The sequence below is a fragment of the Actinomadura meyerae genome, assembly GCF_900188445.1.
GTDB lineage: Bacteria > Actinomycetota > Actinomycetes > Streptosporangiales > Streptosporangiaceae > Spirillospora > Spirillospora meyerae.
On record NZ_FZOR01000019.1, the window covers coordinates 55,284 to 148,346 of the forward strand.

Sequence of the window (93,063 nt, forward strand, 5' to 3'; positions counted from 1 at the left end):
GGAGCTGGACGGGTTCGTCGCCATCCTGGAGGGCGAGGGGGTCACGGTCCGGCGGCCCGACCCGGTCGACCAGTCCCGCTCGTTCGGCACGGCCGACTGGTCGTCCACCGGCGGGTCGTCGCACACCTTCCCCCGCGACATCGCGCTCGTCGCCGGTGACCAGATCGTCGAGGCGACGATGGGCTGGCGCTCGTACTACTTCGCCACCCATCCGTTCCGGACGATCTTCAAGGACTACTTCCGGCGCGGCGCGCGCTGGGTGGCCGCGCCGAAGCCGCAGCTCACCGACGCGTCCTACAACCCCGGCTACGCGGCGGCCAAGCCGGAGACGCCGTCGCCCGACGACCCGTTCCCGGACGAGACGTCCGTCATCACCGAGTTCGAGCCGATCGTGGACGCGGGCGACTTCATGCGGTTCGGCCGCGACATCCTCGTCCAGCGCAGCCACGTCACCAACCGGTTCGGCATCGAGTGGACGCGGCGGCTGCTCGGCGACGAGTTCCGGGTGCACGAGGTCGCGTTCATCGACGACCACCCGATGCACCTCAACGCGACGTTCGTCCCGCTGCGGCCGGGCCGGGTGCTGATCAACCCGGAGCGGGTGCGGGAGCTGCCGGAGATGTTCGCCGGCTGGGACACGGTGGTCTGCCCCGAGCCGGCCATCCCCGCCGACCAGACCATGTACTTCTGCAGCCGCTGGATCGCGATGAACACGCTGATGCTCGACCAGGAGCGCATCTTCGTCGAGGCGCAGGAGACCGAGCTGCTGCGGCTGCTGGAGAAGGAGGGCTTCACGCCCATCCCCGTCCCGTTCCGCACGGTGAACACGTTCGGCGGCGGCTTCCACTGCGCCACCCTCGACATCCGCCGCCGCGGCACCCTCGAGGACTACTTCTCCTGATCCCCGAACCCACGCCCCCGAACGAGGTCCGCATGCCGCACAAACCGACGGGCGACGACCGCCCGCTCCTACTGCTGGTCGCCAGCAGCTACTGGGTCTACCGCAAGTACATCCTGGAGTCGGTGTCGGCGCGGTACCGGCTCTGGCTGCTGAACCCGACCCCCGCCACCTGGGAGGACCCCTACATCGTCGGCCACACCGTCGTCGACTGCCTCGACCTGGAGAAGCTGACGGCGGCGGCCCGCGAGGTCGCCCGCGACCACGAGGTCGCCGGGGTCTTCTGCTACGACGAGGTGTACATCGAGACGTCCGCGCACCTCAGCGCGGCGCTCGGCTTCCCCGCCCTGGACCCGGCGGCGGTGGCGCGGTGCCGCGACAAGTCCGCGGCCCGCGCCGCGCTGCGGGACGCGGGGCTGCCGCAGCCGGCGTCGCGGGCCGTCTCGTCCCTGGAGCAGGCCCGCGCCTTCGCGGCCGAGGTCGGCTACCCGCTGATCGTCAAGCCGCGGAACCTGGGCGGCAGCCTCGGCCTCAGCAAGGCCGAGGGGCCGGACGATCTGGACGCGGCGTTCGCGCTCGCCGACGGGACCCGGATGGGCGGCATCCGGCAGTTCGACGACTACGTGATCGTCGAGGAGTTCCTGGAGGGGCCGGAGGTCTCCGTCGAGTGCGCCCTGTTCCGGGGCGAGTGCACGCCGCTGATCGTGGCGCGCAAGGTGCTCGGCGGCAGCGGCGACCTGGCGTTCGAGGAGATCGGCCACGACGTCTACGCGGGCGACCCGCTGCTGTCCGATCCGGAGTTCCGCGACACGCTGTCCCGCGCCCACGCCGCCGCCGGGTTCACCGACGGCTTCACCCACATCGAGTTCAAGCTGACCCCGGACGGCGCGCGGCACGTCATCGAGATCAACGCGCGGCTGGGCGGCGGGATGATCCCGCACCTGGGGCGGCTGACCTCCGGCGTGGACGCCCCGCTCGCGGCGGCGGACGTGGTCGCCGGACAGGCCCCGGCCGTCTCGTTCCCCGAGCCGCGGCGCGCCGCCTCCATCCGGTTCGCCTACCCGCCCTACGACATGGAGGTCACCTCGGCCACCGCGCACCGCGAGCTGATGCGCCCGCCGCTGGTGGAGCTCGCCGTCGGGGTGGAGCCGGGTACCCGGGTCCGGCGCCCGCCGCACGGGCTGGCCCGCATCGGCTACGTGATCGCGGTCGGTGAGACGCTGGAGGAGACCGCCGCCGCGATCGGCGACGCGAGCCGGTTCTTCACCTTCGAGGGGACCAGGTTGGAGCCCGTGTCGTGAGCTCCGCCGAGCACCCGACCGTCCTGGCCACGCTCCGGGAGATGAACGGGACCGTCCGGATCCTGGTCATCGGCACGCTGATCAGCAACCTGGCCACGTTCCTGAACGCGTTCCTGGTGCTGTTCCTCACCGACGAGGGGTTCACCGCCTGGGAGAGCGGCGTCGTGCTGACCGCGCTGATGGTCGGCCGGATCTCCGGCTCCGCGGTCGGCGGCGCCGTCGCCGACCGGGTCGGCTACCGCGCGGTGATCGTCGGCTCCATGGCCGGGACGGCCGTCCTGACGGCGGCGCTCGTGCACGTCCCGGAGGTGTGGACCGCGTCCGTCGTCGCGGCCGGCGCCGGGCTGACCGCGCAGGCGTACCGTCCCGCCTCGATGGCGTGGATCGTGGAGTTGACGCCGAAGAACCAGCAGGTCATGGTCTTCTCGGTGCTGCGGCTGACGTTCAACGTCGGCGCGACCGTCGGCCCGATGGGCGCCGCGCTGCTGCTGACGTACGCCTCCTACGGCACGCTGTTCTACGTGGACGCGGCGACGTCGCTGGCCTTCGGCGTCGTCGCCTACGCGGCGCTGCGGTCCAACGCCGAGCCAGAGGCCGCCGCCAAGGCGTCCGACGGCAAGCACGGCGGGTACGGGCAGGTGCTCGCCGACCGGCGGTTCATGCTGGTCGTCCTCGGCCTGTTCGTCACCGCGGTGACCTACATCCAGTCGTCGGCCGCGCTGCCGCTGTTCGTCACCGGCTCCGGCCACGACGAGCGGGTGTACGCCACCCTGCTGACGGTCAACGGGTTCATCGTCATCGCGTTCGAGGTGCTGCTGTCCAAGTGGCTCCAGCGGCTGCCGATCGGGCTGCCGATGACGATCGGGATGGCCGTCCTCGGCATCGGCCACCTGCTCTACACCGGGCCGACGCCCGTCGCGCTGCTCCTGCTCGCGACCGTCGTGTGGACGTTCGGCGAGGTCATCGCGGCGCCGTCGATGATGGCCTACCCCGGCCTCGTCGCGCCGCCCGCGCTGCGCGCCCACTACATCGCCGCGGCGACGATCCCCCAGCAGGTCGGCTACGCCGTCGGCCCCATGATCGGCGTCGCCGCGTGGCACGCCTGGGGCGCCGGGGTGTGGGTGCTGACCGGAGCGCTGGGGCTCCTCGGCGCCGGGCTCGTCGCGGCCGGCGCCGACCTCCGGCGCCGCCGCCCGCAGGACGGGCCGGACGAGGCGGAGCTGGCACCCGCCGGCACGAAGGAGGGCGGCGACTGACGGACGTCCGGCGGCCGACCGCCCAGCTCAACGGATCAACCAGAAGACAAGGTGAACATCATGGATAAACCAGTCGTGGCGATAGTGGGGCCCTTCACCTCGTCGGCGATGGTCGCGCCCGCGCTGCGCGAGGCGGGGTTCAGCCCGGTGGCCGTGATGGACTACACGGGGCCCGCCCTGGCGCCGCTGCAATCCTCGCACGACCCCGGCAACTACGACGCCATCATCAACCACCACGGCGACATGGCGGAGACGATCGCGCGGCTCGGCGCGCTGAAGCCGATCGCGGTCTTCCCCGGCATCGAGGCGGTGCTGCGCCCGGCGCAGGAGCTCTCGGACGCGCTCGCGCCCGCGACCTCCAACGTCCCGGAGCTGGTGGACGCCCGGCGCCACAAGTACCAGATGCACCAGGCGCTGGCGAAGGCCGGGCTGCCGGTCCCGCGGCAGATCTCCACGACCGACCCGGACGAGGTCGCCGCGTGGATCGAGCGGGAGGGGCTCGCGGGCCACGACCTCGTCGTCAAGCCGCCGACCAGCGCCGGCACCGTCGGGGTGAGCCGGGCGCCGGGCGGGCAGGGCTGGCGCGAGCTGTTCACCGCGATGCTCGGCACCCACGACAAGCTGGACGTGCTGGCCGAGGAGGTGCTCGTCCAGGAGATGATGACGGGCACCGAGTACGCCATCGACACCGTCAGCCACGACGGCCGGCACTCGATCACCGACATGATCAAGTACAAGCGGGTGCCGTACGGCGAGGGCATCGCGGTGTACGACAGCGTGGAGTGGCTGCCCTACGACACCGACGCCTACGGCGAGCTGATCGAGTACGCGTTCGGCGCCCTGGACGCGGTCGGCCTGCGCAACTGGGCCGCGCACACCGAGATCATGATGACTCCGGACGGGCCCCGGCTGCTGGAGGTCAACGCGCGGCTGGCCGGCGCCGGCAACCCGGCGGTGACCAAGATCGCGACGGGGGAGAGCCAGGTCACCCGGATCGTGGACGTGTGCCGCGGCCTCGGCCCGGAGCTGCCGCCCGGCTACACGCTGCGGCGCAACGTGATGGCGGTCTTCCTGATGTCGCACTCGACGGGCATCGTGCGCAACGCCGAGATCTACGACCGGGCCCGCGAGCTGTCGAGCTACCACTCGCCGGTGCACGTCGTGAGCACCGGCGACCACGTGGACGCCAGCACCGACCTGTTCGCCACCATGACGATGGGCTACATCATCCTCGCGCACGACGACCTGGAGCAGATCTACGCCGACCGCGAGGCCATCCGCAAGATCGAGGAGGAGCTCATCGTCGAGCCGGTGGAGAGCGCCTCGTGAACGTCACCCGGAAGTACCTGGAGGCCGGCGAAGGCGGCCCCCTGCGCGACGCCGTCGCGAACGCCGAGCTGCCGCCGGTGTTCGAGGCGGCGTGGCGGAAGTACCTGGCGACCCGTCCCCTGTTCGCCCCCGAGGACCGGACGCGCCAGGCCGCCGACGACCTCGCCGGGCTGTTCCGGCTGATGGCGTCGCTGCCGGACCGCCTGTTCGACGGCGACCGCCGCCGGTTCTGCGCGGCGATCGGCGCGGACGCGCGCCGCACCGCCCTGATGACCCAGTTCGACGGGGAGCCCATCCTGTACGGGCGGGCCGACCTCTACGACGACGGGTCCCGGTTCCGGCTGCTGGAGTTCAACGTCGGCAGCGAACTCGGCGGCGTCGACATGAGCGAGCTCAACCGCGCCCTGCTCGCCGACGCGCCGTTCGCGGAGTTCGCCGCCGAGCACGGCCTCGGCACCGTCGACACCCCGGCCGAGATCGCGCGCCAGTTCGTCCGGGCGACGGGCAAGGAGTCGCCCGTCGTCGCGACGCTGGAGGCGATCGGCGGCATGGCGAAGTACGAGTCCCTGCACCGCTCGTTCCAGGAGTCGATGAAGCGGTACGGCATCGACCTGCTGCTGGGCGAGCTGGGCCAGGTGGAGGCCAGGGACGGCGGGCTGTACCTGCAGGGCCGCAAGATCGACCTCGTCCTGCGGTACTTCTCCGCCCACCAGATCGCCCGGGACCCGCGCAACGACGAACCCGCCGAGACCCTCATGCGCGCCTACGCGGACGGCCACGTCGTCCTCTGGACCCCGCTGACCGCGTCCATGTTCTCCTACAAGAGCTGCATGGCCCTGGTCTCCGACCCCGAGGCGCGCGCCGAGTTCACCGCCGACGAGAACGCCCTGATCGACCGGATCCTGCCGTGGACGAGGACCCTCACGCCGGAGCTGGCCGACCAGGTCCGCGCCGAGCGCGAGCACCTGATCCTCAAGCCGTTCGCGGGCCTGTCGGGCCAGGGCATCCGCGCGGGCTGGGACGAGACCGACCGGGAGTGGGCCGAGACGGTCGCCGCGTGCCTGAAGGAGGACTACATCGTCCAGCGCCGCGTCGTCCCGGCGACGGAGCCGATGCTGAACGCGGAGACCGGCGCGGTCGAGGACTGGCTGAGCGTCTGGGGGCTGTTCGTCTTCCCGGACGGCTACGCGGGCGCGTTCTGCCGGGCCGTGCCGTCCGGTGCCGGGTCGGTCGTCAACCTGGGCACGCCCGGGGCGAGGGTGACCTCGGCTTTCCACTACTGACGGCGCTACTGACGGCGCTCTCTCCGCTCAGGCGGGGGTGATGCGCGGAAGGCCCGTCCGGGAGGGGCGTCCCGGGCGGGCCTTTCGTGTGAGCGATCTTACGACACCTAGTAGTACTACAGCCCGTAGTATGTCTGACGGGAAGTAGTACTACAGCTTGTAGTAGATCAGCTCGACGTGGATCCAGCCTGTAGGAGATCCGCCCGGAGAGGCATCACGCGCCATGGACTCGGTCGACATCGCACGGTGGCAGTTCGGGATCACCACCGTCTACCACTTCTTCTTCGTCCCCCTGACGATCGGGCTGTCCGCGCTCGTCGCGATCCTGGAGACGGCCTGGCTCCGCACGGGCAGGACGCGCTACCTGCGCGCCACCAAGTTCTGGGGCAAGCTCTTCCTGATCAACTTCGCGATGGGGATCGTCACCGGCATCGTGCAGGAGTTCCAGTTCGGAATGAACTGGAGTGACTACTCCCGCTTCGTCGGCGACATCTTCGGGGCCCCGCTCGCCATCGAGGGGCTGCTCGCCTTCTTCGTCGAGTCGACCTTCCTCGGCCTGTGGATCTTCGGCTGGGACCGGCTCGGCGGCAGGCTGCACAACGCCTGCATCTGGATCGTCCACGTCGGGACGCTGCTGTCGGCCTACTTCATCCTCTCCGCGAACTCGTGGATGCAGCACCCCGTCGGCTACCGCGTCGACGAGGAGTCCGGACGGGCCGTCCTCACCGACTTCTGGGCCGTGCTGACCAACCCGACGCAGCTCGTCGCGTTCCCGCACACGATCACGGCGGCGTTCGTCACCGGCGGCATGTTCATGGCCGGCGTCAGCGCCTGGCACCTCGCCCGCCGCAAGAACGCCGAGGTCTTCCGGCCGTCGCTCAAGCTCGCCCTCGTCGTCACCGCGATCGCCTCCATCGGCGTCGCCGTCACCGGTGACCTCCAGGGCAAGGTCATGACCGAGCAGCAGCCGATGAAGATGGCCGCCGCCGAGGCCCTCTACGAGACCGAGCAGCCCGCGTCGTTCTCCCTCGTCACCATCGGAACGCTCGACGGCGACGAGGAGATCTTCGGGATCAAGGTCCCGCGCGTCCTGTCGTTCCTCGCCACCGGCACCTTCGACGGCGAGGTCAAGGGCATCAACGACGTCCAGGCCGCCGAGGAGGCCCGCTACGGGCCCGGCGACTACCGGCCGAACATCCCGATCGCCTACTGGAACTTCCGGATCATGTCCGGGGTCGGCATCCTCACCATGCTCGTCTCGCTGGCCGGGCTCTGGCTGCTGCGGCGCGGGAGGCTGCCGTCCAACCCGTGGGTGTACCGGATCGGCGTGCTGTCGCTGACACTCCCCTTCATCGGCAACTCCGCCGGCTGGATCTTCACCGAGATGGGCCGCCAGCCCTGGTCGGTGTTCGGGGTGCTGAAGACGTCCGCGAGCGTCTCGCCCGGAGTGTCGCCGACGTCGATGCTCATCTCCGTCGTCTCGCTCACCGCGCTGTACGCCGTCCTCATGGTCATCGAGGCCGGGCTGATGCTCAAGTACGCCAAGGCGGGGCCGCCGGACGAGCACGAGGTGCTGCCCCCGCCGCCGTCCGATGACGACGACTCCGACGCCGAGCGCTCGCTCGCGTTCGCCTACTGAGGAAACCGGCCATGGAACTCACCACCGTCTGGTTCATCATCATCGCCTTCCTGTGGACGAGCTACTTCTTCCTGGAGGGGTTCGACTTCGGCGTCGGCATGCTGCTGCCCGCCCTCGGCCGGACCGACGTCGAGCGCCGCGTCGTCATCAACACCATCGGGCCCGTCTGGGACGGCAACGAGGTCTGGTTCATCGTCGCCGGCGCCGCCACGTTCGCCGCGTTCCCCGAGTGGTACGCCACCCTGTTCAGCGGCTTCTACCTGCCGCTGCTGCTCATCCTGCTGGCACTGATCATCCGCGGGGTCGCGTTCGAGTACCGCGGCAAGAAGGACGACGCGCGCTGGCGGGCCCGCTGGGACAAGGCGATCTTCTGGGGCAGCCTGGTGCCCGCCTTCCTGTGGGGCGTCGCGTTCGCGAACATCGTCCGGGGCGTCCCGCTGGACGCCGACCACGAGTACGCCGGCACGCTCGCCGACCTCCTCAACCCGTACGCGCTGCTCGGCGGGCTCACCACGACGATCCTGTTCGTCCTGCACGGGGCGGTGTTCCTGGCGCTGAAGACGTCCGGGAGCATCCGCTACCGGGCGCGGCGCATCGCGGAACTCGCCGCCGTCGCCGCCATCGCCGCCGGCGGCGCGTTCCTGCTGATCACGCAGGTGCAGCACGGCAAGCCGGTGACGTGGCTGACCGCCGCGGGCGCCGCCGCCGGGCTGGTCCTCGCCGCCGCCGCCAACCGGAACGGGCGCGAGGGCTGGGCGTTCATCGGCACCGGCGCCGCCATCGTGCTCGCCGTCGCGACCCTGTTCACCGCGCTGTTCCCGGACGTGATGCCGTCCACGCTGGAGTCCGGCGGCCTGACCACGCAGAACGCCGCGTCGACCGCCTACACGCTCAAGATCATGACGTGGGTCGCCGCGGTGTTCACCCCGATCGTGATGATCTACCAGGGCTGGACGTACTGGGTGTTCCGCAAGCGGATCGGCACGTCCCAGATCCCCGCCGCGCCGAAGAAGCCGGAGGCCGTGCGGTGAAACCGCTCGATCCCCGGCTGCTGAAGTACGCCCGGACGACACGCGTCTTCCTGCTGTCGTCCGTGGCGCTCGGCACCGCCACCGCCGGGCTGATCATCGCGCAGGCCACGCTGCTCGCCGACATGCTCGACCGGGCCTTCCTGCACGGCGCCGCCCTCGCCGACCTGCGCACGCCGCTGCTGCTCCTGCTGGCCGTCGTCCTCGGCCGCACCCTGGTCGCGTGGCTGCAGGAGGTCGCCGCGCACCGCTCGTCCGCCGCGGTCAAGTCGCAGCTGCGCGGGCGGCTGCTCGCCCGCGCGGTCGGTCTCGGCCCGCGGTGGCTCTCCGGCGAGCGCACCGGCGAGCTGGCCACCCTCGCCACCCGCGGGATCGACGCGCTCGACGACTACTTCTCCCGCTACCTGCCGCAGCTCGTCCTCGCGGTGCTCGTCCCCGCCGCCGTCGGGTTCCGGATCCTGCTCGGCGACTGGCTGTCGGCCGTGACGATCGCCGCGACGCTGCCGCTCATCCCCGTCTTCGCGATCCTCGTCGGGCTCACCACCCAGAAGAAGATGGACCGGCAGTGGCGGACGCTGTCCGTCCTCGCCGCCCACTTCCTGGACGTCGTCGCCGGGCTGCCCACGCTGAAGATCTTCGGCCGGGCGCGGGCGCAGGCGGACCGGATCCGCGAGGTCACCGACCGGCACCGGCGCGCCACCATGTCCACCCTGCGCATCGCGTTCCTGTCGGCGCTCGTCCTGGAGCTGCTGTCGACGCTGTCGGTCGCGCTCGTCGCCGTCTCGATCGGGCTGCGGCTCGTCGAGGGCGGGCTCTCGCTGGAGACCGCGCTGCTCGTCCTGATCCTCGCGCCGGAGGCGTACCTCCCGCTGCGGCAGGTCGGCGCGCAGTACCACGCGAGCGTCGAGGGCCTCACGGCCGCCGCCCGCGTCTTCGAGGTGCTGGAGACGCCGCTGCCCGCGACCGGCACCCGCACGGACGTCCCCGACCTCTCCCGCGCGACGCTCCGGCTGGAGAAGGTCACGGTCGCCTACGACCGCGGGCCCGCCCTCGCGGACTTCTCGCTGACCGTCCACCCGGGGGAGACCGTCGCGCTGGTCGGGCCGAGCGGCGCCGGGAAGTCGACCGCGCTGTCGGTTCTGCTCGGGTTCGTCCAGCCGGACTCCGGACGCGTCCTGGCCGACTGGGACGACCTCGCCGAGTTCTCGCCGGACGCCTGGCGCGCCCAGATCGCCTGGGTCCCGCAGCGCCCCCACCTGTTCGCCGGGACGGTCGCCGAGAACATCCGGCTGGGCCGCCCGGCGGCGACCATGGCGTCCGTGCGCGCCGCCGCCGAGGCCGCGAACGCGCTGGAGTTCATCGAGGCCCTCCCCGCGGGCTTCGACACGCCGCTCGGCGAGCGGGGCGCCGGACTGTCCGCCGGCCAGCGGCAGCGCCTCGCGCTGGCCCGCGCCTTCCTGCGCGACGCGCCGCTCCTGCTGCTGGACGAGCCCACCTCGAACCTGGACGTGGAGAGCGAGGCCGCGGTCATCGACGCCGTCGAGCGGCTGAAGGCGGGGCGGACCGTCGTCCTCGTCGCCCACCGCCCGGCGCTGACCACGCTCGCCGACCGCGTGGTCACCCTCGCCCCCGCGGAGGTGGCGGTATGAGCGGCGCCGCGGCCCATGATTCACGTGAAACCTCGCGGTCGAAACGAGGCGGCATGATCCTGCGGCTCATCACGTTCGCGCGGCCCGCCCGAGGACGGCTCCTCCTCGCCGTCCTGTTCGGCGCCCTCGCCCTCGGCAGCGGGGTCGCCCTGATGGCCACCTCCGCCTGGCTCATCTCCCGCGCGGCGCAGCACCCGCCCGTCCTGATGCTGATGGTCGCGATCGTGGCCGTCCGCGCGTTCGGACTGGGCCGGGGCGTGTTCCGGTACGTCGAGCGCCTCGTCGGGCACGACGCGACGTTCCGCATCCTGGCCGATCTGCGCGCGCGTGTGTACGAACGGCTGGAGCGGCTCGCGCCTGGCGGGCTGCCCGCCTTCCGCAGCGGCGACCTCCTGAACCGGCTCGTCGCGGACGTCGACGCCGTCCAGGACTTGTTCCTCCGCGTCCTTCTGCCGTGCACGGTCGCCGCCGTCGTCGGCGGGGCCTCGGTGGGGGTCGCCTGGGCGCTGCTGCCCTCCGCCGGGCTCATCCTCCTGGTCGCCCTGCTGGTCGCCGGTGTCATCGCGCCCTGGCTGTCGTCCGTCATGGCGCGCCGCGCCGAACGCCGGACGACGGACCTGCGCGGCGAGCTGACCTCCCACATCGTCGACACCCTCCAGGGCGCCCCCGAGCTCATCGCCTACGGCGCCGCGCCAGCTCAGCTCGCCGAGGCGGCGCGGCTGGACCGCGACTTCACCCGCGCCACCGCCCGCTCCGCCGCCACCGCCGGCCTCGGCGCGGCCATCTCCGCGCTCGCCGCCGGCCTCGCCGTCTGGGCCACCCTCGCCGCCGGCGTCCCGGCCGTCCGCTCGGGCGCGCTCGACGGGGTGCTACTCGCGGTGGTCGTCCTGCTGCCGCTCGCCGCGTTCGAGGTCGTCGCGGGGCTGCCGATGGCCGCCCAGTACCTGGAGCGGGTCCGCCGCTCCGCCGCGCGGATCTTCGCCGTGCTGGACGCGGAGCCGCCCGTCCAGGACCCGGCCGACCCCGCACCGCTCCCCGCGTCCCCCTACACGCTCAAGGTCGAGGACCTCCGCGCGCGCTGGACGCCGACCGCCCCCTACGCCCTCGACGGCATCTCCCTGGACCTGACACCAGGACGCCGTTGCGCGATCGTAGGACCGTCTGGCTCGGGCAAGACGACCCTGACATCCGTGCTCCTGCGGTTCCTGGAACCCACTTCAGGCAGCGCGTCCTTGAACGGCGTCGATCTGCGTGCACTGAGCGGCGATGACGTTCGGAAGGTCATCGGGCTGTGCGCTCAGGACGCGCACCTGTTCGACTCGACCATCGGAGCCAACATCCGCCTGGCCCGCCCCACAGCGACCGATGCCGAGATACGCGACGCCCTACGCCGCGCCCGGATCCTCGACTGGATCGACTCCCTACCTCAGGGGATGGACACCCACGTAGGTGAGCACGGCGCCCAAGTCTCCGGGGGTCAGCGCCAGCGCATCGCCCTGGCCCGCGCACTCCTCGCCGACTTCCCCATCCTCCTGCTCGACGAGCCCGCCGAGCATCTGGACACCGCGACCGCCGACGAACTCACCGCCGACCTCCTCACCGCCACCGAAGGCCGGACGACCCTCCTCGTCACCCACCGCCTCACCGGCCTGGACGCCGTCGACGAGATCATCGTGCTGGACGAGGGCCGCGTCGCCGACCGCGGAACCCACAGCGACCTCATCGCCCGTCCGGGCCTCTACCGCTCCCTCTGGAACCGCGAACGCACCCCGGCCAAGACCCACTGACCCGCGATCAGCCACCGCCGCCGCGACGGCGGCGCGCCTCGTTCGTCCAGGACAGCCCGGCTCCGCTGTTCCCCTGCGAGCCCCTCTCCCAGGCGCGCATGTCGCGGCGGTTCTCCCGCATGGCGCGTGTTATGGCCGTACCGCCTCGGAACCGTTGCCCCCGCCGGCGGAGACGCCGATCGAAGATCAGCGCGAACCCGAACAGCAGGGCGAAGAACCCGAGCACGAACCACCACATGCCCCCACCCTCGCTCACCTCACCCGGCAGAACAATGGAGCCTTACACACCCGGGGCAGATTCCGCGCGCACGATCGTCCGCACCATCCACGGGGACGACCCCTGTTCACCTGGCCCTATGATCGGCGGCATGGCGCTACGACTTGCTCAGGTGAACATCAAGGCCGGAAGCGATACGGCCCTCGGCCAGTTCTGGGCGGACGCCCTCGGCTGGGACGTCGACAGCGAAGGCCCCGGTGTCACCAACCTCGCGCCGCAGGGCATCGAATGGCCCGACCCCGCCGGCTTCTACATCGACCTCGTCGCCGTGCCGGACCCGGAAACGGTGAAGTACCGCATCCACCTCGACCTCGCCACCACCTCCGAGGCCCACCAGGCGGAGATGGTCGCACGCCTGCGGGAACTCGGCGCGACACCCGCCGACATCGGCCAGGGCGATGTCCCGTGGACCGTGCTGGCCGACCCGGAGGGCAACGTCTTCTGCGTGCTGGAGCCGCGGGAGATGTACCGGGACACCGGCCCGATCGCCGCGGTCGTGGTCGACTGCGCGGACCCGCGTGCCATGGCCAAGTTCTGGGACGAAGCACTGAACTGGACCCTGCACGAGGTGACCGACAAGCACGCGGTACTGCGCGCGGCCGACGGCACCGGCCCCTACCTGGAGTTCCTCCGCAAGCCCGAGGAGAGGGCCTGGTGGAACCGCATCCACTTCGACCTGATCCCGGAACCCTTCGACGCCAAGGAGGCCGAGGTGGCCCGCCTGCGCAAGCTCGGCGCCGCCGACGTCGACCTGGGCCAGGGCAAAGTCCCGTGGACGGTCCTGGCCGACACGGAAGGCAACGAGTTCTGCGTCCTGGGCCGAGCCGAGCCGACCGACTCCGCCTCCTGAACTCACCTGTCCGCCGAGCGGATGCTCCTCCGCAGGAAAGCATGATCAACTACAGAGTCCTCGAGTTCGGAGAGATCATCGCCGAGGGCCGCCGGGGACAAGCCCTTCCTTCGCGGCGCGGAGCCGGAGCCCCCCGCCGGGGCCGGTCATAATCGCCACATGGACACGTACGAGGGGCCGGCCCGGCTGGAGTGGTGGGCGAATCGTCAGACGTGCCTCAGCTCCGTCGACGTCCGTGTTCGGGTCATCAGTGATGCCTCGGGAAGGCACGCCTCCGCAGCTTTCACTTCGCCTCTGACCGGCGAAGACCGCGAGGGATGGGCATTCCTTCGAGAGCTGTCCCCCTATTTCACCTTGCGGTTCGAGGAAGACGAAGATGCGGCGATAGACGTACAGGTGGACGAGCCGCGTGGCGACGAGTTGAGACTCACAATCGCCTGAATACCCGCGACGCGCCCCGGTGGCCGAGGTCAAGGCGTCGCCGCCGTCCGGAGATCGCCGACACCCTGGCCGCGATGGCCAGGACCAATTCATGGACGGCTCGACGCATGACGACGCCGTCCTCGCTAAGACTCGTCGTCACGGATGCCGACCTTCAGTACACGCGCTCGTTCACCTGTGTTCTCCGGGCGGATGCGTTCGGCCAGGCAAGTCCGGTGGGCGATGATCGTGGTGCTTCCCGGGCCGTCGTTGCTCCGCGCATCCAGGACGAGCCCGTCGCCTCCGGGGCTAAGGGTGGCACGCTGCCCGCAGAAGTCGCATGGCCAGGTGAAGCACTCAAGGTCTTCGGGGCGAATGCTGAGTCTCACCCATGCCGGGTCAGAGAACCTGCAAGTCTCCTGAACCACGGCGTCGATCACAGCGCCAACCGGTGGATAGGCCGCTTGAAGGTCGTCTCCTCGGTAGGTGGCACCGAACTGCGCGATCATGTCGATCGACGATCCCACGCCAGGATGACCGACGATTTCTGTCAGGACACCCCAGGGGTGATGGCTGAGAATCCGAGCGCGGACCAACTGTCCTCGGATGAATCGCATGCTTGCCGTTTCGAAGCGCTCCACGCGCGCATTCTGCCGCCACAGCTCGCCAGCCGGGGAAGCCGACTCGGCGGCGCGGCCTCGGTGACCGCCGACGGACTGCGGACGACCGGCGGTGGCAGAGCGCGCGACCTGGCACAGCCGCCCGAGCGCGGCGGCGCCGACGACGAGGGTGACGGCGGCCTCGGTGGCGTGCTCGTCCCGGTGGCCTAATTGCACGCTAATTGCACGAACGCCCCCATCCATGATCCGGATGGGGGCGTTTTGGCTGGTGGAGCCTAGGGGATTCGAACCCCTGACACCCGGCTTGCAAAGCCGGTGCTCTACCAACTGAGCTAAGGCCCCGGGTTGGCGGGTCAAAGCTTACCCGTGGTCGGGGGCGGGCGTGGCATCGGCCGGGGTGCGGAGGAGGAGGGCTGGTAGGTCGGCGATCGTGGGGAGGATGTGGGTCGCGCCGGCGGCGTGGAGGTGGTCGCCGGAGTGGGGGCCGGTGAGGACGCCCGCGGCGATCGAGGCGCCCGCGCGGCGGGCGGAGGTGATCGCGGGGGCCGTGGCGGCGCACACCGCGATGTCGCGGACGTCGTCCACGGCCAAGCGGAGCGCGGCGGTCAGGATGAGGTCGGGCCACGGGCGGTCGCGGGAGACGTCCTCGGGGCCCAGGGTCAGGTCGGCGCGGTCCCACCAGCCGAGGGCGTCGATGATGCGGGCCTGCGTGGTGCGGCAGGAGCCCGTGAGCAGGCAGACGCGGACGCCGCAGGAGCGGAGGCGGCGCAGGGCGTCACCGGCTCCGGGCACGGGAACCAGGCCGCGCCGGTCGATGAGCTGGCCGTAGGACCGCTCGAACGCCAGATGCGCGGCCTGGGCGCGGGGCTCGTCGAAGAGCGAGCGGAAGACGCCGATCTCCGATTCGCCGCGCGTGTCGTGGAAGCGGGCGGCGGCGCGCTCGAACGCCGCCGTGCCGGAGACGATCCCCAGGGTGGCGATCGCCTCGGCGAAGGCGGTTTCGGCGATGTCGCCGTCCGCGACGGTGGTCCCGGCGAGATCGATGCAGGCGACGCTGATCGGCGCTGCCTCGGTCACGCCGGGGCCTGTCGTCGGCGTATCAGCTGTCGGACGACGTGGCCTCGGTCCACAGGTCCAGCTCGGCGCGGTCCTGCTGCATCCGGCGCCAGACGGCGAAGCCCCCGAGTGCGACAACGGCGAGAATGAGCAGCTTCTTCACGGTGGGACCCCTTCACCTCGACTATGAAGTCAAAACCCGGGGATCGCGGATCAGTGGCTGCTTCCCCCAGGTTCTTGGAAGCCTAGCAACCGTTGCCGGGCGGTCCGCACCCCGCTCACCGTTATCGGACGGGTCGTCTGATGTGCGGTCGCTCGCCGGGCCGCATAATCCGAGGGGACGACCTTCTGGAGTGCGGATGGCAGAGGACGACTTCCGGCGCTGGGAACGCGAGTTCGAGCGGGACGCGCCGCGGGAGCGGCCGTCCGGGGGCCGGGGGCCGGTGCTGGTCGCGGGGGTCATCGCCGTGGGGTGCGCCGCGCTGATCGCGATGGGGGACGTGCCGCTGGGCGCGGCGGGGCTGGTGCTGTCGTCGATCGTCCTGCTGCTATGGCGGATCGGGTTGTGATCCGCCATGATCTCGGCATGGATCTGCGCGGAGCGACCGTCCTGGTGACCGGGGCGACCGGCGGGATCGGGCAGGCGCTGGCGACCGCGCTGGCCGACCGGGGCGGCCGGGTCGTGCTGACGGGCCGGCGGGCGGACGTCCTGGAGCCGCTGGCGGACAAGCTCGGCGGCCGCGCCATCGCCGCCGACCTGGCCGAACGCGGTGCCGCGGAGAAGCTGCTGGACGAGGCCGGGCGGGTGGACGTGCTCGTCGCGAACGCGGCGCTGCCGGCGTCCGGGCTGCTGAGCGACTACTCGGTCACCGAGATCGACCGGGTGCTGGACGTGAACCTGCGCGCGCCGATCGTGATGGCCAAGCTCGCCGCCGCGCAGATGGCCGATCGTGGCCGCGGGCACCTGGTGTTCGTGTCGTCGCTGGCCGGGAAGACGGCGTCCGGGCACGCGTCCCTCTACAACGCGACAAAGTTCGGTATGCGGGGGTTCGCCCTGGCCCTGCGCGAAGATCTGCGGCCGCACGGCGTCGGCGTGTCGACCGTTTTCCCGGGCTTCATCCGGGACGCCGGGATGTTCGCGGACGCCGGCGTGACCCTGCCGAGGGGCGTCGGGACGCGGTCGCCGCGTGACGTGGCGCGCGCGACGATCCGGGCCGTCGAACGGAACATCGCCGAGGTCGACGTCGCGCCGCTCGGGCTGCGGGTCGGCGCACGGATCGGCGGGATCGCCCCGGCCCTGTCCGCGGCCGTCCAGCGGCGCGCGGGCGGCCAGCGCATCGCGGAGGGCCTCGCGGACGGGCAGCGCGACAAGCGGTAGCGACAAATTCGGATACTCCGGTGATAATCCGGGCGTGTCCCACTTGATCAGTGGGATGGGCCTGGCGCAGCGACCGGCCGTACCCGGCCGCCGCATGCGCCCCTCCCGAGGAGGTCTGCGCATGTGGACGGGCAGGAAGATCGCGATCGGGGCGGCGGCGGCGAGCGTCCTGCCGCTGATGGCCGCCGCCGGGCCGGCGCGGGCGGCGGAACCCGCGGACGCGACCGTGGTGCCGGTCCAGGTCACCGGCGACCCCGCCAAGCGCTTCAACCTGATCGTGCTGGGCGACGGCTACACGCCGGCGGACATGCCGAAGTTCCGCACGCACCTCGCCAAGCACCTGAACGACCTGTGGACGATCGAGCCGTTCACGTCGTATCGCAGCTACATCAACGTGTACGCGGTGGAGATCCCGTCCGGTGAGTCGGGGGTGAGCTGCGACCCGGCACTGTCGTCGCCACGCCGTAGCACCCCGCTGCGCATGGCGTTCTGGAGCGGATGCCGGGAGGACGGCATCCAGCGCCTTCTCGTCATGGACTCCGGGGCGGCCGAGACGTACGCCGATCTCGTCCAAGGGACGTCGGAGGGAAACCGCCAGATCCTTGCGCTCGCCAACAGCGACATCTACGGCGGTGCAGGAGGGACGTACGCGACGGCATCCGGCGGCAACGCGATGTCCGCTCTCATAGCTCCGCACGAACTCGGACATTCGCTGGGTGGGCTGGATGACGAGTACGACTACTACCAGCGTGGCGTGCCCGGCGGGACGTACAGCGGTCCTGAGCCCTCGTCCATTCATCACACGCTGCTGACCGAGCAGGAGATGAAGACGCAGAAGGCGAAGTGGTGGCGCTGGCTCGGTGAGCGAAGCGAAGCCGGAGGCACCATCGGACGCTACGAAGGCGGCCTCTACTTCAGTAAGGGCGTGTGGAGGCCGAGCCGACACTCGATGATGAAAACGCTCGGCTACTACTACGACCAGGTCGCGCGGGAGCGGATGACCGAGCGGATATCGGCCAAGGTCAGCCTCATCCAAGCGCACACGCCCACGGACGCACCGGTGGGCGGTGACCGCGTGCTGTGGGTGGAGACGATGCATCCAGCCGGTCACCAGTTGTCCGTCGCATGGACGGTCGACGGGAGGACGGTGCGGAAGGGCTCCAACCTCGACCTCTCCAGGCTGCGCCTCAAGGATGGCGTGCACACGGTCACGGTGAAGGTCACGGACCCGACCGGCTTCGTCCGGGACCCGGCCGTTCGGTCGTCGGCCGCGCTCACGCAGACCCGCTCCTGGACGGTGGACACCGGCCTCAAGACGCCGCAGGCGACCGTACCCGTCGACTTCACCTCGTCGACACCGACGCAGGAACCGGTGAACGCCGAGTCGGTCGTGTTCGCGGAGACGACCCATCCGCTCCGGTTCGTCCCCGCGGTGCGGTGGGAACTGGACGGCCGCCGTGTCCCGGGCGGCGACCGGGACATCGACCTCAGCCGGTTCCGGTTGCCCTCCGGCACGCACTCGCTCGTCGCCAAGGTCGGCTCCAAGCGGCGGGTGTGGACGATCGACGCGGAACGCCCGGCGGTGGCGTACGAGCTGTCCGAAGCGACCCGGGTCGCCCAGGGGCGCACGCACGAGTACGTCTTCGAGGGCCCGTTCACCATGCGCCTGACCGGCGCGGACGACCGTCCCGGCGTGGTCGTCCCCGAGTTCCGCGTGGACGGCGACGGCTGGTTCAACTACTTCGGCTGGCCGACCGACTCGTCCGCCCCCTGGCTGTTCACCGCGACCGGCACCCTCATCGACGGCCTCACCTACGGCAAGCTCGGCAAGGGACGCCACACGATCGAGTACCGCGCGACCGACGCGTCCGGGAACACCAGCCGTCCGCAACGCTTCATCGTCACCTTGCGCTGAGCAGCGACGCAGGCCGTCTCCCCCGGATGCGCACACCGCGTCCCCTCACATCAGGAGGCGGGCTCGGGAGCGGATTTCGCATCGTCGGGCGCGACCTCCCCGGCCACCGACCCGCCGCGAGCCGGTTCGGCGGCCGCCGGGGAGGACGTGCGGCGGGCCGTAGCGAGGACGGAGCCGCCCAGGATGAGCGCGAACGAGGCGATGATCGTGCCGGTCAGCGGCTCACCGAGGAAGACGACTCCGGCGGCGACCGCCACGGCCGGGTTCACGTAGGTGAACACCATCCCCCGGGACGTGCCGACCTCCCGGATCAGCTCGAAGAACACGATGAACGCCAGTGCCGTGCAGACCAGGCCGAGCGCGATCAGCGCGGCGAGGACGCGCCCGCTCGGCATCGCGTCCGGCCAGGTGGCGATCGCGGGGCCGGTGTAGACGAGGGCGGCGATGGCCAGCGCGAACGCGGCCATGTGCAGGCTGGGCAGGTCCTGCAGCTTGCGCATGGTGATGATCGGGGCGATCGAGTACCCGAGGACGACGAGCATGACCTCGCCGATCGCCCACGCGCTGCCGCCGCTGAGATGCGGGGCGGCGAGGACGCCGACGCCGGCCAGGCCGACCAGCAGCCCGAGCCAGCGCACCGGCCCGAGCCGCTCCGCGTCGCCGGTGAACCTGGCCAGCACGACCCCGACGATGGGGACGGCGGCGATCAGCAGGCCGGTCATGGAGCTGGTCAGCCGGTTCTCGGCGTCCGACAGCAGCGCCCACGGGCCGAGGATCTCCACCGCGGTGAACGCCAGCAGCGGGCGCCAGTGCCTGCGGACCGTACCGAGCTGCCCGGACCGGATCACCAGCGGCAGCAGCACGAGGGCGCCGAGCGCGGTCCGGGTGAACACCACCATGGGCACCGAGACGCTCTCGACCGCCACCTTGATCATCAGATAGGGGATGCCCCAGAGCACGCCCATCAACGCGAACAGCATCCAGCCACGACGACTCAACACGACCTCCGTTCGATCCGTCCGCCCTACCGACCACCGCCCGACACCCGGCGCGCCATCGCCGGCCGGGAGCCGACCCTTCGTAACCCCCGGCCGCCCTGGGGCCGCCCTCCACGCCGTCACCCCTCCGCGGCACACCACAACGGGCATCACCAGGGTGTAACGCGGTCCGCCGCACCGTCTTGAACGCTGTTGCAGCACGCGGCCCCGCCGACCCGCCCCGGCAACGCATGCGACTCACGCGTCCAGTCCACACGCCTGGCGGACACGCCCAGCTGCCGCGCCGCCACTGAAGAATCCCGGCAACGGCCGCTCGCCAGCCGTTGGCCGCGACCTCTTAGCCGGACGTCACCGAGGCGACGGGCGGCGCACCGCGTTCTCCTGCACGCTGCTGCGGAAGGCGCCCGGGGTGACGCCGAGCACGCGGCGGAACCACCGGGTCAGGTGGGCCTGGTCGGCGAACCCCACGAGCGTCGCCGCCTCGGCCGGACGGTGCCCGGCCTCCAGGAGCGCGCGGGCTCGGGACACCCGATGCTGGGCGAGCCACGCGTACGGGGGCATGCCCATCGCGTCGCGGAAGGCGCGCAGCAACTGGTAGCGGGAGAGTTCGAGTTCGGCGGCCATCTCCGCGAGCGTCGGCGGGGCGGTGAGCTCGTCCGACAACCGGGCCGCGACCCGGCGGGCGATCCGTGCGGCGTCGGCTCGGCCGGGTGGCGGTGCCGCCGCGGGCCCGTGCATCGCGTGCCGGCGGATGAGCGCGCCGAGCACCCCGAGCAGGCGGGACTCGCCTTCGAGCAGATCCGCACCGAGGCTCAGGGCGCGGTGGGCCTGCCGCAGCGCCCCGCCCAGCCCGACGTCGTCGATGATCGGCTCACGGAAGTGGGCTTCCGCCGGCACCGGCCCGGGCTCGGCGACCGTCGCGGCGCCCAGCAGCTCGGCGCCCGGGTACACGCACAGGTAGGCGAACCCTTCCGGACGTGCCGGGCCGCCGGTGTGCGCCTCACCCGGCTCGATCACCACGATGCTCCCCGCCGCCGAGTAGATCGTCTCGCCCCGGTAGCGCATCGTCTCCAGACCGGCGACCGTCACGCCGATGGCGTACTCGTCGTGGGTGTGCGGCGCGTAGTGGCGGCGGCCGATCCGGGCGGTCAGCAGGTCGAGCGGCGCACCCTGGATCCCGCCGACGCGGGTCCACAGGGTCTGGTCGGCGGAGCCGCCACGCGGACCGTCAGGCGGAGAAGACGTGCCGGAGGCGCCAGCGGTCCTCGTCACGGCCGAGCTCCGCGATCGCCACGCCCTCGGCGCCGGTGACCCGCACCCGGTAGACCCTGGCCTCGTCGCCCGAGCCGTAGGTTTTCAGCACCCGGTCCACCGCGTAGCGCGCCCCTCGCCACTCGTACGCGGTGAGTCGTCCCGCCGGGTCGTGCTCCGTCCGGACCGGCTCGTTCAGCAAGTGCCCCATGCCGGGAGGGTAGCACGCGTTCGAACTGATGTTCGCAGGTCGGAGGGGCCTTCAGGGCCTTGGGACCAGGCGGGCACGGCGCTGCGAAGCCCCCACCCGCCGGGCGTGGCGCGGGGTTCGATTCCAGCGGCATGCCGGCGCGGAATCCGCGGCGTAGGTGCGCCATGTGGATGACAACACGCGCCCTGGGGGCTCTCCTTCCGCAGCACGGGCCGTCCGGCATCGGACGCACACGTTCCGGGGCCTCGGCGCGGGCGGCGGACAGGCACCGGAGGCTTTCATCCACAGGCTGTGGGAAAACTCCGCACACATCTTCTCCCCCCTGCCGCCAGGCCGTCCGGAGGCCGCGTCCACAGGCGGATCCCCAGAACAGCCGGGCTTTCCACGGTCTGCACGGCGCGAGTGACGCCGTGCCTCCCATCGTCCGCCCGGCCGTGCCGCCGCGCACGGAATCCACAACCTGTGGATAACTTCCGTGCACAACCTGGGTACGACCGCCCGGCCCCGCGTCCACCATTCTTCCCCAGGTCGCCCCCAACCGGTGCGCCCAGTTGTCCACGTCGTGGAAAACCCGCTGACCAGCGAGAAGAGCCCCTCGCGGCTACCTTCGCCCACAACCCGTTCACAGCCTGTGGGCGAACCTCCTCCACAACCCCGGCTCGGCGGTGGACAACGCCGCCCACCGGAAATCCCCAGGTGCGTCCCCAGGCGAGCGCGCCCTCAGGCGGGAAGGGCGTCCTCCAGGTCGGCGAGGCGCCGTAGATCGTCTACCAGGGCGGACGGGTCCTCGACAGGGACGCCTCGGGCGTCGGCGATGAGGATGCGGGCGCGATCCCACTCCTCCAACTGGACGGCGGCGTCGGCTCGCAGGACCAGAGCCCTGAGGCGTTCGGACGGAGTCAGGGGCTCGTCCGAGGCGAGCAGGTGATCCAGGATCCGGGCGGCGGCCCGGGGGTCCCCCTTCGAGTCGCCGCCGAGGAGAGCGGCCATGTGGAGGGCCTTGGCCACCGGCTCGGTGGGGATCGGCGCGTGCTCCAGGTTGTCCGAGATCGGTTGGCCGATGCGGAGCTGGAGCCCGTCCGGGTCACTGAGGAGGAACTGCCGGACCCCATAGGACATGTCCCGCACCGCGCTGATTCTGGGAAGCCCCCGCGTGGGGACGCGGCCGAGCGACTTCTTGAGCCCGCTGCGGAACGCCTCGTGCAGGTCGTCCACCGCCGTGGTGGCGACGTAGCACATGTTCATGGACGCCGTCGGATCGTGTTTGCGCCATCCGAAGAAATGCAGGTCCAGGTCGCCTCGCCGGACCCCGAGATACGGATTGGGACGCGTCTGCCAGGACGTCTGCTCGAACCCGAGGGCCCGATAGAACTGCCAGGTCGCCTCGATCGAGCGGCACGGATAGATCGGGATCGCCTTATCACCCATGCCCGGAGCGTAGGCGGAGCCACCACGATAGTCAAACTTGACTACCACCGTTTCCGGGTCGGCGCCGCGTCACCCGCACACGCGCGGACGCGACAGAGGATGATGGGATTCCAGCGCCGGCCCGCCGATGAATGAACCGCGAGAGTTTTCCACAGACTGTGGACAATGTGCCTGGGAGGCAACGTGGACTTCAACGAGGACACAGCCACGGAGGCCGTCCAGAACAGTTTCCGCGACACCCCGGACCCGCGTCTCCGGGAACTGCTCGAAGCGCTCGCCCGCCACCTGCACGCGTTCGTCCGCGAGACCAGGCCGTCCGTCCAGGAGTGGGAGCGGGCGATCGAGTTCCTCACCGCCGTGGGGCAGAGCTGCACCGACACCCGGCAGGAATTCGTCCTGCTGTCGGACGTGCTGGGCGTCTCAATGCTCGTGGAGACCCTCAACGAGCACGAAGGCGGGACGGAGAGCACCGTCCTGGGGCCTTTCCACATGGTCGAGTCGCCGCCGCGCGCGCTGGGCGACAGCATCGACCTGGTCGGCGAGGGCGAACCGTGCGTGGTGTCCGGACGCGTCCTCAGCGCCGACGGAACACCACTTCCGGACGCGGTCGTCGACGTCTGGCAGTGCGACGAGAACGGCTTCTATGACGTCCAGCAGCCCGGTTCGCAACCGCCCGGGAACGGCCGCGGGCTTTTCCGGACCGACAGCGAGGGCCGCTTCCGTTTCCGCACCGTCCTGCCGAGCCATTACCCGATCCCCACGGACGGCCCGGTCGGCCGGCTCCTCAACGCGGCGCGCAGGCATCCCTATCGCCCCGCCCACATCCACTTCATCGTCAAGGCGGACGGGCACACCCCATTGACCACGCACATCTTCGTCGCGGGCAGCCCCTATCTGGACTCCGACGCCGTCTTCGCCGTCAAGCAGAGCCTCATCGTCGACTTCGCCCGCTCGGACGACGAGAAGGCCGCTGAGCGCGCCGGCGTCCATGCCCCCTTCCGGCACGCCGAGTTCGACCTCGTCCTGAGCAGAGAACCGGCATGACAAGTTATCCACAACCTGTGGAGAACACGCCCTCACCTATGGATAAAGATCATTCCGCCGAGGCCGGCACCCGCCACGATCACCTTCGCCACTATCAGCACCGGGCACGCACGTAGTCACGTATGCGCCTTGGATGCACATCCGGCATGCCGAGCCACGCATCGAGCGGCACGTGATGGCGACGCGCAACCGGCAGGGGGCGTGGGGGCGGAGCCCCCACACCGGGGGTCTGGGGGTCGCCCCCAGGCAAAAACGACGAAGGAGTGACGGGGAAGGAGCCGTCAGGCTCCGACCACGCCACTCCCAACTCCGAAGTGGGCCTAGGTGGACTTGAACCACCGGCCTCATCCTTATCAGGGATGCGCTCTAACCGACTGAGCTATAGGCCCGGAGTGTGCCGCCGCCCCTGGCGGCGCAACGAGAGGTTACCCCATCTGGGCGGACAACCGGAAATCGATTGCCGGGCGGCGGCGGTGTGGGGCTACTCGGCCTCCTTGAGGGTGACCTCGACGCCGCCGACCAGGTCGGCGGCGAGGTTGTAGATCACGGAGCCGACCGTGGAGAGGGCGGTGATGAGCATGACGTTGAGGGCGCCGACGAGGACGGTGTAGCCGAAGACGCGGAAGAAGGAGAACCAGCCGCCGGCGTCGACGCTGCCGGTGGTCTCGCCCTGCTCCTTGGTGAGGCTGTTGATCGTGTCGCTGATGGCGTCGAACACCCCGAGGCCGGACAGGATCGTGTACAGGACGATCACGGCGACGAGGAGGACGACGAAGCAGACCAGCGACATGACGAAGCTGAACTTCATCACCGACCACGGTTCGAGCCGGGCGAGCTGGAGCTGGGCCTTGCGGGCCGGCTTGCCGGTGGCGGGCTTGGCGGAGTTCGCCGGCGCGACGGCGGTGGAGGCCGCGGCTGACTTGGCGGGGCGGTCCTTCAGGACGGTGCCGGCGAAACCGCCTCGGCCGGATCCGCGGGAGGCGGACGCGGCCGGGCCGGACGCGGCCGGGCCGGACGCGGCGGGGCCGGAGGCCGCCGGCTTGGACGCCGCGGGCCCGGCGGCCGCGGGGCCGGAGTTGAACGGCTTGCCGGCGGGTTCCGTACGTCCTGCGGAGACCGAACCGGACGGCTCGGCGGGCTTGGCCCAGCCCGTCGAGCCGGAGGAGGACGACGAGGACGAGGAGGAGGAGCGAGAGGACGACGAAGACGACGGCTTCGGCTCCGGGGCGTCCGCGGTGTCCTTGACCGGGGCGATCTCGGGCGTCTCGGCGTCCTTCTCCTCGATCTTCGCGAGGTCGATCCTGGTGGTGTCCGCGCCCGAACCGCTCTCGGACGTGTCGCGGTCGATGTCGACGGTCGTCTCGTCCCGCCCGGACTTGGCGGCCGCGGCGATGCTCCGCGCCGGCTTCTTCCCGCCGGCCGTGCCCGGCCCGGACTCGGCGGCCGGCTCGCCGCCGGCGCCGTCCGCGTCCGGGCCTGACCCGCCCTTGTTCTTGCCGGGCTCGGTGCTCACGTGTCCTCCTGGCCTAGCGGCTCGGTGACGATGCAGGATACGTCACTCACCGTCGCCCCCTTCGGCGTCGTCGGCGTCCTCGATGGACTCCACGTTCCTCGCGATCGCCACGACGCTGTCCCCGTCCGCGAGGTTCATCAGGCGGACGCCCATGGTCTGCCTGCCGGACTGCTTAATCTCGGCGGCGGTGGTGCGGATGACGCCGCCGTTGGACGTCATCGCGAACACCTCGTCGTCGGGGCCGACCATCAGCGCCCCTACCAACATGCCCCGCGCTTCCACGATCTTAGCGGTGAGGACGCCCTTACCTCCGCGTCCCTGCAGGGGGTATTGGTCGACCGGAGTCCGCTTCGCGTAGCCGCCCTCGGTCGCCACCAGGACGTCGTCGGAGCCGTTCCGGACGACGAGCATGTTGAGGACCTCCTGGTCCTCCTCGAACCGCATGCCGATGACGCCGGACGTCGCGCGCCCCATCGGGCGGAGCGACTCGTCGTCGGCGCGGAACCGGATCGCCTGCGCGCCGGTCGAGACCATCAGCAGGTTGTCCTCCGACGACACCAGCCGCGCGGCGATGACCTCGTCGTCCTCGACCAGGTTGATGGCGATGATGCCGCCGGTGCGGGGCGAGTCGAAGTCGCGCAGGGCGGTCTTCTTGACCCGGCCGCGCTTCGTGCCGATCACCAGGTAGGGCGCGACGTCGTAGTCGCGCAGGTCCATGACCTGGGCGATGTGCTCGTCCGGCTGGAAGGCCAGCAGGTTCGCGACGTGCTGGCCGCGCGAGTCGCGGCCCGAGTCGGGCAGCTCGTAGGCCTTGGCGCGGTAGACGCGGCCCTTGTTGGTGAAGAACAGGATCCAGTTGTGCGTCGAGGTGACGAAGAACTGGTCGACGATGTCGTCCTGCTTCAGCTGGGCGCCGCGGACGCCCTTGCCGCCGCGCCGCTGCGCCCGGTACTGGTCGGTGCGGGTGCGCTTGGCGTAGCCGCCGCGGGTGATCGTGACGACGACGTCCTCTTCGGCGATGAGGTCCTCGTAGGAGACGTCCCCGTCGAACGGGACGATCTCGGTGCGCCGGTCGTCGCCGAACTTCTCCACGATCGGGGCGAGCTCGTCGCCGACGATCTGCCGCTGCCGCTCGGGCGAGGCCAGGATGTCGTTGTAGTCGGCGATCTCCGCCATGAGCTTGTCGTACTCGTCGGTGATCTGCTGGCGCTCCAGGGCGGCGAGCTTGCGCAGCTGCATGTCGAGGATGGCCTGCGCCTGGATCTCGTCGATCTCCAGCAGGTTCATCAGGCCCTGCTGCGCCTCCGACGCCGACGGCGAGCGGCGGATGAGGGCGATGACCTCGTCGATCCGGTCGAGCGCCTTCAGCAGGGCGCGCAGGATGTGGGCGCGCTCCTCGGCCTTGCGGAGCAGGAACCGGGTGCGGCGGACGATGACGTCGATCTGGTGCGCGACCCAGTGCCGGACGAACTGGTCGATGCGCAGCGTGCGCGGCACGCCGTCGACCAGGGCGAGCATGTTCGCGCCGAACGTCTCCTGCAGCTGGGTGTGCTTGTACAGGTTGTTCAGGACGACCTTGGCGACGGCGTCCCGCTTGAGGACGATGACGAGCCGCTGCCCGGTGCGGCCGGAGGTCTCGTCGCGGACGTCCGCGATGCCGTCCAGCTTGCCGTCCTTCACCAGGTCGGCAATCTTCAGGGCGAGGTTGTCCGGGTTGACCTGGTAGGGGAGTTCGGTGACGACGAGGCAGGTGCGGCCCTGGATCTCCTCGACCTCGACGACGGCCCGCATGGTGATGGAGCCGCGGCCGGTGCGGTACGCCTCCTCGATGCCCTTGCGGCCGACGATGAGGCCGGCGGTGGGGAAGTCGGGGCCCTTGATCCGCTCGATCAGCGCCTCGAGCAGCTCGTCGTCGGACGCGCCGTAGTTGTCCAGGTACCAGCGGACGCCGTCGGCGACCTCGCGCAGGTTGTGCGGCGGGATGTTGGTCGCCATCCCCACCGCGATGCCGGCGGACCCGTTGACCAGCAGGTTCGGGTACCGGGACGGCAGGACGTCCGGCTCCTGGGAGCGGCCGTCGTAGTTCGGGGAGAAGTCGACGGTCTCCTTGTCGATGTCGCGCAGGAGCTCCATCGCCAGGGGCGCCATGCGGCACTCGGTGTACCGCATGGCCGCGGCAGGGTCGTTGCCGCGCGAGCCGAAGTTGCCGTTGCCGTCGACCAGCGGGTACCGCATCGACCAGGGCTGCGCCAGCCGGACGAGCGCGTCGTAGATGGCGGAGTCGCCGTGCGGGTGGTAGTTCCCCATGACGTCGCCGACGACGCGCGCGCACTTGAAGTAGCCGCGGTCGGGCCGGTAGCCGCCGTCGTACATCGCGTACAGGACGCGGCGGTGGACGGGCTTGAGACCGTCCCGTACCTCCGGCAGCGCGCGCGCGACGATGACCGACATCGCGTAGTCGAGATAGCTCTTCTGCATCTCGACCTGGATGTCGACCGGCTCGATCCGTTCGCCGGGGTGGCCGCCCTCTGTGGTCACGTCCGTCACTCTGAAGACCTCTTCTGCTCGATGGGAAGGAAGTACGTCCGCCTGCGGGATCCGGACCGGTGGGAGTCACGGGAGCCGCGGTCGGGTGCGGCCGGGCGCGGGCCCGGTGCGGGCGGGCGGTACCTCAGATGTCGAGGAAGCGCACGTCCTTGGCGTTGCGCTGGATGAACTCCCGGCGGGGCTCGACCTCCTCGCCCATGAGCACGCTGAACAGCTCGTCCGCCTGGGCGGCGTCGTCCAGCTGGACCTGCAGCAGGACCCGGTTGTCGGGGTCCATCGTGGTGTCCCACAGCTCGTTGGCGTTCATCTCGCCGAGGCCCTTGAAGCGCTGCACCTGGTCGCGGGGGCGCGGGTCGCGCTTGCCGGCGGCGATCCCGGCCTCGATGATCGCGTCGCGCTCGGCGTCGGAGAAGGCGTAGTCGGCCTCGGTGCCGCGCGCGTCCCACTTGATCTTGTAGAGCGGCGGCTGCGACAGGTACACGTGGCCGGCCTCGATCAGCGGCTTCATGAACCGGAACAGCAGCGTCATCAGCAGCGTGTTGATGTGGTGGCCGTCCACGTCGGCGTCCGACATCAGGATGATCTTGTGGTAGCGCAGCTTGGTGATGTCGAACTCGTCATGGACGCCGGTGCCGAGCGCCGTGATGATCGCCTGCACCTCGTTGTTCTTCAGGATCTTGTCGATCCTGGCCTTCTCCACGTTCAGGATCTTGCCGCGGATCGGCAGGATGGCCTGGAAGTGCGGGTTGCGGCCGCCCTTGGCCGAGCCGCCCGCCGAGTCGCCCTCGACGATGTACAGCTCGGACTTGGCCGGGTCCGTGGACTGGCAGTCCGACAGCTTGCCGGGCAGCGACGTCGTCTCCAGCAGGCTCTTGCGGCGGGTCAGGTCGCGCGCCTGCCGCGCCGCGACCCGCGCGCGCGCCGCCTGCGAAGCCTTGTTGACGATCTCCTTGGCCTCGCCCGGGTTCTCCTCGAACCAGTCGCGCAGGTGCTCGTTGCACGCCCGCTGGACGAACGACTTGGCCTCGGTGTTGCCGAGCTTGGTCTTGGTCTGCCCCTCGAACTGCGGGTCGGCCAGCTTGATCGAGATGATCGCGGTGAGGCCCTCGCGGACGTCCTCGCCGGTCAGGTTGTCGTCCTTCTCGCGCAGCAGGCCCTTGTCGCGGGCGTACCGGTTGACGATCGTGGTGAGCGCCGCCCGGAAGCCCTCCTCGTGCGTGCCGCCCTCCGCCGTGTTGATCGTGTTGGCGAAGGTGTGCACCGACTCGGCGTAGGACGAGTTCCACTGCATGGCGATCTCGACCGACATGCCCTCGGTCTCGTCGCTGAAGTAGACGACCGACTCGTGCGCGGAGTCCTTGCGGGCGTTGATGTAGCGGACGAAGTCCTCGACGCCGCCCTCGTAGTGGTACCGGACGACGTGCGGCTCGCCGTTGGAGTGGTCGGGCCGCTCGTCCCGCAGCGTGATGGCCAGGCCGCGGTTGAGGAACGCCATCTCCTGCATGCGGCGGGAGAGGGTCTCGAAGTTCCACTCGGTGGTCTCGAAGATCTCCGGGTCCGGCCAGAAGGTGATGAGGGTGCCGGTCTTGTCGGTCTCCTCACCCTTCTGCAGCTCGGCCTCGGGCCCGCGCCAGGTGTACGCCTGCCGCCACACGTGGCCGTTGCGGCGGACCTCGGCCTCCAGCCGGGTGGACAGCGCGTTGACCACGGACGAGCCGACGCCGTGCAGGCCGCCGGAGACCGCGTAGGACTTGCCGTCGAACTTGCCGCCCGCGTGCAGCGTGGTGAACACCAGCTCGATCGCCGGACGTTTCTCCACCGGGTGCTCGCCGACGGGGATGCCGCGGCCGTTGTCGTCCACGCTCACGCCGCCGTCGGCCCTCAGCGTCACGACGATGTCGTCGGCATAGCCGGCGAGGGCCTCGTCGACCCCGTTGTCCACGATCTCGTAGACGAGGTGGTGCAGACCTCGCTCACCGGTCGAGCCGATGTACATGCCGGGGCGCTTGCGAACCGCCTCAAGCCCCTCAAGGACAGTGATCGAACTAGCGTCGTACGCCAAAGGAGATCCTCCTGCCGGGGATGTCCGCCGCTCCGCGCCCGAGGGAGGCGCGGTGTGCCCCGTAACACACATGAGGGCACCCGGGCGTGCTCTGTTCGTGTTGGTCAGAGCCCCGGGCGGCCCATGGCGGCGCAGCATCCTGAACCGAATTCATTCTACCGGCTGGCGCGGTAAAAAGTGGCACTCACGAGCGCTGTGTGCGCGTGTGGCGGCCGATCGGCCCTGGAGCTACATCCCCCCATAGGTCCCGGGGGGTTCTCTGGTCTACGTGGCGCTGGCCGCTGAACTGGACGCCCCGCATCCCGAACAGATGTTCCCACCCGCCACCGACACTCCGTAACCGCGTCCGCCACGCCTCCGGACCTCCCGGAAGACCCGTCACCGTGACCACAAGTCACGGGAAAGTCACCGACGGGCACGGCCGGGCGGGCGCAGCCGTGCGGGCAACGGCGGGGTGGGCGCGGCGGGGTGTTTCAGCGGACTCGCCAGGCGCCGGTGCGGCGCGGCCCCGAGGAGGGGCCGACGACCTTCACCCGCCGGACGGTGCCGTGCCCCAGTTCCTCGTTCAGCCGCCGGACGAGCGTCGAGGACAGCAGCCGCAGCTGGGTCGCCCACGTCGTCGAGTCGGCGGCGACGGTCAGCACGCCGTCCTCGAAGTGCTCGGGCCGGGTGTGCTCGGCGAGCTCGGCGCCGACGATGCCCGCCCAGTTGCCGAAGACGCCGCCGACGGCCGCGCGCTGCTCCCAGCCGCGGGACGCCAGCAGGTCGCGGATGGCCGCGCCGAACGGCTTGGGGTCGCCGCCGCGCCCCGGGTCCCGGACGCGGACGACGCGCCCGCCGCCCTTGCGCCTGCCGTTCTGGTGGCCGGGGAGCGTCCCGCGCTTCAGCGCGTCCGCCTTGGCCTGGGCGAGGGCCTCCCGCGCCAGCTCGATCCCCGACTTGGCCGGGGCGCCCTCGTCCGCGGCCCCGTTCTCGGGGGACGTGTTGTTCTCGGGGGACTTGTGCACATCCTGTGGATCGTCACTCACACGCTCGCCCCTTCCGGTAGCGCTCCGGGGACTTCTCCACCGCCCGCCGGCCCGCCTGTGGAGATCGCCGCGGGGCGGCGGGCGCCGACCCGGGCGGCTCGGGCGGCATGGTCCGTTCCGGCGGCCTGGTCTGCTCGGGCCACGCGGTCTGCTCGGGCCACGCGGTCTGTTCGGGCGGCATGGTCACTCCCGGATGACCTGGCCGTCGGAGACGGTATACGAGCCCCCTGTCAGTTCGGCCGGGACGTCCGCGGGGACGGCGGCCGTGATGAGGACCTGCTCGGCCGGCGCGACCATCTCGGCGAGGCGGCTGCGGCGGCCCGAGTCCAGCTCGGCGAACACGTCGTCCAGGATGAGGACGGGGTCGTCGCCGTCCGCGCGCAGCAGGTCGAAGGCGGCGAGCCGCAGCCCCAGCGCGAACGACCACGACTCGCCGTGGCTGGCGTAGCCGCGCGCCGGCAGCTCGCCCAGGCGCAGGACGAGCTCGTCCCGGTGCGGGCCGACGAGGCTCACGCCGCGCTCCAGCTCCTGCTTGCGCGACTCGGCCACCGCCTTCATCAGCTGCTCCGCGAGTTGTCCACGGTCTGTGGACAACTCGCCGTCGCCCAGCGAGCTCTTGTAGATCAGATCGGCCGCGCCGCTGTGCGGCGCGAGGGCCGCGTAGGCGCGCGCCACCAGCGGGCGGAGGGCGTCCACGAGGTGCAGCCGGGCGGACAGCAGCTCGGAGCCGGTGCGGGCGAGATGCGAATCCCAGACGTCGAGGGTCGCGAGCACCTCGGGGCCGGGGGAGCGCCTGTGCGCGGCCGCCGACCTCAGCAGGGCGTTGCGCTGCTTGAGGACGCGGTCGTAGTCGGACCTCACCCCGGCGAACCGCGGGGCCCGCGCGGTGAGCAGCTCGTCCATGAACCGGCGCCGCTCCCCCGGATCGCCCTTGACGAGCGCGAGGTCCTCGGGGGCGAACAGCACCGTCCGCAGCATCCCCAGGATCTCGCGCGGCCTGGGGACGGGGGACCGGTTCAGCCGCGCCCGGTTCGCCTTGCCCGGGTTGATCTCGAGCTCGATCAGCGCCTTGCGGTCGTCCTTCACCAGCCCGGCCCGGACGATCGCGCGCGGCGCCCCGTGCCGGACGAGCGGCGCGTCCGTCGCGGCCCGGTGGCTGCTGTGCGAGGCGACGTAGCCGATGGCCTCGACCAGGTTCGTCTTGCCCTGCCCGTTCGGCCCCACGAACGCCGTGACTCCCGGCTCGAGCGCGACCTCGGCGGCCGGATACGAGCGGAAGTCCTGCAGCGAAAGGTGGGCGACGTGCACGAGACACGAGAGTAGAGCCTTCACCGCCTTGCCCATGCCCCACGGCCATCACCCCGTCATCCTCCGGGCGCGGCGGGGCTGGCGTCCCGGAAACCACATCCTGTGGATAACTTCGCGGGCGGGACCGTCAGACCGTCGGCGGGTCGACGTCGGCGCCGGGGGAGTCCGCTCCCTTCGCGCTCTCCACGGCGTGGCCGCCGAACTGGTTGCGGAGGGCGGCGACGACGCGCATCGCGGGGGAGTCGTCCTGGCGGGACGCGAACCGGGCGAACAGCGAGGCGGTGATGGCGGGCAGCGGCACGGCGTGCTCGACCGCCGCCTGCACCGTCCAGCGGCCCTCGCCCGAGTCGTTGGCGTAGCCGCGCAGGTCGTCCAGCTCGGGGTCGCCGGCGAGCGCGCGGTTCAGCAGGTCGAGCAGCCAGGAGCGGATGACCGTGCCCTCCTGCCAGCTGAGGAACGTCTCCGGCACCCGGGTGACGATGGGGCTCGCCTCGATCAGCTCGTAGCCCTCGCCGAACGCCTGCATCATCGCGTACTCGATGCCGTTGTGGACCATCTTCACGTAGTGGCCCGCACCGATCTCACCGGAGTGGACGAAGCCGTACTCCCCCTCCGGCTTCAGCGTCTCGAAGACGGGCATCAGGCGCTTCACGTTGTCCTCGTCGCCGCCGACCATGAGCGCGTAGCCGTTCTCCAGCCCCCACACACCGCCGCTCACACCGCAGTCGACGAAGCCGATGCCCTTGGCGGCGAGTGCCTCACCGTGCTTCTGGTCGTCCACATAGTGTGAATTGCCGCCGTCGACAACGAGGTCACCCGGCTGCAGGTGCTCCCCCAGGCTGTGGATGGTCTCCTCGGTGGGCTTCCCTGCGGGCACCATCACCCACACCGCACGCGGCGGGGACAGCCGGTCGACCAGCTCCTGGAGCGAAGCGACATCGCTCACCTGCGGGTCATGGTCGTAACCGATGACCGTGTGGCCGCCGCGGCGCAGCCGCTCGGCCATGTTGCCGCCCATCTTGCCCAGGCCGATGATCCCAAGCTCCATGAAGCTCACTCCCCTGTGCGTAACCCTGTGCGTAACTGCCTGTGCCTTACCGCTGCCTTACCGCGCGCACGCGTGCGCGACACGCGCGTGCGCGACCGTCCGGGCGGCTCCCCCGCGGGTCGTCCCCGGCGTGCCCCGGGGCATGCCCCAGGGCACAGTCCTTATCCGGACAGCCGGACCGGCATGATCAGGTAACGGTAATTCGGGTTCTCTCCATCCTGCGGGGGCTTCCCGGTGAGGACGGCCGGCTTGGTCGGCGTCGTGAACGACAGCCGCGCCACGTCCGAGCCGATCGCTGAGAGCCCGTCCAGCAGGAACGCGGGGTTGAAGGCGATGTCGATGTCCTCGCCCTCCAGGGACGCCTCAAGGGCCTCCACGGCCTGCGCCTCGTCCCCCGTCCCCGCCTCCAGGACGACCTCGCCCTGGCTGAAGGACAGCCGCACGGGCGTGTTGCGCTCGGCGACCAGGGAGACGCGCTTGACCGCCTCGATGAACGGCGCGGTCTGGATCTCGGCGAGCCCCGCGTACTCGCTCGGCAGCAGCGAGCGGTACTTGACGAAGTCGCCGTCCAGCAGGCGGGACGTGGTGCGGCGGCCGCCGCCCGCGAAACCGATCATTCCCTCGCCGGTGCCGCCCGTCCCGCCGAGCGCGATCGACACCTCGGCGCCGGCGGTCAGCGACTTGGCGGTGTCGGCGAGCGTCCGCGCCGGGACGAGCGCGACGGCGGAGAAGTCGGGGCGCTCCGGCTTCCAGTGCAGCTCCCGGACGGCCAGCCGGTAGCGGTCGGTGGACGCCAGCGTGACCGTCTCGCCCTCGATCTCCACCCGGACGCCGGTCAGCATCGGGATCGTGTCGTCCTTGCCCGCGGCGATCGCGACCTGGGAGACGGCGGCGGCGAACTCGTCGCTGCCCACCGAGCCCGCGGCGGGCGGCATCTCCGGCAGCGTGGGGTAGTCCTCCACAGGCATGGTGAGGAGTGTGAACTTCGCGCTGCCGCAGCGGAGCATCACCTTCGCGCCGTCCGTCGTCACCTCCACAGGGTGGGGAGGAAGGCTGCGCGAGATCTCCGCGAGGAGGCGCCCCGACACCAGGGCCGTCCCCGCCTCCTCCACGTCGATCTCCGTGGACACCTGGGCGGAGACCTCGTAGTCGAACGCCGACAGCGTCAGCCGGTCGTCGTTGCCCTCACCGCCGGCGACGAGGTGCATGCCCGCGAGGACGGGCACCGGGGGCCGGACGGGCAGGGTGCGCGCTGTCCAGGCGACGGCGTCGGCGAGGGCATCTCTGTCGATGCGGAACTTCAACGGGACCAGCCTCCTGCGGGTGTCGGACAAGGGTGAGGTGACTCGGGCCTGGCCGGGGCGCTCGCGGCAGGTTGTCCCCAGGCCCTGACTTGAGATGGATCTTTCCTTGGATAGAGAAGTAGTGCAGTACCAGTAATAGGGGCGGTGGATAGTGTGGACAACTCGAGTTTTCGCAGGTCAGACCACGTTTCTTTGTCCACCGGCGCTGTGCATGGGCGGTGGACGGCGCGGGACGGCCTGGGGACGGCGAATCTGTCCCCACACGTCATCCTCAAGTCATCCCCCGGTTTTCCACGAGTTCTCCACGGGTATGAGTGCCGTTTCGGCGGCCTGTGTACGACGACCCGGTGATCACGGGTTCGGCCCACAGCCTCGTCCCCAGGCCGTCCCCAGGTCGTCCACCGGTTTTCCCCAGGACGGTGGCGCGGGTGCGCGGCGAATCCACATCCGTCCACTCCTCATCCTCAGCTTTTCCAGTGGTCGTCCACCGGGTTATCCACGAAAATCCCCAGGGTTTTCCACAACCTGTGAGTAGCCGCTTCGGTTCTCTGGGGAAGCGTGCATTTTGTCGGTTCTTTGCCTTCACCAGGGTGTGGACGGCCGGGAGGCGACTCGTCCACAGGGCCGGCGAGGGTCTGTCCACAGTGTGTACGACGGTGCGCGTCAGCGCTTGCGAGCCTGGTGCTTGATGCGCCCGGTCAGCTCCGTGACCTGGTTGTATATGGCACGGCGCTCGGCCATCAGGGAGCGGATCTTGCGTTCGGCGTGCATGACCGTGGTGTGGTCGCGGCCGCCGAACTGCTGACCGATCTTGGGAAGGGACAGATCGGTCAGCTCCCGGCACAGGTACATCGCGATCTGCCGGGCGGTGACGAGCATCCGGGAGCGGGACGGGCCGCACAGGTCCTCGATCGTGGTGCCGAAGTACTCGACCGTCTGCGCCATGATCATCGCCGCCGTGATCTCCGGGCCGGAGTCGTTCGGGATGAGGTCCTTGAGCACGATCTCGGCGAGCTTCATGTCCACCGACTGGCGGTTCAGGCTCGCGAACGCCGTCACCCTGATCAGCGCGCCCTCCAGCTCGCGGATGTTCGTCGCGATCTGCGAGGCGATGAACTCCAGCACGTCCGGCGGCGCGGCGAGGCCCTCCTGGCGGGCCTTCTTCTGCAGGATCGCGATCCGCGTCTCCAGCTCGGGCGGCTGGACATCGGTCGTCAGGCCCCACTCGAACCGGTTGCGGAGCCGGTCCTCCAGCGTCACCAGCTCCTTGGGCGGGCGGTCGCTGGAGATCACGATCTGCTTGCTGGCGTTGTGCAGGGTGTTGAAGGTGTGGAAGAACTCCTCCTGCGTCTGCTCCTTGCCCTCAAGGAACTGGATGTCGTCGACGAGGAGGATGTCCACATCCCGGTAGCGGCGGCGGAACCCGTCGGCCTTGCCGTCGCGGATCGAGTTGATGAAGTCGTTCGTGAACTCCTCGGAGCTCACATACCGCACGCGGGCCCCATTGAAGAGGCTCTGCGCGTAGTGGCCGATCGCGTGGAGGAGGTGCGTCTTGCCGAGGCCGGAGTCGCCGTACACGAACAGCGGGTTGTACGCCTTGGCCGGCTGCTCGGCCACCGCGACCGCCGCCGCGTGCGCGAACCGGTTGGACGAGCCGATGACGAACGTCTCGAACGTGTACTTCGGGTTCAGGCGTGCGTGCTCGGACGCCACCGGACCCGAGGCGGCCCCTGCACCGGACCCACCGGCACTCTGCGGCGGAGCGGCGCCCCTGGGGACGGGCCCCTCGTCATCACGGAAGCCGCTCTCACCCCGGTAAGGGGACTCGCCGCGGTAGGGCTCCTCGCCCCGGTACTGCTGCTCACCACCGGTGAACGACGACGATTCGCCGCCGCCGAAGTCGTCCGTGTGGCCCAGCGGCGCCTCGCTCGCACCGTGCTTGGGCTCGTGCCCCTGCTGCTCTGGGCGACGCTGCTCCTGGCGGAGCTCCTCAGGAAGGCGTTGTTCCGACCGCCCCCGCAATGGGCCGAGTGTGCGGTCGTTCAGATGGGAGTGCGGCGGACGCCCCGGAGACTCGCCACCACCGAAGCCTTCTTGCCCGCCGAACCCTTCCTGCGCGCCGTAGCCGGGGAAGTTACGCCCTTCGGCATAAGGGTCGCGCCCCCCGGAACCCGGGCCGCCTGGGCCGGCCCCATAGGACGGTGGACGCGAGGCAGGTGGATAAGTACCACGGTCGTCATCCGCAGCCTGTGGATAACCTCCGGGCGGACCGAGGCCGTGGGTAACTCCCGACTGGGGTCGGTAGCCCTGGCGGTCGGACCGCTCCCCGTAGGACGAGTCACCGTAGGACTGGTCGTCGTAAGGGCGGTCCCGGTCACGGTCATCGTGCTGCCGTTCACCGTACGGCTCGCCATAAGAAGAAGGCGGCTCGTGCATGCCGCCGAGCCCTGAGCCGGGCCCGGGGACGGGTGCCGAAAGCGGTTCCCCGGAACGGCCGCCTGGGCCCGGCGCCGAGCCTGTGGACGACCCTCCCGGCGGCTCCGGCTGGACGGTCACCGCGACGCGGATCTCCCTGCCCAGCTCATGGGAAAGTGCCTGCGTGATGAGGTTCCGGAGGCGCGTCTCCAGCGCGTCCTTGGCGAACTCGTTCGGTGCGGCGAGGAGCGCCGTCCCCTCGACGAGCGCCAGCGGGCGGACCATCGGCAGCCATGCGCGATAGCTCGGAGACAAGTCGCTCTCGGAAAGCGCGGTGAGGGTGCGGGCCCAGACCGATCCGAGATCCTGACCGTCCATGCGCAAGGTCCCCCCTCCACCGACTCCGCCGTACGGAGTAGCTGACTGCCCGGCTCTCCCACGGGTTACGGCTCGCCTCTCAGGGCACGGCCGCGACGCGGAAGACTTACTCTCTCACGAGTTGTCCACAGAGTTGTCCACATGCTGTGCATAGGCATGCGGCACCCTGTGCAAAACCCACGGGACGGGGTCTTCGGAGACGGGGGCGGGAAGGGTCCGGCCATCGCGTGACCGGTAGCGGGGCGGTTCTCGAACGGGGACTTGAGGGGCAGAGCACCGACATCAGATCGTCGAATCCGTCGAAGTCGAAGGAGCGTCGGCTCGCCCAGACGACCTTAACCGGTGCCGTCCCCACCCGCAACACGAACCGGCCCCGTCCACAGCCGCCCCTGACTTCGCGGTTCTGTCCACAGGGGACACGCTGAACAGCGCCATCTGTGGGAAAGAAAGGGGCTCGGAGGAGTGCTCCGTTTGACCGCGCACCAGGAGAGCCCGTAACGTGCTGAGGTCGAGTCGCATCGACGGAGATGCCGCGTGCCCGCCGGCAGCAGCCCTTCAGGCGAGTCCGGGTGGGCCCCCGCTGCGGGGGACCGGACGCGGCCCTCGACGCGAATGAGCGAGACTCAAGACCCGTAGCCGAACGAACCGCAGCACTGGAGCCTCAAGTGAGCAAGCGTACTTTCCAGCCGAACAACCGTCGTCGCCACAAGAAGCACGGCTTCCGGCTGCGGATGCGCACGCGCGCCGGCCGCGCGATCCTGTCCAGCCGGCGGGGCAAGGGCCGCGCCCGCATCGCGGTCTGAGCCACCTGCACTGTGCTGCCGTCCGGTAACCGGATGCGGCGGCGGGACGACTTCACGTTGGCCGTCCGGCGCGGTCGCCGCGCCGGACGGCCAACTGTCGTGGTTCACCTGCTTCGCCCGGACGAGGAACCGGCGCCGGGGACTCCGCCGCTGGTCGGATTCATCGTGGCGCGCACCGTCGGCAACGCCGTCGTCCGCAACGCGGTGCGGCGGCGCCTGCGCCACCTCATGCGTCCGCACCTCGACCGGCTTCCAGCGGGTAGCCTGCTCGTAGTGCGCGCCAACCCCCGCGCGGGAACGGCGCGTCCAGACGAACTGGCCGCGGATCTGGAGTCGGCGCTCGACCGGCTGCTGCGGCCCGCGTCCAAGGGGCGAAGATGAGGAGTCGGCAGGGGGCCGCGTCCCCCGCGCAGCACGAGGAGGCCCGTCCGGGCCCCGTCGCGCGCGTGCTGATCCTTCTCGTCCGCGCCTACCGCCGCTTCTTGAGTCCCCTGCTCGGGCAGCAGTGCCGATTCCATCCCTCGTGCAGTGCGTACGGCCTGGAGGCCCTCCAGGTTCACGGGGCGCTGCGCGGCACGTGGCTGACGGCCCGCCGGATCGGGCGGTGCCATCCCTTCAACCCCGGGGGTTACGACCCGGTGCCGCCAAAGAAGACGTCCGAAACCCCCTCCGGTATGTCCGGGGGCGGGGAATCCGGGGAGTCACGGGACGCGTTCACTCAGGGACCGTCCGTCTTCTCCGGGGAATCTGGGGGGACGACCCCCCAGCAGCGCTCCACGGCGGCCTCCTCAGACTCCGGCCGCGAGGAGAGCGGCCACGCCCTAGCAGAGCCCAAGGAGCTGCCCGGTGCTTGATTGGTTGTACGAGATCGTCTCTCAGCTCATCGTGTGGATTCACACGGGGCTCAGCACGGTCGTCCCCAAGGACAGTGGATGGGCGTGGGGCGGTTCGATCATCCTGCTCACCGTCCTGCTGCGGCTCATACTCGTCCCCCTCTTCGTGAAGCAGATCCACGCTTCGCGGAAGATGCAGGAGCTGAACCCGAAGGTCCAGGCGCTTCGCAAGAAGTACAAGAACGACAAGCAGCGCCTCAACCAGGAGGTCATGAAGCTCTACCAGGAGAACGGCGCCAACCCGCTGTCGGGCTGCCTGCCGCTCCTGGTGCAGATGCCGATCTTCATCGGGCTGTTCCAGACCCTGAAGCGGATCTCCGACGCCAAGCCCGGCGAGAGCGTCTTCGCGGTCTCGTCCGACCTGGTGGCGAGCGCGCAGAACGCCAACATCTTCGGCGCGCACATCCCGGACACCTTCCTGAACGCGTGGGGCGCCGACCCCAAGAGCTGGACCGCGATCATCGTCACCGGCATCGCCGTGGTGATCAGCTCCTGCACGACGTTCTTCACCGTCCGCGCCAGCATGAAGCGGCAGCCCGTCACCGACGAGGCCAACCCGATGATGCAGGCGCAGAAGATGATGGTCTTCCTGGCGCCGCTGTTCGGCCTCTTCGGCCTCGGCTTCCCCCTGGGCGTCCTCATGTACTGGGTCACGTCCAACAGCTGGACGCTCGCGCAGCAGCACTACATCTACAAGAAGTACCCGCCGCCCAGCACCGACGGGTCGGCCGCGGCCGACAACGGCACCGCCAAGACCGGTTCGAAGACCGGTACCAAGACGGGCGCGAAGACCGGCACCAAGACGGGTACGCGGACGGCCGGCTCGAAGACCGCCGGTTCGCGGGCGGCCGCGACCAAGAACGGCCAGTCGCCGTCCGGCGCGAAGGCCAAGGCGAGGCTGAAGAAGGAGCCGGAGGCCGATCCCGAACCCGAGGAGAAGCCGAAGGTCGTGCGCAACCAGCCGACCCGCAAGCCGCGCAGCAAGCGCAGCGGCACCCAGAAGCGCTAGTTTGAACCCCGAGCACGTGCCGGAGAAGGAGTCCCCGTTGAGCCAGACCGACACCACCGAGGTCGACGTGCAGGCGCTCGAACAGGAAGGCGAGATCGCCGCCGACTACATCGAGGGCCTGCTGGACATCGGTGACTACGACGGCGACATCGACATGGACGTCGAGGGCGAGCGCGCGATCGTCGCCGTCGTCGGTGCCTCGCTGGACGAGCTGGTCGGCAAGCGCGGCGAGGTCCTGGAGGCGCTGCAGGAGCTGACCCGGCTGGCCGTGCACCGCCAGACCGGCAACCGCACCCGCCTCATGCTCGACATCGGCGGCTACCGCGAGCGCCGCCGCGCGGAGCTCACCAAGCTCGGCACGGATGTCGCGGACGAGGTCAAGCAGGCGGGCGAGCCGAAGCCGCTCGCCCCGATGACCCCGTTCGAGCGCAAGATCGTGCACGACGCGGTCGCCGCCGCCGGCCTCCGCAGCGAGTCCGAGGGCGAGGAGCCCGACCGCTACGTCGTGGTCTACCCCGCCTGATCAGGTTCTCCGAACGGCCCCGATGCCTCCCGGCACGGGGTCGTTCGCATGTCCGGACCCGCATGCCCGGCCCGCGTTCCCCGCCCGTCACGCCTCCGGCAGGAGTCAGCGGCGGGCGGTGCGGCGCCACCTGCGGCGCTGCGGCGGGACGCGGTCGCCCGCGTCCACGACGGCGGGGTTGTTCTCCGCCGCCGGGTCCTGGGCGTACGCGGGATCCTGGGCGTAGGCGGGGTCCTGGGCGACGTGGCCGTGGGTCACGCCCTCGTCCGCCGGATGTTCGATCACACGTTCGACTCGCTCGGCGGGACGCCCCGCGGGTGCGGGGTCCTCGATGATGTGCTCCTCGCGGACGATGGTGCCGGGCTCGTCGCCGTAGGCGGGGTCGGCGCCGACGACCCGGCCGGCGGCCCGCCGGGGGCGCGTGTACTTGAGGGTGAAGCCCATGCTGATGAGCCCCACCAGGATCAGGATCCAGCCGACCAGGTGGATGTCGACGCCGCTGAGGTCGACGCGCAGCGCGAACGCGAGGATCGCGCCTATCGCGATGAATGCGAGACTGACTCCGATTCCCATGTGTCGGAGCTCCTTCCGGGGGGACGGACGGGCGACAGGGCACCTCTACCCGGCACTCCCCGAATATGCGGCGGGGTCATGTGGTTCTTGCCATAACGCAAGGGTCGTGCAACCGTCCGCCCGGACCGCCCACCGGCACGTTTCGCGTGTACGCCGCCGCCCGGTTTTGTGGAACGATTCGTCTGATGGGCATTGGACGTGAGGTTTTCGGGGACGCGCTGCCGGTCGCGGAGCGTTATGCGGCGTTTCTCGCCGACGCGGGGGTCGAGCGCGGGCTCATCGGGCCGCGCGAGGTCGACCGCCTGTGGGAACGCCACCTGATCAACTGCGCGGTGGTGTCCGAGGCCGTCCCGGCGGACGCGCACGTCGTGGACATCGGTTCCGGCGCGGGGCTGCCCGGGATCGTCCTCGCGATCGTCCGGCCCGATCTGCGGATCACGCTGCTGGAGCCGCTGCTGCGCCGCACCACCTTCCTCGAGGAGTGCGTCCGGCTGCTCGACCTGCCGAACGTCGAGGTGCGCCGGGCCAGGGCCGAGGAGGTGGTGACGGAGTTCGCGGTCGACGTGGCCACCGCGCGAGCCGTCGCCCCCCTCGAACGCCTCGCGAAATGGGCCCTCCCCCTGCTGCGGCCGGACGGGGAGCTCCTGGCGCTCAAGGGGGAACGGGCCCGAGCGGAATTGGACGAGGCCGAACCCGTCCTGAAGCGGCTCGGGGCGCGCTCGGCGGAACTGCTCCAAGTGGGGCGCGGTATGGTCGACCCGCCGACAACACTCGTCCGTGTGGTCGCCGGCCGAGGAGAGGTTGTCGGGCGACGACAGCGCGCGCCGCGGCGTGCCAGAGGGTCGAGGAAGAGGTCTTCATGAGCACGGGACCAGGACTGGGCCGGCCTGACCGCGCCGACGAATCCCCCGACGAGCAGCCGTCCGGCCTGGGCGAGGGGGCCCAGCCGCCGGCCGGTGGGACGCAGGGAGTCCCGGCCCCGCGGACGGAGCCGGGATCCGGCCAGGGGACCGCCCCGGGGACCACGCCCTCGGGGCACGCGATGTGGGGTAGCACGACGTCCGGTACCGCGGAGAACGTCGGATACGTACCGACGAACACCGGCGCACGCCCGCCGGAGCCGCGCAGCGGACCGAACCAGGGGGAGTCAGAACTCGTGCGCGAGGCGCTCAAGGACGCCAAGGTTTCACATGAAACAGCGGTCACGGCACTGAAGGCGATGTCGGGCCGCAGGGAACGCGAGTGGCCGCGGCCGGCCAAGTGCCGCGTGATCACCATCGCCAACCAGAAGGGCGGCGTGGGCAAGACCACCAGCTCGGTGAACCTCGCCGCGTCCCTCGCCATGCACGGCGCGCAGGTGCTCGTGGTGGACCTCGACCCGCAGGGCAACGCGTCCACCGCCCTCGGCGTCGACCACCACGCGGAGGTCCCGTCGATCTACGACGTGCTGATCGAGGACATGGCGCTGGCGGACATCATCGTCCCGGCGCCGGAGATCCCGAACCTGTACTGCGCGCCCGCCACCCTCAACCTCGCGGGCGCCGAGATCGAGCTCGTCTCCAAGGTGGCCCGCGAGTCGCGGCTGCGGCGGGCGCTGGACGCCTACGACACCGAGAAGTTCGACTACGTGCTGATCGACTGCCCGCCGTCGCTCGGCCTGCTCACCGTGAACGCGCTCGTCGGCGGCGACGAGCTGCTCATCCCGATCCAGTGCGAGTACTACGCGCTGGAGGGCCTCGGGCAGCTGATCCGCACCGTCGACCTCGTCAAGGCGCACCTCAACCAGAAACTGAAGGTGTCCACGATCCTGCTCACGATGTACGACGCCCGGACGCGGCTCGCCGCGCAGGTGGCCGAGGACGTGCGGAACCACTTCGGCGACGTCGTCCTCAACACGGTGATCCCCCGCAGCGTCCGCGTGTCGGAGGCCCCGAGCTACGGGCAGTCCGTCATGACCTACGACCCCGGTTCCAGCGGTGCGCTCGCCTACAGCGAGGCCGCCTCGGAGATGGCCCACGCGGGGGCCGTCCAGTGAGCCAGCAGCGACGCGGTCTGGGCAAGGGGCTCGGCGCCCTCATCCCCACCGCCCCGCCCCCGCCGACGCCGGACGAACCGGGGAGCGCGGGCGAGCCCGGCTTCCCCGGCGGCGGCCCCGCCGCGGCGAACGGCGCCACGCCCCCCGGGCTGGAGCCGGTCGCCGGCGCGCACTTCGCGGAGCTGCCGGTCGGCTCCATCACGGTCAACCCGCGGCAGCCGCGCGAGCACTTCGACGAGCAGGCGCTGCAGGAGCTGGCCGAGTCGATCGGCATCGTGGGGCTGCTCCAGCCGATCGTCGTCCGCAAGTCCCCGTCGGACGAGTTCGACTACGAACTGATCATGGGCGAGCGCCGGTGGCGGGCGTCCAAGATGGCCGGGCTGGACGTCATCCCGGCGATCGTCCGCGACACCGGCGACAACGACCTGCTCCGTGACGCGCTCATGGAGAACCTGCACCGCCAGCAGCTCAACCCGCTGGAGGAGGCCGCCGCCTACCAGCAGCTGCTGCAGGACTTCGGCGCCACCCACGAGCAGCTCGCCACCCGCATCGGCCGGTCGCGCCCGCACATCACCAACACGCTGCGGCTGCTGAACCTGCCGCCCGCCGTCCAGCGCCGGGTCGCGGCGGGCGTCCTGTCCGCCGGCCACGCCCGCGCCCTGCTCTCCCTCGACAGCGTCGAGGCCCAGGAGCACCTGGCGCAGCGGATCGTCCAGGAGGGCCTCTCCGTCCGCGCCCTGGAGGAGATGATCGCGCTCCGCGAGGTCGACGACGAGCCGAAGGCGCCGCGCCAGGGCCGCCGCAAGAAGCCGGTCGCCCCCGGCCTCCGGGAGCTGGCCGACCGCCTCTCGGACCGCTACGAGACGAAGGTCCGCGTCGACATGGGCCGCAACAAGGGCAAGATCGTCGTCGAGTTCGCCACCCTCGAAGACCTCGACCGCATCATCAAGTCGATGGCCCCCGAGGAAGACGGCCTGAGCGGCACCTGACCGTCACCCCCCACCGCGCGCCCCGGACAGCCACCCGCCTCCGGGGCGCTTTCTTGTGCGCCCGCTCCCCCGATGTTTCCCGTGAAACATCCACCCGCCACCACCTCCGAACGCGACCCCACCACGCCCCCTCCGGACGGCGGGGTCGCGGAAGGGAGGCTGGCGGGTGGTGACGCGTGCCCAGGGCGGCGCATGTCCGTGGGACTCCGAGCTTGTTATGTCATGGGGCGGGGAGGGTGGCCGGGGCGCCGTGGCCGATGTTTCACGGGAAACAATGTGGCACCGGAGGCGGATCCCCTGATCTCGTAGGCCGGACCCGCGCTTCCCGGGGGCGTAGGCCGACGCGCTGGCGGCGGCGTCGCTGCGTTCGGCGGTGGGCCACCCAGTGCTGGTGCGCGGGCCGCGGTGGCGCTCGGCGGGGAATGGCTCAGGGGGTCTTGGCGTGTGTGGGGCTGGACCTCTGGGAAGGCGGCCCATAGGTTCCGGCGGAGAGCACGTCTCGCGAAGTTCGGCCCTGGGAGGCTCGGTTGGATCGCGAAGAGATGTGGCGGCATATCGGGGAACAGCGCTCGGCGGTCGCGGACGCCCTGACCGAGCTTCAGCCGGACGAGTGGGAGCGGCCCTCGCTGTGCGAGGGGTGGCGGGTGCGCGACGTCGTCGCCCACGTCGGGCTGGGAGCGGAGATCACGTTCGGCACGGCGCTGCGCGAGCTCGCGCGTGCGCGCGGCGACTTCCACGGGATGATCCGCGAGACGGCCATCGAGCGAGCCGCCCGGCCGATCGATGAGCTGATCGCGGACGTGCGAAAGGGCGCCGCACTCCGGCGGCGGGTGCCCGGGACGACGACCAAGGAACCCCTGCTGGACATCCTCGTCCACGCGCAGGACATCTTCGCTCCACTCGGACGCGACTTCGCCATGCCGGTGGAGCCGGCGTTGGTGGCGGCCGACCGCATCTGGCAGATCCCCGCGCCCTTCGGCTTCGGCGCCAAGAAGCGCCTCCGCGGCCTGCGCGTCGCGGCCACCGACGCACGATGGGCGCGTGGAGCCGGTGGGCCGGAGGTGTCCGGTCCGATCAAAGCCATCGTCCTCTTGCTCGCGGGACGCGAGGCGGCGGCCCTTCCGGACCTGTCAGGAGCGGGACTGGAACTCCTGGCCGCGCGAGGCTGATGCCCGGACGCCGTTCGATCGCGGCCCCTCGTTGTCGGCGGCTTGACGCGAGGAGCGCGCCCGTGAGGGCGAAGCCTTCGGCTCTTCTAAGGCTGCCGGGGGGGCGGCGGCACTAGCGGGTGACGCCTTCAGGCAGGGCCGCTCGACGGGCAGATTGGCGACGTGCGGGTGGGGCGACGTGCAGGCGGCGCGAGGTGCAGGCGGTGCGACGCGCGGGTGGGGCGACGTGCAGGCGGTGCGACGCGCGGGTGGGGCGACGTGGTGAGGGGCGACGTGTGAGCGGCGACGTGCCGGATGGACGACGTGCGGACGGCGCGACACGCGGACGGGCGGCGTTCGCACGGGCGACGTGCAGGCGGCGCGAGTGCGGGGGCGAGGTGCGGACGGCGCGGCATGCGGACGGGCGGGTGTGCGGACGAGGCGACGGGCGGGTGGTAGTCGGCGACGCTCGTTCTGGGAGGTGCCCCTTGGCTGCTTGGCGGCGGGCGGCTTTTGTTTCACGTGAAACCGGGCGGCTGGGGCGGCCGGGGCCGAGGCTTGTCGCGGCGACGTGCCCTCGCCGGACGGTCAGGCGAGGCGGGCCTGGAGGAGGGATTCGCAGACCTCGCCGAGGTCCAGTCCCGCGACACTGACGGCGCGGGGGAGGAGGCTCGTCTCCGTCATGCCGGGGGCGACATTGACCTCCAGGAAGTGCACCTCGCCGTCCGGCGACACGATGAGGTCGGTGCGGGAGATGTCGCGGAGGCCGAGTGTCCGGTGGGCGGTGACGGCGGCGTCCGTGACGCGGGCGGCGACGTCCGGCGACAGGCGCGCCGGGGTGATGAACTCGGTGTCGCCGGCGTCGTAGCGGGCCGTGTAGTCGTAGAGGCTGCTCGGGGTGACGATCTCCACCGCGGGGAGCGCGCTGGGGACGCCGTCCTGCTCGATGACGCTGACCGCCACCTCGGTGCCGGAGACGTAGCGCTCGATGAGGGCGGCGTCGCCGTAGGCGAAGCAGCTGACCATGGCGGCGGACAGCTCGGACGGCTCGTGGACGACGGAAGAGCCGAGGGCGGAGCCGCCCCGGGTCGGCTTGACGAACAGGGGCAGGCCGAGCGCGTCCACGATGCGGGCGAGGACGGACGCCGCGCCGAGGTCGTGGAAGACCTCCTTCGGCAGGGCGACGGAGTCGGGCGTCAGGAGGCCGGCGCGGCGGACGACGGACTTGGCGGTCGGCTTGTCCCAGGCGACACGGCAGGCGTCCGGACGCGCGCCGAGGTACGGCACGCCGACCAGTTCGAGGACGTCGCGGATCGAGCCGTCCTCCCCCGACGCGCCGTGCAGGACGGGGAAGACGATGTCCGGCGGGTCGTCGGCCAGCGAGTCCAGGAGTGTCGCGTCGGCGTCGCGCAGCTCGACCGGGATGTCGCGGGCGCGCAGCGCGTCGGTGACGCGCCGCCCGGACCGCAGCGACACCTCCCGCTCGTACGACAGACCTCCGGCGAGGACGACGACATGCCCGAGTTCCACCGCTGGTGCCCCTCTAGATGATGTGGCGCGCGCCGGGCTCCCCCGGCGCGCGCGTTTCACGTGAAACCGTCAGACGACATCCGGCCCCGGCGCCTGGACGCCCGCGGAGGAGCCGCCGACGGCGCCGCCGAACGTGTCGCGGAGGCTGATCTCCTTCTCGATCACCGTGGCGAGCCGGCGGACGCCCTCCCGGATCCGGTGCGGTTCCGGGAAGCAGTACGACAGCCGCAGGTGCCGGTGCCCGTCCCCGTCGGCGTAGAAGCCGGTGCCGGGGACGTAGGCGACCCGCTCGGCGATCGCGCGGGGCGCCATCGCCTTCGAGTCGAGCCCCTCGGGGAGGGTGAGCCAGACAAAGAAACCACCGGCCGGACGCGTCCAGCTGCAACCCTCGGGCATCCAGTGGTCAAGGGACTCCAGCATCGCGTCACGGCGCGCCCGGTACAGCTCGCGGAAGCCCTTGATCTGCTCCCGCCACGGCTGCGTGGCGAGGTACTCGCGGACGGCGAGCTGGGAGAAGTTCGACGGGCACAGGATCGCGGACTCGGCGGCCAGGACGAGCTTGGCCCGCACCGCGTGCGGCGCGAGGACCCAGCCGACGCGGAGCCCCGACGCGATCGTCTTGGAGAACGAGCCGAGGTAGATGACGCGCTCGGAGTCGTCCGCCCGCAGGGCACGCATGGGGTCGCCGTCGAAGCCGAGGAGCCCGTACGGGTTGTCCTCCACGACGAGGATGTCGTACTCGGCGCAGATCTCCAGGATCTGCGCGCGGCGGGCGGTGGTGAGGGTGACGCCGGCCGGGTTCTGGAACGTCGGGACGGTGTAGAGGAACTTGACGCTGCGGCCCTCGGCGCGGAGGGAGGCGAGCGTCTCGCGGAGCGCGGACGGGATGAGCCCGCCCTCGTCCAGCGGGACGTGCACGACGTCGGCCTGGTAGGACGCGAACGTGCCGAGGGCGCCGACGTAGGACGGGGCCTCGGCGAGGACGACGTCGCCCGGGTCCACGAAGATCTTGGTGATGAGGTCGAGCGCCTGCTGCGCGCCGACGGTGACGACCACGTCGTCCGGGGACGCCTGGACGCCCTCCAGGGACATGACCTCGCAGATGTGCTCGCGGAGCTGCTCGTCCCCCTGCGCGGAGCCGTACTGCAGCACCTCGGCGCCCTTCCCCGCGACGAGCTCGCCGATCATCTCGCCGACGGCGTCGAGGGGGAGCGCGGACACGTACGGCGCCCCGCCCGCGAGGGAGACGATCTCGGGTCGCGCGACCATCGCGAACAGGGCCCGGATCTCGGACGGCACCATGCCGGCGGCGCGGGCGGCATAGCGATCGGCGTAGACGTCCGTACGCGAATGCTGTTCCACGAGGCACCTCCGAGGTGTGACGACTTCCCTGCAAACTACGCCATGGCGGCCGCGCCGGACTGCTCCGGGTGTGGCGTGCCGCCGGGTTGGGGAAACTCCTGTCCGATACGATGCCCGCGGGTCCCGGTTGGTTGCCGGGAAGTTCCGCCGTCACGGGTTCCAGGCCCGGCGGGCGAGGATCGAGGCAGGGGGTGCCGACCCGGTGTCGCGTCGTCTCGTCAACATCACGCTGGACAATCTCGACGATCTGCCGCATCGCTGTCGCGGCTGCGTGTTCTGGGAGCTGGATCCGGTCAGCCGGGACCGGGCGCTGGAGAGCGGCGACTCGGGCCTGGAGAAGGAGGCGTGGATCTCCTCGACGCTGCTGGAGTGGGGCAGCTGCGGCAAGATCGCGTACGTCGACAACGTCCCGGCGGGGTTCGTGATGTACGCGCCGCCGCTGTACGTGCCGCGCTCGGTGGCGTTCCCGACGAGCCCGGTCAGCGCGGACGCCGTGCTGCTGATGACCGCGCACATCCTGCCGGAGTTCGCGGGCGGCGGCCTCGGCCGGATGCTCGTCCAGGGCGTCGCGAAGGACCTCACCCGCCGCGCGGTGAAGGCGATCGAGGCGTTCGGCGACCTGAAGGGCGAGGACGGCGGATGCATGGTGCCGGCCGACTACCTGCTGTCGGTCGGGTTCAAGACCGTCCGGCCGCACCACCGGTACCCGCGGCTGCGGCTGGAGCTGAAGTCGGCCCTGTCGTGGCGTGAGGACGTCGAGGTGGCCCTCGAACGGCTGCTGGGCTCCATGACCCCGGAAGGGGCACTACGGCCCGTCTGAGGCCGTCTGAGGCCGTCTGAGGCTGTTCACGCGTGTGGCCCGCACTCCGGGAGGGAGTGCGGGCCACACGCTTTCGCGCTCGCCGCGGGAGGGCGGGAGGCGGCTCGGACGGGCCGGCCGGGGGCCGGCCGGCTCAGATGAACTCGGCGAGGTCGCGGAGCAGGGCGGCCTTCGGCTTGGCGCCCATGATCTGCTTGACGACGGTGCCGCCCTTGTAGACGTTCATCGTCGGGATCTGCAGGATGCCGTACTCCTGCGGCATCTTCGGGTTCTCGTCGATGTTCATCTTCACGATCTCGATCTTGTCGCCGTGCTCCTTGGAGATCTCCTCCAGGATCGGCGACACCATCCGGCACGGGCCGCACCACTCGGCCCAGAAGTCCACGAGGACGGGCTTGTCGTTGTCCAGGACCACGGACGCGAAGTCGGCGTCGGTCACGGCTTTCATGGTTCTCCTTCTTCTTGCACGCGACGGCCGGGCCGGGCCGACCCGATGCCGTCCGCGGCTGGTGAAATCACGATCCGTCCGCGAGGCGGGCGCGGCCCGCCCCGCCCGGACGGCGGGGTCCGGCAGGACCGGTCGGCCCCGGTGGGGCGCCGGGTCAGGCCCGTGCGGCGGCCTCGGCGGCGTCCTGGTCCTGGAGCCAGCGCTCCGCGTCGATCGCCGCGGCGCAGCCGCTGCCCGCCGCCGTGATCGCCTGCCGGTAGATGTGGTCGACGACGTCGCCGCACGCGAACACACCGGGGATCTTGGTCCGCGTGGTCGGCGCGTCCACCAGGAGGTAGCCGTCGGTGTCGGTCTCGAGCTGGCCGGCGAACAGCTCGCTGCGGGGGTCGTGGCCGATCGCGATGAACAGCCCGGTGATCTCCAGCGGCGACTCGGCGCCGGTCTTGGTGTTGCGCACCGTGACACCGGTGACCCGGTCGTCGCCCTGGATGGACACGACCTCGCTGTCCCACAGGAAGCGGATCTTGTCGTTGGCGAATGCCCGGTCCTGCATGATCTTGGAGGCGCGCAGCTCGTCGCGGCGGTGGATGACGGTCACCGAGCGGGCGAACTTGGTCAGGAAGATCGCCTCCTCCATGGCGGTGTCGCCGCCGCCGACCACCGCGATGTCCTGCTCGCGGAAGAAGAACCCGTCACAGGTCGCGCACCACGACACGCCCCGGCCCGACAGCCGCTTCTCGTCGGGGAGGCCGAGCTCCCGGTACCCCGACCCGGTCGCCACGATCACGGTCCGGGCCAGGTGGGTCTCGTCGCCGACCTTCACGACCTTGGGGTCGGCGGTCAGGTCGACCTCGGTGACGTCGTCGGTGACCAGCTCGGCGCCGAACCGCTCGGCCTGCTTGCGCAGGTTGTCCATGAGGTCCGGGCCCATGATCCCGTCGGGGAAGCCGGGGAAGTTCTCCACGTCGGTGGTGTTCATCAGCGCGCCGCCGGCCGTCACCGACCCCTCGAACACCAGCGGCTTCAGGTCGCCACGGGCCGCGTAGACGGCGGCCGTGTAGCCCGCGGGCCCTGACCCGATGACGATGACGTTACGGACGTCGCTCACTGTTCTGCGCCTCTCCTCGTTGGCCGTCGGTGCCGCACGAACCGGCCTGCCAGTCGCGTCAACCGATCCTAGGCCCCGGGGATTCCCGGGACGCCACGACCGGCCGCCCTACCAGGTGGTGTGCCCTCTAGGGTGAGGAGCATGGCACGCATCCTGCTCCTCCACTCGATGTACGGGCTGCGCCCGGCGGTGCACCAGGCGGCGGACCGGCTCCGCGCGGCCGGGCACGAGGTCCACGTCCCCGACCTGTACGACGGCCGGGTCGTCGACACGGCCGAGGAGGGCATCGAGATCAAGGACGAGATCGGCCGGGACGAGCTGCTGCGCCGCGCCGTGCACGCGGCGGCGCCGCTGATCGGCGACGGCGGGCTCGTCTACGCGGGCTTCTCGCTCGGCGGGTCCATCGCCCAGAACCTCGCGTTCGCCGACGAGAAGGCCGGCGGGCTGCTGCTGATGCACGGCACGTCCGACATCGCGGAGGACGCGTCCACCGAGGTCCCGGTGCAACTGCACGTCGCCGACCCCGACACCTGGGAGCCCGTCGACTGGCTGAACGCCTGGTACCTGCAGATGCGCAAGGCGGGCGCGGACGTCGAGGTCTTCCGCTACCGGGGCGCCGGCCACCTGTTCACCGACCCGGACCTGCCGGACTACGACGCCGAATCGGCCGAACGCGCCTGGACGATCGCGCTGGCCTTCCTCGACTCCCTCTGACACCTCGCCGCGGCGTCATCCGCGGGGCGTCGCCCACAGCGTCATACACGGCGTCGCCCGCGCGGCGTCGTCCACGGGGTCCTCCGCGGCATGACGGGCCGTTCTCGGGGGCGGGCCCGAGAACGGCGGGCGGCGCGTCAGGCGTTCTCCAGCTTCTTCAGCACGCGCTGGTTCTGCTCGGAGCAGTCCGGGCCGACGACCCAAATGTTCCACTTACCGGTCTGGACGCCGTGCGCGGCGATGATGATCGCGGGAGCGCCCTCGTACTCGGCGTCGTCGACGAGGGCGGGCGTCAGACCGTGCGTGACGCCCTTGACGCACCCCTTGAGCTGCGCGGACGGTGCGCTCGACGCGCCCTTGAGCCGCTGCCCGTCGGCGAGCAGCCGGCCGACCTGCGCACCGAGCGTCCCTTCGCGGTAGCCGGTGCCGGTGCGGGCGACCGTGAAGGCACCGGCCGGGGCGGCGTTCGGGGCCACCCCGTGTTCCGCGTCGTTCCGGTTGGAGCTGTCCTGGGCGGGAGTCGACGCCTGACCGTGGTCGCCGCTCACACCGTCCAATGCCATGTTGCCGACCATCGCACCGCCGCCGACGACGACCACCGCCGCCGCGGCGGCGGACAGGATCCGCCAATGCCGCCTTCCGCGCCGCTGCTCCATGCTCACCACGGTGGCGCTGTGCATGGACTCCGCGGCGATGGCGGTGTCGATGCGCTCGGCCAGTTCGGCGGGCATGGACGGTACGGGTGCCTCCGCCAGGATCCGGGAGACGTCCGCAAGGTCGGCGGACAGGTCCCGGCACTCGGCGCAGGTGTCGAGGTGCGCGTTGACGGAGGCGGCTTCGTCGTCTTCGAGCAATCCCTCGGCCAGGTCGGCGAGGACCTCGTAGTCATAGTGTGCGGGGTTCACTTGGGCATGCCACCTCCTTCCACACCTCCGACGTTTTTGCGATCCCGTCGGTTCCGGTGGTGGGTGAGAAGGGGGGCGAGACGGGCGCGGCCACGGGCGCACCGGCTCTTGATCGTTCCAGGCGGGACTTCCATGACCTGGGCCGCGTCGTCGACGGAGTAGCCCATCATGTCGACGAGGACGAGGGCGGCGCGCTGCTCGTACGGCAGCTGCTCCAGGGCGGTGCGGACGTCGAGGGACACGCCGTGCGCGTCCGTCGGGTCGGGCAGCTTCGGCGCGACGGCGTCGAAGGTCGCGTCGTCGCCCATCGGCGTCGCCGGCCGGACGGACTTGCGCCGGATGCGGTCCAGGCAGGCGTTCACCACGATGCGGTGCAGCCAGGTGGTGACGGCGGCGTCGCCCCGGAACCGGTCGGCCGCGCGGAACGCCGAGAGGCACGCGTCCTGCAGCGCGTCGGCGGCCTCCTCCGGGTCGCCGAGGGTGCGGACGGCGACCGCCCACATGCGGTCGCGGTGCCGGTGGACGAGTTCGGCGAACGCGTGCGGGTCCCCCTGGGCGTGGCGGGCGAGGAGCTCCTTGTCGGGCACCTCACCGACCCGATGCATGCTCACCGAGGTCATGAGCGACCGCTTTCTCGTTCGGGACGCCCGCTCGGTGCCGGACGTCCGCGACCGGCTGCTGGGGTTGGCACCACAGATTCCTGGGGGCGAGGGGACATTCTGCTCACAGGCACGATACAGACAAGAGCAACTCCACGTCACAGCCCTTGTGCACAGTGCGGACGACGGGTCAGCCGGCGGCGCCGTAGACCGTGACCTCCCCGAGCCGGCCCTTGAGGGACGTGGGAAGTGTGGTGAACCACACGAGCACGTACTGCCCGGTGGCCTCCGGGGACGCGGTGAAGGTCACTTCCCCGCCGTTGACGGGCATCTGGCCGATGCGCTTGAGGTCGCCGGGGGTCTTGGAGTCCCCGACCTTGACCTGCAGGATCCCGCCGGTCTCGGACGAGTGGACCTTGACCTTGGCGACCTTGACCGGCTTGCCCATGTCGAGCAGGACGCCCATGCCCTTGGAGTAGTTGCCGAACTTGGCGTCGTTGTAGCTCTGCGTCTCCCAGGAGCCGCTCGGCTTGCCGTCGATGACGGACTCGACGCCCTTGCCGATGGAGGTGTCGGGATGGCCGGGCTGGGACTGCTGGACGGCCTCGGCGCCCGCGGCCTGCAGTTTCACCGTGGTCGGCGTGGGCGGGGCGCTCGTCTTGCCGTTGTCGGTGGCGCCGCCGCCCTTGGGGTCGCCGCCGCCGTTGCTGGTCAGCGCCCACGCGCCGATCCCGACGATGACGGTCAGCGCGGCCGCGGCGACGCCGAGCAGCGCGCGGTTCGCGGGGCGCTTGGGCCCGCCGGGCCCGTGCGCGGGCGCCGTACGGGTGGACGTGGACGTCGGCGGTGGAGGAGGCGGTGCGTGCTGCGCGCGCGGCGGCGGGACCTGCGAGGCCGGCTCGGCGGGCCGGTGGGGCTGCGTCGCGGCGGGCGACGGGTTCGCCGGACGCGACGCCGGCGCCGGCGCGGGCCGCGGGGCGGGCGCGGCCTGCCCGAGCCCCGCGAACAGCGGCAGCGGGGTGCGCGGGACGCCGCGCAGCGCCTTCGCCAGGTCGGCGGGCGAGGCGATCGGGTTGGCCTGCATCCCGGCGGGGCCGATGCCGAGGCAGCGGCAGACGATGGCGTCGACGGCGTGCGAGATGCCGGCCTGCACCTGGCGGGGCGCGTGCGGCACCCCGTCGGTGGCGGGCGCGGCGGGCAGGTCGGAGGTGCCGGAGTCGCCGGGCCAGTGCGCGGTGAGCGCCGCGTACAGCATCCGGCCGAGACCGCGGACGTCCTCCCCGGCGGGGTCGTCGGCGGAGCGGTCGTGCAGCACGGCGTCGGTCGCGATGCCGAGGATCTTGACGGTGCCGCCGGTCGTCCACACGAGGTCGCGGGGGGTGAGGCAGAGGTGCGACAGGCCGGCGGCGTGCGCGGCGGCGACCGCCTCGGCCGCCTCGTACAGCAGGGTCGCGGCGCGGCCGGGCTCCAGCGGGGCCTTGCCGAGCATGCCCTCCAGGGTCTCGCCGGCCACCCACTCGCTGACGACGTAGGCGCTCTCACCGGAGTCGTCGGCATCGAACACCTGGGTGCAGCGGGGGTCGGTCAGCCGGCTGGCCGACCGCGCGGACGTGACGGCCTCGGCGATCCGGGGGAACTCGGGATCGAAGGTGCGGACGGCGACCGCCCGCGCGAGGATCTCGTCGATGGCCTTCCAGAGCGACGATCCACCGGAATCGCTGATGCGCTCTTCGAGGCGGTAGCGGCCGGCGAGACGCGTGCCGGGCTCGATGACTGACGTGCTCACGGCAACGTCCTGCACAGGTGGTCAGATCCCATGTTCGTGGCGTGGCAGCTTACGCCTCCGACCCTCCTCTTTGCGTTCCCCAGGGTGTCGCCCCGCAAGCCGTAGTCCCCCACATGGTAGTGCTTACTCGCCTGAGTGGCCGCCTTATCGCCGCGCGTCCTTTTTTACTTTGGGAGGCGTCCGGCTTCCCTTCCGGCCACATCCGGCGGAAGCCGGTGGTCAGCGGCCGGGAAGCCGGCGCGCGAACGTCTCGATCGTCGTCTGGATCTCCTCCACCCGCATCAGCTTGGCGAAGAACACGTACAGCAGGCCGCCGCCGACGGAGCCGACGACCAGGGTGGCGAGCGCGGGGATCAGCTCCGAGGTGCCGCCGGCGATGGCGTCCGCGACGGTGTGCGCGGCGTAGCCGAACCCGATCAGCGGCCAGATCGCGACGAGCAGCTTCAGGTGGCCCCCGACGATCCGGCGGCCGTCGATGCCGCCGAGCTTGCGGCGCAGCACCAGCCAGCAGGTGAGCGTGCCGACCACGTTGGTGAGCGCGAACCCGCCGGCGATGCCGACCACGATCCACTTGACGCCGAGGACGTTGTAGGCGCTGAACGCCAGCACGATGTTGGACGTGGTGACGACGAGCCCGATCAGCGCGGGCGTCCGGGTGTCGCCGTGCGAGTAGAAGACCCGCAGCATCAGCTGGTAGATCGAGAACGGCACCAGCGCGATCGCGAACATCTGCATGACCCGCGCGATGACGAGGGCGTCGTCGGGCGAGGTGTTGCCGTGCGCGAACAGCACCGTGGTGATCTCCGGGCCGAGCACCAGCATCAGCGCCGCCGCCGGCATGATGATCACGGAGGAGAGCCGCAGCCCGCTGGAGAACGCGGCCCGCACGTCGGCGGTCTTGCCCTCGGCGGCGAACCGGCTCATCCGGGGCAGCAGCGCGGTGATCACCGAGACGCCGACGATCGCGTACGGCAGCTGGAAGAGCTGGTAGGCGTTGAAGTACGGGGTGTAGCCGTAGCCCTCGCCGAACCCGGCGTCCACGGCCCTCTTCCCGGCGGCGTTCGTCAGCGCGGTGACGACGGCGAGCGCGGTCTGGGTGGCGATGACGTACACCAGCGTCCAGCCCGCCATCCGGCCGACCTCGCCGATCTCGCCGCGCTTGAAGTCGAGCCGGGGCCGCCAGCGGAACCCGACGCGGCGCAGCGACGGCCACAGCGCGACCGTCTGCAGGACGATGCCGCCGGTGGTGCCGACCGACAGCAGCATGAGCTGGGAGTCGGTGATGCTGGACGGGTCGACGCGGCCGGTCGTGATCGCCAGGAACGCGCCGCCGACCGCGATCACGACGATGTTGTTGAGCACCGGCGCCCACATCGGCGCGCCGAAGCTGCCGCGCGTGTTCAGGATGGCCCCGGCGAACGCGCCGACGCCGTAGAAGAACAGCTGCGGCAGGAAGAACTGCGCGAACAGGACGGCGACCTTGCGCTGGTCGCCCTCGTAGCTGCCCGCCAGGACGTCGATGAACAGCGGCGCGCACAGCACGGCGACGACCGTGAGGACGCCGAGGCCGATCACCGCGAGCGTGAACACGCGCTGCTCGTACTGCTCGCCGTAGGCGCGGTCGCGCTGCTTGGCCCGGACCAGCAGCGGGACGATGACGCTCGTCAGGATGCCGCCGAGCAGCAGGTCGTAGATCTGGTTGGGGATCGTGTTGGCGGTGTTGTAGGCGTTCGCGAGCAGCCCGGTGCCGAGCGCGGCCACGATGACGGCGGTGCGCAGGAACCCGGTGACGCGGGACGCGAGCGTGCCGACCGCCATGATCGCGCCGGAGCGCAGGATGCCGCCGGACGTGCCCTTGCCGCCGTCTCCCCCGCCGTCGCCGGACGGGGGGACGGGCGTGTCGACGACCGTCTCGGCGACGGGCGCGCCGCCGGGGACGGGAAGGTCAATCGCCGTCTCGGCGGCGATGTTCCCCGCGCCGGGCGGCCTGCCCGTCGGCGGCGGGCTCGGGTAGCCCGCCGGGTTCGGCGCCGTCCGCGGCGGCGGGCCCGGCTGTCTCTGCGGCGGACCCTGCGGGCCGTGCGCCGGCGGACCCGGGGGCCGCTGGGGCGGACCCTGATGCGGGCCCTGCGGATACCCCCGGCCCGGCGGAGGTCCCTGAGGCGGGGGCCCCTGGGGTGGGCCCTGTGGTGGTGGCCCCTGGGGTGGTGGGCTCTGTGGCGGCGGCCCCTGCGGAGGGCCGCCCTGCCCCGGGTACCCCGGGGAACTCGGCGGCGGGTATCCCGGCCCCTGGGAACCCGGGACCTGGGAACCCCGGCCCCCGCTCCCCTGGTCCCGCCGCTCCCATTCCGGTCGACCCGTCACCGGCTGCCTCCGCTTTCCGGCGGCGCCTCGCTCTGATGGCCCGCACTCCGACGCCCACGAAGAGTACGGCAAGTCCGCCGCCGGTGATGAGCAGTGCGAGCCGCCCGTAGCCGGTGACGTTCACGGTGATGGACTCCCCGTTCCCGTACGTCCGGCGGGGCGAGCCCGGGATCCGCAGCTCCAGCTGCACGTGGAAGTTGCCGTTGCCGGCCGCCTGCGCGGGGATCCAGCGCTGGGCCCGCTGGCCGGGCTGCAGCTCGATGACCGCGTCCTCGGGTTCCAGCCGGCCGAGCCGGAGCTTGGCGCTGTTCTCCGAGGTCGCGACGAGATGGACCTTGACCGACTGGCCGGGCAGCGTGTTCTCGATGAGCACCGGCAGCCGTCCCGAACTGCCGCCCATCAGCACCCGCTTGCTCTTGGTGGTGACGATGCGGACGAGGTTCATGTCGTCCGCCAGCTCGGCCCTGACCTGGTTGCGGGCCGCCCGCGCGCGCCGCGCCGACGCGCGCCAGGCCGCCGACTCCAGCCGCAGCACCGACCGCTCGTAGGAGATCTTGCGCGTGCCGGTCATGATGGCCTGGAAGTTCGCGGCCTGCTCGGCGATCTCCTGCACCTGCCGCAGGTGCGCGTCGCCGAGCTCGTACTGCTGGTAGTCGTCGGAGTAGCCGTTGAAGACCCGGCCCTGCGGCGCGGCCGACTCGATCTTGCTGAGCGGAACCGCGCGCAGCCAGCCGGCCTTCTTGGTGTACCGGAGCAGGTTCTCGGCGACCCCGTTCGCGGGGTTCCAGTGCCGGTCGGGCGCGACGACGAGCGTGCGCTGCCGGTTCGGCGCCTCCGCCGCGATCATCGCGGTCTCGGCCAGGAAGCGCTGCTCGCTGACCAGCCCCCCGGAGACCGACCGGGGGCCCTCGCTGACGATCTGGTTGATCTTCTCGTCGTAGAGGAGCGCCTTCCGGTCGCCGTAGTGGGTCGGGAGCGTCGCCGTCGCGTTCGGCAGCGCGCCCGCCGCCGGGTCCTGGAACTGGGAGCTGCTCATCAGGAACGCGCCGCCGTCCTTGAGGGCGTTCTTGGCGAGCTGGTCGACCGTCCCGGGTCCGGCGGCGCCGGACGGCGGCCATGCGACACGGGCGTTCGCGGCGCGTCCGAGCACCTGTGTCGCGACCCCGGTGTTCCGCTCGGCGAACGCGTCGGCGATGTCGCGGGGCGTCTTGCGCCGGACGAGGGCGACGACGTCGGGGTCGGCGTAGGGGAGGGCGAAGTACGGGTCCTTCTTGCTGGCGTTCTTCAGCGCGGCCAGCCAGGCCGCCGCGGCGGCGCTCTTGGGCTTCCGGACGCCCTTCTTCGCGCCGGGCGGCTGGACCGTGTAGTCGTCCGCCGCCATCTGCCGGACGTCGTCCAGCAGCGCCGGGTCGATCGCCCACGTGAGGGGCGTGTCGGTGGCGGCGGCCGCCTGGACGAGCCGGTGCAGGCGGCCGCCGGCGGACACGTCCTTGGTGAGGTCGTCGTCGAGGAACGTCCGGTCGTTGGTGCGGTGCATCTGGTCGGCGAGCGGCAGGACCCAGCTCACCGACACCGGGTTGAACCGGCGGTCCTTCGGCAGGAATGTCAGGAAGGTCGTGATGCCCCCGACGACCTGCTGCGCGGAGTTGAGCACCTCGACGCCGACCGGGTAGACGCCGGGCGTGCCCGCCGGGGCGCGGAGCCCGAGCTGCTTGACGGTGGTCTTGAAGGTCCAGCTCTGCTTCACGCCGGGCGCGGCGGCCCCGGGGAGCTGCTGGACCGGTCCGACGTTCGGCAGGGCGTTCGGTGCCGCCGCGGCGTACTGGTCGAGCTGGCTGCGGCTGGTGACGGGCTGCGCGCTGTACCGGAGCCGCAGGCTGAGGCCGGGCAGCTGGTGGTCGGTGCGGTTCTTGGCCAGCCCGGAGATCTCGATCCGCGACTTCTCGTTGGCGCTCTTGGGGTCGACCTTGCTCAATGCCATGGCCACCTGCGCGCGCGCCTTGCTCTGCGCGGACGTCTGCGCGGCCGCCTGACCGGGCGCCTGCTCGGGCGCGCGGCCAGGGGCCTGCGCCTGGGTCTGCCCCTGCGCCGGGGCATGCCGCGCGAGGGCCGGGGACGCCACCGCCGTGGGTGCCGCCATGGCCATACAGGGCAGCAGAGCGGCCAGCGCCACCGCGCGTTTGACCGTCCTCACGCCTTACCGGCCGCCTCAGGACGGCGGGCGAACATTTCCCGCACCACGGCGTCGATGGTAGTCCGTCGCCGTGTTCGGTTTCTCCGCCCCGGGCGTCCGGATGCCGCCGCCGTCAGGCCCCGGTGCGGGCGGTCTGGGGTGCGCCGGCGGGCGGAGCCGCCGCGGGCGGGGCGGGCGGTGCCGCCGCGGACGGGGCGGGAGGAGCCGCGGGGGACGGAAGGGGCGTAGCGGGCACCATGTCCATCGGCCTCGCGCGGCACAGGGCGTACAGGGAGCCGCGCCTGATGCCGAGGGCGGTCGACGCCTCGCCGGTCGCGGTGTAGACGACGTCGTCGGCGTCCGCGCCGCCGGCGGACAGGGGATCGATGAGCAGCGGCATCGATTCGGGCAGCAGCAGCGGGCAGACGAGCCCCGCCGCGTACTCGGTGACCGCGTTCACGAGGTCGGGGCGCGCGGGCCGGACGGTGCGGGCGCCGACCGCCCGCCGGACCATCTCGGCCCGGGGCCGCCCGCCCGCCGGGACGATCACGCCCGCCAGGAGGCGGCGGCCGCGCCGCCCGCCCTCGCAGGCGTAGACGCGCGTCACCAGGCACCGCTCCGCCGGGAGGCCGAGGGCCTTCGGGAGTTCGTCGGCGGTGGTCATCGCGACGGGCAGCCGCACGATCTCGTGCAGGGTCTCCCATTCGAGCAGCGCGCGGTGGATGGCGAGGGCGTCCTTCATGGTGGGCTCCATCCCGCGGGGGTCTCCCCGCTCACCCCCGCAACTGGTTTCGCTGTGTCCCCGTGCTTCGCACTCTGCGGAGGAAACCCCCACATACCCGGAACGAGTGGCCTAACTCGCGTCATACGTCACGTAAACCCTCCCGATGCGCCTCAGCCGCACGTGCGGCGGACCGGGGCCCTTGGGATCCCGCTACCGTTGTCGTGCGGGAGGCTCACCGGCGGTCGCGTCGGCGTCATCGGGGTGCCCAGAACGTAACCCGGAGATCGCGGCATGTGAAGGGCCGCGTCCGGCTCCGGCCCCGCAAAGGCTCTCGTGCGGACCCCCGCCGATCGCCACAAAGTCCTTTGCCAGCCCGTCAATCAAGGAAATACGCTCGATGGCCGTGCCCAACCAGAACGTGACCCCAGAGTCCTCGCGGCGCATCGCGATCGCCGAGCTGCTGCGCGGCATCGCGCCCGTCGCCGACGACCTCGGCGCCCTGTTCGCGGCGGCCGGTCACGAGCTGGCGCTGGTCGGCGGGCCGGTCCGGGACGCGCTGCTGCGCCGTCCGACCAAGGACATCGACCTCACCACCGACGCGCCGCCCGAGCGCACCCTGGAGATCATCCGCGACTGGGCGGACGCGCACTGGACGATCGGCATCGAGTTCGGCACGGTCGGCCTCCGCAAGAACGGCGTCGAGCTGGAGATCACCACCTACCGCAGCGAGTCCTACGACCCGAAGTCCCGCAAGCCGGACGTCTCTTACGGGACCTCCCTCATCGAGGACCTCCGCCGCCGCGACTTCGCCGTCAACGCGATGGCGGCGCGGCTGCCGGGCCACGAGTTCGTCGACCCGTTCGGCGGCCTCACCGACCTGCAGCGCAAGGTGCTGCGGACGCCCGGCAAGCCCGAGGACTCCTTCAGCGACGATCCGCTGCGGATGCTGCGCGCCGCCCGGTTCACGTCGCAGCTCGGGTTCACCGTCGCGCCCGACGTCGTCCGCGCGATGAAGGACATGGCGGACCGCATCGAGATCGTGTCCGCCGAGCGGGTCCGCGACGAGCTGTCCAAGCTGATCTGCGGGCAGTACCCCCGGCAGGGCCTGGCGCTGCTGGTCGAGACCGGCCTCGCCGCGCACGTCCTGCCGGAGCTGCCGATGCTGCGGCTGGAGATCGACGAGCACCACCGGCACAAGGACGTCTACGAGCACTCGCTGATCGTCTTGGAGCAGGCGATCGCGCAGGAGGAGGACGGCCCCGACCTCGTGCTGCGCCTCGCGGCCCTGCTGCACGACATCGGCAAGCCGAAGACCCGCCGGTTCGAGCCGGGCGGGCGGGTGTCGTTCCACCACCACGAGGTCGTCGGCGCGAAGATGACCCGCAAGCGGCTGACCGCGCTGCGCTACCCGAAGGACGTCGTCAACGACGTGTCCCGGCTTGTGGAGCTGCACCTGCGCTTCCACGGCTACGGCACCGGCGAGTGGACCGACTCGGCCGTCCGCCGGTACGTCCGCGACGCCGGGCCGCTGCTGTCGCGCCTGCACAAGCTGACCCGCGCCGACTGCACCACCCGCAACAAGCGCAAGGCCGACCGGCTCCGCCGCACCTACGACGACCTGGAGCGGCGGATCGACCGGCTCGCCCAGGAGGAGGAGCTCGCCGCGATCCGGCCGGAGATCGACGGCAACGAGATCCAGGAGATCCTCGGCATCGGGCCGGGCCCGCTCGTCGGCAGGGCCTACAAGTTCCTCCTCGACCTGCGCCTCGACCGCGGCATCATCGGCAAGGACGCCGCCGCCGAGGAGCTCCGCCGCTGGGCGGCCGCCGAGGGCGTCCTTCCGGGCGAGGACGGCGAGCCCGCGGCCGGGAAGGGCGAGGAGTGATCCCGCTGCAGCTCGGGCGGATGAGCCCGCGGGAGACCGAGCGGATGCTGGAGTTCGACCGGGAGCACATCTGGCACCCGTACTCGCCGATGCCCGCGCAGGCCCCCGCACTGCCGGTCGTGTCGGCGGACGGGGTGCGGCTGACGCTCGCCGACGGCACCGAGCTGATCGACGGGATGTCGTCGTGGTGGGCGGCCGTGCACGGGTACAACCACCCGAAGCTGAACGCGGCCGTGACCGGGCAGCTCGGCAAGATGGCGCACGTGATGTTCGGCGGGCTCACGCACCCGCCGGCGGTGCGCCTCGCCGAGCGGCTGGTCGAGCTGACGCCCGAGCCGCTGACGAAGGTGTTCTTCGCCGACTCCGGCTCGGTCGCGGTCGAAGTCGCGATCAAGATGGCGTTGCAGTACTGGCGCTCCCAGGGGCGTCCGGGACGGCACCGACTGCTCACCGTCCGCGGCGGGTACCACGGTGACACGTTCGGCGACATGGCCGTCTGCGACCCGGTCAACGGGATGCACCACCTGTTCGGCGACGTCCTCGCGAAGCACGTGTTCGCGCCGCCGCCCCCGCTCGGGTACTCCGCCGATCCCGACGACGCGTACCTGGACGAGCTGTCCGGGCTCGCGGCGCGGCACGCGGGCGAGCTGGCCGGGATCATCGTCGAGCCGATCGTGCAGGGCGCGGGCGGCATGCGCTTCTACGCGCCCGAGTACCTGGGCGCGCTCCGCGACATCGCCGACGAGCACGGCCTGCTGCTGATCCTGGACGAGATCGCCACCGGGTTCGGCCGGACGGGCGAGCTGTGGGGCTGCGACCACGCGGAGGTCGCGCCCGACATCATGTGCGTCGGCAAGGCCCTGACCGGCGGATACATGACGATGGCCGCCACCGTGTGCACCGACCGCGTCGCCGAGGGCATCTCCGCCGGGGAGGCGGGCGCGCTGATGCACGGCCCCACCTACATGGCGAATCCGCTGGCCGCCGCGGTCGCGTCCGCGTCGATCGACCTGCTGCTGTCCCGCGACTGGCGGGACGAGGTCGACACCATCGAGGCGATCCTGACCAGCGAACTGCTCGGCGCCGCCGAGTTCCCCGGCGTGGCCGACGTCCGCGTCCTCGGCGCGATCGGCGTCGTGGAGGCGCGGGAGCCGGTGGACGTCGCGTCCGTACAGGAGATCGCCATGGCGCACGGCGTCTGGCTGCGCCCGTTCGGCAAGCTCGTCTACACGATGCCGCCGTACGTCTGCACGGAGGACGAGGTCCTGCACATCGCCGCCGCCCTGAACGCCATCGCAGAGTCCCTCTGACCTCACGGTATGCCGTGAGGAGGGCGGCGCCGGTCGGCGCGGGTCAGCGCAGGGCGTGCGCGGGGCGGTGCATGCGGGACGCCGCCGTGCGGTAGGCGACCGCTCCGGCGGCGTAGGCGGCGATCACGGCGAGCAGTGTCGGGAGGGCGCGGCCGTCCGAGGGCAGCCAGGCCGCGGCCGCCGCGGCCGCCGCCGCGAACGTCGCGTTGAAGAGCATGTCGTAGACGGCGAACACCCGTCCCCGGTACGCGTCGTCGATCAGTTCCTGCAGTGTCGTGTCGACGCACAGCTTGACGCCCTGCGACACGACGCCCAGCAGGAACGCGCCGGCCGCCCAGGGGCGCTCGGTGAACGACGTCCCGAGCAGCAGGAGGCTCAGCGCCGCCGCGGCGAGCAGCCACGCCGTCCACGCCTGCTTGCTGATCCGCCGCACCACCGCCGGGGTGATCAGCGCCGCCGCGAAGTACCCGGCGCCGGACACCCCGAGCATGAGCGCGAACACCTCCAGGCCCCGGTCGGGGTCGTCGGCGAAGTGGTTGCGGCACAGCAGCAGCGTCATGATCAGGACGACGCCGTACAGGAACCGGTGGAACGAGATCGCGCCGAGCGCCAGCGCCGCCTGCGGGCGCCGCGCGATGTGCCCGCCCCCGGCCGCGAGCCCGCGCAGGACGCCGCCGAGCGCGTCCCGGACGCCGGGCGCCGCCTCCGGCCGGGCGCCGCCCGCCGCGTGCGGGCCGAGCAGCCCCTTCGGCAGCGTCGTCGCGATCAGGCCCGCCAGGACGAACAGCGCCGCCGCGGCCACCAGGATCAGCGCGGTGCCGTCGTGTCCCGCGCCGAACAGCCGGCGCAGCAGGTAGCCGGCCCCCGCGCCGGCGAACGAGATGATCGTCCCGGACGTGACCGAGAACGCGTTCGCCGTCACCAGCTGCTCGCGCCGCACCACGTGCGGCAGCGCCGCCGACAGCGCGGAGAGGAAGAACCGGTTGACGCCCAGCACGACGAGGACGCCGAGGAAGAAGCCGAGGCCGTCCCGCCCGGCGGCGACCAGGCCCGCGACGGCCAGTACCAGCATGGCGCGCAGTACCGGCGTCCAGACGAGGATCTGGCGGCGCCGCCAGCGGTCGATGAACACGCCCGCGAACGGTCCGAGCACCGAGTACGGCAGGAGCGTCACCGCGAACGCCGCCGCGGCCTTGCCCGCCGTCGTCTGCCGTTCGGGGGAGAAGAACACGTAGCCGGCGAGGGCCACCTGGAACAGGCCGTCGGTGAGCTGCGAGGCGAGCCGGGTCGCGTACAGCCGCTGAAAATCCCGTTCACGCAGGATTCCCCGCAACTCGCCCGTTTGCATCTGATCAGGGTATGCGCTGCCGGCACGCGCCAGGGCCGCGCTCACGGCGTGCACGGCGTGCCCGGGCCTCCGGCCGTCAGCCGGGACGGGAGGCGTCGCGCTCCAGGCCGTCGAGGAGGGCCTGGAGGCCGAACGCGAAGGCCCCGCCGGGGAACGCGGTCCCGCCGGGGGACGCCGCCCCGCCGGGGGACGCCGCCCCGCCGGGGGACGCGGCGTCGCCGGTGGCCGCCGCGGTCCGCACGCGGGCGCGCAGGCGCGGGAAGCGCTCGGCGATCTCCCGGGCCTGCGCCAGGGACGCGTCGACGTGCTCGCGGCCGCCGCCGTTCCGGCCGAGGCCGCGCCTGACGGAGGCGGCGGCCGCGACACCGGCCGCGTTGCCGAGGACGTAGGTGAACACCGCGGTGGCCGCCCTGTCTGCGTCCGCGCCGGTGAAGCCACCGGCCTCGTAGACGGCGAGCTGGTGCTCGTCATGTCGGGCCTTGCTCTCGCCGTAGACGACGTGCGCGGCGAAGACCTGCACGAGCCACGGGTGCCGGGTGAACAGCCGGTACAGGTCGGTGGCCATGGCGGTGGCGGCGGCGCGCCAGCCGCCGGCGCGCGGGTCGGGGAGCGTGAGCTCGCCCCAGACCCGGTCGGTGGCCAGCAGGACCAGGTTGTCCTTGCTCTTCACATGCCAGTACACGGCCGTGGCGGCGGAGTCGAGGCGCTTGCCCAGCGCGCGCATGTTGAGCCCTTCGAGCCCCTCGTCGTCGAGCAGCGCGATGGCGGTGCGGACGATCTGGTCCAGGGAGAGGGTGCCGCGCGGCATGGACTCCACCGTATGCACCACTTGCACACCGTTCAAGTGGTCACCCCGGCCCGCTCCGGCCGCCCCGGTCTGCCCTGGCCCCCGGGTCAGCTGAGCCAGAGGCGGGTGTAGTCGTAGCCGGAGGTGGTGGGCAGGTAGAGCGCGCCGTGGACGCGGGACGAGTGGAAGAGCGTCTGCGCCCGGTCGAGCAGCGGGACGATCACCGCGTCCTCCATGATCTTCTGATCGGCCTGCTGCCAGTAGCCGGCCGCGCGGCCCGCGTCCGGGGCGGTCAGGGCCGCGTCGATCAGTGCGTTGACCTGCGGGTTGTTGTAACCGCCGTAGTTGGTGGAGTTCTGCCCGTAGCCGCGGCCGTCGAACAGCGGCTGGATGATCGACCGGCCGTTGTTGCCGTACCAGTCCGGCACCCAGCCGGGGGCGGCGATGTCCCATTCGCCCGCGCGCCCGCGCGCGGGGGTGCCGAGGGTGCCGGCGTAGAAGGAGCCGCCGGAGTCGGCGATCAGCTCGGTCTCCACCCCGCACGCGTCGAGATTGTCCGCGATCGACTGGGCGATGAGCTTGTGGACGCTGTTCGTCCGGTACGGGAACTTCAGCTTGAGCCCGGTGCGGCCCGTCCGGCCGAGCAGCTCCCGGCACTTGGCGGGGTCGCCGGTCTCGCCCGGCGTCGGGTAGTGCTCGATGGCGGAGTAGCCGGAGTTCCCCGGCGGGATCACCGTGTGCAGGGGCCGCGCCACCGACGGCCCGCCGACGATCTTGATGAGCGCGCTGCGGTCGACCGCGTACTCCAGCGCCTGCCGGACCGCCCGCTCGCCGAGCGCCCCGCGGTTGTTGGGGCTGCGCAGGTTGAACACCAGGTACGGGCTGCTGTTCGGCGTCTCCCGGATCGCGAAGCGCGGGTCGTCGCGGAGCCGGGGGATCGCGGACGTCGGGACGGGCTGGTCCCAGGCGAGGTCGGCGGTGCCCTGCTCCAGCTGCTGCTGGACGGCCTCCGGCGAGTCCTGCCCGAGCGTGATCCGGATCTTCGCGACGTGCCGCTCGCGCAGCGGGTCGGCCGCCGCCCGCCACGCCGGGTTCCGGGACAGCTCGTACGACAGGCCCGGCCGGTACTCGGTGATCTGGTACGGGCCGTTGGAGATCGTGTTCCGCCGGAGCTGCGGGCCGTCCGGGACGTAGGCGTCGTACTCCTTCGGCGCGGCGGCGGTGTAGGGCAGCGCCAGCAGGTTGAGGAAGTCGCTGGCGGGGCGCCGCAGCCGGAACACGAGCGTCCGGTCGTCCGCGGCGCGCAGCCCCTCGATCGCGTGGTCGCGCTGGTACGCCGCCATCGCCGCCGGGTCCTTGGCGTCGACCCGGGCGTAGCCGCGGCAGAACTCGTCCATCCCCTTGATCGTCGAGACGAAGTAGCCCTTGCCGGACGACGGCGCCGCCGGGTTGCAGAGCCGCTCGAAGCCGCGGACGAAGTCGTGCGCGGTCACCGGGCGCGGCGGGTCGGTGTTCCACAGCACGCCCGTGCGCAGCCGCACCGTGTAGCTGCGGCGGTCCTTGCCGATGTCGCCGTTCTCGCGGGTCGGGACGCGCTCGGCGACGTCCGGCCGGACCGGCACCGTCTCCTGGAAGTCGTTGGACGCGCGCGTCCCGAACAGCGTCCGGGCGAAGGTGCGGGTCAGGCCGTACGCGCCGACGCTCGACACCGACGCCGGGTCGAGGTGCTCGACGTCGGACGAGCCGACGATCCGCAGCGTCCCGCCCTCGCGGGGCCGGCCCGCGGCGGAGGCGTCGTCACCTCCCCCGGCGCATCCGGCGAGGCCCACCATCAGCCCCGTCAGCCCCACCGTCACCTTGTACATCTGGCGTGCCGTCACGTCTTCACCTCGGACACTCGGAACCTGGCGCGCAGTCACCGGCGGTGTCACAGTAGGGCCACAGAGTGACAAAGGGCCGGTACATCACCGTTTTCTTCTAGAAGTAAGGACGCCCTGACAGTGGAGTGTCCACTCTCAGGGCGTCCTTTGGGACTTTTGTGATCGGGCTCTCAGCGAGCCGCGATCGGCCGGTCGGCCGGGATCAGCGCTCGACCTCGCCGCGGATGAACTTCTCCACCGCGTCGTGCGCCTGGTCGTCGTTGTACTGCTCCGGCGGCGACTTCATGAAGTAGGAGCTGGCCGACAGGATCGGGCCGCCGATGCCGCGGTCCTTGGCGATCTTCGCGGCGCGCACCGCGTCGATGATCACGCCGGCGGAGTTCGGGGAGTCCCAGACCTCCAGCTTGTACTCCAGGTTGAGGGGCGTGTCGCCGAACGACTTGCCCTCCAGCCGGACGTAGGCCCACTTGCGGTCGTCCAGCCACGGCACGTGGTCGGACGGGCCGATGTGCACGTCGGCCTTCGCCATCTCGTGCGGGATCTGCGAGGTCACCGACTGCGTCTTGGAGATCTTCTTGGACTGGAGCCGCTTGCGCTCCAGCATGTTCATGAAGTCCATGTTGCCGCCGAAGTTGAGCTGGTACGTGCGCAGCAGCTCGACCCCGCGGTCCTCGAACAGGCGGGCCATGACGCGGTGCGTGATGGTGGCGCCGACCTGCGACTTGATGTCGTCGCCGACGATCGGGACGCCCGCGTCGGTGAACTTCTGCGCCCACTCGGGGTCGCTCGCGATGAACACCGGCAGCGCGTTGACGAACGCGACCTTGGCGTCGATCGCGCACTGGGCGTAGAAGCGGTCGGCCTCCTCAGAGCCCACCGGCAGGTACGACACCAGGACGTCGACCTCGGCGTCCTTCAGGGCCTGCACCACGTCGACCGGCTCGGCGTCGGACTCCTCGACCATGTCCAGGTAGTACTCGCCGAGGCCGTCGAGGGTGTGGCCGCGCTGGACGGTGACGCCGGTCGGGGGGACGTCGGCGAACTTGATCGTGTTGTTCTCGCTGGCGTGGATGGCCTCGGACAGGTCCATCCCCACCTTCTTGGCGTCCACGTCGAACGCGGCGACGAACTCCACGTCGCCGACGTGGTACTCGCCGAACTGGACGTGCATCAAGCCGGGGACTCGCGTCTCGGGGGCCGCGTCCTTGTAGAACTCGACACCTTGGACGAGCGAAGAGGCGCAGTTGCCCACACCCACGATGGCTACGCGCACCGAACCCATCCGGTTGCTCCTTCTCTCTTGCGGAACATGTGGTGTTTCACCCGCCCCCGAAGGCGCCGGGCCGCGGCTCAGCGGCCCTCGTCCCGAGGCATGTCCTGATCAATTCGCTTGGCTGACTGTGCTTGCTGCTCCTGCTCGGCCCGCTCGCGCCCGATGAGCTCGTTGAGCCATCTCACCTCGCGCTCGACCGACTCCAGCCCGTGGTTCTGCAGCTCCAGGGTGTAGGAGTCGACGCGCTCGCGGGTTCGCGCCAGGGCGGCGCGGACGCTCTCCAGGCGCTCCTCCAGCCGGCTGCGCCGGCCTTCGAGGATCCGCAGCCGGACGTCGGCGCGGGTGTGCGAGAAGAAGGCGAAGTGAACGCCGAACCCCTCGTCCTCCCACGACGCCGGACCGGCCTCGGTGAGGAGCTGCTGGAGGCGCTCCTTGCCGTCGGCGGTGAGCTTGTAAACGATCTTCGACCGGCGGCTCTGCAGTGCCAGCGGTGTGTTCGCCTCGTCCGGACGGTCTTCGACGATCATTCCGTCCGTGAGAAGCTGCTTCAGGCACGGATAGAGGGATCCGTAGGAGAACGCCCGGAACATCCCCAGCAGGGCATTGAGCCGCTTGCGCAGCTCGTAGCCGTGCATGGGAGCCTCGTGCAGCAGGCCGAGCACGGCGAGCTCCAGCACGCCCGCGCCCTTCCTGGCCGCCATCCCGGTTCCCTCTCTCGCAGAGACCGATGTCTCGATCCGATGTATCGAGTGAATGTATCGACTCGATACATCGACAAGATACGTACGAGGCCCCGTCCTGGCAAGTGGCGGTGTCACGGGCGGTGGTGCGGACGGGGTGCGGACGGGGTGCGGACGAGGTGGGTCCGGCCGGACGGGGGCGTCGAGCCGCGGCGGCGCGGGAGGCGTACTAGTCGGTGTGAGCACCGAATACGCCGAAATCAGGGTGTATGTGGCGGAAATATGTCAAAGTTGCGCCAGGAACCACCTGGCCCGTCACGGGGTCCCGGGCGGCTGACAGCACGGAAGGAGAACCCGGCCGCCTCCGCCGGAAGGGGCGCGGACCGGCCGGGATGGAACTTCACCATGCATGCGCTCCCCCCGCTCACCAGCCCGCACAGTACTCTTCGGACGGCGCACGAGTCGCAACAAGGGCCGGAGGCCGCCCCGGGCCACTGGCAACAACCGTTGTCCCCTGTTGATGAGGTCGCGTGAGTAATCCAAGCCAGCCCCGACCGGAACCCGGGTCGCAGCGGCCGGGCGGGCAGCAGAACCCCCGTCCCGGCGATCCCGGGCGTCCGGGCACCGACGACGCCCCCGGCGCGCCGCGGAGCCAAGGCCCCGCGGACGGTCCGGGCTTCATGGGCGGCCACGCCGTCCCCGGCGGAGGACCCGCCGCACCGCTGGGCGGTGCGGCGCCGACCGCGCCGACTCCCGCGATCCCGCCGGCGCCCCCGTCCCAGGGCCGCCACGCCGCCGGGCCCGCCGCACTCGGCCGGCCCGCTCCGGGCCAGCCGGCTCCGGGCCAGCCTGGAGCGCCGGGCGGACCTGGAGCACCGGGCGGTCCCGGAGCGCAGGGCGGACCTGGAGCGCAGGGCCAGCCCGGAGCGGCCGGCAGGCCTTCGGCGCCCGGCGGCCCGCCCGCGCTGCGCGGGCCGGGGCAGCAGGGCGCCTCCCCCATGGGCGGTGCGCAGCCCCCGCAGGGCGGGCCGATGCGGCCGGGTGGGCCGCCCGCGCCCGGCGGAGGTGCGCCGGGACGGCCCTTCGCGCCCGGCGGTCCGGGGCCCATGAGCGGGCCTCCCGGCATGGGCGGTCCGGCCGGAGCGGCCGGGATGGGCATGGCCGGGGCGGCCGGCGGGGCGGCGAAGCCCGGCGTCAAGGACAAGCTCAACGAGCTCGGGAAGACCGGGCAGGAACTCGCGGGGAAGCTCACCGCGAGGTTCCAGGGGAAGGGCGTCCGGGCGGCGAACCGGTCCGGCGGCCCGGCGGGACCCGGCGGCCCGGGCGGGCCAGGCGGTCCAGGCGGTCCCGGTGGACCTGGAGGACCGGGCGGTCCCGGTGGTCCGGGCGGGCCGGGGCGGCACGGGACGCCGCCGGGCCCGCAGAAGAAGGGCGTCCTCGGGCACCTGCGGTCCCGGGAGACCGGCTGGCGGCGGTACATCCCGTCCTGGAAGATCGTGGCCGGTGTCTGCGGGCTCGGCGTGGCCGCGTTCATCACGCTGATCTGGGTGGCCTACACGAACACGCCCACCCCCGCCGAGCCGACGGTCGCGGGCGTCGAGGACCAGGCGTCCATCTTCTACTACACCGACGGCACCGAGATCGGACGGATCGGCAAGAAGCGGCAGAGCGTCGAGCTGAAGCAGATCCCGCCCTTCGTCCAGGACGCGGTCCTGGCGGCGGAGAACCGCAGCTTCCGCACCGACCCCGGCTTCTCGATCAAGGGCACGACGCGGGCGGTGTGGGACAACCTGACCGGCGGGTCCGGCGGCGGTTCCACGATCACGCAACAGCTCGCGAAGAACTACTACTCCGATCCGAACAACCGGACGGTCAACCGCAAGTTCAAGGAGCTGTTCATCTCCTTGAAGCTGGAGGACAAGTACACCAAGGACGAGATCCTCAAGCTCTACCTGAACACCATCTACCTCGGCCGCGACACGTACGGCATCCAGGCGGCGTCCCGCGAGTACTTCGGCAAGGACGTCTGGGAGCTGAAGCCGGACCAGGCCGCCCTCCTCGGCGGGATCATCCAGAACCCGAACAAGGACGCGGGCCTCAAGGCGAACGAGGCCTACGTGAAGGCGCGGTACCAGTACACGCTCAAGGGCATGGTCTCGATGGGCAAGCTGAGCGAGGCCGACGCCGCGAAGTACATGCAGCGCCTGCCCAAGATCAGCAAGCCGGGCAGCGACAAGCAGCTCTACGGCGGCCAGCGCGGCTACATGCTGACCCGCGCGATGGAGGAGCTGCGCCGCCAGGGCATCGACCGCAAGGAGCTGACGACCGAGGGCCTGCGCGTCTACACGACGTTCGACCGCCGGCGGATGTCGATGGCCAAGCGGGCGGCGGAGAAGACCGTCCCGCAGGTCAACCCGAAGAAGCTCGCCAAGAAGAAGATCCGCGTCGGGCTGGTGTCGGTGAACACCGCCAACGGCGAGGTGATGGCCTTCTACGGCGGGCCCGACTACCTCGACCAGTCGTTCAACAACGTGTGGCAGGGCTCGGCGCAGGCCGGGTCGGCGATGAAGCCGTACGTGCTGGCGACGGCGCTGAAGCAGAACTACAGCCTGAAGAGCCTGGTCGAGGGGCGCTCGAAGACCCCGATCGGCCCGGACGGCAGCGTGGTCTCCAAGGACGACCCGAACGCCGTGATCGTCCCGAACAGCCATGACGTCGGCCCGGCGATCAACCTGATCACCGCGACGAAGGACTCGGTGAACACCGCCTTCCTCCAGCTGATGGGCAAGGTCGGCATCGAGGAGGCGATCAAGACCGAGACCGATGCCGGCATCGCGTCCGACCTGCTGACGCCGCACAAGTGCTGCCTGAACCTGGCGCTCGGCGTCAACAACATCCGGCCGGTCGAGCAGGCCGCCGGGTACGCGGTGTTCGCCAGCGGCGGCGTCTACCACCAGCCGCACGTGATCCGCGTCGTCCGGTACAGCGACAACAAGCGGGTCCGGCTGAAGCCGAAGGTCGAGAAGCACCGCGTGTTCAGCACGAAGGTCGCGGCGGACGCCACGTACGCGATGCAGCAGGTCATCAAGAGCGGTACCGCGACGGCGGCGGCGCTGCCGGACGGACGGCCGGCCGCGGGCAAGACCGGCACCACCGACCGGAACGTCTCGTCGTGGTTCGTCGGCTACGTCCCGCAGGTCTCCACCGCCGTGACGATCTACAACGACGCGGTCGGCCCGGACGGGAAGAAGAAGTCGGTCATCCTGCCGGGGATCGGCGAGGTGGAGGGCGGTACGATCCCCGCCCGCATCTGGCGGTCCTACATGTCGAACGCGGTGCAGGGCATGGAGGTCCAGCCGTTCCCGCCGCCCGCGTGGGGCGGGATCGTGCAGAAGTGGGCCAAGCCGCCGGAGAAGAAGAAGGACCGCAGGCCGCCGTGGTGCGACAACCCGATCGGCCGGCACGACCCGCGCTGCCAGGGCGACGGCGGTGACGGCGGCGACCAGGGGAACCTCCCGCCGTGCCAGTCGCCGTTCTCCAACGGCGACTGCGACCCGAACAAGCCGCCGAGCAACCCGCCGCCCCGCTGGTGGTGCCAGATCCACCGCGGCGATCCGGCCTGCCGGCGCGGCGGAGGGCGCGCCTTCGGCACCGCGGAGACCGAGCGCCTCGCGCCACTGGCCCCGCTGGGACGGCCGCCGGAATGAACCGGCCGGCCGCCCGCCCCGAACCGTCCACTGGAAACTGTGGGGGTGTGACATGAAGCATGATCGCGAAATGCCGCACGCCAGCGGCCCCGATCCCGCGCGCCCGGCGGGCCGGAGGAAGGGCGGCCACGCCTCACCGGCCTCCGCAGGCGCGGCTGCACAGTACGCTCGGACGACGCATAGCCGTCCCCCAGTTGATGAGGCCGCGTGAGTAACCCAAGCCGATACGGACCGGACCACGGAGAGAACGCCGGCCGGAGGGGCTCCCCCCGCCCCGGCTCCGCGGGCACGCCGTCCGGCGGGCAGCGCGGCGGGCCCCCCGGCCCGCCCACGCCCGGTAGGACGCCGCCCGGCAGGACGCCGCGTCCCGGTGGCAGGGCGGGCGGTCGGGCCGGCGGGCCCCAGCGGGCGGGCGCGCCCGGCGGCGGGCGGCGCCGCGGGGCGCCCATGGCTTCACGGTCGGGGCCCGGAGGGCCGCCGCCCGGACGGCGCGGTCAGGGCGGCCCCGGCGTACCTGGCGGGCCCGGAGGCCCGGGCGGACGCGGCCCCGGCGGGCGCGGACCGGGCGGACCCGGTGGACCTGGCGGGCCGGGAGGCCCCGGCGGTTCCGGCGGTGGCGGTGGCTTCTGGGACGACGAGGGCGGCCGCGGCCGAGGCCGGCCCCGGCGCGAGAAGCGTCCGGACGACCCGGAGAAGACCGGCTGGCGGCGGTACATCCCGTCCTGGAAGGTCATGGTCGCGGTCGTCAGCGTCATGATCCTCGGCCTGGCCACCCTCGTCGTGGTCGCCTACGCCAACACCCCCCTGCCGACCAAGGCGCAGCAGGACGCGCTCCGCCAGGAATCGGTGATCACCTACAGCGACGGGTCGACGCTCGCCCGGATCGGCACCCACCGCGAGGACATCGCGCTCGACAAGGTGCCCGACTTCGTGGTGAACGCGGTGCTCGCCGCGGAGGACCGCAACTTCTGGAGCGAGCCGGGCATCTCCCCGACCGGCATCGCGGGCGCGGTGTTCCGCGCCGCGACCGGCGGCGAGGTCGCCGGCGCCTCGACGATCACCCAGCAGCTCGCCCGCAACTACTGGGCGAACCTCAGCCAGGACCGCACGGTCAGCCGCAAGCTCAAGGAAATCCTCATCTCCATCCGGATGGGCAAGGAGATGGACAAGAAGAAGATCCTTGAGCTGTACCTCAACGTCGTCCCGTTCGGGCGTGACTCCTACGGCATCCAGGCGGCGTCCCGCGCCTACTTCCACAAGCCCGTCACGGAGATCAACGTCAACCAGGCGGCGATGCTCGCGGCGATGATCCAGCGGCCCGGCTACTTCGTCACCTACGGCCCGACGTCCAACCCGGCCAAGCAGGCGCTGGTCAACCGCTGGAACTACGTCCTGGACGGGATGGTCGAGAAGGGCTGGCTCGACCAGACCAAGCGCGGCGCGGCGAAGTTCCCGCAGACGCAGAAGGAGTGGAGCGACGCCCCGGACGACCCGAACGCCGGCTACCTGCAGGCCCGCGTCATCAACGAGCTGGAGTCGCTCGGCATCGACCGGCAGCGGCTGGCGACCGGCGGCCTGCGGATCAAGACCACCTTCAACAAGGGGTTGCAGGACTACACCAACAAGCTCGTCAAGCAGATCAAGAAGGAGAACAACCTCAAGTCGGACATCTGGTTCGGGCTCGCGTCGATCGACCCGAAGACCGGCGGCGTGGTCGCGGCCTACGGCGGCCCCGACTTCCGCAAGCAGGCGTTCGACAACTCCTTCCAGGGCAAGGTGCAGCCGGGTTCGTCGTTCAAGCCGATCGTGCTGGCCACCGCGCTCGACCAGGGCATCAGCCTGAAGACGACGATGGACGGCCGCTACAAGCGGGTGATCAACGGTGCGACGTTCACCAATGACAGCACCTCCGAGAACGGCGTCTACAACCTCAAGCAGATGACCGCGATGTCGATCAACACGGCGTACGTCGAGCTCGGGCAGAAGGTCCAGCTCTCGAACGTCATCGACATGGCCAAGAAGATGGGCATCCCCGAGAAGACCCCGAACCTCGACCCGACCTACACCTCGCTGCCGCTCGGCGTCATCGACGCCAGCGCGGTCACGATGGCGTCGGTCTACTCGACGTTCGCGGCCGGCGGCGAGCACCGCCAGGCGCACGTGATCGCGAAGATCACGGACGCCAAGGGCCACACCGTCGTGAACAACGAGAACAAGCCGCTCGACAAGCTGCCCTGGCAGAAGCCGACGCGGGCCTTCTCCGAGGAGGTGGCGGCGGACGCCACGTCCGCGATGCAGGCGGTCGTCCAGTCCGGCGGTACCGGTACCCGGGCGAGCCTCGGCTCCCGCCCGGTCGCCGGCAAGACCGGTACGACGGACGAGAACAAGTCCGCCTGGTTCGTCGGCTACACGCCGGAACTGGCGACGGCGGCGGCGATGTGGCGGCAGGACAAGAACGGCAACCGCAAGTCGCTGATCGGCGTCGGCGGCTACAACCAGGTCTACGGTGGTACCGTCCCGGCCGAGCTGTTCAAGCGCTTCATGCTGAAGGCGCTGGAGGGCAAGGAGATCAGCCAGTTCCCGCCGCCCGCCAACGTCGGCCAGCTGGCCCCGTGGGCGAAGGCGAAGCCGACCCCGACGCCGTCGAACACGCCGAGCCCGACCACCTCGCCGAGCTGCCGTCCGGGCCAGCCGAACCAGGGTCCGGACTGCCCGTCGACCTCGCCGACCACGCCGACCGTGTCGCCGCCGAACAACCAGGACAAGCCGTGCGACATGTTCAACCGGCCGGCGGGCTGCAACCCGAACCTGCCGCCGGAGGGCGACAAGAGCTGGTGGTGCGCGCAGCCGCAGCACCGCAACGATCCGGCCTGCCGCGACCAGGATCCGCCGAACCCGGAGAACGACGGCGCATAGCGGTCCCCGCCGGCGCCGCGCAGCGGTACCCGGCGGCGCCGCGTAGCGCGGCCCGACGGCGGGCGGACGGCCCGGAGCCCACCCGGCTCCGGGCCGTTCCCGTGTCCGGCCGGCGACCGGGTCCCGTGATCGCCGCCACTGCCGGGGACCAATAGTCTTGCCTTCCATGTCGTCGTCTTCTGAGGGGCTCGCGATGTCCGCCGGCAGCGACCCGGCGGACGGCCGCCCCGGAGCGCACCCGCCCGGCCGGCTGATGCGGCTCGCGCCGGTGCTGACGGGCCTCACCGCCCTCGTGTGCCTGCTCGGCTGGCTGCAGAAGCAGCCCTGCGCGTCGTCGCGGTTCGACTTCCTCAAGACGACGGCGAACGCCTGCTACACCGACATCTACCCGCTCTACTACGTGCGCGGGCTGAGTGACGGCAAGCTCCCCTACTTCGACTCGCTTCAGGGCTCCGACATCCACTACGTCGAGTACCCGGTGCTCAGCGGCGGCTTCATGCAGCTGGTGGCGTGGCTCGTCCGCCCGTTCGGGGAGGACGGGCGCGGGATGGCGTTCTACAACGTCACGGCGCTCATCCTCGCCGTCCTCGCGGTCGTGGCCGTCCTCGCCACGGCGTACGCGGCGGGCCGCCGCTCGCTGCGCGCCGGGCTGATGGTGGCGCTGTCCCCCGCGCTGCTGCTCACCGCGTACATCAACTGGGACCTGCTCGCGGTCGCGCTGTCGGCGCTCGCGGTCGCCGCCTGGTCGGCGCGCCGCCCGGCGCTCGCGGGCGTCCTGCTCGGGCTGGCGATCGCCGCGAAGTTCTACCCGCTGCTGTTCCTCGGCCCGCTGGTGCTGCTGTGCGTCCGCGCCGGGCAGTGGCGCGCCATGGGCCGCCTGCTCGCCGGGGCCGCGGGCGCGTGGCTGCTGGTCAACCTGCCGGTGATGCTCTTCGCGTGGGACGGCTGGCTGGAGTTCTACACCTTCAGCCAGAAGCGCGGCATCGACTGGGGCTCGATCTTCTTCGTGCTGCAGGACCACGGGCTGCCCGAGCCCGCCGCCGACACCGGCCTGCTCAACCTGCTCGGCACCGGAACGTTCCTCGTCCTCGCCGCCGGCATCGCGGCCCTCGCGCTCGCCGCGCCGCGCCGCCCGCGGCTCGCGCAGCTGCTGTTCCTGGTGCTCGTCGCGTTCATGCTGCCGAACAAGGTCTGGTCGCCGCAGTACGTCCTGTGGCTGCTGCCGCTCGCGGTGCTGGCCCGTCCGAAGCTGCCCGCGTTCGTCGCCTGGCAGATCGGCGAGATCATCTACTTCTTCGGCATCTGGTGGTTCCTGCTGTCGGTGTCCGGGCAGACGCAGGGCGCGAACCTGTCCGACACCGTGTCGGCGGTGCTGAGCCTGGACGCGCCCGAGGGCGGCATCAGCCAGGGCGTGTACTCGCTCGCCCTGCTCGCCCGGTTCGTGACCGTCCTGGTGCTGGCGGCCCTGGTGGTGTGGGACATCCTGCGGCCGTCCGACGACGCGGTCCGGGAGGGCGGGGTGGACGACCCGGCGGGCGGCGTGCTCGACGGCGCCGAGGACGTCGTGTCACTGGGGCGCCTGCGCGGCGCTCGCCACGCCGGCGCCCCAGCACCGTCCTGACCCGCGAACCCTCCGGCCCGCCGGGTCGGCCGCGGACCGCGGGGGTGGTCCGCGGGGGTGGTCCGCGGGGCCGCCCGGCTCAGCCGAGCCGGTTGCGCAGCGCCTCGGCGAACCATTCGAACGACGGGGTCATCGCGGGCCAGGTGGGCCAGCCGTTGATGACGGCGATCAGCTGCCAGTACCGTTCCGCGCGCGGGTCGGTACCGATCTCGATCTGCTCCAGCAGCTTCCGCCGGAACTCGGCGCCGTCCGCGGTGCCATGGGCCGCCGCGTAGGCGGCCACCAGCTCGTCGACGACGGGGCCGGCCGCGTCCGAACCGGGCTCGATCCCGTCCGCGATCGCCGCCGCGATCTTCTCCCCCGTCTCGCGGCCGAGGGCCTCCGGGTCCTCGGGGTAGGCGCTCTTCTCGATCTGGGCGGCCTGGTGCTCGGCCATCCGCCGCACCGACGCCCGGAAGCCGGGGTCGCCGACCAGCTCGGCCAGCTCGACCCACGCGTCGACCTGCTCGGGCGCGGGGTCGTCCGGGAGCTCCGGCAGCCCGGACCGCATCTTCGCCTCGAAGTCGGGGTCCAGGTCGAGCCCGGCGAAGGACTCGTCGATGAAGTCGGTGATGATCCGCCGGCGCTCCTCGTCGGACAGCCGGGCGAGCTTGTGCATGATCTCGATCTCCTCCGGGGTGGATCCGCGTTTCGCCACCGCCCGCAGCACGGCGCGGCGCAGCCTGAGCGTCCGGATCTGCACGTCCAGCGCCTCCGCGTGCGCCGCCGCGACCTCCCCCATGCCGATCTCGCGGGCCAGGACCCGCTGGATCGTGCCGAGGTCGACGCCGAGGTCCCGCAGCGTCCGCACCATGTCGAGGCGCGCGGCGGCCTCCGCGTCGTACAGCCGGTAGCCGACTTCGGTACGGCAGGTGGGCGGCACGACGCCTTCGTCGGAGTAGAACCGGATCGTCCGCACCGGAAGCCCGGTGCGCCGCGCCAGTTCCCCGATCGTGTACAAGGCGTCGCCGTCCATGCCCTTCACCCTGCGCCCTCCACCCGCTGGAGACTCAAGCCCCTATCCTCCACGGGCGCCGCGCGGGGACGTTTCGTGGCCGGAATCTGCCTGCGCCGGGGGATTCTCCCGCCGGATGCCGGGGAACTGATCGCGGCGGGCGGGATCGCCCGGCCCCCCGCGGGGACGGACCGCGGGGACGCGGAACCTGCCGGGAGAGGACGTGGACGCGAACCAAGCACTGAACGAGCTGCTCGCGGGGCGGCTGGAGCCGGGCGTCTACCAGTGGCGCACGGCCCCGGTGCCGGGCGCGGTCGGTGACACGAGCTGGACGGAGCGGGCCGAGGAGTCCGGCTGGCGCGGTTTCCACATCGACGGCCGCCGCGCCCGCGACAAGGCCGGGTTCCTGCGGACGTGCGCCGCCGTGTTCGAGGCGCCGGCGCTGGCGGGCGGCGACTGGGACGAACTCGCCGCGGCCGTCAAGGACCTGTCGTGGGCGCCCGCGAAGAACGGCTACCTGGTGCTGTACGAGTCCTGGGCCGAACTGGCCGACACCGACCACAAGTCGCTGCGGATGGTCCTCGACGTGTTCGGGGACGCGGTCAAGGCGTGGCGGCCCACCCCCACCCCCATGACCGTGCTGATGTCCAGCGTGGGGGTGGAGGTGGCGGGCGTTCCCCGGCTGGCCTGAGCGGTCAGGAGTACGTGCCGCCGCTGCTCGCGGCGAACATGGCGATCCCGAGCATGTAGAAGAGCAGGATGAGCAGCCAGCCCGCGCTGATCAGGTAGCCGAGGATCAGGCCGGTGACGGCCATGCCGTGGCCGCCCTCGCCGGTCCGCTTGATCTGGCTCAGCGAGACGTGCCCGAAGATGATCGCGAGGACGGACGTCACACCGCACGCGAAGAACCCGATGAGCCCGCAGACCAGCGACGCCGTCGCCATCCCGTTGGTCGGCGGGGCGACCGGCATCGAGGCCCCGTAGTAGTGGTGCTGCACGGCCGGAGGCTGGGAGTAGGACTGGGCGTACGGGTCCTGCGAACCGTAGCCGTAGGGGTCGTAAGGGGGCTGTGCCATGTGCTTCCCGATCGGTTCGCGCGCCCGCCGCCGGAGAGGACGCGCGTGCGCTGAGGGCTGGGTTCCGGATTATGCCAGTGTGACGTGACCTTCGGATTTTGTCGTCAGGCTGGTCGCACCCGGTTTAGATGCCGCGCACGCTGCGCGGGTTCCAGCCGCCCGCTCCTCAGAGCTTCGAGCGCAGCCACGCGATGTCGTCGGCCTGCCCCGCCGCGGGCGTCTCCACGACCACCGGGGCGCCCGCGGCCCTGACCACGGTGAGGATCAGCTCCGGGTCGATGCTGCCGCTGCCGAGGTTGGCGTGCCGGTCGGCACCCGACCCGAACGCGTCCCGGCTGTCGTTGCAGTGCACCAGGTCGACGCGGCCGGTTATGGCCTTGATCCGGTCGACGGCGTCCACCAGCTCCTCGCCGGCCGCGTGCGCGTGGCAGGTGTCGAGGCAGAAGCCGAGCTTGCCGTCCAGCCCGGAGACTCCCGACAGCACCTCCCACAGCCGGGCGATCCGGTCGAACTTGCGGGCCATGGCGTTCCCGCCGCCCGCCGTGTTCTCGATGTAGACCGGAATCGGACACTCGACCCGCTCGAACACCTTGCGCCAGTTCTCGAAGCCCGTCTCGGGGTCGTCGTCCTTCAGCACGTGCCCGCCGTGCACGATCAGCGCCTTCGCGCCGATGGACGCGGCCGCCTCCAGCTGCTGCGTCAGGTTCTTGCGGCTCGGGATGCGGATCCGGTTGTTCGACGTCGCGACGTTGATCGTGTACGGGGCGTGCACGTAGACGTCCACGCCGGAGCCCGCCAGCGCCTCGACGCCCTCCGGCAGGACGGGCTTCTTCCAGCCCTGCGGGTCGCCCAGGAAGAACTGGACGACGTCCGCTCCGACCGCGCGGGCGTTGTCGAGCGGGTTCTGCTGGTCGACATGGGCTCCGATGCGCATGCCGACGAGCCTATCCGCGCCCTGCGACACCCGGGACGGGTCAGAGGGAGAAGCCGCCGTTGCTCAGCGCGAAACCGGTGCCGATGAACGCGGTGATCATGCCGATGACGTTCAGCCACCGCTCGTTGGTCGTCCCCGAGATCATCTGGGAGTACAGCGCGAGCGGCAGCCCGATCACGCCGAGCACGGCGCCGGGGAAGTGGGTCTCGGGGAACCAGCCCAGGAAGAGGGCGGCGACCCCGATGGTGATGGCGGCCACCGCCAGCACGCTCTGCAGCCGGCGGGGCTCCTGCCTGGTCGCGGCACGGGCCGGCGTCTGCCGGGCGTCGGTTGCCTCCTGCGGCATCGGATCCTCCTCGGGTGGTGCATCCCGCGCCTGGGGCGCATGGTGAACGCGGGACCGGACGGACCATGCCCATAAGGGAATTCCCAGCCCAAGCGAAGATCAACCAGCGTGGGCGGTCGGAAAATGTCGGCGGCACCCGGTACTGTCGAACATGGATTCGAGAACACCGGCTCGGTCCGGCCCCCGAGGGGAAGCGGGGGAGAGCAGGAGGTTGCACACCGTGACGAAAGCGGAGTTGGGGCTCATCGGCGACGCGGAGCTCGTCGAGGAGCTGTCCCTGCTGACGACCCAGACCGCCCGCATGCGCGCCCGCATGGCCGACATCATGGCCGAACTGGAACGCCGCCGCTGCGCCAGACCCGCCAGACCCACCAGACCCACCCACCCCGCCCAGCGCCGCTGACCACCCAGGGTCGGCGCCAGCGCACCGGTCCGGGAACCGACGTGTTGTCTTTGTGGGGGGCGACCCCCACACCCCCGGCAGAGCACAGGTCGGTTCCCTCCGTTCCGCTGGCGCTCCACTGCGGGAACCGACCTGTGCGCCCCCGACTGTTGGTAGCCTGTATCGGTCTCGCGGCAGGTGCACCCGGCAATCCGGGGACCCGCGCCGCCGCGGCGGACGCAAGAGCCCTCCTGTCACGGAGAGACCGTGACCGCATCAGTCCAGAGGAGGTAGGGACACAGCATGCGTCGTTACGAACTCATGACCATCCTCGACCCCGCCATCGACGAGCGCACCGCGAACACGGCGCTCGAGCCGTTCCTGAAGGTCGTCCGGGACGGCGGCGGCAGCGTCGAGAACGTCGACGTCTGGGGCCGCAAGCGCCTGGCGTACGAGATCCAGAAGAAGTCCGAAGGCATCTACGCGGTGATCGACCTGTCGGCCGAGCCTGCCACGGTCAAGGAGCTCGACCGGCAGCTCAACCTGAGCGAGTCGATCCTCCGCACGAAGGTCATCCGCCCCGAGGTCCACTGAGCCAGGCTCAGCCCTCACAGCAGCCGGAGCGAGCCCCATGGCAGGCGACACCGTAATCACGATCGTCGGGAACCTCGTCGAGGACCCGAACCTCCGCTTCACCCCGAGCGGCCAGGCCGTCGCGTCCTTCCGCATCGCCTCGACCCCGCGGTTCTTCGACCGCCAGTCGGGCGACTGGAAGGACGGCGAAGCCCTGTTCCTGACCTGCAACGTCTGGCGGCAGGCCGCCGAGAACGTCGCCGAGACCCTGCAGCGCGGCATGCGGGTCATCGTCCAGGGACGCCTCAAGCAGCGGTCGTACGAGACCCGCGAGGGTGAGAAGCGCACCGTCTTCGAGATCGAGGTCGACGAGGTCGGCCCGTCGCTGCGCAACGCCACCGCCAAGGTCAACAAGACCCAGCGGCAGGGCGGTGGCGGCGGCTTCGGCGGCGGTGGCGCCCAGGGCGGCGGCGGATTCGGCGGCGGCGGTCAGGACGGCGGCTTCGGCGGCGGCGGCCAGCAGGGCGGCGGCTTCGGCGGCGGCCAGCAGGGCGGCGCCCCCGCGGACCCGTGGGCCACCGGCGGCGGTGGCGGCGGCTACTCCGACGACCCGCCGTTCTAGGACCCGGCGCTCCGGCGCGACGACGACACCATCCAGTACACGTCCATTCCCGCGTGAGCGGGGCTCTCCCAAAGGAGCACCACGATGGCGAAGCCACCTCCCCGCAAGCCGAAGAAGAAGGTTTGCGTTTTCTGCCAGGAGAAGATCTCCTACGTCGACTACAAGGACACGGTCCTGCTGCGGAAGTTCATCTCCGACCGCGGCAAGATCCGTGCTCGGCGGGTGACCGGCAACTGCACCCAGCACCAGCGGGACGTCGCCACGGCGATCAAGAACGCCCGCGAGATGGCGCTGCTGCCGTACACCAGCACCGCGCGCTGAGGCAGGGGGAAAAGTCATGAAGCTCATCCTGACCCAGCAGGTCTCCGGGCTCGGCGAGCCCGGTGACGTCATCGAGGTCCGCGACGGCTACGGCCGCAACTACCTCGTCCCGCGCGGGTTCGCGATCAAGTGGACCCGGGGCGCGGAGAAGGAGATCGACTCCATCAAGAAGGCGCGTTCGGCCCGCGAGATCGCGACCGTCGAGCACGCCAAGGAGGTCGCCGACCAGCTCGGCGGCCTGCGCGTCACGCTGCGCACCCGGACCGGCAGCAACGGCCGGCTGTTCGGCGCGGTGACCGCCGCCGACATCGCCGCCGCGGTCCGCGACGCCGACGGCCCCGACCTGGACCGCCGCCGCATCGAGATCGGCAACCCGATCAAGACGGTCGGCACCCACCGGGTCAGCGTGCGCCTGCACAGCGACGTCAGCGCCACGATCGACGTCAACGTCGTCGAGGCCTGACGCACCTCCGCATCACCGGACGGCCCCCGAGCCCGCAGGCTCGGGGGCCGTTCCACGTCCACCCGCGCGAGGACCCGCGAGACGGCTCTTCATCCCGCAATCTCTTGCACAAGTGCAGGGCGACTCCCGTCCAAAGGGAGGAATCGTGCGCTGGGTTTCATGTGAAACGTCCCCGAACCGCCCGGTGTTTGGGTGATCGTTAGAGCGGCCATGACGTTCCGTGATCAGTTGATCCGGAATGAGGGGGGACGGTGTGAACGCGCATTCGGGGGACGGCGCGGACGACCGGGACCGGCGCGGCCTGCCCGTGACGCGCCGGGCGATCATCGGCGGCGCGGCGGGGGCGGGCCTGCTGCAGATGCTCTCTCTGGCGTCGCCACTCCAGAATGGAGCCATGGCGGACGAGAGGATCGCGGCCCCCGCCGACTTCACGGCGGAGGACCCGCACGTCTACACGCGCGCGGAGTGGAACGCGAGGGCGCCGAGGCGGCCGGCCAAGGTCCTGAAGCGGGCACCGGACCGCATCGTCGTGCATCACACCGCCACGGCCAACAGCAGCGACATGTCGCAGGCCCACGCGTTCGACCTGTCGCGGTCCATCCAGCGCTGGCACATGGACGGCAACGGCTGGGACGACAGCGGCCAGCAGCTCACCATCAGCCGCGGCGGCATCGTGATGGAGGGCCGCAACCGCAGCCTGAAGGCGATCCGCGCCGGTGAGCTCGCGGTGGGGGCGCAGGTCCTGCACCACAACCAGCACACGATCGGCATCGAGAACGAGGGCACGTACACGTCGAAGGCGGTTCCCGGCACGCTGTGGAACTCGCTGGTGGAGGTGTGCGTGTGGCTGTGCCGGCAGTACAAGCTGGACCCGGCCGAGGCCATCGTCGGGCACCGCGACTACAACAACACGACGTGCCCTGGTGACCGGCTCTACGCGCGGCTGCCGGAACTGCGCCAGGCGGTCGCCGACCGTCTGGTGGGCTCCACTCCAGGTCAGGGCAACGGCAGCGAAGGCTCGATCCTGCCGATTCTGCCGTCCCTCAACAATCTGACCTGAGCGCCTCGCGGAGGGACGGCGGTGCGAGGGTCAGGAGTCGGGGGTCGTGTAGCGGGTCCGGCGGCGGGCTATCTCGGGGTCGATGCCCTCGATCAGGGACCAGATGCCCGCCACCCGTTCCACCAGGGTCTCCGGAGGCAGCCCGGCCAGGCCCTCGGCCGCCAGGTCGTCGATCGCCTGCGTGAGCCGGGCCATCCGCTCGCCGTGTGTGGAACACATGTTCGAATCGTAGCGGGTGGGATCGGTGGTGCGGGTGCGATTCCTCGGATCGGCCCGCGCGCGTGTCAGCGGACGGCCCCGGTGACCATCCAGCGGTCGCCGCGGGCGCGCAGCCCCAGGGTGGTCATCCGGGTCAGCATCCACAGGCCGATCGCGACCCACAGCCCGATGAGGCCCGCGTCCGCCCGGTACAGGATGATCGCGGCGGGCAGGAAGACGAGCGTCGCGATCAGCGTCGTCGCGGCGAGGTAGGCGCCGTCGCCCGCGCCGATCAGGATGCCGTCCAGGACGAACACCACGCCCGCCACCGGCTGCAGCACCGCGACGAGGAGCAGCGAGGCGAGCAGCAAGCCGCGGACGTCGCCGTCCCCGGTGAACAGGCCGGGCAGCCACGGGCGCACGGCGAGGACGGCCAGCCCGAACGCGACGCCGCAGCCGACGCCCCACCAGACCATCCGGCGCGTGATCGCGCGGGTGCCCGGGATGTCGGACGCGCCCAGGTAGCGCCCGGTGATGGCCTGCCCGGCGATCGCGATGGCGTCGAGCGCGAACGCCAGCAGCGTCCACATCTGGAAGCCGACCTGGTACGCGGCGATCTCCTCGTCCCCCATCCGGGCGGCGATCGACGTGCCCACGATGAGGACGATGCGGAGCGCGGCCGTCCGCACCAGGAGGCCGAAGCCCGCGGTGGCGGACGTGCGCAGCCCGTCCAGGTCGGGGCGGACCGGGGCCCCGTGGCGGCGCGCCCCGCGCAGGACGACGGCCGTGTAGACGGCGGCGCTGCCCGTCTGGGCGAGGACGGTGCCCCAGGCCGATCCGGCGATCCCCCAGTCCAGGATGAGCACGAACACCGCGTTGAGCAGCAGGTTCGCCGTGAACCCGCCGATGGAGACGGCGAGCGGGGTGCGCGTGTCCTGCAGGCCGCGCAGGACGCCGGTGCCGGCGAGGACCAGTAGCATCGACGGGATGCCGAACAAGCTCACCCTGAGGTAGGTCACGGCGTACGGGGTCACGGTGGGGGACGCGCCGAACGCGTCCACGATCCACGGGACCAGCGGCCAGCCGGCGACGATCAGCACCGCGCCGATGGCCACCGCCAGCCACATGCCGTCGATGCCCTGCCGGATCGCGGCGCGCATGTCCCCGGCGCCGACCTGCCGGGCGACCCCGGCGGTGGTGCCGTAGGCGAGGAACACGCAGAGGTAGACGAGGGTGTTGAGGGCCTGCCCGGCGACGCCGAGCCCGCCGAGCTGGGCGGTGCCGAGATGCCCGACGATCGCCGAGTCCGAGAGCAGGAACAGCGGTTCGGCGACGAGCGCGCCGAACGCCGGCACGGCGAGGCGCAGGATCTCGCGGTCGTGCGCGGTCGCGAGCCGCCGGGGAGTCGTCACCGCGCCGAGGCTACCACCTGGGTAACCTACCTAATGACTTCAAGCCTTACATGAAGGTGGACGGCCGACTTTCTTTCCCGCACAGCCGGTGGACGACGTTGTCGCAGGTCAGCACGGCAGTGCGGAATTCGTCCACCGGAAATCCACAGAGTTGTCCACAGGTCGTGCACAACCTGGACGGCGTGTCTGCACAGGCTGTCCACAAGGTTGTCCACAGGCTCCTTTGCCCTTCGCCGCGCGGCCTCGGGAGAATGTCCGACGCGTCAGATAGACGTGGACGAACGACCGGCGATGGGCGGGCGGGGCCGCCGCCGGCCGAGACGAAGGGGGTGCGACGGTGAGCGTGGCCGACATCGGACCGCAGGAGCACGAGTTCGAGCGCACCCCGCCGCACGACATCTCCGCCGAGCAGGGCGTGCTCGGCGGCATGCTGCTCTCCCAGGACGCCATCGCCGAGGTCGTCGAACTGCTGCGCACCCCTGACTTCTACCGGCCCGCGCACCAGATCATCTACGACGTCATCCTCGACCTCTACGGCCGCGGCGACCCGGCCGACGCCGTCACCGTCGCCGGCGAGCTCACCAAGAACGGCGAGATCGCCCGGATCGGCGGCGCCCCCTACCTGCACACCCTGATCTCCCTCGTCCCCACCGCGGCGAACGCCGGGTACTACGCGAAGATCGTCCACGAGCGGGCGATCCTGCGCCGCCTGGTGGAGACCGGCACCCGCATCGTCCAGATGGGCTACGCGGCCGACGGCGCCGACGCCGACGAGGTCCTCGACCGGGCCCAGGCCGAGGTCTTCGCCATCGCCGAGAAGCGCGCCGGGGAAGACTATGTCGCGCTGTCGGAGATCATGCCCGGCGCCCTGGACGAGATCGAGGCCATCGGCAGCCGCGGCGGCCAGATGGTCGGCTGCCCCACCGGCTTCGCCGACCTCGACGCCCTCACCAACGGGCTCCACCCCGGCCAGATGATCGTCGTGGCCGCCCGGCCCGCCATGGGGAAGGCGCTCGGCCTGGACACGCCCCTCCCGACCCCCTCCGGGTGGACCACCATGGGCGAGGTCTCGGTCGGCGACCACCTGATCGGCGCGGACGGCCGGCCGACCCGCGTGGTCGCCGCGACGGACGTGATGCACGACCGTCCCTGCTACGAGATCGAGTTCTCCGACGGCGAGGTCATCGTCGCCGACGCCGAGCACCAGTGGCGCACCTCGGCGAGCCTGGGGAGCGGCGCCGCGGCGCACTCGCCCGATGGCATGAGGCCGCTCGCGGGCGGGAGCGGCACGGCCCGCGGGTCCGTCTCCGCGAAGCGCGGCGGCCGGGCCGGGCGGCTCGGAGCCGAGTCCGCCCTGAACGCCTCCGACGCCCCGCCGTTCTTCATCGCCTTCGGCGGCGACGCCTCCGACCACGACCGGCAGGGCAAGGCCTTCCGTTCCGTGCGCCCGGTGGCGGTCACCGGCCCGGGCGCCGGGGTGCGGAAGGCGGTTTCCGGCCGCCACCGGTCCGTGTCCGTCCCATCGCAGGACCGGCTCGCCGCGTTCACCGGGCGCCCGCGGATCCGCACGACCGAGCAGGTGCGCGCGACGCTGCGGCACGACGGGCGTCCCGTCCACACCGTGGACGTCGCCGCCGCCTTCGACCTCCCGGAGGCCGAGCTGCCCGTCGACCCGTACGTCCTGGGCGTGCTGCTCGGCGCCGGGGAGCCGGGGACCGACGGCATCACCTGCCTCGACCGCGAGGTCATCGCCCAGCTGGAGGCGACCGGCGCGGAGGTCGTCGAGGAGGCCCTCCCCGGCTGCTACCTGCTTCCCGGGACGGCCCGCCGGCTCGGCCCGTCCGCGGGCCGAGGCATCCCCGCCCAGTACATGCGGGCGTCCGCGGCCCAGCGTCGGGCGCTGCTCGCCGGGCTGCTCGACGTGTGCGGCCACGTGGGCGCCGACGGGCGCGTCGACCTCGCCTTCCCCTCCGCCCGGCTCGCGGGGGAGGTGCACGAGCTCATTCTCAGCCTCGGCCACCGCGCCGAGCTGACGACGAGCGGTTCCGCCGAGGAGGCCGTCCACGAGATCGCCTTCACCCCCGCCGAGACGGTGTTCCGGCTGCCGCGCAAGGCGGCGCGGCAGCCCGCGAGCGTCCCTCCCGAGGCCCGGGTGCGGTACGTCGTGGACGTGCGGCCGGTCGGGAGCGTGCCCGTCCGGTGCGTGCAGGTCGACAACGACGACCACATGTACCTGGCGGGGCGGCACTGCGTCCCGACGCACAACTCGACGCTGGCGCTCGACTTCGCCCGCGCCGCGTCCATCAAGCACGGCCTGACCTCGGCGTTCTTCAGCCTGGAGATGGGCCGCAACGAGATCACGATGCGGCTGCTGTCCGCGGAGGCGCGGGTAGCGCTGCATGCGATGCGCTCCGGCACCATGCAGGACGAGGACTGGACGCGCCTCGCCCGCCGCATGAGCGAGGTCGCCGAGGCGCCGCTGTTCATCGACGACTCGCCCAACATGTCGATGATGGAGATCCGCGCGAAGTGCCGCCGCCTCAAGCAGCAGCACGACCTGCGGCTCGTCATCATCGACTACCTGCAGCTGATGACGTCCGGCAAGCGGGTGGAGAGCCGCCAGGTGGAGGTGTCGGAGTTCTCCCGCTCGCTGAAGCTTCTCGCCAAGGAACTGGGCGTCCCCGTCATCGCGCTCTCCCAGCTCAACCGAGGCCCCGAGCAGAGAACGGACAAGAAGCCCATGGTGTCCGATCTACGTGAATCGGGATCAATCGAGCAGGATGCGGACATGGTGATCCTGCTGCATCGCGAGGACGCCTATGAGAAGGAGTCGCCGCGCGCCGGTGAGGCCGACCTGATCGTCGCCAAGCACCGCAACGGCCCGACCGCCACGGTCACCGTCGCCTTCCAGGGCCACTACAGCCGCTTCGTCGACATGGCCCAGTAGCAGCGAACCGGCGGCGTGCCCTCGGGCGGGGCCGCCGCCGTCGCGCGCTAGGTGTCGAGGCCGGACGGGCAGGTCGTGGACGTGCGCCGGGTCAGGATCGCGAGGGCCTGCTCGCACCAGCGGAGGTTCTCGCGTTCGAACGCCAGGCCGCGCATCAGGGTGAGGTAGGGGCCGATGCGCTCGGCGTTGGCGAGGTAGTCCTCTTCGGTGCGTCCGTCCAGCAGGCGGGCCCGGAGGCGTTCGAAGCGGGCGACCTTGGACTCGGCCCAGGTCATGCGTTCGCGGATGGCGTTCATGACGGCCCGGACGTCGCCCGCGTCCACCGCCTGCACCTGGACCATCAGCTCCTCGCGGATCGCGCCGGGGCGGGGCGGGGTGGCGGTGAAGTCGTGCAGCGCGCGGCGCCCGGCGGCGGTGAGGGAGTAGAGGCGCTTGTTGGGGCGGCGCTCCTGCTGGACGACGCGCGCCCGGATCAGGCCCTCGCCCGCCATCTTGTCCAGTTCCCGGTAGAGCTGCTGCGGGGTGGCCATCCAGAAGTTGGCGACCCCGGCGTCGAAGCTCTTCGCCAGGTCGTATCCCGACGCCTCGCCCTCCAGGAGCGTGGCCAGGACCGCGTTGCGCAGCGACATGGGTCCGAGCGTAGCGGCGGCAGTGGTTGTGTCGTCCATTAATCAACTTAGTGACTAGTGCCACACGGTCGTTTCCCTGGACGGGTGGTGGGGCCGCCACTAGTGTCATTCGCACCTAGTCAACTAGTTTCATATCGGGGGGCGCTCCCATGCATCCGTTCCGCCGGGCCGTGGAGGCCGGTGACATCGACGCGCTGGAATCGCTGTTCGCGGAGGACGCCGTGTTCACGAGCCCGGTCGTGTTCAAGCCGTACGAGGGCAAGGCGATCACCGCGGCGATCGTGCGCGGCGCGGCACGGGTGTTCGAGGACATCCACTACGTGCGGGAGATCGTCAGCGCGGACGGCCGCGACCACGCGCTGGTCTTCAAGGCGAAGGTGAACGGGCTCCAGGTGCACGGGTGCGACTTCCTGCACCTCGACGAGGACGGCCTGATCGACGACCTCACGGTGATGGTGCGTCCGCTGTCGGCGGCGAAGGCGCTGGCCGAGGCGATGGGCGCCCAGTTCGACCGCATCCAGCGCGAGGCTCTCGGCGCCCAGGTGGTGGAGTCGCAGTAGGACGCCGGCGGTTACGCTGCGGGCATGCGCGGAGACGAGCGTCCCGCCCGGGTCGAGGACGTGCACGAACTGGCCACGGGCATGCCGCATGTCACGATCACGCACGCGGCGGGCGGCAACCCCGTCTACCAGGTCGGCGGCAAGTCGTTCGTGTTCTTCCGCAACCCGCGCCCCGACGCCGTCGACCCGGTGACGGGCGAGCGCTACCCGGACGTGATCGTGTTCTGGGTGCCGTCAGAGTCCGACAAGCTGGCGCTCGTCCAGGACGAGGCGTCGCCGTTCTTCACGACCCCGCACTTCAACGGCCACCTCTCGGTCCTGCTGCGCGCGAGCCGGATCGGCGAACTGACCCTGCGGGAACTGACCGAGATCGTCCAGGACGCCTGGCTGTCCCGCGCCTCCCGCACCCGCGCCCGGAAATGGCTCCAAGCCCACCCGCCCCCGTCGGCGGAGCGTTAGCGCTTCAGGGTGGTGAGCAGGGCCGCAAAGTCGTCGCGGTCGACCATCAGTTTGGGGCCGTGCGGGTTCTTGCTGTCCCGGACACCGACAAAGTCACCGAGCTTGGCCAGTTCGACGCAGTCGTCTCCTTGAGAGCTGCTGTGGCTGCTCTTGCGCCATGCTGGGCGGGGGGACGTGGCTTCCATACTCGGCCTGCAACCTTCCTGTTCAGCGTCCCGCAGGGTCGCAATGACATGAAAAAGCATCAGCGCGTTAGCGCCTCAGGGTTGTGAGCAGAGTCGCGAACTCGTCGCGAGCGACCATCAGCTTCGGGCCGTGCGGGTCCTTGCTGTCCCGGACGCCCACCTCTCCGCGCAATCGAGCGATCTCCACGCAGTGGCCTCCATCGCTGCCGGAATGGCTGGACTTTCTCCAGACCGGCCGGAGGGTCAGGTCTTCCATCGGTCCTCCGCTGTCTGCCGGATCAGTGCCGCCGACATGTCTGCCGGAAGCGCGTAGGTGGCGATGTCCGCGAAGCGTTCGTGCAGGCGCTCGAGGTCGGACCGCCCGTCCAGAATCCGGCCGCGCGGCTCGGACGAAGTGTAAGCGATTCGCAAGTCGCCCGGCAGGGTCGCAATGACAAAGGCCCCGGAGTTTCCGGGGTGGGGGGCGCCGTCCGGGATGACCTGAACGGCCAGGCGCGGCGAGACGGCGTCGGCGAGACGATGAAGCTGTTCGTACATCACCTCAGCGGTTCCGACCCGAGACCGAAGAACCCTTTCCGGAAGTAGGTAAATCAACCTCGGTGGGGGCGGCTCCTCCCTGACAAGGACGGCCTGCCGATCGATGCGGCTCTGGACGGCCGGCTGATCGCCGTACAGGAGCACCTCCGCATAGCCGGGTGTCTGCAACAAGCCGTAGATCACGAGCGGCTGGTAGGTGCGCAGGGTCTCCGCCTCGGCTTCATAGCCGGGCCACTCCTCGAAGAATTTCGGGAAGGCGGCGGAGCGGCCGTCGAAGAGGCCGTCGTGGAGGTGGGCGAGGGCGTCGCGGGTGTCCAGGACCCGGTCGCACTGTTCGGCGAAGACGCGATCGCAGCCGGACTCGCCGCGCTCGATCTCGCCGATCGTCGAGGCGGCGAACGGGATGCGGTCCGCGAGCTGGGCCAGGGACAGCCCGGCCAGTTCGCGGTATCGCCGCACCTCGGAGCCGAAGAGGTCCATGGGGCCGCGCGAGGGGGTGAGGCGCTTGGGGCGTTGCGGCATGTCGTCTCCTCCGACCGGTGATGACCGAATGACGAACGGCGATGAACGCAGAGTCGCGATTATGGCCGCGACCACGCGTTTCTCGCGTCCCGCCATCATCTCGCGAGCGACGCTCCGTGACAGGAAATCGCAGAGAGTCTCGAGGTGGTCACCCATGGCAGTACCGGCCTTCGCCCCCGAGGTCCCCACGCTCGTTCTCGAGCCGACGGAGGAGGCTCCCCGTCTCGCGCGGCGCTTTCTTGCCGAACGGTTCGCGGAGTGGGGCATCGAAGACGACTACGTGGGGCGGCTCGTGGTGTGCGAGCTGGTCACGAACGCCTACCGGCACGGGGAGGGGCCGATCGTCGTGCGGGTGTTCCGCGACGAGCGCGACGGGCTCGTGGTCGTGGAGGTGTGGGACGCCGGGGAGGGCCGTCCGGTGGTTCGGGCGGCGGACGGCGCGGCGACGACCGGCCGGGGGCTGCTGCTCGTGACGCAGCTGGTGCGGGCCTGGGGCGTGCGTCCCCTGATCGAGGGCGGGAGGGTCGCGTGGGCCAAGCTTCGCTGACCCGGGTGAAGGTGCCCGTCACCCCGTTGGCCGGGCAGGGCGGTCGAAGATGAGTTCGCGGCCGTCCTCGTCGTCCCACCGCTCGCCGATGAAGGTGAAGCCCTGGCCGGCGATCGTGGCGAGGGACGCCTGGTTGTCGGGGCTGATCGTGGCGCGGACGGTGGTGACGGAGAGGTCGGCGGCGGCGCGGTCCTGGAGGGCGGCGAGCATCGCGCGGGCGTAGCCCTTGCGGCGGTGCGCGGGGTCGACGGAGTAGGCGATCGTGACCGTGCCGTTCTCGGGCGCGCCGTGGAATCCGGCGTGGCCGACGACGTGCCCGTCGGGTTCCGCGACGGCGGCGCGCACGATCCATGGGGCGTGGGACGGGTCGCGGGCGATCTGGTCGAGCCGGAAGCGCCAGAGCGACTTGGCCTCGTCGGTGGTGAAGTAGTCGGTGAGGGGGACGCCTGCGGCGGCGCTCGCTTTCGCGAGGTCTCCGTCGAGCAGTGCGGTCATCGCGGCGGGCGGCAGTTCGGCGAGCCGGAGAGCGGGTGGCATGGGCGCCTCCTTTGCGCGGGGGGGCGCCAAGCCTAGGGCCGCGTTTCCGGTGGTCGCGACCGAATTACCGGGCCTTCGCGTGGTGGTCGGCGAGGCGGGTGAGCAGGGCGGTGAACTGCTCGCGCTCCGCCGGGGACAGCGGGGCGAGGAGGTCGTTCTGGATGCCGGCGAGCACCTGGTCCAGCTCGCGGAGGTGGCGGGCGCCGTCCGCGGTGAGCGTGATGACGTTGCGGCGCCGGTCGGACGGGTCGGGGGAGCGGTCGACCATGCCCTTGGCGGCGAGTTCGTTCAGCGCGGCGACGACGTCGCTGCGGTCGATGCCGGTGGCGCGGCCGAGGGCGGCCTGGCTGGACGGGCCGTACTCGTCGAGGGCGGCGAGCAGCCGGTAGTGGTAGCCGCGGGCGCCGGCGGCGGCGAAACCGGCGCCGACCAGGCGGTGGCTCTGCGCGGAGACCAGGTTGATCAGCCAGCTCGGGGCGGTGCGGAGGCGTGCGAGCGTCCGGGCGTCGGCCGTCGTCATGGCGTCCACTCTAGGGCGTGTCTCAAAGGCAGGTCAGCCAGTCGTTGATGACGGCGATGTGGAGGACGGCCTCGTAGCGGACGGCGAGCTTGTCATACCGCGTGG

General features: G+C 71.3%; 85 protein-coding genes, 2 tRNA genes and 1 pseudogene (1 of these 88 cut by a window edge). 43 read left to right on the forward strand and 45 right to left on the reverse strand.

Annotation, left to right across the window (positions count from 1 at the left end; all coding sequences use genetic code 11):
- The 9 genes from CHF16_RS20220 to cydC form a co-directional block, all read left to right on the forward strand.
- On the forward strand, positions 1 to 901 hold the 3' portion of the coding sequence (locus CHF16_RS20220) for an amidinotransferase (protein WP_089327643.1). 212 nt of this gene lie to the left of the window's left edge; 901 of the gene's 1,113 nt are visible here — the last part of the coding sequence; its start codon lies off the left edge, out of view; it ends in the stop codon at positions 899 to 901.
- A gap of 32 nt (positions 902 to 933) precedes the next feature.
- Positions 934 to 2,199, forward strand: coding sequence for an ATP-grasp domain-containing protein (locus CHF16_RS20225; protein ID WP_089327644.1), 1,266 nt, complete (start codon positions 934 to 936; stop codon positions 2,197 to 2,199).
- Positions 2,196 to 3,455, forward strand: coding sequence for an MFS transporter (locus CHF16_RS20230; RefSeq protein WP_089327645.1), 1,260 nt, complete (start codon positions 2,196 to 2,198; stop codon positions 3,453 to 3,455). The genes CHF16_RS20225 and CHF16_RS20230 overlap by 4 nt, the downstream gene beginning before the upstream one ends.
- Positions 3,456 to 3,515: 60 nt before the next feature.
- Entirely contained in the window at positions 3,516 to 4,784 is a 1,269-nt protein-coding gene (locus CHF16_RS20235) for an ATP-grasp domain-containing protein (RefSeq protein ID WP_143228064.1), read from the forward strand.
- Positions 4,781 to 6,067 (forward strand): hypothetical protein, encoded by a 1,287-nt coding sequence (locus CHF16_RS20240; RefSeq protein ID WP_089327647.1) that lies wholly within the window; start codon positions 4,781 to 4,783, stop codon positions 6,065 to 6,067. The genes CHF16_RS20235 and CHF16_RS20240 overlap by 4 nt, the downstream gene beginning before the upstream one ends.
- Positions 6,068 to 6,290: 223 nt before the next feature.
- Positions 6,291 to 7,706: a cytochrome ubiquinol oxidase subunit I gene (locus CHF16_RS20245; protein ID WP_089327648.1), complete on the forward strand. Its 1,416-nt coding sequence runs from the start codon at positions 6,291 to 6,293 to the stop codon at positions 7,704 to 7,706.
- A gap of 11 nt (positions 7,707 to 7,717) precedes the next feature.
- Positions 7,718 to 8,737 carry a cytochrome d ubiquinol oxidase subunit II gene (cydB, locus tag CHF16_RS20250; protein ID WP_089327649.1) on the forward strand — a complete coding sequence of 340 codons (1,020 nt, stop codon included), beginning with the start codon at positions 7,718 to 7,720 and terminating at the stop codon, positions 8,735 to 8,737.
- On the forward strand, positions 8,734 to 10,383 hold the full coding sequence (cydD, locus tag CHF16_RS40935; RefSeq protein WP_218826748.1) for a thiol reductant ABC exporter subunit CydD: 1,650 nt from the start codon (positions 8,734 to 8,736) through the stop codon (positions 10,381 to 10,383). Before cydB ends, cydD begins: the two co-directional genes overlap by 4 nt.
- A 53-nt stretch (positions 10,384 to 10,436) precedes the next feature.
- Positions 10,437 to 12,170, forward strand: a complete 1,734-nt coding sequence (cydC, locus tag CHF16_RS40940; RefSeq protein WP_218826749.1) for a thiol reductant ABC exporter subunit CydC — start codon at positions 10,437 to 10,439, stop codon at positions 12,168 to 12,170.
- Between the two features lie 7 nt (positions 12,171 to 12,177).
- Here the strand turns inward: cydC and CHF16_RS20260 are convergent, their stop codons facing one another.
- Complete coding sequence (locus tag CHF16_RS20260) at positions 12,178 to 12,408, reverse strand: hypothetical protein (protein WP_089327650.1); 231 nt, start codon at positions 12,406 to 12,408, stop codon at positions 12,178 to 12,180.
- 130 nt (positions 12,409 to 12,538) lie between these two features.
- Here CHF16_RS20260 and CHF16_RS20265 point away from each other — a divergent pair, with 130 nt between their 5' ends.
- The 3 genes from CHF16_RS20265 to CHF16_RS39560 all read left to right on the forward strand — a co-directional run bounded on the left by CHF16_RS20265 (position 12,539) and on the right by CHF16_RS39560 (position 14,547).
- Entirely contained in the window at positions 12,539 to 13,297 is a 759-nt protein-coding gene (locus CHF16_RS20265) for a VOC family protein (RefSeq protein WP_089327713.1), read from the forward strand.
- Positions 13,298 to 13,456: 159 nt separating this feature from the next.
- The gene (locus CHF16_RS20270) at positions 13,457 to 13,738 is read left to right on the forward strand and encodes a hypothetical protein (RefSeq protein WP_089327651.1); all 282 of its coding nucleotides are present in this window, start codon (positions 13,457 to 13,459) and stop codon (positions 13,736 to 13,738) included.
- Between the two features lie 74 nt (positions 13,739 to 13,812).
- Complete coding sequence (locus CHF16_RS39560; RefSeq protein WP_179271613.1) at positions 13,813 to 14,547, forward strand: hypothetical protein; 735 nt, start codon at positions 13,813 to 13,815, stop codon at positions 14,545 to 14,547.
- 56 nt (positions 14,548 to 14,603) lie between these two features.
- On the opposite strand, the gene CHF16_RS20280 is transcribed toward CHF16_RS39560, so the two are convergent.
- The 3 genes from CHF16_RS20280 to CHF16_RS40945 form a co-directional block, all read right to left on the reverse strand.
- Positions 14,604 to 14,679 (reverse strand) — tRNA-Ala (locus CHF16_RS20280).
- Positions 14,680 to 14,697: 18 nt separating this feature from the next.
- A complete protein-coding gene (locus tag CHF16_RS20285; RefSeq protein WP_089327653.1) occupies positions 14,698 to 15,414 on the reverse strand; it encodes an HAD family hydrolase in 717 nt (238 codons plus the stop codon).
- A gap of 22 nt (positions 15,415 to 15,436) precedes the next feature.
- Complete coding sequence (locus tag CHF16_RS40945) at positions 15,437 to 15,556, reverse strand: DLW-39 family protein (protein WP_217711122.1); 120 nt, start codon at positions 15,554 to 15,556, stop codon at positions 15,437 to 15,439.
- Positions 15,557 to 15,752: 196 nt separating this feature from the next.
- Here CHF16_RS40945 and CHF16_RS20290 point away from each other — a divergent pair, with 196 nt between their 5' ends.
- From CHF16_RS20290 to CHF16_RS20300, 3 genes are all read left to right on the forward strand, one after another.
- On the forward strand, positions 15,753 to 15,962 hold the full coding sequence (locus CHF16_RS20290) for a hypothetical protein (RefSeq protein WP_089327654.1): 210 nt from the start codon (positions 15,753 to 15,755) through the stop codon (positions 15,960 to 15,962).
- Between the two features lie 17 nt (positions 15,963 to 15,979).
- Positions 15,980 to 16,771 (forward strand): SDR family NAD(P)-dependent oxidoreductase, encoded by a 792-nt coding sequence (locus tag CHF16_RS20295; RefSeq protein WP_089327714.1) that lies wholly within the window; start codon positions 15,980 to 15,982, stop codon positions 16,769 to 16,771.
- A gap of 121 nt (positions 16,772 to 16,892) precedes the next feature.
- Positions 16,893 to 18,686 (forward strand): M64 family metallopeptidase, encoded by a 1,794-nt coding sequence (locus CHF16_RS20300; RefSeq protein ID WP_089327655.1) that lies wholly within the window; start codon positions 16,893 to 16,895, stop codon positions 18,684 to 18,686.
- 50 nt (positions 18,687 to 18,736) lie between these two features.
- Here CHF16_RS20300 and CHF16_RS20305 read toward each other — a convergent pair whose 3' ends face one another.
- The 4 genes from CHF16_RS20305 to CHF16_RS20320 all read right to left on the reverse strand — a co-directional run bounded on the left by CHF16_RS20305 (position 18,737) and on the right by CHF16_RS20320 (position 22,574).
- Positions 18,737 to 19,684: a DMT family transporter gene (locus tag CHF16_RS20305; RefSeq protein WP_089327656.1), complete on the reverse strand. Its 948-nt coding sequence runs from the start codon at positions 19,682 to 19,684 to the stop codon at positions 18,737 to 18,739.
- Positions 19,685 to 20,032: 348 nt separating this feature from the next.
- Complete coding sequence (locus CHF16_RS20310; RefSeq protein ID WP_089327657.1) at positions 20,033 to 20,956, reverse strand: helix-turn-helix transcriptional regulator; 924 nt, start codon at positions 20,954 to 20,956, stop codon at positions 20,033 to 20,035.
- Positions 20,913 to 21,146: a hypothetical protein gene (locus CHF16_RS20315; RefSeq protein WP_089327658.1), complete on the reverse strand. Its 234-nt coding sequence runs from the start codon at positions 21,144 to 21,146 to the stop codon at positions 20,913 to 20,915. The genes CHF16_RS20310 and CHF16_RS20315 overlap by 44 nt, the downstream gene beginning before the upstream one ends.
- Before the next feature lie 720 nt (positions 21,147 to 21,866).
- Positions 21,867 to 22,574, reverse strand: a complete 708-nt coding sequence (locus CHF16_RS20320) for a VOC family protein (RefSeq protein WP_089327659.1) — start codon at positions 22,572 to 22,574, stop codon at positions 21,867 to 21,869.
- Between the two features lie 183 nt (positions 22,575 to 22,757).
- On the opposite strand from CHF16_RS20320, the gene CHF16_RS20325 reads away from it, so the two are divergent.
- Positions 22,758 to 23,618, forward strand: a complete 861-nt coding sequence (locus CHF16_RS20325) for an intradiol ring-cleavage dioxygenase (RefSeq protein ID WP_089327715.1) — start codon at positions 22,758 to 22,760, stop codon at positions 23,616 to 23,618.
- Between the two features lie 315 nt (positions 23,619 to 23,933).
- Here CHF16_RS20325 and CHF16_RS20330 read toward each other — a convergent pair.
- From CHF16_RS20330 to dnaA, 9 genes and pseudogenes are all read right to left on the reverse strand, one after another.
- Positions 23,934 to 24,007, reverse strand: a tRNA-Ile gene (locus CHF16_RS20330).
- A 92-nt stretch (positions 24,008 to 24,099) separates the two neighbouring features.
- On the reverse strand, positions 24,100 to 25,131 hold the full coding sequence (locus CHF16_RS41475) for a DUF3566 domain-containing protein (RefSeq protein ID WP_245868872.1): 1,032 nt from the start codon (positions 25,129 to 25,131) through the stop codon (positions 24,100 to 24,102).
- A gap of 42 nt (positions 25,132 to 25,173) precedes the next feature.
- Complete coding sequence (gyrA, locus tag CHF16_RS20340; RefSeq protein WP_089327660.1) at positions 25,174 to 27,678, reverse strand: DNA gyrase subunit A; 2,505 nt, start codon at positions 27,676 to 27,678, stop codon at positions 25,174 to 25,176.
- Positions 27,679 to 27,802: 124 nt separating this feature from the next.
- Complete coding sequence (gene gyrB, locus CHF16_RS20345; RefSeq protein ID WP_089327661.1) at positions 27,803 to 29,740, reverse strand: DNA topoisomerase (ATP-hydrolyzing) subunit B; 1,938 nt, start codon at positions 29,738 to 29,740, stop codon at positions 27,803 to 27,805.
- Positions 29,741 to 30,213: 473 nt separating this feature from the next.
- On the reverse strand, positions 30,214 to 30,768 hold the full coding sequence (locus tag CHF16_RS20350; RefSeq protein WP_245868874.1) for a DciA family protein: 555 nt from the start codon (positions 30,766 to 30,768) through the stop codon (positions 30,214 to 30,216).
- Positions 30,769 to 30,951: 183 nt separating this feature from the next.
- On the reverse strand, positions 30,952 to 32,076 hold the full coding sequence (gene recF, locus CHF16_RS20355; protein ID WP_089327662.1) for a DNA replication/repair protein RecF: 1,125 nt from the start codon (positions 32,074 to 32,076) through the stop codon (positions 30,952 to 30,954).
- 127 nt (positions 32,077 to 32,203) lie between these two features.
- Positions 32,204 to 33,139, reverse strand: a pseudogene (gene gnd, locus CHF16_RS20360) (phosphogluconate dehydrogenase (NAD(+)-dependent, decarboxylating)); the annotation flags it as partial.
- 146 nt (positions 33,140 to 33,285) lie between these two features.
- Positions 33,286 to 34,428 (reverse strand): DNA polymerase III subunit beta, encoded by a 1,143-nt coding sequence (gene dnaN / locus CHF16_RS20365; protein ID WP_089327663.1) that lies wholly within the window; start codon positions 34,426 to 34,428, stop codon positions 33,286 to 33,288.
- 663 nt (positions 34,429 to 35,091) lie between these two features.
- Positions 35,092 to 37,221 carry a chromosomal replication initiator protein DnaA gene (gene dnaA, locus CHF16_RS20370; RefSeq protein ID WP_089327664.1) on the reverse strand — a complete coding sequence of 710 codons (2,130 nt, stop codon included), beginning with the start codon at positions 37,219 to 37,221 and terminating at the stop codon, positions 35,092 to 35,094.
- A gap of 665 nt (positions 37,222 to 37,886) precedes the next feature.
- On the opposite strand from dnaA, the gene rpmH reads away from it, so the two are divergent.
- Genes rpmH through CHF16_RS20395 form a run of 5 tightly spaced genes read left to right on the forward strand, consistent with a single transcriptional unit; the run spans position 37,887 to position 40,449 of the window.
- Positions 37,887 to 38,024 carry a 50S ribosomal protein L34 gene (rpmH, locus tag CHF16_RS20375; RefSeq protein WP_021592695.1) on the forward strand — a complete coding sequence of 46 codons (138 nt, stop codon included), beginning with the start codon at positions 37,887 to 37,889 and terminating at the stop codon, positions 38,022 to 38,024.
- A 33-nt stretch (positions 38,025 to 38,057) separates the two neighbouring features.
- Positions 38,058 to 38,405, forward strand: a complete 348-nt coding sequence (gene rnpA, locus CHF16_RS20380; protein ID WP_245868876.1) for a ribonuclease P protein component — start codon at positions 38,058 to 38,060, stop codon at positions 38,403 to 38,405.
- Positions 38,402 to 38,878, forward strand: a complete 477-nt coding sequence (yidD, locus tag CHF16_RS42200) for a membrane protein insertion efficiency factor YidD (protein WP_425427500.1) — start codon at positions 38,402 to 38,404, stop codon at positions 38,876 to 38,878. The genes rnpA and yidD overlap by 4 nt, the downstream gene beginning before the upstream one ends.
- Positions 38,871 to 39,926, forward strand: a complete 1,056-nt coding sequence (yidC, locus tag CHF16_RS20390) for a membrane protein insertase YidC (RefSeq protein WP_089327666.1) — start codon at positions 38,871 to 38,873, stop codon at positions 39,924 to 39,926. The genes yidD and yidC overlap by 8 nt, the downstream gene beginning before the upstream one ends.
- Before the next feature lie 37 nt (positions 39,927 to 39,963).
- Positions 39,964 to 40,449: a Jag family protein gene (locus CHF16_RS20395; protein ID WP_089327667.1), complete on the forward strand. Its 486-nt coding sequence runs from the start codon at positions 39,964 to 39,966 to the stop codon at positions 40,447 to 40,449.
- Between the two features lie 105 nt (positions 40,450 to 40,554).
- Here the strand turns inward: CHF16_RS20395 and CHF16_RS20400 are convergent, their stop codons facing one another.
- A complete protein-coding gene (locus CHF16_RS20400) occupies positions 40,555 to 41,022 on the reverse strand; it encodes a DUF6458 family protein (RefSeq protein ID WP_089327668.1) in 468 nt (155 codons plus the stop codon).
- A 185-nt stretch (positions 41,023 to 41,207) separates the two neighbouring features.
- On the opposite strand from CHF16_RS20400, the gene rsmG reads away from it, so the two are divergent.
- The 4 genes from rsmG to CHF16_RS20420 all read left to right on the forward strand — a co-directional run bounded on the left by rsmG (position 41,208) and on the right by CHF16_RS20420 (position 45,215).
- Positions 41,208 to 41,885 (forward strand): 16S rRNA (guanine(527)-N(7))-methyltransferase RsmG, encoded by a 678-nt coding sequence (rsmG, locus tag CHF16_RS20405; RefSeq protein WP_089327669.1) that lies wholly within the window; start codon positions 41,208 to 41,210, stop codon positions 41,883 to 41,885.
- Positions 41,886 to 42,178: 293 nt separating this feature from the next.
- The gene (locus CHF16_RS20410; protein ID WP_089327670.1) at positions 42,179 to 43,057 is read left to right on the forward strand and encodes a ParA family protein; all 879 of its coding nucleotides are present in this window, start codon (positions 42,179 to 42,181) and stop codon (positions 43,055 to 43,057) included.
- The gene (locus CHF16_RS20415; protein ID WP_089327671.1) at positions 43,054 to 44,046 is read left to right on the forward strand and encodes a ParB/RepB/Spo0J family partition protein; all 993 of its coding nucleotides are present in this window, start codon (positions 43,054 to 43,056) and stop codon (positions 44,044 to 44,046) included. The genes CHF16_RS20410 and CHF16_RS20415 overlap by 4 nt, the downstream gene beginning before the upstream one ends.
- 527 nt (positions 44,047 to 44,573) lie before the next feature.
- Complete coding sequence (locus CHF16_RS20420; protein ID WP_089327672.1) at positions 44,574 to 45,215, forward strand: maleylpyruvate isomerase family mycothiol-dependent enzyme; 642 nt, start codon at positions 44,574 to 44,576, stop codon at positions 45,213 to 45,215.
- A 567-nt stretch (positions 45,216 to 45,782) separates the two neighbouring features.
- On the opposite strand, the gene CHF16_RS20425 is transcribed toward CHF16_RS20420, so the two are convergent.
- Both CHF16_RS20425 and CHF16_RS20430 read right to left on the reverse strand, forming a co-directional pair.
- Entirely contained in the window at positions 45,783 to 46,724 is a 942-nt protein-coding gene (locus CHF16_RS20425; RefSeq protein ID WP_089327673.1) for a D-alanine--D-alanine ligase family protein, read from the reverse strand.
- 69 nt (positions 46,725 to 46,793) lie between these two features.
- On the reverse strand, positions 46,794 to 48,026 hold the full coding sequence (locus tag CHF16_RS20430) for an aminotransferase-like domain-containing protein (protein WP_089327719.1): 1,233 nt from the start codon (positions 48,024 to 48,026) through the stop codon (positions 46,794 to 46,796).
- A 262-nt stretch (positions 48,027 to 48,288) separates the two neighbouring features.
- Here CHF16_RS20430 and CHF16_RS20435 point away from each other — a divergent pair, with 262 nt between their 5' ends.
- Positions 48,289 to 48,906, forward strand: coding sequence for a GNAT family N-acetyltransferase (locus CHF16_RS20435; RefSeq protein ID WP_089327674.1), 618 nt, complete (start codon positions 48,289 to 48,291; stop codon positions 48,904 to 48,906).
- Between the two features lie 133 nt (positions 48,907 to 49,039).
- Here the strand turns inward: CHF16_RS20435 and trxA are convergent, their stop codons facing one another.
- Both trxA and trxB read right to left on the reverse strand, forming a co-directional pair.
- Positions 49,040 to 49,354 carry a thioredoxin gene (gene trxA / locus CHF16_RS20440; RefSeq protein ID WP_089327675.1) on the reverse strand — a complete coding sequence of 105 codons (315 nt, stop codon included), beginning with the start codon at positions 49,352 to 49,354 and terminating at the stop codon, positions 49,040 to 49,042.
- A gap of 154 nt (positions 49,355 to 49,508) precedes the next feature.
- A complete protein-coding gene (gene trxB / locus CHF16_RS20445) occupies positions 49,509 to 50,462 on the reverse strand; it encodes a thioredoxin-disulfide reductase (RefSeq protein ID WP_089327676.1) in 954 nt (317 codons plus the stop codon).
- 141 nt (positions 50,463 to 50,603) lie between these two features.
- On the opposite strand from trxB, the gene CHF16_RS20450 reads away from it, so the two are divergent.
- The gene (locus CHF16_RS20450) at positions 50,604 to 51,176 is read left to right on the forward strand and encodes a dienelactone hydrolase family protein (RefSeq protein ID WP_089327677.1); all 573 of its coding nucleotides are present in this window, start codon (positions 50,604 to 50,606) and stop codon (positions 51,174 to 51,176) included.
- 137 nt (positions 51,177 to 51,313) lie between these two features.
- On the opposite strand, the gene CHF16_RS20455 is transcribed toward CHF16_RS20450, so the two are convergent.
- The 6 genes from CHF16_RS20455 to CHF16_RS20480 all read right to left on the reverse strand — a co-directional run bounded on the left by CHF16_RS20455 (position 51,314) and on the right by CHF16_RS20480 (position 59,745).
- Positions 51,314 to 52,081 carry an anti-sigma factor family protein gene (locus tag CHF16_RS20455; protein ID WP_089327678.1) on the reverse strand — a complete coding sequence of 256 codons (768 nt, stop codon included), beginning with the start codon at positions 52,079 to 52,081 and terminating at the stop codon, positions 51,314 to 51,316.
- Positions 52,078 to 52,686, reverse strand: coding sequence for an RNA polymerase sigma factor SigM (gene sigM / locus CHF16_RS20460; protein WP_089327720.1), 609 nt, complete (start codon positions 52,684 to 52,686; stop codon positions 52,078 to 52,080). Before sigM ends, CHF16_RS20455 begins: the two co-directional genes overlap by 4 nt.
- 184 nt (positions 52,687 to 52,870) lie before the next feature.
- Positions 52,871 to 54,466 carry a protein kinase family protein gene (locus tag CHF16_RS20465; protein WP_089327679.1) on the reverse strand — a complete coding sequence of 532 codons (1,596 nt, stop codon included), beginning with the start codon at positions 54,464 to 54,466 and terminating at the stop codon, positions 52,871 to 52,873.
- A gap of 219 nt (positions 54,467 to 54,685) precedes the next feature.
- On the reverse strand, positions 54,686 to 56,434 hold the full coding sequence (gene murJ / locus CHF16_RS20470) for a murein biosynthesis integral membrane protein MurJ (protein WP_089327721.1): 1,749 nt from the start codon (positions 56,432 to 56,434) through the stop codon (positions 54,686 to 54,688).
- On the reverse strand, positions 56,412 to 59,024 hold the full coding sequence (locus CHF16_RS20475) for a DUF6049 family protein (protein WP_143228067.1): 2,613 nt from the start codon (positions 59,022 to 59,024) through the stop codon (positions 56,412 to 56,414). The genes murJ and CHF16_RS20475 overlap by 23 nt, the downstream gene beginning before the upstream one ends.
- 112 nt (positions 59,025 to 59,136) lie before the next feature.
- Positions 59,137 to 59,745 (reverse strand): aminoacyl-tRNA deacylase, encoded by a 609-nt coding sequence (locus CHF16_RS20480; protein WP_143228068.1) that lies wholly within the window; start codon positions 59,743 to 59,745, stop codon positions 59,137 to 59,139.
- Between the two features lie 379 nt (positions 59,746 to 60,124).
- Here CHF16_RS20480 and CHF16_RS20485 point away from each other — a divergent pair, with 379 nt between their 5' ends.
- Entirely contained in the window at positions 60,125 to 61,612 is a 1,488-nt protein-coding gene (locus tag CHF16_RS20485) for a CCA tRNA nucleotidyltransferase (RefSeq protein WP_089327681.1), read from the forward strand.
- On the forward strand, positions 61,609 to 62,922 hold the full coding sequence (locus CHF16_RS20490; protein ID WP_245868880.1) for an adenosylmethionine--8-amino-7-oxononanoate transaminase: 1,314 nt from the start codon (positions 61,609 to 61,611) through the stop codon (positions 62,920 to 62,922). The genes CHF16_RS20485 and CHF16_RS20490 overlap by 4 nt, the downstream gene beginning before the upstream one ends.
- 43 nt (positions 62,923 to 62,965) lie before the next feature.
- On the opposite strand, the gene CHF16_RS20495 is transcribed toward CHF16_RS20490, so the two are convergent.
- The 5 genes from CHF16_RS20495 to CHF16_RS20515 form a co-directional block, all read right to left on the reverse strand.
- Positions 62,966 to 64,270: an MFS transporter gene (locus tag CHF16_RS20495; RefSeq protein ID WP_089327682.1), complete on the reverse strand. Its 1,305-nt coding sequence runs from the start codon at positions 64,268 to 64,270 to the stop codon at positions 62,966 to 62,968.
- 76 nt (positions 64,271 to 64,346) lie between these two features.
- Positions 64,347 to 65,078, reverse strand: coding sequence for a TetR/AcrR family transcriptional regulator (locus tag CHF16_RS20500; RefSeq protein ID WP_089327683.1), 732 nt, complete (start codon positions 65,076 to 65,078; stop codon positions 64,347 to 64,349).
- 86 nt (positions 65,079 to 65,164) lie between these two features.
- Positions 65,165 to 66,937 carry an ABC transporter substrate-binding protein gene (locus CHF16_RS20505; RefSeq protein ID WP_245868882.1) on the reverse strand — a complete coding sequence of 591 codons (1,773 nt, stop codon included), beginning with the start codon at positions 66,935 to 66,937 and terminating at the stop codon, positions 65,165 to 65,167.
- A gap of 202 nt (positions 66,938 to 67,139) precedes the next feature.
- Positions 67,140 to 68,219 (reverse strand): inositol-3-phosphate synthase, encoded by a 1,080-nt coding sequence (locus CHF16_RS20510; RefSeq protein ID WP_089327685.1) that lies wholly within the window; start codon positions 68,217 to 68,219, stop codon positions 67,140 to 67,142.
- Between the two features lie 68 nt (positions 68,220 to 68,287).
- Positions 68,288 to 68,911 carry a PadR family transcriptional regulator gene (locus CHF16_RS20515; RefSeq protein ID WP_089327686.1) on the reverse strand — a complete coding sequence of 208 codons (624 nt, stop codon included), beginning with the start codon at positions 68,909 to 68,911 and terminating at the stop codon, positions 68,288 to 68,290.
- 1,085 nt (positions 68,912 to 69,996) lie between these two features.
- On the opposite strand from CHF16_RS20515, the gene CHF16_RS20520 reads away from it, so the two are divergent.
- The 3 genes from CHF16_RS20520 to CHF16_RS20530 all read left to right on the forward strand — a co-directional run bounded on the left by CHF16_RS20520 (position 69,997) and on the right by CHF16_RS20530 (position 77,134).
- The gene (locus CHF16_RS20520) at positions 69,997 to 72,597 is read left to right on the forward strand and encodes a transglycosylase domain-containing protein (protein WP_143228069.1); all 2,601 of its coding nucleotides are present in this window, start codon (positions 69,997 to 69,999) and stop codon (positions 72,595 to 72,597) included.
- A 732-nt stretch (positions 72,598 to 73,329) separates the two neighbouring features.
- Positions 73,330 to 75,513, forward strand: coding sequence for a transglycosylase domain-containing protein (locus CHF16_RS20525; protein WP_245868885.1), 2,184 nt, complete (start codon positions 73,330 to 73,332; stop codon positions 75,511 to 75,513).
- A 166-nt stretch (positions 75,514 to 75,679) separates the two neighbouring features.
- The gene (locus tag CHF16_RS20530) at positions 75,680 to 77,134 is read left to right on the forward strand and encodes a glycosyltransferase family 87 protein (RefSeq protein WP_245868901.1); all 1,455 of its coding nucleotides are present in this window, start codon (positions 75,680 to 75,682) and stop codon (positions 77,132 to 77,134) included.
- 79 nt (positions 77,135 to 77,213) lie between these two features.
- Here the strand turns inward: CHF16_RS20530 and CHF16_RS20535 are convergent, their stop codons facing one another.
- Complete coding sequence (locus CHF16_RS20535; protein WP_089327690.1) at positions 77,214 to 78,149, reverse strand: MerR family transcriptional regulator; 936 nt, start codon at positions 78,147 to 78,149, stop codon at positions 77,214 to 77,216.
- A gap of 202 nt (positions 78,150 to 78,351) precedes the next feature.
- Here CHF16_RS20535 and CHF16_RS20540 point away from each other — a divergent pair, with 202 nt between their 5' ends.
- Positions 78,352 to 78,819: a barstar family protein gene (locus CHF16_RS20540; RefSeq protein WP_179271616.1), complete on the forward strand. Its 468-nt coding sequence runs from the start codon at positions 78,352 to 78,354 to the stop codon at positions 78,817 to 78,819.
- Positions 78,820 to 78,823: 4 nt separating this feature from the next.
- On the opposite strand, the gene CHF16_RS20545 is transcribed toward CHF16_RS20540, so the two are convergent.
- The 3 genes from CHF16_RS20545 to CHF16_RS20555 all read right to left on the reverse strand — a co-directional run bounded on the left by CHF16_RS20545 (position 78,824) and on the right by CHF16_RS20555 (position 80,484).
- Positions 78,824 to 79,204 (reverse strand): DUF4190 domain-containing protein, encoded by a 381-nt coding sequence (locus CHF16_RS20545; RefSeq protein WP_089327692.1) that lies wholly within the window; start codon positions 79,202 to 79,204, stop codon positions 78,824 to 78,826.
- Between the two features lie 166 nt (positions 79,205 to 79,370).
- The gene (locus CHF16_RS20550; protein WP_089327693.1) at positions 79,371 to 80,138 is read right to left on the reverse strand and encodes a deoxyribonuclease IV; all 768 of its coding nucleotides are present in this window, start codon (positions 80,136 to 80,138) and stop codon (positions 79,371 to 79,373) included.
- A gap of 40 nt (positions 80,139 to 80,178) precedes the next feature.
- Positions 80,179 to 80,484: a hypothetical protein gene (locus CHF16_RS20555; RefSeq protein WP_089327694.1), complete on the reverse strand. Its 306-nt coding sequence runs from the start codon at positions 80,482 to 80,484 to the stop codon at positions 80,179 to 80,181.
- Between the two features lie 220 nt (positions 80,485 to 80,704).
- Here CHF16_RS20555 and CHF16_RS20560 point away from each other — a divergent pair, with 220 nt between their 5' ends.
- The 6 genes from CHF16_RS20560 (at position 80,705) to CHF16_RS20585 (ending at position 83,905) form a co-directional block, all read left to right on the forward strand.
- Positions 80,705 to 80,887, forward strand: coding sequence for a hypothetical protein (locus CHF16_RS20560; protein ID WP_089327695.1), 183 nt, complete (start codon positions 80,705 to 80,707; stop codon positions 80,885 to 80,887).
- 282 nt (positions 80,888 to 81,169) lie between these two features.
- Positions 81,170 to 81,460, forward strand: a complete 291-nt coding sequence (gene rpsF / locus CHF16_RS20565; RefSeq protein WP_089327696.1) for a 30S ribosomal protein S6 — start codon at positions 81,170 to 81,172, stop codon at positions 81,458 to 81,460.
- 37 nt (positions 81,461 to 81,497) lie between these two features.
- A complete protein-coding gene (locus CHF16_RS20570) occupies positions 81,498 to 82,061 on the forward strand; it encodes a single-stranded DNA-binding protein (protein WP_089327697.1) in 564 nt (187 codons plus the stop codon).
- Positions 82,062 to 82,145: 84 nt separating this feature from the next.
- Positions 82,146 to 82,382 (forward strand): 30S ribosomal protein S18, encoded by a 237-nt coding sequence (gene rpsR, locus CHF16_RS20575; protein WP_026403973.1) that lies wholly within the window; start codon positions 82,146 to 82,148, stop codon positions 82,380 to 82,382.
- 16 nt (positions 82,383 to 82,398) lie between these two features.
- Entirely contained in the window at positions 82,399 to 82,845 is a 447-nt protein-coding gene (rplI, locus tag CHF16_RS20580) for a 50S ribosomal protein L9 (RefSeq protein ID WP_089327698.1), read from the forward strand.
- Positions 82,846 to 83,203: 358 nt separating this feature from the next.
- Positions 83,204 to 83,905: a peptidoglycan recognition protein family protein gene (locus CHF16_RS20585; protein WP_089327723.1), complete on the forward strand. Its 702-nt coding sequence runs from the start codon at positions 83,204 to 83,206 to the stop codon at positions 83,903 to 83,905.
- A gap of 30 nt (positions 83,906 to 83,935) precedes the next feature.
- Here the strand turns inward: CHF16_RS20585 and CHF16_RS20590 are convergent, their stop codons facing one another.
- Both CHF16_RS20590 and CHF16_RS20595 read right to left on the reverse strand, forming a co-directional pair.
- Positions 83,936 to 84,124 carry a hypothetical protein gene (locus CHF16_RS20590; protein ID WP_089327699.1) on the reverse strand — a complete coding sequence of 63 codons (189 nt, stop codon included), beginning with the start codon at positions 84,122 to 84,124 and terminating at the stop codon, positions 83,936 to 83,938.
- Between the two features lie 65 nt (positions 84,125 to 84,189).
- A complete protein-coding gene (locus CHF16_RS20595) occupies positions 84,190 to 85,515 on the reverse strand; it encodes an MATE family efflux transporter (protein WP_089327700.1) in 1,326 nt (441 codons plus the stop codon).
- 337 nt (positions 85,516 to 85,852) lie between these two features.
- Here CHF16_RS20595 and dnaB point away from each other — a divergent pair, with 337 nt between their 5' ends.
- Positions 85,853 to 88,462, forward strand: coding sequence for a replicative DNA helicase (dnaB, locus tag CHF16_RS20600; RefSeq protein WP_089327701.1), 2,610 nt, complete (start codon positions 85,853 to 85,855; stop codon positions 88,460 to 88,462).
- 47 nt (positions 88,463 to 88,509) lie between these two features.
- On the opposite strand, the gene CHF16_RS20605 is transcribed toward dnaB, so the two are convergent.
- Complete coding sequence (locus CHF16_RS20605) at positions 88,510 to 89,091, reverse strand: PadR family transcriptional regulator (RefSeq protein WP_179271617.1); 582 nt, start codon at positions 89,089 to 89,091, stop codon at positions 88,510 to 88,512.
- A 149-nt stretch (positions 89,092 to 89,240) separates the two neighbouring features.
- Here CHF16_RS20605 and CHF16_RS20610 point away from each other — a divergent pair, with 149 nt between their 5' ends.
- Both CHF16_RS20610 and CHF16_RS20615 read left to right on the forward strand, forming a co-directional pair.
- Complete coding sequence (locus tag CHF16_RS20610; protein ID WP_089327702.1) at positions 89,241 to 89,651, forward strand: nuclear transport factor 2 family protein; 411 nt, start codon at positions 89,241 to 89,243, stop codon at positions 89,649 to 89,651.
- 24 nt (positions 89,652 to 89,675) lie between these two features.
- Positions 89,676 to 90,110, forward strand: coding sequence for an MmcQ/YjbR family DNA-binding protein (locus tag CHF16_RS20615; protein WP_089327703.1), 435 nt, complete (start codon positions 89,676 to 89,678; stop codon positions 90,108 to 90,110).
- On the opposite strand, the gene CHF16_RS20620 is transcribed toward CHF16_RS20615, so the two are convergent.
- The 3 genes from CHF16_RS20620 to CHF16_RS20630 all read right to left on the reverse strand — a co-directional run bounded on the left by CHF16_RS20620 (position 90,107) and on the right by CHF16_RS20630 (position 91,354).
- On the reverse strand, positions 90,107 to 90,295 hold the full coding sequence (locus tag CHF16_RS20620) for a DUF397 domain-containing protein (RefSeq protein ID WP_089327704.1): 189 nt from the start codon (positions 90,293 to 90,295) through the stop codon (positions 90,107 to 90,109). The two genes, CHF16_RS20615 and CHF16_RS20620, sit on opposite strands and share 4 nt — an antisense overlap.
- Positions 90,296 to 90,362: 67 nt before the next feature.
- Entirely contained in the window at positions 90,363 to 90,551 is a 189-nt protein-coding gene (locus CHF16_RS20625; protein ID WP_089327705.1) for a DUF397 domain-containing protein, read from the reverse strand.
- Complete coding sequence (locus CHF16_RS20630) at positions 90,539 to 91,354, reverse strand: helix-turn-helix domain-containing protein (RefSeq protein ID WP_179271618.1); 816 nt, start codon at positions 91,352 to 91,354, stop codon at positions 90,539 to 90,541. Before CHF16_RS20630 ends, CHF16_RS20625 begins: the two co-directional genes overlap by 13 nt.
- A gap of 154 nt (positions 91,355 to 91,508) precedes the next feature.
- Between CHF16_RS20630 and CHF16_RS40365 the strand changes: the two genes are divergently transcribed.
- Positions 91,509 to 91,901, forward strand: a complete 393-nt coding sequence (locus CHF16_RS40365; RefSeq protein ID WP_179271619.1) for an ATP-binding protein — start codon at positions 91,509 to 91,511, stop codon at positions 91,899 to 91,901.
- Positions 91,902 to 91,919: 18 nt separating this feature from the next.
- On the opposite strand, the gene CHF16_RS20640 is transcribed toward CHF16_RS40365, so the two are convergent.
- On the reverse strand, positions 91,920 to 92,438 hold the full coding sequence (locus tag CHF16_RS20640; protein WP_089327707.1) for a GNAT family N-acetyltransferase: 519 nt from the start codon (positions 92,436 to 92,438) through the stop codon (positions 91,920 to 91,922).
- Between the two features lie 64 nt (positions 92,439 to 92,502).
- Positions 92,503 to 92,958, reverse strand: coding sequence for a MarR family winged helix-turn-helix transcriptional regulator (locus CHF16_RS20645; protein WP_089327726.1), 456 nt, complete (start codon positions 92,956 to 92,958; stop codon positions 92,503 to 92,505).
- Positions 92,959 to 93,063 lie beyond the last annotated feature (105 nt).

Coding starts and splice junctions, on each gene's coding strand:
- sigM (WP_089327720.1), bottom strand. CDS start 52,686: ATGCATCGGGTCGGTGAGGTGCCCGACAAGGAGCTCCTCGCCCGCCAC.
- rplI (WP_089327698.1), top strand. CDS start 82,399: ATGAAGCTCATCCTGACCCAGCAGGTCTCCGGGCTCGGCGAGCCCGGT.
- CHF16_RS20570 (WP_089327697.1), top strand. CDS start 81,498: ATGGCAGGCGACACCGTAATCACGATCGTCGGGAACCTCGTCGAGGAC.
- CHF16_RS20555 (WP_089327694.1), bottom strand. CDS start 80,484: ATGCCGCAGGAGGCAACCGACGCCCGGCAGACGCCGGCCCGTGCCGCG.
- CHF16_RS20520 (WP_143228069.1), top strand. CDS start 69,997: ATGAGCGGGCCTCCCGGCATGGGCGGTCCGGCCGGAGCGGCCGGGATG.
- CHF16_RS20605 (WP_179271617.1), bottom strand. CDS start 89,091: ATGTCGCTGCGCAACGCGGTCCTGGCCACGCTCCTGGAGGGCGAGGCG.
- CHF16_RS20450 (WP_089327677.1), top strand. CDS start 50,604: ATGGCACGCATCCTGCTCCTCCACTCGATGTACGGGCTGCGCCCGGCG.
- CHF16_RS20590 (WP_089327699.1), bottom strand. CDS start 84,124: ATGTGTTCCACACACGGCGAGCGGATGGCCCGGCTCACGCAGGCGATC.
- CHF16_RS20290 (WP_089327654.1), top strand. CDS start 15,753: ATGGCAGAGGACGACTTCCGGCGCTGGGAACGCGAGTTCGAGCGGGAC.
- CHF16_RS20625 (WP_089327705.1), bottom strand. CDS start 90,551: ATGGAAGACCTGACCCTCCGGCCGGTCTGGAGAAAGTCCAGCCATTCC.
- CHF16_RS20295 (WP_089327714.1), top strand. CDS start 15,980: ATGGATCTGCGCGGAGCGACCGTCCTGGTGACCGGGGCGACCGGCGGG.
- CHF16_RS20265 (WP_089327713.1), top strand. CDS start 12,539: ATGGCGCTACGACTTGCTCAGGTGAACATCAAGGCCGGAAGCGATACG.
- CHF16_RS20550 (WP_089327693.1), bottom strand. CDS start 80,138: ATGCGCATCGGAGCCCATGTCGACCAGCAGAACCCGCTCGACAACGCC.
- CHF16_RS20430 (WP_089327719.1), bottom strand. CDS start 48,026: ATGGTGCCGTCCGAGATCCGGGCCCTGTTCGCGATGGTCGCGCGACCC.
- rpsR (WP_026403973.1), top strand. CDS start 82,146: ATGGCGAAGCCACCTCCCCGCAAGCCGAAGAAGAAGGTTTGCGTTTTC.
- CHF16_RS20480 (WP_143228068.1), bottom strand. CDS start 59,745: ATGAAGGACGCCCTCGCCATCCACCGCGCGCTGCTCGAATGGGAGACC.
- CHF16_RS20320 (WP_089327659.1), bottom strand. CDS start 22,574: ATGGGTGATAAGGCGATCCCGATCTATCCGTGCCGCTCGATCGAGGCG.
- CHF16_RS20525 (WP_245868885.1), top strand. CDS start 73,330: ATGGTCGCGGTCGTCAGCGTCATGATCCTCGGCCTGGCCACCCTCGTC.
- rpsF (WP_089327696.1), top strand. CDS start 81,170: ATGCGTCGTTACGAACTCATGACCATCCTCGACCCCGCCATCGACGAG.
- CHF16_RS40365 (WP_179271619.1), top strand. CDS start 91,509: ATGGCAGTACCGGCCTTCGCCCCCGAGGTCCCCACGCTCGTTCTCGAG.
- CHF16_RS20260 (WP_089327650.1), bottom strand. CDS start 12,408: ATGTGGTGGTTCGTGCTCGGGTTCTTCGCCCTGCTGTTCGGGTTCGCG.
- cydB (WP_089327649.1), top strand. CDS start 7,718: ATGGAACTCACCACCGTCTGGTTCATCATCATCGCCTTCCTGTGGACG.
- CHF16_RS20400 (WP_089327668.1), bottom strand. CDS start 41,022: ATGGGAATCGGAGTCAGTCTCGCATTCATCGCGATAGGCGCGATCCTC.
- CHF16_RS20535 (WP_089327690.1), bottom strand. CDS start 78,149: ATGGACGGCGACGCCTTGTACACGATCGGGGAACTGGCGCGGCGCACC.
- yidD (WP_425427500.1), top strand. CDS start 38,402: ATGAGGAGTCGGCAGGGGGCCGCGTCCCCCGCGCAGCACGAGGAGGCC.
- cydC (WP_218826749.1), top strand. CDS start 10,437: ATGATCCTGCGGCTCATCACGTTCGCGCGGCCCGCCCGAGGACGGCTC.
- CHF16_RS20530 (WP_245868901.1), top strand. CDS start 75,680: ATGTCGTCGTCTTCTGAGGGGCTCGCGATGTCCGCCGGCAGCGACCCG.
- CHF16_RS20620 (WP_089327704.1), bottom strand. CDS start 90,295: ATGGAAGCCACGTCCCCCCGCCCAGCATGGCGCAAGAGCAGCCACAGC.
- CHF16_RS20485 (WP_089327681.1), top strand. CDS start 60,125: ATGGCCGTGCCCAACCAGAACGTGACCCCAGAGTCCTCGCGGCGCATC.
- rsmG (WP_089327669.1), top strand. CDS start 41,208: ATGGGCATTGGACGTGAGGTTTTCGGGGACGCGCTGCCGGTCGCGGAG.
- CHF16_RS39560 (WP_179271613.1), top strand. CDS start 13,813: ATGGCCAGGACCAATTCATGGACGGCTCGACGCATGACGACGCCGTCC.
- CHF16_RS20270 (WP_089327651.1), top strand. CDS start 13,457: ATGGACACGTACGAGGGGCCGGCCCGGCTGGAGTGGTGGGCGAATCGT.
- CHF16_RS20645 (WP_089327726.1), bottom strand. CDS start 92,958: ATGACGACGGCCGACGCCCGGACGCTCGCACGCCTCCGCACCGCCCCG.
- dnaA (WP_089327664.1), bottom strand. CDS start 37,221: ATGGACGGTCAGGATCTCGGATCGGTCTGGGCCCGCACCCTCACCGCG.
- CHF16_RS20615 (WP_089327703.1), top strand. CDS start 89,676: ATGCGCGGAGACGAGCGTCCCGCCCGGGTCGAGGACGTGCACGAACTG.
- CHF16_RS20515 (WP_089327686.1), bottom strand. CDS start 68,911: ATGGCGGCCAGGAAGGGCGCGGGCGTGCTGGAGCTCGCCGTGCTCGGC.
- CHF16_RS20545 (WP_089327692.1), bottom strand. CDS start 79,204: ATGGCACAGCCCCCTTACGACCCCTACGGCTACGGTTCGCAGGACCCG.
- rnpA (WP_245868876.1), top strand. CDS start 38,058: ATGCGGCGGCGGGACGACTTCACGTTGGCCGTCCGGCGCGGTCGCCGC.
- CHF16_RS20245 (WP_089327648.1), top strand. CDS start 6,291: ATGGACTCGGTCGACATCGCACGGTGGCAGTTCGGGATCACCACCGTC.
- CHF16_RS20610 (WP_089327702.1), top strand. CDS start 89,241: ATGCATCCGTTCCGCCGGGCCGTGGAGGCCGGTGACATCGACGCGCTG.
- CHF16_RS20235 (WP_143228064.1), top strand. CDS start 3,516: ATGGATAAACCAGTCGTGGCGATAGTGGGGCCCTTCACCTCGTCGGCG.
- CHF16_RS20510 (WP_089327685.1), bottom strand. CDS start 68,219: ATGGGTTCGGTGCGCGTAGCCATCGTGGGTGTGGGCAACTGCGCCTCT.
- CHF16_RS20495 (WP_089327682.1), bottom strand. CDS start 64,270: ATGCAAACGGGCGAGTTGCGGGGAATCCTGCGTGAACGGGATTTTCAG.
- CHF16_RS20585 (WP_089327723.1), top strand. CDS start 83,204: ATGCTCTCTCTGGCGTCGCCACTCCAGAATGGAGCCATGGCGGACGAG.
- CHF16_RS20300 (WP_089327655.1), top strand. CDS start 16,893: ATGTGGACGGGCAGGAAGATCGCGATCGGGGCGGCGGCGGCGAGCGTC.
- CHF16_RS20640 (WP_089327707.1), bottom strand. CDS start 92,438: ATGCCACCCGCTCTCCGGCTCGCCGAACTGCCGCCCGCCGCGATGACC.
- trxA (WP_089327675.1), bottom strand. CDS start 49,354: ATGAAAGCCGTGACCGACGCCGACTTCGCGTCCGTGGTCCTGGACAAC.
- CHF16_RS20225 (WP_089327644.1), top strand. CDS start 934: ATGCCGCACAAACCGACGGGCGACGACCGCCCGCTCCTACTGCTGGTC.
- CHF16_RS20630 (WP_179271618.1), bottom strand. CDS start 91,354: ATGCCGCAACGCCCCAAGCGCCTCACCCCCTCGCGCGGCCCCATGGAC.
- CHF16_RS20500 (WP_089327683.1), bottom strand. CDS start 65,078: ATGCCGCGCGGCACCCTCTCCCTGGACCAGATCGTCCGCACCGCCATC.
- CHF16_RS20315 (WP_089327658.1), bottom strand. CDS start 21,146: ATGGGGCACTTGCTGAACGAGCCGGTCCGGACGGAGCACGACCCGGCG.